Origin of the sequence: Vagococcus acidifermentans, from assembly GCF_003987655.1 — a bacterium.
Taxonomy (GTDB): Bacteria; Bacillota; Bacilli; order Lactobacillales; family Vagococcaceae; genus Vagococcus_B; species Vagococcus_B acidifermentans.
This window is the reverse complement of sequence record NZ_NGKC01000002.1, coordinates 115,343-230,685: the sequence shown is the minus strand read 5'-3', so window position 1 is coordinate 230,685 and position 115,343 is coordinate 115,343. Positions and strand designations below refer to the sequence as shown.

The window sequence follows — 115,343 nt, the reverse complement described above, 5'->3', positions numbered from 1 at the left end:
CATCCCGCTTTTCAGCGAACAGGCATCGGCACAGAACTTTTGACACAAGCAACAGCGATAATAACAGCATACGGACCCGTTCAAATCGAACTGCTGACCGACAATACAGAAAAGACCCATGCGTTTTACACTTCCTTTGGTTTTTCGCCAGTCACCCGCATGAATTGTGCGTCGTATATGATGGATACGAGGAATAATTGACACCACATACAAAAAAACAGCAGGCATCTGTGTGAGATACCTGCTGTTTTCATCCTGCTATATTTTTTTCCGGTTCAAACTCAACGAGTTAGTCAAAACACTGACTGAACTGAATGCCATTGCCGCTCCTGCAACAATCGGATTCAAGTAGCCGAGTGCCGCGAAAGGAATGCCGACTGTGTTGTAAACAAATGCCCAGAACAAATTCTGCTTGATCTTTTTCATCGTCAAATGCGATAAATGAATCGTTTTGACAATATTTTGCAAATCACCGTTCATAATTGTCACATCTGCTGTTTCCATTGCGATATCCGTACCGGTACCCATGGCAATGCCCACATCAGCATTCGCCAGCGCTGGTGCATCATTGATACCGTCGCCCGCCATTGCGACAAACTTGCCTTCAGTCTTTAATTTCTTGACATACTCGGCTTTGTCTTCCGGCAAGACTTCGGCAAAAATATGTGCCTCATCCAAACCAACTTGCTCGCCAATATACTGAGCCGTGCGTTTGTTGTCGCCGGTCAGCATGTAGACGTCCACGCCCTGTTTTTGCAATGCTAGAATCGCTTGTCGTGATGTTTCTTTCACCTTATCGGCAACAGAGACAAAGGCGACTGCTTCTGTATCGTCTGCCAAGTACATGACTGTTTTGCCTTGAGATTCCATTTGCGCCGCCTCCCGCTCGACAGCCGGCGGCAAAGACACACCGTGAGCTGCCAGCAGGCGTTTTGTCCCGACATAAAACAGCGTACCTGAAACCTCACCGGAAATACCGGCACCGGTGATTGCCTGAAACTGTGCGACAGGCAAATCAATAGCAATATTCTTTTCTTTTGCGTAACCGGTGATGGCTTGTGCCAGAGGATGTTCGGACAAATTCTCCAAACTTGCTAAAATTTCCAGCGCAGCCGTTTTTGTGTAACGGTCCTCAGCAATGACTTCAAAATCAGTCACACTCGGTTTACCGTGAGTGACAGTGCCGGTTTTATCAACAATCAGCCCGTTGATGTTAGCCGCCGACTCCAGCGATTCGCCGCCTTTAATCAGAATGCCGTTTTTGGCACCCAGTCCCGTGCCGACCATGATAGCAGTCGGTGTTGCAAGCCCTAACGCACAAGGACAGGCAATCACCAATACGGCAACACTATGGATGACAGCTGTTTCCCAGTTGTTCGTCAGAAAACCTGTCACCAAAAGCGTGACTAAGGCAATCACCAGAACAGCCGGCACAAAAATTCCGGAAACTTTGTCCGCCACTGCCTGAATAGGCGCTTTTGACCCCTGAGCTTCCTCAACCATCCGGATAATCCGCGACAAAGCTGTATCGGAACCAATCTTCGTGGCTTCAAACACAATCGTGCCGTTTGTATTAATCGTACCGCCGTAAACAGTATCTCCAACCTGTTTATCCACCGGCAGACTTTCGCCTGTCAGCATGCTTTCATCAACAGCTGTCTGGCCTTCAGTCATTTTCCCGTCAACCGGTATTTGTTCGCCCGGACGGACCCGGACCAAGTCATGCAGCAAAACTTCTTCGATGGCAATGTCTTTTTCCACACCGTCGCGGATGACAGTCGCCCGTTTGGCTTGCAGCGCCATCAGCTGTTTGATGGCATTGCCCGTCCGGCTTTTTGCATTCTGCTCCAAATATTTGCCGAGTAAAATCAGGGTGATGATTGTTGCACTGCTTTCAAAATACAAATCACCGTGATGTCCGGCAAAGAAGCCGTTATACACACTCAGCAGATAGGCCGCTGAAGTGCCCATCGCCACTAGGACATCCATATTCGGCGCCTTCGTTTTGATGGCATGGTAGGCGCCTTTATAATAGCGGGAACCAATCCAAAACTGTACGGGGGTCGCCAAAATCAACTGAACGAGCGGCTTATGCAAAAATGCCACAACCGGATGATGCACACCCAGCAACATAAGAATCATGCCAATCATCATTGGTGCCGTCAGCAAAGCGCTGATAATCAAATCCCGCTTCATGCTGGCCACTTCACGTGCTTTTTCATCAGCAATTTTTTGCTTGTGCGCATCATCATACAAAATAGCCCCATAGCCGATGTGCTCGATGCTATTAATCAGTCTGTCGACGGATGTGATGCCTTCCTCAAATTGCACCGTTGCTTTTTCAGTAGCCAGATTGACCGTTGCACTTTTTACACCGGGCTGTTCCTTTAGTTCTTTTTCGACCCGTGCGGAACAGTTGGCACACGTCATACCGGTGATAGCTAGTATCTCAACGTCAATTTTTTCGGCTTGTGCCATAGTTATTTCACCTCTGCTTCATATCCCGTTTCTTTGATTTTGGCAATGATATCGTCAGCTGTCACTTCCGCCTCATTGAAAGTGACTTTGCCTTCACCCTTTTTCAAATTGATTTTCACTTTATCAATTCCAGCCAGCGAGTTCAACCCTTCTTCCACTCTGGCAACACAATGTTTGCAGCTCATCCCGTCAATTTTAAATACTTGTTTCATTATTCCTCTTCCTTCCTTTCATGACACCGGCAATTATCCGGCAAACAGTTGCACGCTACTTCTTCTACAGCTGTTTTCTTTTTTTGCTCAAGTATCGCTTCCAGTTTCTCAATGTCATCGAAACTTAATGTCACTGCTTCTATAATCTGACCGATGGTTCTGCCCATTTTTCTGGCGCATATACGGCTGGCCAATTCATGGGCAACATTTTTATTGGCCTCGTTCTCTGAAATGCGCGCATGGTAAATATACTTGTTGCCTTCTTTGGTCGTCGCCAAATATTCTTTTTTGACTAAACGTCCTAAGAAAGTTTTGATGGTCGCCGGTTTCCAGTCAGTCTCTTCAGACAAATAACTAATCATCTGCTGACTTGATACCTCGCCCAGCGACCACACGATCCGCATGACGCGCCACTCCGCCTCGCTAATCGTCATCTCCTGAGCTGACATCTCCTCACCCTTTCTTGTTTACATGTGTAAACGTTGATTTCAAATAAAGTTTACACCTGTAAACATTTATTGTCAACAGATAAAACAGCTTTTTTAATTTTTTCTCAAAAAAAATACTAGCCGAAATTGCGAGATTACCCGAGATGAACAAAAAAGAACAGGCACAAAATAACCATGCCTGTTCGATAAATCATCTTCAGTTTTAAGGATAGATACGGTGCAGCAGGCGCGGGAACGGACTGGCTTCACGGACATGTTCGATACCGCAGACCCAAGTCACCGTCCGCTCCAGACCAAGTCCGAAACCGGAATGGGGCACGGCGCCGTATTTCTGCAAATCAAGGTACCATTCATAGTCAGCACGGTCTAACCCGTCTTTTTCGATTTGCTCCAGCAAGTAATCATAGCCGATTGCCCGTTCGCTCCCGCCGATAATTTCACCGTAGCCTTCCGGTGCAATCAAGTCCGCGCGGATAACGACATCATCTCTTGTCGGATGAGGCTTCATATAGAAGGGACTCATTGATTTCGGATAGTTCAAAATAAACACCGGCTTGTCGAAGTGGTTGGCGATAAAAGTCTCGTGAGGCGAGCCGAAGTCATCCCCCCATTTGACATCATCAAAGCCGTTTTGTTGAAGCAATTCAACCGCCTCGTCATAAGAAATTCTCGGGTAAGGCAATTCTGTGTATTTTTTCAGCGTATCCCGGTCCCTGTCAAGGACGCTTAACGCATAATCGCAGTTCTCGAGCACTTTTTCAATCATGAAAGCCACATATTGTTCTTGAATTTCCAGACTTTCTTCCTGATGGACGAATGCCATCTCAGGTTCCATCATCCAAAACTCCGTCAAGTGGCGGCGAGTTTTTGATTTTTCCGCGCGGAAGGTCGGCCCGAATGAAAAGACTTTGCCGAATGCCATCGCAGCCGCTTCAAGATACAGCTGGCCTGTTTGCGAAAGGTAGGCTTGTTCGCCGAAATAGTCAGTTGCAAACAGTTCAGTCGTCCCTTCAGGCGCGCTGCCGGTCAGAATCGGCGGGTCAATTTTAATAAAACCCCGGTCATTGAAAAATTCATAAGTGGCACGGATCAGTTCGTTCCGCACTTGCATGATGGCATGCTGCTTGGTTGAACGCAGCCACAGATGACGGTGGTCCATCAGAAAATCAGTTCCGTGTTCTTTCGGTGTAATCGGATAGTCATGACTTTCCCCGATGACTTCAATATTGGAAATGCCGATTTCATAACCGAACTTGGAACGGGCATCTTCCCTGATTTCTCCGGTGACATACACGGATGTTTCCTGATTCAGGTTCTTAGCCAGAGCAAAGACTTCTTCCGGTACTTCACTCTTCACTACCACACCTTGAAAGTATGCTGTGCCGTCTCTCAGTTGCAAAAAGGCGATTTTGCCGCTTGAGCGCTTGTTGGCGACCCAAGCACCGATTGTTACAGTTTCGCCGACGTGATTTTTTGAATCGATGATTTGAATTGTTTTCATTACGCTACTACTCCATCTAAATTTTTATTTTTCATTGTCAGAGGGAATCATTGTCCCTGTTTCTTCGAAATAAACGCTTTGATGCGTTCGACTGCTTTATCGAACGTTGCCATATCAGTGGCATAACTTAAACGGATATGATTTGGCGACCCGAATCCTTCTCCGGTTACGACCGCCACATAACTTTCAGCCAGCAAATCTTCCACCCACTGCGTCACATTGTCATATCCGCAAAGTGCCATAGCCTCGCTGACATCCGGGAATAAATAAAAGGCGCCCTGCGGTTTTTGCAGTTTGAACCCGGGGATTGATTTGACCTTTTCATAGGCTTCATGCAGACGTTCTTCGAAGGCTTGGCGCATCTCTTCGACTGTGTCTTGTTTGCCGCTCAGCGCTTCGACGGCGGCATACTGGCTGACAGCCGCACAGTTGCTGGTGGATTGCGAAATAATTTTAATCATGCTGGAAATGATTTCCGGGTCGCCGATGGCATACCCGATCCGCCAGCCGGTCATCGCATAACTTTTTGACACACCGTTGATGATGATAGTCTGTCTGCGGATTGCGTCGGAAATCGTTGCAATCGGGGTAAAGACATTGCCGTCATATACCAGTTTGCCGTAAATATCATCTGCAATAATCAGGACGTTATTGGCGACCGCCCAATTCCCGATAGCTTCCAGCTCGTCTTTTGTGTAAATCATCCCGGTCGGATTAGACGGCGAATTGATAATAATAGCTTTCGTCTTCGGCGTATAAGCTGCTTCCAGCTGGGAGACCGTCACTTTAAACCCATTTTCCTGCAGTCCGGCAACGAAAACCGGTTTGCCGTCCGCCAGTCTGACCTGGTCGCTGTAGCTGACCCAGTAAGGCACCGGGATAATGACTTCATCTTCTTTTTCAAGAATCGCCTGAAACAACGCATATAAGGCAAATTTGGCTCCGTCAGTCACCACAATGTTGTTTTCCTGATAGGTCAGGCCATAATCCGTTTCTGTCCGCTGGATAATGGCTTGAATCAGCTCAGGGATGCCTGCAGTCGGCGTGTAATAACTTGCCGCGCCGGATGTGATGGACGCGATGGCAGCGTCAGAGATATGCTGAGGTGTCCTGAAATCCGGTTCTCCTACCGTCAGACTGACCACGTCTTTTCCCGATTTTTTAAGCGCGCGTGCCTTAGTTGCCGCAGCCAGTGTGACTGACGGCTTGATTTGTCTGATTTTTTCTGAAATAAACATAAACTCTTCCTCCCGTTTTTAAACACAGCTAAACATTGTGCAGCGTGTGGATAATATCTCCTGTCCGAAATGAGACTAGGTAATAATTAATCCCATATTCTTTGCTTTCTGCGACGATTTCCCAAACAGGTTCATCGTCGACCAACCCTAAAGTAATTTTTTTGATTTCGTTAGAGGTTTTATCATCCAGAACCGACTGGATGGCCTCTTTTTCAGTCACACCTTCGCTTTGTTTCAAAATCTCTGTTTGTCCGCCTTCCTGAGGTATGATGGCAATTAAGCCCTCACCCTTTTCCGTCAAGCCGACAACGGTGAAATAAGTGTCCTTGCGCGTGAACCAGTAAAAGTCCGTGACTTCTTGAATACCCGCCTGTTCTTTGGCGATAGCTGTCGCTTCCTTCTTTGCTTTATGCATCGGGTAATCCGCCCGTACAAAGATGACAACCGTCAGGACAATCAATAGAAAAAGAAATAATGCTAATAATTTTAGGTCTCGTCTTTTTTTCATGTCATAACCCTCTCAAAATCTTGTTCTATTATACCAATAAATGCCCCTTCGTGGTATTCATTTTCCTAAAAATTCACTTATTTGTTGGAAAAGTGCTTCTTGATTGACGGCAGCTACCGGCAGTTTGTCCGGCAAAAAAGCCAGCATCCGTTTGCTGTATCCCGCTGTCAGCAGCCGGTCATCCAGCATGACCATGACCCCTTTGTCGTCTGCTGAGCGGATCAGTCTCCCCAGCGCCTGCCGCAACCGGCTGGCAGCTTGCGGCAAGGCTTCATAATAAAACGGATTGAGACCCTGCGAAGACAAATAAGCATACTTTTCTTTTACAAATGCCCGTTTTGGCGGGTCGAACGGCAGACGGGTCATGACGATCAGCTCCAGCTGTCCGCCCGGCAAGTCAATGCCTTCCCAAAAACTTTCCGAACCCAGCAAAACGGCATTGCTGCTGCTTTGAAATCTTTTTAAAATACGTTCCTTTGAACCAGAAATACCTTGCCCGAGCACCTCCCGCCCTTTCGTCCCGTAAATCGGCGCCAAGCCCGCATAAACCCGCTTCAATAAATCATGGGAGGTAAACAAGACAAGAATCGGCCGGTCATACACATCGACTAGCTTTTTAACAACATTCGTAATGTATTTCCCAAAACTTTTCTGGTCGTTCAAATCAATGTGCCGGTCTTTCTGCAAGACGAACAGGCGCGCCACTTTTTCATAATCATACGGATCAGTGATTTTGCGTTTTTCAACAGCTTCCAAGCCGAGTTCGTGTTCAAAATAATGGGATTGTTGGTTCAGCTGCAGTGTGCCGCCGGTAAAAATAATTTTGTCATAACGATTGTACCAGTTGGTTGCCGACAGTTTTGCCTCGGGCAGACGGCTGACATAGCAGGTCAGCTGCTGTTGAAAGAGATAGGTCCATTTAATGACGCCCGGCTCCCAGTCATAAAAGAAGGTCCGGCAGGTTTCAGCCCATTCTTTAAACACAGAGGCAAGTGCAAACAAATTCAACAAGTGATTTTTTTCAGACGGCAGCCAGTCAGACAAGTGGCTGATTAAGTACTGTATCATTTTTTCAACCAGTCCGTCCGCCTCGTTTAACAGCACGCCAACATGCCGGATTAATTTTTTCTCCGAAATCGTGAAACTGTCAAACTGGTCTTTCGTAAAGACTTTTTCATCTTGACTGTTGCCGAAAAACTGCGTTAAAAACATATGCAGCTCGGTCTGCAGCAGCGACAGCTCATCCAGCACCTGATAAAACAATGCCAGAGTCTGAGACAGCGTCTGATTTTTTGCAGAAACAGCTGTGACAGAGTCTTTCAGCGTTTCTTCTGTCAGAAGTGACAACTGCCTTTCCAGTCGTGAAAAAACAAACTGTTGGGTGCTTGTTTTCTCCAATATCCGCGGCAAATGCTGCGCCTCATCAATCACCAGCACAGCGGATTTAGGTACTTTGTACTGATTGCGGCGGTTCTCTTCGCATAAATAGGCATGGTTCACAACGATAAAACTTGCCTCTGCCAGCTGCTGTTCCCGGTGAACTAGAAAATCGTCCGCATAAAAAGGCGACTGCTCGGACAACAGCACTCTGCCCTGATGGCTGACCTGCTGCCAAAATGTAAATTGCTGACGGTTGGCTTTCAGTTCATTCAAATCGCCGGTAGTTGTTTCCGTCAGCCAGACCAACGTGGCCATTTGCGACAGACCGTACTGCTTTTGCTTCACAGGATGCCGCAATGTATACGCAAATGTTTCCAAATCAAGGTAATGACTGTCGCTTTTCAGCAGTACAGCCTGATGTTCTGCGCCAACCAGACGATTCAACAGCGGCAGTTCTTTGTTTATCAGCTGGTTTTCGAGCACGATCGACAGTGTACTGATGACAATCGGCGTCTCCGGTGTAGCCTGATAACTCAGGGGCAGCAAGTAGCCCAATGTCTTGCCGATACCTGTTGCTGCTTCAATCAGCAGATTTTTAGACGAATTATCCGGCTGCAGAAACTGCTGAATCAGCTGCACCATCTCTTTTTGTGCTTGTCTCGTTGTCACTTCTTCATCCGCCAAGGCGCGCGACACGAACACTTCTTCCGGCAGTGTGTCATGCGGTGACGGTTTGAAGCGCGGTATCTCCTTTTTTCGGAGCGCAATACCGTTGATTACTTTTAAACGGCTGTCGAGCGGTTGAAGTGCCGTCCGCATATCTGCAAAAATCATCGCCAGATATGCCTGTGTATCCATTGCCAGGACATCCGCCAATGATACCAGCTGTTCCATCGTCACAAGCGGCAGCTGGCGGATGCGCTGTTCGATGGTCAAAAAAATTTCTGCCGTCACTTCTGCATCACTGTCAGCCTGATGGGGATTGTCATGAATAATATCCAGCTGCCGCGCCAAATCAGCCACACGGAAGCCTGCCGATTGCGGCAAAAAGATTTGTGCCAGCTCCACCGTGTCAATCCCTTCAACGGCTAATTCATTGACCCTGCAGCGTTTAAGCTCGCTGTTAAGAAACAGCAGGTCAAAATGAATGTTGTGAGCCACAAACACACAGCCGTCCAACAGCTGATAAATGGTATACGCAACATCTTCAAAATAAGGCGCATGGGCGACCTGCTTGTTTGAAATGCCTGTTAATTGTTCAATGTGAACAGGAATCGACTGCAGCGGGTTAATATCTGTCGCAAAGCGTGACACGATTTTGCCCTTTTCGATCAGAACACAGCCAAATTGGATAATCCGGTTCTTTTCAGGGTCAGTGCCGGTCGTTTCTATGTCAACCACCGCAAAGATATCATCCTTTTTCAAATTGAACACCTCTTTTCTAAAATGACGATCGCTTTTCATTATACAAGTATTTCGGAGATATTTCATCCATTATCAAAGCACTTTTCATTTTTCTACGGCGGATGATATAATGAACAAGTAACAGACATTTGAGCCTTCTGCCGGTTGCCTCGCTGATACCGGCAAAAAGCCGCTCACAGAAAAGGCAGACTGAAAAAAGATATGGACACACTCTTTTTAAAATTTCAAAAACGCAAACACCAATTAAGCGGTCTGGAAAACCAAGTAGCTGAATATATTATCGGCAATCCCCAGCAAGTCGCCGACATGACGATTGATGAGCTGGCAAACCGGTTGTATATTTCCACAGCAACCATTTCCAGAACAGCCAAACATCTCGGCTTCAAAGGGTTTCAGGAGCTGAAGTTTTCACTGGAACAGCACGTCGCCAAACAGCAGGCAGCGGCGGCCGTTCAAGGACATTCGACCCAAGACCTGATATGGTTTAAAGAGACGCTGCAAAAACAGCTCGACCAGACATTTGACGGGCTTGATACAAACAGGCTGGACCTTGCTGCCGCGGCAATTGCAAAAGCAGGTATGATTGAGGTATTAAGCGTCGGCGGCAGCCTGACATTAGGCATTGATGCCGCCCGGAAGCTGACGGCCCTCGGCAAATTGGCCAACGCCCGCATTGACTGGGATGAGCTGCGCTCAGTCTCCCGCGCACTGACAGCCGATGACTTGGCGATTCTTATCAGCCTGAGCGGGGAAACCATTCACATTGTGGAATATGCCACCAATCTTTCGGAGAAAAAGGTACCCATCCTCGCTGTCACCGGTTCGCCCGACAGTCCGCTTGCAAAGATGGCGACTTACCTGTTCACCGCACCTGTTTTGCCGATTTATTTTGGCGAAGCCGACTTGACGTCCCGCACCGCATTAGCAGCATTGCTGGATGTTTTACTGATTCATTACGCAGACATCTACCATCATTAAACATTAAAATGAAAGTCCGTACATTTAACTGTACGGTTTTTCTTTTGCATGAAAACGAATGCAAAAGAAAAAGCTCCCGGCTATAATAAAGGCAAATCAAAAAAAAGGAGACATATTATGAAACAAACAAAGAAAAAAACCAGTGCTTGGGAATTTTTTCAAGGATTAGGGAAAACATTTATGTTACCGGTTGCTTTATTGGCATTCATGGGTTTGCTGTTGGGAATTGGAAGTTCGTTTACTAGTCAGGCAACGATTGATATTTTGCCTGCGTTGGGCCACCCGGTCCTCCAGAACATTTTCCAATTCATGTCTACCGTCGGCGGGTTTGCATTCAGTTATCTGCCGGTGATGTTCGCCATGGCGATTCCGCTCGGTTTGGTGCGCAAAGAAAAAGGCGTAGCTGCCTTCTCAGGGTTTGTCGGCTACACTGTCATGAACTTATCCATCAACTTTTATCTGACAGCCACTGACCGTCTGGCGGATGCGGACAACTTGCGCGAATCAGGCCAAGGCATGGTGTTTGGTATTCAAACAATTGAAATGGGCGTGCTGGGCGGTATCATTGCTGGTGTCATCGTCTATCACTTGCATAAGAGATTTTATGCCACCCAACTTCCGGACAGCTTTGCATTCTTCTCCGGTGCCAGATTCGTGCCGATTATCACGTCGCTAGTACTCGCTGTTGTCGGGCTGGTTATTCCGATGATTTGGCCGATATTTGCCCTGCTGATTACCGGGATCGGCAACTTGATTCAAAAAGCCGGACCATTCGGACCATTCTTGTTCGGTTCCGGCGAACGTCTGCTGTTGCCTTTTGGCTTGCATCATATTCTTGTTTCGATGATCCGCTTTACAGAAGCCGGCGGTGCGATGCTGATTGACGGCAAGGAAGTCTTTGGCGCATTGAACATTTTCTATGCTGAACTGCAAAACGGTTTGAGCATCAGTCCATCTGCTACTGCCTTCCTGTCACAAGGAAAAATGCCGACCTTCATGTTCGGACTGCCGGCGGCCGCTCTGGCGATGTATCACACAGCGGCACCGCAAAACCGTCATAAAATCAAAGGTTTGCTGATTTCCGGCGTCGTTGCAACATTTGTCACTGGGATTACAGAGCCGATTGAATTTCTCTTCCTGTTCATCAGTCCGCTGCTCTGGGTCTTCCACGTCATTATGACTGGTCTCGGCTTTATGGTCATGAGTCTTGTCGGCGTTGTCATCGGCAATACGGACGGCGGTGTGCTTGACTTCATCATTTTCGGCGTCCTGCAGGGCAGCTATACAAAATGGTGGATGGTCCTGATTATCGGGGCATTGTGGTTTGCCATTTACTACTTTGTTTTCAAAACTGTCATCATTAAAATGGATTTGAAGACACCCGGACGTGAAGCAATCGTTGCCGACACTGAATACGGCGAAGAAGAAATCAGCTACAATAAAAAAGGCGGCTATGATGCAACCGGCATTTTGTCGGCATTAGGCGGGTCTGAAAATATCGAGTCGCTGGACAACTGTATCACCCGGTTGAGACTTGTGCTGAAAGACGGCACTGTGGTTGATGATGACAAGCTTAAAGCGTTAGGTGCCTTGGGCGTTGTCCATCTGGATGATAAAAACGTCCAAGTCATCATCGGAACAAAAGTCACAACTGTCAGAAACGCACTGGATGCTATTTTGTAAGTAATTGGAGGAAGCCCTTGTGAATTTTAATGAAACACTGGACCGGCGCGGTACCTACTGCACACAGTGGGACTTTGTAAAAGACCGGTTCGGTACAGACAATCTCTTGCCCTTTACCATTTCCGATACAGATTTTGCCTTGCCGGACGAAGTGACGCACGCTCTGAACAAGCGTCTGTCACACCCGGTCTTTGGTTACACACGCTGGAATCACACCGCATTCAAAGAGGCGGTCGTCGGCTGGTACCGCGAGCGGATGCAAACGGATATCCAGCCGGATTGGCTGATGTACAGCCCCTCTGTCATCTACAGCGTGTCCAAACTGATAGAGCTTCACTCAGACGAAGGGCAAGGCGTCGTGATGCAAACACCTGCCTATGATGCCTTCTTTAAAACTGTCATCGGTCAAAACCGGCGGGTCGTGGACAATCCGCTGATTTATCACAATCAGACCTATACCATCGACTTTGCTGATTTGGAAGAAAAACTGTCCCAGCCGGAAAACCGCATCCTGCTGCTTTGTTCGCCGCACAACCCGACTGGACGCGTCTGGCGGGAGGATGAGCTGCAGCGGATTGTCGAACTTTGTCTGACATATCACGTTTTTCTGATAGCTGACGAAATTCACATGGATGTACTAAGAAAAGGACAGACACATCTTCCTATTTTAAAGATGATGACCGAGCATGTGGCACTTGTCTCTTCTGGGTCGAAAACATTTAATTTTCCCGGACTGATTTTCTCTTACGTGATTTGCCCGGATGAACACGTGCGGGATAAATTTTCCCTTATTTTAAAGAATCGTGATGGCCTGTCTTCAACAAGTACGCTGGGCATGATTGCAACCATGACTGCCTATAACGAATGCGGATACTGGGTCGATGAGTTGAACAGCTATATTGACGGCAACATTGCATTTGCCGCGGATTATTTAAAACAGTACTTGCCGGACATCCGACCAGTGCACTCGGAAGCAACCTATTTGATGTGGCTGGACACTGCCGGCTGTGCCGTACCGATGGCTGATATTCAGGAAAAACTCATCAACAAAGGCGGCGTCGCTATCATGGACGGCAGTATCTACGGCGGCAACGGCAGCCAGTTTCTGCGTCTGAATGTCGGTTGTCCGCAGTCCAAACTCCAAGACGGACTGGAGCGCATGAAACAAAGCTTAACGGCTAAATAAATCATACTTTCTAACATCAATAAACATCGGAGAAAGAGAGAACTCTTTTTCCGATGTTTTTAAGAAAGATGATTTCACTTTTATTTTAAACTTTGTCATAAACTTAACATCAATCAGTTGATTCAAATTGATATGTTATAATATGCAAAAAGGAGGCAGTAACATGGGAACAAAACACAACTTTCATAAAGATAGAAGAATAATTGTAACCGATTTACTTTTGTCTGTCGTGCTGCTCTATTTTGGGTATAAGTTTGTGGCATTAACTGCTGTTGTCAACAACCAACAAGCAAACATCGCAACTTTAGAATCCGAGAAAAATCAAAAACATGAAAACCTTTACAAAATTCTTATAATAATTGACCCTAAAACCGATGAAGATGCCATCTTAGGATTTGAAAACTCAGTAAAAAGAGATTATGATATTCAAACGCTTGAAAGGTCCCAAACGGAAGAATCAGGCGAATCGTATATAATCATAAATGTCTCACTCAAGTCTAAAAATAACGAAGAAATGAAGCAGATTTATTATGAGATCAAAAGCAGGGTACCTAACTTGCTCAACATAGATTCTACATACCTTTAAGTCTGATTGTACCAAGAAACCTTAATCGTCAACAATATTGTCTGGTTGAGTAATATTTTTGTTTTTAGTATTCAGACAAGACTGAAAAACACAGCCTCGGCAAAAATCATTTGCCGAAGCTGTGTTTCTTACTTATTGAATCGGAGTGATTGTACCGCTCCATTTTTCTTCGATGAATGACGTGATTTCCTCAGAATGCAGGACATCCATCAATGCTTTGATTTTCTCTGTTTTTTCATCGCCTGTACGGACTGCGACGATATTAGCGTACGGAGAGTTGTCTTTTTCTACAAGGACGCCATCCTCTTTAGGACTCAAACCGATGCCGTTTGCAAAGTTGGCATTGATGGCAATCAGAGCTGCTTCATCGTTCTGGTAAGCACTAGTCATCATGCCCGGGTCCAAGTCATATTTAAACTTCAAGTTCTTTGGATTTTCAGCAATATCATCAAAAGTTGCTGTCAGCAGGTCGACACCGTCTTTCACCTTCACCAGTCCGGCATCTTGCAGAATAGTGATGATTCTGCCCCAGTCCGTTTCGGAATTACTTGTCAGGACGGTCGCTCCTTCTTCCAAATCCTTGATGTCTTTCAACTGCTGTGAATACAATGCCATCAGCTCGATATGCACTTTGCCGGCATTCACAAAATCAAAGTTGTTCTCTTCAACGGCATTTTCAAAATACGGGATGTGCTGGAAGTAGTTGGCATCCAGTTCTTTGCTTTCAAGTGCAGTGTTCGGCAAAATGTAATCGTCAAACACTTTGATTTCCAGGTCAAACCCTTTTTCTTTCAACAATGGTTTTGCTTCTTCAAGAATTTCGGCATGCGGTGTTGGTGAGGCCCCCACAATGATTGTGGTGTCTTCACCGCTTTTTCCGCCGGCCGACTCCTTCGTTGCCTTTTCATCAGAGCCGCCGCCGCAAGCTGCCAATCCTAAAACCAGTGCTGATAATAACCCAAATGCTGCGAATTTCTTTTTCATGATAAGTCCCCCTTTAATATTGTCAAAAATTTATCGTTTATCTGTGAGACGGACCAGTAAATCACCGAGCCACTGTATCACAAAAACAATCAAAAGAATGAGTAGTGTTGCAAATAAGATAACCGTATAACGCTGGCGCAGAAAGCCTGCCTGATAAGCCAGTGCCCCCAGACCGCCGGCGCCGATAACACCTGCCATTGCAGTGAACCCGATCATCGTAATCGTCGTGACTGTGATGCCGGATATCAAAGCTGGCAGACTTTCAGGAATCAGTACTTTCGTGATGATTTGAAATCTGGACGCGCCCATCGCCTCGCTTGCTTCGATGACACCCGAGTCGACTTCACGGAAAGCAATTTCGACCAGCCGTGCAAAAAACGGGGCGGCTGAAATAATCAGTGCCGGCAAAGCGGCGGTGGAGCCGAGTGTCGTGCCGATCAACGCTTTAGTCATCGGAAAAAGTAAAATAATGAGAATAATAAACGGTATCGAACGGAACGCGTTGCTGATAATCGAAACGACACTGTACAAGACTTTGTAAACCGTCAGGTGGCTTTTGCTGAAATAATAGAGCATCAACCCAATCAGGAGTCCCAAGACGCCGACAAATAAAATAGAAATACCTGTCATATACAACGTTTCGACAATTGCCTGCTTGAATGCCGCAGTGTCGATTTGGCTAAAATCAAAATACGTCTCAACAAAACTTTTATCCACGTTGAATCACCTCAGTTCCCACTTCATGTTCTTTGAAAAACGCCAGACTTTTTGCCAGCGCATCCTGTTCGCCTGTGATTTGGACGAGCATCGTGCCGAATGACGTATGCTGTGTCTGGCGGATAGTCGCCTGCAGCACGTTGATATCGATTGGCAGTGAATGTATCGCTTTGGATATCGTGGCCTCTTTCGACTTTTCGCCTTCAAAAATCAGCCGGACGATGATTCCGTCAGGGTACGCGTTCACCAGATAATCCAGCGCACTTTCGCTTTCATCCGCGTCGGCAAAATTATCCTGCTGGACAAATTTTTTGGTGACCTCGTGCTGCGGATTTTTAAACACAGACAGGACTTCGCCCACTTCAATCACTTTACCGTCTTCCATGACGGCTACACGGTCGCAAATTTTGCGGATGACGTTCATCTCGTGTGTAATCAGCACGATGGTCAGATTGAGTTTCTGGTTGATTGCCAGCAAAAGGTCGAGCACTTCATCTGTCGTCTGCGGGTCAAGGGCACTTGTTGCTTCATCGCACAACAGAATCTCCGGTTCATTGGCAAGCGCCCGGGCAATGCCGACACGCTGTTTTTGACCGCCGGAGAGCTGGCTCGGGTATGCGTCTTCCCGACCTTCTAAACCGACCAGTTTAATCAGCTCCTGTGCCCGCTTGCGTCGTGCCGGCTTGGAAACACCCGTCAGCTCCAGCGGCAACATAATATTTTCTATCACTGTGCGCGACCACAGCAAGTTGAAATGTTGAAAAATCATGCCGATTTTTTTCCGGTAGCCGCGCAGTTCAGCTCCTTTTAAATCATTGACTGTTTGACCATTAATAATTATTTTCCCGTCAGTCGGTTTTTCCAGCTGATTCAAAAGCCGTATCAGCGTGCTTTTGCCAGCACCTGAATAACCGATCACACCGAATATTTCACCTGCTTCAATCGCCAAGTCCACTTGGTCGACGGCTGTCAGCTTTCCCTGTTTACCGTTAAACTGTTTCGTCACCTGAATGAGCTTAATCAAACTCATACAAAACGCCTCCTCCGACTTAATTAAAAAAGCTTTCGTCCTTGCTGTATCCCAACAAAGGACGAAAGCTGAGCTTCCGTGTTACCACCTTAATTCGCCCCTGATTCGCACCAGCGGCCTTTCCCAGTACAAAAGTCACGCTTTTTTACAAGACTTTGATACTGTCGTGCTGTAACGGGCATCCCCGAAACGGACTCACACAGTGTGTGCTCATCCATCTATGCTCAAAGACCATCTTCCATTCCCATCCAGCTCCTCTTTTTCACCTGACAGAGGTCTCTGTTAAACCTTGCTGAAATGTACTCTTCTTTTCAAAGCAGTTCATATAATTGATTATTGGCATATTATCAAAATAAAACAATTCTGTCAACTGTTTCCGTCATTTTTATCCGGCCGGGTCCTCAGCGCACGCGTTTTGCCACCGCATCAGCAACAACCGCCGCGACTTTTTCGTTGAAAGCCGACGGGATAACATAATCAAACGCCAGTTCCTCGTCAGAAACGATGGAAGCAATTCCCTCAGCGGCGGCCAGCTTCATCTCGTCGGTAATTTTTTTGGCACGGGCACTCAATGCGCCTTTGAAAATGCCCGGAAAAGCCAGAACATTATTGATTTGATTCGGAAAATCTGAACGTCCCGTACCGACTACAGCTGCACCGGCTTCCAACGCCTCATGGTAGCCGATTTCCGGCTCCGGATTTGCCATGGCAAAGATAATCGGCAGGTCATTCATCGAGCGGACCATCTCCTGCGTCACCAATCCGCCCAACGATACACCGATAAAAACATCGGCCCCGACCATAGCACCTGCCATATCCGTATCCAGATTGTCAGGATTGGAAAGGGCTGCGATTTCCTTTTGAAGAAAATTGTAACCGGCACTTTTCGCTTGCGACAAGATGCCTCTGCTGTTGAACACATAAATCCGGGTCACGCCAAAATCCCTCAACAGCTTCACAATCGAACTCCCGGCTGCACCGGCACCGGAAACCACTACTTTGATGTCTTCTTTTTTCTTGCCGGTCAGTTTCAGTGCATTGATGAGCGCCGCGACTGTCACAATCGCCGTGCCGTGCTGGTCGTCATGAAAAACCGGGATATCCAGCGCTTCAATCAGCCTACGTTCAATTTCAACACAGCGCGGTGCGGAAATATCTTCCAAATTAATGCCGCCGAACTGATTGAACAGCACAGCTTTCCCTTCCATCACAGGCAGCGCCGCTTCCGGTCCGATATTACCCAAACCAAGAACAGCTGAACCATCAGTCACCACTGCCACCGAGTTGCCTTTCCATGTGTAATCGTACATTTTCTCTTTGTCTTTTTGAATTTCCCGGCACGGTTCAGCCACACCGGGACTGTATGCTAACGACAGTTCTTCTTTGTTCGACACAGGTGCCTTAGCTGTCACAGACAACTTACCTTGCCACCGCTTGTGAGCTTCCAGTGCTTCCTGATAGATATTACTCATGCTATCCCCTCTTTTTATGTGATTTCGGCAATGCATACCATCAAACTTATCATAACACGAGCAAGGAGCAGAAAGAAAGCAGGAGTAACAGACACTGTCATAATTTAAAAAAACTCCCGGCACAGCCGTGAAAACCGCCTGTACCGGGAGACTGCTATTTTGATTTTACAATTAACGACACGGCGTCTTGGATTTTCTGGTCTTTTTCTACCTCGGACAGCGCGTCGTCACTCAAGCAGCTCACCAGATTTTCAGCCACAATGATGCCGATGGCCCTGTCGATACTTGACCGGACTGCCGAAAGCTGAGTGACGACATCGCGGCATTCCGCCCCGTCGCTGATCATCTTTTGAATCCCCCGCAGCTGTCCTTCCGAACGCTTCAAGCGATTTAAGATTTTTTTCGTTTCATCAGCCAACTTCTATTTCACCTCTCCATGAGAACATACCGCCCATGACATTAGTTACTTGATACCCTTCATTTCCCAAAAATGCGGCGGCCTGTGCAGACCGCGAACCAGATAAGCAAATGAGGTAATACGGCAGCTCTTTATCCAGTGTGTCGGAATAGCGTGCCACAAGCTCCGACAGCGGCAGCGACTGAGCTTGTGGGATGTGACCGGCTGCAAATTCATCTGCTTCACGCACATCAATGATGTGAATGTCGTTTCTTTTCTCAATTTGTTCAAATTCATCCGGTGAAATACTTTGATACATTATTTTTCCCCCTGGTTGTGCATCATCGCATAAACTGCGTATGCACCGTCCAAATTTTTGACATTGTAACCAGACTGCTTCAAGATACGTTCAGCTAAGTAACTTCGCTGACCGCTGGCACAGCTGACGATGACTTCTTTATCTTTAGGCACCTCATGCAGGCGGCAACGCAGATTGTCCAGCGGAATATTCACGAAATCTGCCAATGGCGCATTGTCGAATTCATTCTCATTTCTGACATCCAGCAAGTAGGCGCCTGCTTCACGTGCCGCATCCAGTTCATACCACTGGATAGTGTCAGACAAACCTTCAATAATATTCAGTGCCGCATAACCTGCCATGTTGACCGGGTCTTTGGCAGAACCGAACGGCGGCGCATAAGTAAATTCCAGTTCCGGCAAATCAGCGACTGTCAAACCGGCTTTAATCGCCGTGGCAATGATATCGATACGCTTGTCAACACCGTCTTCGCCGACTGCTTGCGCTCCGTATATTTCCCCGGTCTTTGGATGGAACAACAGTTTCAGAGTCAAATCAGAAGCTCCCGGATAATAACCGGCGTGGCTCTTGCCTTGGACATGGACCACTTGATAATCACGTCCGGCCAACTTCAGCTGCCGTTCATTCATGCCGGTGGAAGCTATCGCTTTATCGAAGACACGTACGATAGCGGTCCCCAGACTGCCCCGGTTTTTACGGGCTAAACCTGAGATGATGTCTGCTACCTGACGTCCCTGACGGTTTGCCGGAGAAGCCAGCGCAATCATGGTATCTTCAGCTGTTACCGTATGTTTCACGATGATGGCATCACCGACTGCGTAAATATCTTTGACTGATGTTTCGTAATTGTCATCGACTAAGATGCCCCCGCGCATGCCTGTTTCAATGCCCGCATCCACAGCAAGTTTGTTTTCCGGCTGGACGCCGACGGAGAGCAGAATCATGTCTGTTTCCACAATCGACCCGTCATCCAGAATGATTTTACGGCCATTTTCCTGAAATTCCGTTGCGCCGACTGTTACCATCACGTTGACTTGATGAGCTTGTAATTCGTTGGTCACATGGGCCGCAATTTCTTCATCTACAGGCGGCAGCACATGAGGCGCTTTTTCGATAATCGTGACATCCAAGCCTTTCTCTGCCAAGTTCTCCGCCATTTCCAGTCCGATAAAGCCGGCGCCGATAACGGCGGCTTTTTTAGGCTGCTTTTCGGCTATAAAAGACATGATGGCGTCCACATCGGGAACATTCCGCAATGTGAAGACATTATCAGCATCAGCAAAGCCGGCAATCGGCGGGACAAACGGCTTGGCCCCCGGCGACAGAATCAATTTATCATAAGACAGCTGGTACTCGCCATTTTTGCTGGCAACTGTCACTTCTTTTTTATCCGGGGAAATACTGGTGACTTCGCTTTCTGGACGGACATCCAGCTGGAATCGCTCACGCAGTTTTTCCGGTGTCTGAACAAGCAAATCATCACGTTCTGAAATTTGCCCTGATACGTAGTAAGGCAGCCCGCAGTTTGCAAATGATACGTACGGCCCCTTTTCAATAATGATGATCTCCGCATCCTCGTTCAATCTTCTCAATCTCGTAGCCGCCGACATCCCGCCAGCCACACCGCCGATAATCACAATTTTCATTACAGTTTTCCTCCCCTTGTTTTGCCTCGCCAACCCATCATGCCGCCCTTAACATTGACTGCATCCACACCATTTTGCTTCAGCTCCTTGACAGCTCGCCGACTTCTGGCGCCGGATTGACAAATCACATAAACTTTCTTATTTGATTGGTATTTTTTTATCTTTCGTAATGGCACATTCTTTGCTCCGGGAATATGTCCGCCGGCAAATTCATTCGTTTCTCTCACATCAATGATTTCCAGTGGTTCTCTTTGACTTATTTTATGTTCAAGTTCTCTGGAAGTGATGCTTGGCAGCCTCTTGAATAAAAACATATATGCCTCCTCTAAATCGTTTATACCCCCACGGGTAATTATGATTATACCCCTTGCGGTATATTTTAGAAAGCAAAATGCTCATAAAAAAACTGATTAATGCTTCGCCCCCGAAAACCGAAGTTTCAGGGGCACATCATTAATCAGCCAGCTCTTTTTCATTTAAACGTGCTGCATATTCCTGATTGACTTTGATGGCACCTTCCTGAGTATACAGCGGTGTGACCGCAACACCCGAACCGTTGTCGAATACCAGATATTCCACACCCGTTTCACGGTCGACATACACGTCGCCCATGCCGGAAAATAAACTGCCGGGTAATTTTTCAATGCGATTTTTTGCCATACAGAAAACCTCCTTCATTCTTAAACCTATTGTATCAAAATTAACGACTAAAAGCGCCGGTTTGACGGTAAATAATACAGTACTGTTCAACTATTTTTTTGTGGTACTTCACAAACTCAGGATTTTTGTTACAATATTAGTAGTTAGTACTTAAAATGATTAGAAAGGACACACTCCCATGGATGCCAATAACTCCTATCAAGCGGAAAAAAAATACTACGAAACACAGGCGAGCGAAGAAGCCTTTTTGGAATGGTATAAGAAACAATCCCGTCCAACTTACGACACACCGTCGGTCACTGTCGATATGGTGCTCTTTTGTTACAATCGGGAACAAGATGAACTGAAAATTTTACTCATCAAACGAAACAGCCATCCCTTCAAAGATTCATGGGCGCTGCCCGGCGGCTTTGTGCGGCGGGACGAAGCTACTGCCGACAGCTGTATCCGCGAAACATTTGAAGAAACCAATGTGCGCATCACCCATCAAAATATTGAACAGCTCCACACTTTCAGCAGACCTGACCGCGACCCGCGAGGTTGGGTAATCACCGTCAGCTATCTGGCATTTATCGGCGAAGAGCCGGTCAAAGCCGGAGATGATGCCAAAGACGCTTTATGGTTTTCTTTGAACCGTTCCGGCGACACACTTGTTTTATCCGATAATGCACAGAAAGACATCATGATCGATTTGCCAAGTGGTAAAAACTTGGGAACTGAGAAGCTGGCATTTGACCATGCTGAAATCATCGTCAAAGCGTTCAACCGGATTGCCAACAAAATGTATCATGAACCGCAAGTGCTGCGTGTCTTAGGGGAAGAATTTACGATTACCGAGGCACGAAAAGTTTATGCCAAGTTTTTAGGCATCGACTACCGTGAAATCGACCATTCCAACTTTAAAAAAGCACTGCTCGACTACTTTGTTGAAGTCAGCGAACGCGCCACCGGTGTCGGCCGGCCGTCAAAAATATATCGGCTGAAAAATGAAGATTAGGGAGGCAGTTAAATGGAACCTGTAACAAATATTTATTGTGTTGGAAAAAATTACGCCGAGCATGCCAAAGAACTTAACACGGAAGTACCTGAGGAACCGCTCTTTTTCATGAAACCGACCCATGCCCTGTTTTTGATTGACGAGGCATCAACGGCCGCTTTCCCGGACAGTTTGGGAGAAGTTCATTATGAAATAGAACTGGTCGTCCAACTGAAAAACGACTATGACCCGCATGCGCCGCTGGAAGCCAGCATCGGCACGACGCATCTCGGCATCGACTTTACGCTGAGGCAGCTGCAAAATGAGCTGAGGCAGAAAGGATTGCCATGGTTTGCTTCAAAGGGATTCAAACAGTCTGCCGCTCTCTCAAAAGCCGTTCCGTTCGTTTCCGAAACAGCGTTCAACCAGCACCAATTCGCACTGGCTATCAATGGTAAAACGGTTCAGAAAGCTTCGCCGTCACTCATGGTCTATCCGTTAAGGGAACTGTGCGATTATTGCCACACGCATTTCGGATTGAAAAAAGGCGATATTCTGTACACCGGCACACCGGCTGGTGTCGGCCGTGTTCACAAACAAGACGTATTGTCCTTGACGCTTGACAATGAAACAATCGGAAACATAACCATTTTGTCATAAATAAAACACATATCATAACTTTTATTTTAAAAAAATACGGCATAAGTCGTATTTTTTTTTCGTTCATTTGATTGATTACATCTGATTTTTAACGCAGTAAAATCGTTACATCAATTAAATTATCCTTGCGTTTACCAGGGGAGGAAAATCAGATGAAGCAACTGTTCAAAAAATATCAATTAAACAATCGTATCGCATACTCGCTCACGTTTGTGGCAAAAACTCTTTTTTATCTGATGATTATGCTGGCTCTGCTCTATATGTATCACTTCAGCCACGTCGGCGGCGATACATTCATTTACAATCAATTTTAAGGAGTTGCACCATGACTAATTTTATTATCGCAAAAATTGCTGAACTGGCAACACAGTCGCCTAACCGCCTGTGTTTTGATTCTGAAGAAAAGACAATGACCTACAAAGAATTGAACGACCGCTCAAATGCGCTGGCGAACTACTTCAGTACCCATTTACCTAAAAAGCAGCCCGTCGCTTTATACGGCGGTCTGGACATAGAAATGATTGTCGGGTTTATTGCCTGCATGAAATCAGGGCGGCCGTACATTCCGATTGATAAGCATACCCCGGCCAACCGGCTAAAAATGATTAGTGCTGAAGCCGGTGAGGCAGCTGTTTTGGCACTGGCAGAATGGCCGCTGGCTGAGGATGAACGGGTGATTACCAGGGAAGAGTATTCGCATATTCTCCTTAATACTGCCGTACCGAACGATACTTGCTGCGTATCCGGTGATGATATTGTCTATATCATTTTTACTTCCGGGACGACCGGCAAGCCAAAAGGTGTCCAAATTTCTTACACAAATCTGATGAGTTACTTGACGTGGATGCTGACAGATTTTCACCTTGAAGATGGTCAGCGCTTCCTGACCCAGGCACCTTATTCCTTTGACTTGTCAGTCATGGCCGTCTACCCTGCTTTAACCACTGGCGGTTGTCTGGTACCTTTGGAAAAAGAAGTGGTCGATGATTTTCAAAAATTATTTCACGTTTTGCCGCATTTAAACATACATGTCTGGGTATCGACACCATCCTTGATGGAGATTTGTCTGCTCAGTCCTGAGTTCCGAGATGAACATCATCCTGAGCTCAGCCACTTCCTGTTTTGCGGCGAGGAGCTGCCGCACACTGTGGCTGAAACATTGAAAAATCATTTCCCGCAAGCCCGGGTGTTCAATACGTACGGACCGACAGAAGCAACCGTCGCAGTGACAAGCGTGGAAATAGATGGGAATGTCCTCGCTTCGCATCAGCGGTTACCGCTTGGTGTCCCGAAACCGGACACTGAGGTGCTCATCATGGATGACTGCAATCAGCCGCAAGTTGAAGGCGAGGTTGGCGAAATCGTGATTGTCGGTCCAAGTGTGTCCAAAGGGTACATCAACAACGCGGCAAAAACCGACGAGGCCTTTTTCACGTATCAAGGAAAGCAGGCTTACCGGACCGGTGATGCGGGTTATATAAAACACGGACTGCTCTTTTACAGCGGACGGACAGACTTTCAAATCAAATGGCATGGCTACCGGATGGAGCTGGGCGATATTGACTGTCACTTGGCAAATCTGGCGTATATCAGACAAGCATGCGTTGTCCCCCGATACCGGCAGCACAAAGTCCAGCAGCTCGTAGCTTATGTTGTGAAACAAGAGACGGCAGACCCCTCGCCCAAGCGCATCAAAGATGACCTGGGCAAAACGCTGATGGATTACATGATCCCGCAGCAGTTCAAGTTTGTTGACTCGCTGCCTTTGACAAGCAACGGCAAGATCGACCGCAAATATCTGATCAATGAGGTGAACAGCGGATGAGTCAACTGCTGGCGGCACTGCCGTTTTTAACACCTTATGAAAAACCTTTTTACTTTGTGCTGATAGCTGTCACTTTCATTCCGTCAATCATCGCCTCCTTGCGCGGCAAACGCCTGCTCTGGTATCAGAACTTGCTGACAGTTTTATTTTTATGGATGGGCTTTGCCGGGCCGAACATCAGCCAAGGCATCGCTTTGGTTGCCTATCTCGTCTGGCAGACGGTTGTGGCGCAATGCTATTTTCGTTACCGGCAGACAGGCAACCGCGCCGGCTGGTTTTATCTCTCGGTCGTACTGAGCCTCTTGCCAATGATTCTGATTAAACTGCTGCCGTTTGTTAAAGAGGGACAACCGTTCCTGTACTTTTTGGGATATTCTTATTTGACATTCAAATCAGTCCAAGTCGTCATGGAAATCCGGGATAATCTGATCAAAGACTTTCGCTGGCAGCATTACTTGCAGTTTTTGATTTTTTTCCCGACGATTTCCTCCGGTCCAATCGACCGCTACCGCAGGTTTGTTGATGAACTCAAAAAACCGCCAAGTAAAGAAGACTACGTTATCCTCTTGAACAAAGGCGTCCACGCTATTTTCATGGGGCTGCTTTACAAGTTTATTATCGGCTATATTCTAGGCAAACAACTGCTGCCGATCGCGCAGGATTATGCGCTGCACCATGATATGCTGCTGGAAGGCAGTATCGCCTATATGTATATTTACAGCTTGTATTTATTTTTTGATTTTGCCGGCTACAGTTTTTTTGCTGTCGGAACAAGCTACCTGCTCGGCTACCGGACACCGATGAACTTTAACAAACCGTTCATCAGCCACAACATCAAAGAGTTTTGGAACAGATGGCACATGTCGCTCTCCTTCTGGTTTCGCGACTATGTTTATATGCGCTTGATGTTCACACTGCTCAAGAAAAAAGTATTCAAAAGCCGGATTGTGGCATCCAATGTCGGATACTTTGCCTTGTTTCTGATAATGGGCATCTGGCACGGGCTGACATGGTATTATGTCGTTTACGGCCTGTACCACGCAACATTAATTTGTTTGACCGATGCATGGCTGAGATTCAAGAAAAAGCATCAGGAGAAGTTGCCGAGCAACCGCCTGACCCATGCACTAGCTGTCGTTTTGACATTTCACGCAGTCTGTTTCAGTCTGCTGATTTTCTCCGGGTATGTCGATGTCCTTTTTAAACAACTATTCTAACTAATTCAATCATAGGAGTGACTAACATGAATACAAAAGAAACTATTTTAAATATTTTAACTGACGTGACAGGTAATGACGAAGTGAAAACAAACCTCGACCTCAATCTCTATGACGAAGGTCTGCTTGATTCCATGGCAACAGTGCAACTATTGGTCGAAATCGACAGCCAGTGCGGCATCACTGTGCCTGTGTCTGAATTTGACCGTGATGATTGGGGAACGCCGCGGCAAATCATTGACCATGTCCTTGCGTTAGGTGCCTGATGAACGGCAAAAAAATCATTGCGGCGCTCGGTCCGCTGCTGGCTGCATGCGCTCTATTGGGAGCACTGCTGTTTTCCCCGATCAAACAGTCTGACAAGCCGTCTGATAAGGTACTGTCCAAATCGGCAGCGTCGATGTCCGTCAATGTTATCAGAGGGAACATGCTGAAAAACACAGCCATGGCAACTGGCCGGTTTATCCCGTTCTTTGGTTCTTCGGAATACAGCCGGATTGATGCGTTTCACCCGACCGTACTGGCAAGAAAATACCAGCGCCCTTATGAGCCTTTTCTATTAGGTGCCGCAGGAACACAGTCCTTGACTCATTTTTTCATGCTGCAGTCCATGAGCAAAGAACTGCAAAATAAACAAGCTGTTTTCATTATTTCCCCGCAATGGTTTGTCAAAGACGGGATATCCGACGGGATGTTTTCACTTTACTACTCCCCGCTCCAAGTCAACGGCTGGTTGTTGTCACTGGAACATATCGGTCCAGATGAAATGTATGCAGCTGACAGACTGCTGTCGTTTTCCAGCATTCAGTCTGATACGACGATGAAGACATATCTGAAAAAAATCGCCGGCGGCTCCCCTCTTTCCGACAGCGAGAAAGCGGCCTGCCGCCGGACCTATCGTTTATTAAGCCGTGAAGATGCGCTGTTCAGCCGAATCAACTTGAAAAACAAAGAAGAAAAAATTGCCAAAGCAGTCAGCAAACTGCCCGATGATTACAATCAATCCAGCCTGGACAAGCTGGCTGTTGCAGAAGGCAAACGTGCTATCGGCGATAATCAGTTCGGCATATCAACACATTTCTATCAGCAGCGCATTGCGCCTATGAAAAAGAAACTAAAAGGGGCGCAACAAAAATATAACTATCTCCAATCGCCGGAATATGCCGATTTCCAGCTGGTACTCGATGAACTGGCTAAAAACAATGTCAACGTGCTGTTTGTCATCCCGCCGGTAAACGGCAAGTGGTCTGATTACACCGGTCTATCAACTGAGATGCTGGATACTTTCAGCAAAAAAATCAAAAAACAGCTGACTTCTCAAGGCTTTACCAACATTGCAGATTTTACACAACAGCGGTATATGCCCTATTTCATGGAAGACACTATCCACCTCGGCTGGCGCGGCTGGCTGGCGACTGACCATGCATTGCAAGAGTTCTTGAACAAGCCGTCCGACAGACAGCTCCAGTATCATACGGCACCGGCATACTATCTCTCCAAAGACTGGTGCAACGACCAAGCTATACATTAACTGAATGAGAACGCAGCAGCGTCACTCATTTTACCAACTGCCCTTCGAAATTCGAAGGGCAGTTTTTTGTGTCAGAATTTTTTTGGACTGAAGTCAGCAACACAAAGACCCCTATTCAGGACAAACAGTCATCCTGCATAGGGGCAGTCCATCTAAAACATCTGTTTACGTGTCACGGACTAATGTGTTTTCCAAAAACTGCCGCACACAGTGATTGAACAATTCCGGTTTCTGTTTGACAAAGGAGTGGCCACAGCCTTCTGCGATAAAAAAAGTTGTCCCGCCGGTAATCTGTTCCCCAAGATGAACAAGACGGCTGCTGGCGACAATGTCCCGGCTCCCGGCCATTAATAATACAGGACAGCTAATGTGCTGCAGCTCTTCGTCTGTGACGGCAACTGTGGTCATTGCGAGGTCGAGTACACGCCGCCATTTTTTGAAAAAAGGCAGGCCGTTCAGAAGTTTTTGAGCCGCTAAAAACTCAAGCTGATGAATGGTTTTTAAATCGGTAAAACGCTGATTAGGTGACACGATAACCAGCTGACTGACCTGAGCAGGATATCTGCCGGCAAAAGCCAGTCCGATATTGGCACCGTCACTAAAGCCGACAATGGCGACGCGCTCGATTTTTTCATGTGTTATCAGCTGCTTGATGTCTTCACAAATCTGGTCAATCGTCAACTTCTCAGAGCCGTTGACTGATTTGCCATGGTCCCGGGTATCCATTAAAATCATTTGGTAATCAGCAGCAAATACTTCTTTTTGATGGTGAAAGTAACGGCTGTCAGCATGATTGCCGTGCAGAAACAAAACAGGCTTGCCGTGTCCGTGTACATCATAGCGAATCTGCGACCCGTCAACTGTATGCAGTATTTTTTCCATTGTCACATGTCTCCAATTGATAAAAATCAGTTATTATCCTATCAATTTTACTATAAACAACCCCGGATTGCGAAAAAACACGCTGTACGTTCCGCCGGATTTAGCGAAACGTACAGCGTGTTGAGGCTGCTCATATTTAAACCATTAATCTTCGTCAAAACGGTATGTCAAAATCGGATGGCGTGCAGCCGTGGTCTCATCGACACGGCGAATCAATGTATTGACCGGTGCCTCTTTGACTGCGTCGGGCGTGTCATAGGCAGCTTGATGGATTTTTTTGAACACGTCAATGGCGTAATCCAACGTTTCTTTGGATTCAGTCTCGGTCGGTTCAATCATCAGCGCTTCTTTCACCACATCAGGGAAATACATGGTCGGCGGGTGCATGCCATTATCCAGCAAGCCTTTCGCCACATCGAGTGCTGTGACCCCCGTATCCTTTTTCATTTTTTCCAATGTCAGGACAAACTCATGCATGCAAAAACCATCGTAAGCGACATCATAAATGTCCTTCAGCTGATGGCGCATATAGTTGGCATTTAAAACGGCCGTGCGTGAGGCTTCCGGGATGCCTTCTTTGCCCAGTGTCAAAATATAAGTCAAGGCTCTGACGACAATCAGGAAATGACCGTAGAAAGACTTGACACTGCCGATGGTCTTATCTGCTGTTTCAAACGCAAACCCGCTGTCGGTTTTCACCACGCGGTACTTAGGCAGAAACGGCATCAAAAACTCTTTACAGCCGATTGGCCCGCTACCCGGCCCGCCGCCGCCGTGTGGAGTTGAAAATGTTTTATGAATATTCAAGTGAACCACATCAAACCCCATGTCGCCCGGTCGGACAGTGCCCATCACCGCATTCAAGTTGGCACCGTCATAATAGCACAAGCCGCCGGCATCATGGACGATTTTAGTGATTTCAATAATATCATGTTCGAACAATCCGACTGTATTTGGATTGGTCAGCATCAATCCGGCTGTGTCTTCGCCCACGGCTTCCCGCAATTTATCCAAATCAACCCGCCCGTTGGCTTTTGAAGGCAAGTTGATGGTTTTATAATCCACCATCGAGGCTGTTGCCGGATTAGTCCCGTGAGCGGAGTCGGGGACAATGATTTTATTGCGCGCCGTATCCCCGCGGCTTTCGTGGTAAGCTTTAATCAGCATGATTCCGGTCAGCTCGCCCTGAGCACCTGCGGCCGGCTGGAAGGTCATGGCATCCATGCCGGTGATTTCACTCAATAACTGCTCCGCCTGATAGAAAGCTTCCATTGCCCCTTGAACTGTTGCAGCCGGCTGAAGCGGATGAATGTTTGCAAAGCCCGGAAGCGACGCCATCTCATCATTAATCTTGGGATTATATTTCATCGTACAAGACCCCAGCGGATAAAAGCCGTTGTTCACACCAAAACTGTTGTCTGCCAGATTTGTGTAATGTCTGCTCATATCAATTTGAGCAACTTCCGGTAAACGCAAAGCCTGCTTGCGCGATAATTCCTCCGGCAGCTCCGCCACTGGCACGTCAATTTCAGGAAGCATACTGTTGTAACGATCTTCTTTACTTAATTCAAATACTAATTTCATTAGTCAACAACCTCCTTCAGTGCTGCCACAAGCGAGTCGATGTCTTCTTTCGTATTCATTTCTGTTGCGCACCACAAAATATTGCCGCCCACCGGCAGTCCGCCCAGAATATTTTTTTCTTCCAGCTTCTGCAGCAGTTCTTCAGCCGGAGCCGGTGCAGTTGTCAGAAACTCATGGAAAAACGGCGACGTATGCACGCGCTCAAAACCTTTGACCGTTGCCAGCTGTTCAGCCAGATAATGCGCCTTGCTGTAACAGTGGTTCGCGACTTCGCGCAAGCCTTTTGGCCCCATGGTCGTTAAATAAATCGACGCTGTCAGTGCACAATGTGCTTGATTCGAACAAATATTAGAGGAGGCTTTTTCACGGCGGATATGCTGTTCCCTTGCCTGAAGTGTCAGGACAAAGGCACGCTTGCCGTCTTTATCCGTCGTTTCACCGACGATTCTTCCCGGCAGTTTGCGGGTCAGCTCTTCTTTTGCCGCCATGAATCCCAAGTACGGGCCGCCAAATGCCAGCGGCAGTCCCAAAGGCTGGCCTTCACCGGTTGCGATATCCGCATCACATTCCGCCGGCGTCTTCAAAACAGCCGACGCAATCGGGTTGATGCCCATAATAAACTTGCCTTTAAAGGAATGAATGATTTCACCAAGGGCTGTACAGTCTTCAATACCGCCGAAATAATTAGGCTGCTGCACGAAGAAGCAGGCTGTTTTGGTGTCAGCCAGTGATTCCAGCGCCGCCATATCGGTCACACCGTCTTTTGCAGGCACGATCACGACCTCAGTGCCCATTGCATGGCAATAAGTCCGGATAGTCTGGACAGTCATCGGATGGGTGGTTGCCGACACGAGTACGCGCTTCTTCTTGCGGTCGATACACATATTCACTGCTTCTGCCGCAGCATTGGCACCGTCATAAACGGACGCATTCGACACAGGCAATCCTGTCAGTTCGGCGACCATCGTCTGAAATTCAAAAATAGATTGCAAAATCCCTTGGCTGATTTCAGCCTGATACGGTGTATAGGCAGTCAGAAATTCTTCCTTGCCTGAAATTTGTTTGACAATCGCCGGGATGTAGTGGCGGTAGGCACCGGCACCTCGAAAAACAGAAGTGAACACATGGTTTTTATCGGCCAGTCCTTGCATGATTCGCCGGACTTCCAGTTCAGATTTTCCTTCAGGGAGATTCAGTTCGCCGACTCTCAAGTCCTCAGGAATTTCGGCAAAAATCTCATCAATCGATGTGATGCCTAAAACCGACAGCATCTCCTGCTGTTCAGCTGATGTTGAAGGTATGTATTTCCCCATGGACTATTCCTCCTCTTCTACAACTGTCTGATAGTCAGCTGCGCTGATCAATTCCTCACTGTCTGTAATTTGTTCCACTTCAAAAAGCCAGCTTGAAAAAGGCTCTTCGTTGACTTTTTCCGGACTGTCTTCCAAGTCCTCATTTATTTTAGAAATCACACCTGTAAACGGCGAATAGATGTCTGATACTGTTTTGACTGATTCCACTTCAGCCACCTGTTCCCCTTTTTCTACTTCATCACCCGGTTCAGGCAGTTCGACAAACACGATGTCGCCCAGTTGTTCTTGGGCAAAATCGGTGATACCTACTTGGGCTGTTGTGTCGTCGATAAATTTAACCCATTCATGTGTTTTCAAGTACTTTAATTCTTCTGGTCTGCTCATTATTATTCCTCCTAAAACTATTTTTTATAGAAAGGGAGTGCCACAATCTCCGCAGGTATTCTGCGTCCCCTTACTTCAGCTTCAAGTGCGGTCCCGATTTCGGAATAGTCCTTGGCAACCATCCCCATTGCAATGGCATAGCCAAGATACGGTGCATGAGTGCCGGATGTGCTGTAACCTACTTCTTCATCACCGACATAAAGTTTTGCATCTTCACGGATGATGCCCCTACCGGTCACTTTTAACCCTACACGGACTGTCTCAGGCTCTGTTTTGGCTGCCAGTGCAGCCTTGCCGATGAAGTCATCTTTCTTTAATTTCACCGCAAATTTCAATCCGGCCTCGAACGGCGTGATGCTGTCGGTCATTTCATGGCCGTAAAGCGGCATGCCAGCTTCCAAACGCAGCGTGTCACGGGCACCGAGTCCGCAAGGCAAGATGCCGAATTCCGCACCGGCCTCAAGCAGCAAGTCCCAAATGCGCCCGACATCTGCTGCGTCGGTGTACAGTTCGTACCCGTGCTCGCCGGTATAGCCGGTCTGAGACAAAAGAATCGGCATCCCGTCAATGGCAACATGCTCTTTGAATGTGTAATACTTTTCAGGGATGTCTGTTTCAGGTATTAATTTTTTCAGCACTTCTTTGGACTTCGGCCCTTGCAGCGCCAAAAGCCCGATATCATCGGAACGGTCGATGAACTGGTCGGCTCCTCCCAGCTGGTCCGCCATCCAGTCAACATCTTTGTCATGATTTCCCGCATTGACGACGGCCATAAACTTTTGATCATTGAATTTGTAGACAATCATGTCATCCACAATACCGCCGTCCTCATGACACATGAGTGTGTAGCGGATTTGTCCGTCTTTCATGGTTGAAAAATCGTTTGTGAATAATTTTTGCACGTGCGCCAGCGCGTGCTCGCCTTCAAAAAACACTTCTCCCATATGGGATACATCAAACAGTCCGACTGCTTTTCTGACAATCAAGTGTTCATTGACAAGTCCGCCGCCGGCATACTGAACGGGCAGCAAAAAACCGCCGAAAGGCACTATCTTACCGCCCAGTTCCAGATGTTTGTCATAAAGGGCTGTTTTTTTGTCCATTTTTTTCATCGACCTCCTATTATGTAAAACGTTTCCTTCCTTCTCTTAAATACTACTTTTTATTTCACAAAAAAACAAGCTTTTGGCAATTTTTTATAAAAAAAGCCGCTGCTTTTCTACACTCGCTGCAAGCTTCTCTGTCTAACTCGGCGGTTTCAGCCAAGGGAAAAATCGGCAAAGCCGCCGCAAAAGACTAAATCAGGTAATAATGGTTTAAAACCGGCGATAATCGGACAACAGGCCGGCAAATCAGCACGACAGCCTGACACATGACGACCGGCAATATCCTTAGTACTACTTTAGCGGTTTATTTCAAAAAATTCAAACTATTCCGGCATTTAATAAAAAAACAATCTATGAAGACGCAGGTCATTCACAGATTGTCTTTTATTATTTTTTTCCCGACAGTTTCATTTGTTTGCTGCGCAACTGCCCGCAAGCCGCATCGATATCAGTCCCGTGCTCTTGGCGTATGACGCAATTGATGCCGTTTTTCTTCAAAACATCATAAAATGCAAGGATGTCTTCTTTGCTGCTTCGCTGATAGTGGTCATGTTCGCCAACGGGATTGTACGGAATCAAATTGATGTACACCAGTTTCTTTTTATCCCGCATCAAATCAGCCAGCTCTTCGGCATGTTCCGGCCGGTCGTTCACATGCGACAGCATAATGTACTCAAATGTGATGCGCCGGTTTGTTTTTTGCAAATAATCATCCACCGCCGCCATCAACTTCTCAATCGGGTAATAGCGGTTGATTTTCATGATGGACGACCTGACGTCATTATTTGGCGCGTGCAAAGAAATGGCTAAGTTGACTTGCAGACCGTTCTCTGCAAATTTTCTGATTTGCGGAACTAAACCGCTAGTTGAAACGGTGATATGCCGTGCGCCGATTGCCAGCCCTTTGGCATCATTGATGATATGCAGAAATGCCATGACATTATCATAGTTGTCGAACGGTTCGCCGATACCCATCACAACGACGTGGCTGACCCGCTCGTCTTTTCCCCGCTCATCCAAATAGTGCTGGACCTGCATGATTTGCGCTACGATTTCGCCTGCCGTCAAGTCACGCTGTTTGGTCAAAAGACCGCTGGCGCAAAACGTACAGCCGATGCTGCAGCCGACTTGCGTGGTCACACAAACAGACAGCCCATACGGATGGCGCATCAGCACAGTCTCTATCATGTGTTTGTCTGCCAATTCAAACAGATATTTGACAGTACCGTCTGCTGATTCCTGAACTACCTGCTGCTTCAGCGGCGTCAGTTCGAACGTTTCAGACAGTTTGTCAATCAGTGGTTTGGAGACATTGCTCATCTCTTCAAATGCACTTACGCGTTTGCGGTACAGCCAGTCCCAGACTTGAAGCGCACGGAATTTTTTCTCGCCATTATCTAAAAACCATGTTTCCAGTTCTGATAACGTCATCCCGTATATTGATTGTTTACTCACAATAGTTCCTCTTTTCATCTGCTCCGATTTGTCCGTTCTCAACTATACCGCAGAACGTTCTTCTTTTCAAGCCAATCATTCCACCTGCCTCAGTACGGCTTACTGATATTTTGCCCTTAACATCCGGGCGGCGGCAGTCATTGATTTTATTTTTTCTTGAATAATGTCCATGCTGCTCATGGGACGGGATTCAAACGTTGCAAAGCCGCAGTCAGGGTTGAGCCAAATGCGTTCCGGCGGCAGAAATGCCAGCACTTCTTCCACACGTTTCACGATGTCTTCCGGCGACTCTATTTTATCGGACTTGGTATCAATCACGCCCAAGCCCAGCCTGATGTCCGATGCAATCTGTTCGTTTTTAAATAAATCGGCGATTTTTCCGGCCCTTGGTGTCGAAAATTCCAAGTTGAGCATGTCCGGCCGGACGACTGAGAAAAAGTCGGACAACTGTGCGTAGGAGCCGGACAGCAGCCCGCTTTCATCCCTCGTGTAATTGCCGCGGCAGACATGTAGAGCGCCGATAGTCTCACTTTCTCTGATGATGTCAAAAACCGGTTTGATTAAATCATAGGCAAACGTTAATTCTTCGTCAAACTTGACGCGTTCAGAAAGGCGCCCTCAGTAAAAAGTCTGGTCTTCATCATCCGAAAACACGATTTGTGTCAACACCGGGTCGTCTATTTGAATCGTTGCGACACCGCGCTTGATCAGCCTCTTGACTTCATTGCATATCAGCCGGGTAATGTCTTTCCCCAAACTGTTTCTGCTGCTGTAATAGCGGTCACTGACACCGGTCAGCCACACAGACCGGGTCAACAAATAAGGACTGGGCAGCGTCGTCTTTAACGGCTTGTCAGTCAACTCCCTGAGCAAATCGATTTCATCTTGATTCAGTTCTGCATCAGTATCGATTTTACCGATTGCGATTGGATTATTGATATTGGCGTCGGCCGCATCTCTTTCTTTTAAGCTTTGTCGGTATTTTTCTTTGACATCCTCCGGTGAATAATCCATGACCTCGTCGTTCGTCATTGTCCGGATGCCGGAGACTTTTTGTGCAGTATAAGAAATATAATTGTCGCGGTCTAGCTCGCCGTTCGTGATGATGTCAATACCTGCTGCCTCCTGCATGTCGACAACTTTTTTCGTTTCGTCACGTATCACCTGATTGTACGTTTTGTGCGTGATCTTACCTTCTTTTAATAAGGCTTTAGCCGTCAGCACTTCCGCTGATCTCGGCAAACTGCCCATCAATGCCGTTGAGAAAGGCATATAATTATCACTCATTCAAACCACCTCTGTTCAAGAATTTCCGTGTCAGTCGGATTGGATTCATCCAGCTGCCATTCACACCAGCCGCCTTCAAAAACCGATAGATGCGATATGCCAGAAACATTACCGAAATATTCCACCATTGCGGCACCCCAGCCGGCGCTTCCGCAGAAAAAAGCCATGGGCCGCTCCGGGTCGATGCGGCATTTTTGCCAGATTGACTGCACCTCTCTGAGGTTGCGCATCGTATCATCCACATTTTTATACGCCAGCCAGCTGTCACCATAGACAGCCCCGGGAATCCGGCCGGCCTTGGGAATATAGTCGTAACCACTGACTTGGCCGCTGTACTCCAGCCACTCGCGAATATCGACAAGCTGGCCGTCCCGCTCGCCGCTGAGTATCTGTTTTGCCTGTTGAAGATTGACCAGCCGCTGGTCGACAGCCATCTCTGCCGGCGTAATGTCTGTCCCTGAATTTGGCTTTACAGAGACGCCCCGCTCCGTCGGCAGTCCTTTCATCCGCCAGGCAGTATAGCCGCCATTCAGGACAACCACATGTTCAACTCCCAAAGCTGCCAGCAAAATGGCTGTCTTGTATTCCGCCCCCTGGTCTCCTGTGGAATAGAGGACTGTGAACGTGTCTTTTTTTATCCCGTTGAGCGATAAAAAGTCGTGTAATTTGTCAGTCGACACATGAGTCCAAGCAGGTGCCTCTTCAAATTCATCCGTGTCGATATGAATAGCACCCGGAATATGACTTCCCATAAAGGTAATGCTTTCTCTGCCCCAGTTGCATTCAAAAATTTTGATATCTGAAAATACTTTGTTGACCGGAAGCCGCTTATCAATCAATGCGTTGACCCATTCCGGCGGCACCAGTTTATCGTAGCGGGGGCAGGTTGCCAACGGACCGTCCCAGTCATTCAAATCAAAATAGTATAACTCAGTCAAACCGTTGGCCTTCAAATAGCTGGCAACGATTGCCGCGTCTTCTCCATTTGAATCATAAATAATCAACGGACTGTCAGGGGCGAACGATTTCTCTGCCAGCCTTGTTTTCAGCATCTCTGTCCGCCGTTCTTTTTCCCTTTTGCTCAAAATAGCTTCTTGCAAATACCTCAGCCAATCGGCAGAAAAATCAGTTGCCTGCGGGATATGTCCCCGGGATACAGCGCCGTCGACTTGCCAGCCGATATAAGCACAATTACTCCGTGCATCAATGACTGGCACATCATTGCCAAGCGCCTCTCGGACAAATGCCGCATCCACTTTTTTCAAACTCACCACTCCAATTTTCTAACAGGCCAGCCGATCGTTAAAAGCTCGCCTTTTTTTCAGCTCTTCTCAGCAAACGGTCAGCGATAATCGCAATCAGCACAATCGGGACCGTCCCTTCAAACACAAACACCATATTATATGTCGCAATGCCGGTTTGAATCAGCAGACCCAGACCGCCGGCTCCGGCGCTGAAGGCCAGCGTGGCTGCGCTGATACAGATAATAGTCCCGATACGAATGCCTGAAAGAATGACCGGTTTGGCCAAAGGCAGCTGTACCTTGAACATGGTCTGCGCTTTCGAGTAACCCAGCCCATGAGCAATTTCAATAAAGTTATGCGGCACACTGTCCAAGCCGGAAATCGTGCCGAATATGACCGGCAAAGCACTTTGAACCACCAAAGCCACTAATGCCGCCTTCATACCGACACCGAAAATGGTGACGGCAAACAGCAGCAGTGCCAATACGGGGATTGTCTGCCCGATCATCGCCAACTTTTGAATAATGGTTTTAAATGACCGGCCGATGCTGCTGTGTGCGAAAATGCCTAAGAGCATGCCCGTGGCAATCGAAAGCACCGATGCAGTGATACTGACACGGAAAAACTCGAAGGTCAGCTTGGGCAGGCTGTATGAGGCAACTTGTCCGACATTAGCCGCGAAATGCTCATAAATCCAGCTCTCGATGCGACTATACCCGAAAACAAATGCCAGCAACACCGCTATCAGCAGCACGGTCACCTTGAGATTACGATCCATGCGAATTCTGCTCATTGTTTCTTCTCTCCATTACCTGTGATATGGTTGAAAAATCGATGCTGCCGGCAATAGCACCTGTCTCATCGACAACAGAAACTGTCGTGACATTTTCTTTCAGCATAAGCCCCAATATATCCTTTAGATCGTCGCTGTGAGACGCATATGCGTGATAATCCGTCCGGTCAGCTTGTGTCATGTAAGCCGCTGCCGTATACCTTGTTAGTACTTTCAAGGTTGCTTCTTGCCCTAAAAATGTTTGGACAAATGGGTTATCCGACAAAACAACCTCTTCCGGCGCACCGAACGCTTCCAGTTTCCCTTTTGACATAATGGCGATTTTATCGCCCATTTTCAATGCTTCTTCGATGTCATGGGTGACGAACACAACGGTTTTCTTCAGTTCCCTTTGCAGCTTCAGAAATTCATCTTGAAGATTTTTCCGGTTGATCGGGTCGACTGCCCCGAACGGCTCGTCCATCAAGATGATATTGGGGTCTGCCGCAAGCGCCCGGGCAACACCGATTCTTTGCGCCTCTCCTCCCGATAATTCATCAGGATACTTATTGATATACTGTTCAGGACTCAGTCCGACCATGTCAATCAAATGAATCACGCGGTCCAAAATCCAATCTTCTTTCTTTTTTAACAGTCTGGGAACAATTGAAATGTTTTCCCGGACATTCATATGGGGAAACAGCCCTGTACTTTGCACAACATAGCCGATTTTCCGCCGAAGTTCTTCCAATTTATAATCCATGACGTCTTGCCCGTCAATTTCTATTTTCCCCTGTGTCGGATCGATTAAACGGTTAATCATCCGCAAAGTCGTTGACTTGCCGCAACCGGATTGTCCCAGCAGCACACATAATTCACCTGTCTGGATGCTGATTGTCATATGGTCAACGGCCACTTTTTCATCAAATGTTTTGACAACATTGTCTAAACGAATCATAGTTTCACCATTCCTCTGGATTTTCTCACTTTATCAACGATTTTTACCAGCCCCTCAAGACAGGCGTCGGACAGAAAAATCATGACCATGATCGGGATAGTCACTAACAACACGATGTCCACAGCAAATCCTGTCACACCTTGCAAAATAAACATGCCCAAGCCGCCAAAACCGGCATAAGCGCCAATCGTAACACCCAAAATGGTCGACACCAGCGACACTTTGATACCCGATATCACAACCGGAAAAATAAGCGGCAGCTCAATCTTAAAAAAGATTTGCCGGGGCGTCATGCCCATCCCTTTTGCAACTTCAATCAGTCTTCTGTCAACCACCTCAAGGGCACCGACGGTACTATTGACAATTTGATAAAGAGAATAACAAAGAAGCGCAATAAAAACAGGCGGCAAGCCGATACCGGTAATCCCCAGTCTGTTGGCCAGAGGCACGTGATTATTCAAGAAAGCCAGCGGAAACATCAGCAGCGAAATCAATGCCAGAGCCGGCAGTGATTCCACGATATTCAGCAAATTGATGATGATCTCTCCCAGCCGTTTTTTATTGTAAGCAACCCAGCCCAGAGGCACGCCGATCAGCGTCCCCCAAAAGACGACGGAAAAAGAAATCTGAACATGATTTTTTAATTCAACAAAAAATTGCTCTTTGCGGTTCAGGTATTCAATGACGATGGACAAGTGGTCCAGCTTGCCCAGCAGAAAACCCGCCGCAATCATGAACACACTTACCAGAACGACACTCATCTTTTTTAACGAACCTGTATACTGTTCGTTACACTTCACAATTATCAGATAGGAAACAATCATACTGGCGTAAGCACCGATACTGAGCGACACCCGCGAAGTATCGCCGGAAGCTGCAACCGCCGCCGCATACCGCCCGGCAGCCGTAACAACTATCCCTATCAGCAAACTGCTCCACAAAGCCGTCAGGTAATTCAACCACTGATTATCCCTTTTCAGCAAGACCAATCCCGCTTGTAGCACCACAAGCATGACATACCATTTATACAACGATCCGAACACCTCAGCCGGTGTCAACCCGACTTTGGCACCGATTCTTGATTCGGCAATAAACATGAAATGGGTCGTGAACAACAGCACGACCTGCACGATAATCAAAAAATAATTGGCTAAATCCAGATGTTTTTTCAAACATTATCTCTCCTTAAAAAGTACTCTCAAAACTAACAACGCGTCTGAGAGTACTTTAGTTAGCTAATTTCCCGTTATTTAACCAAGCTGTGTTCTTTTAAATAATCTTCGGCGATTTTAGTTTCGCTGATGCCGTCGCTTGACAGCAGTTTATTCAAATGACGAATCGTTTCTCCGTCGATTGTTTCAAACAGCGGTTGAAACACCTCTGCCAGCTCAGGATATTTGTCAAGCGCTTTTTTGGAAACGATTGGTGCCGGACTGTAAACCGGCGACACCATCTGCGTGTCCTCGATCACTTCAAGTCCAAGTGTTTCCAACGTGCCGGCTGTGGTATATGCATGAGCTGCCACCACGCCGTCTGTTCCCTCAGAAGCCATCGACTGTGCATCATTGACCCCGACAACAAGCTGCGACTCGGATAATTTAAAACCGTAAGTCTTTTCCCAGCCCGGCAGACACGTCTCCGCCGTAGTAACATACGCGTTTTCACCATTGACTGCCAGCTTCATATCACCGCCGTCATTGACAAACTTGGCAAACTCCTCAAAAGTGTGGACATCGTTTTTGTCCGCCCACTCTTTGGCGACTACGATACCGTCCGTGTTGTTATAGGGTGCATAGGTCAGCCAGATGATGCCGTTTTTTTCATCAGCTTTCTTAGTAGCTTCAAAAGCCGTTTCCAAGTCGGATTGATAATTTTTAATGTCGACTTCCTTGTCAAAGAACATGCCGCGCCCGGTGTAGTCCAATGAAAGATCCGCCTGATCCTGTTCAATCGATTGACGGACCAACGTGGTATTATTGAACGTGCCGACCTTGGAATCCACTTTGTAGCCGTGGTCCTCAAGCACCATCCGCATCATTTCCCCAAGTATTCTTCCTTCTTCATCCGTCATCGTTGCTAAACGAATCTCTTTTGTTTCTTCAGCCTTTTTATCATTGCTTTTTTTAGAACAACCCGAAAGCGTGCCTATTAAAAAGATGATAGCTGCAACTGTCACAAGTGGTATAAATCTTCTAGAAATTTTCTTCATGTTTTCCTCCGTTACTGAACAACAATAGTCGTTCGCTTTGTTTTTTTAATGAATTAAACCAATCATGGCTAAAAAAACTTAGGAGTTTTCTAATGTCATTGATAAACAGTCCGCATTATATCAATCCACATAGATTGAAAACACGGAAGCGAAAATCATGTGTGCCCTTTCCTTAGAAACTCTAAGTTTATCTGTTGCTCATGATCACTGCCTTGCCACTAACATGATTCTCACCTCCAAAAGATTTGTCATTTAATTATTATATAGTAGAAAGTCACACTTTACAACGCAACTAAGGCTAAAAACAGTGTTTACGAAGGTGTTTTCAGTTATTTTATTAACACTATTTTGTTTTAAGAGCATAAAAAAAGCCGATTCTGTTTAAGGAATCGGCTGTGCCAAATTGTAACAAGTTACCCTTTGTAGACAAACGTTTTAGGAGCGAACCGGCGGATAATCAATATGCCGACAATAAAATAGCATAAAGCGACACCAGAAATAATCAGTGCATACGTTAGACTGGCTGTATTGATTTGCATGTTAAGATAAGCAAACAAGTAGAACAGGCCATCAACGATTTTATAAATCGGATTAGCAACTTCCAGTTTACTCGTAAAAGGCTGAAGCATATAGTAGACAAATAGTTCGTGAAACGAAAAAAGAATTGTCAAACTGATAATCAGCAAAGTAAATGTGCCGATAAACTGCCAGGAAAGTATAAACTGATTCACCGCATTAATCAACAAGACCATTAACAGCACGGTCAATGTTGTCAAACCATTGTACAGCAGTATTTTGTAAAAGCGGTAAAAGAATCCTTTCAAGATGGCTTCCTTCTCACGATAAAATGGATACGACAACATGGATGAATCACAACTGATAAACAATGTCTGTACGATTTTTTTCCCTAACGATATGAGATACAAGAAGAAAAACATTGACGGGAGCATATTTGTCAAACTTTTTTCAAAATCCGCGTCAAACGGGATAAATAAGCTGACAATCAGTATAATCAGTCCGACAATCAACACGGTCCCGACACGAATACCCGCTCCTTTGACCAGCGTTTTGCGGTATCGGCTGAACAGCAGCGCATTCAAATATCCGCTGCCTCGCAGGTGATCGTAGGTGTTTTCGCTGATCGTCATTTTTTTATGCATGCTGAGTCCGTCGCTAAAATATTTTTGGGTTTTCGCCTTCTCAACCGTAGCTGCCGCTTTAGTTGACGCATGTTTTAACTTTCTGACAAACTCTTCTTCATGAGCATACGCAAATAACAGATACGCGCCAACGCCCGATAAGAGGAAAGCAGCAATCAACCCTGCCAGTACCATGATACTGGTCGTTTCTTTCGCAACCAGCAGCAGATAACCAAGCCCAACTGCCGCTAGCAGCATGCCGATGGAACTGCTTCCCTTCAATAAAAATGACCAGCGCACCTCATAGCACTTGCGATTGACATACAATCCCCAAGAAACCATCCCCAAATAGAGAACGGCAGCGAGAGGCAACGACCAAACCGGCCAGTTGAAAAAAAAGATAAACACAAGAAAGGCAGGCACATAAGCAACTAAATCAGATGCTGATTCCAGCAGGTGATAGTCACGCGAAAAAAAATGGCCGGTCACATGAAAATTGCTCATAAAATGATACTGTTTTGTGTCGATGCTGTAGTAGAGGCCTTCATTGAAATTGCCTGTAAAGACAACACACAAGACCCAGATAATAAAAGAAACTATGCCTCTTTCTCCGGAAAAGAAACTGGCTTTTCCCGCTGCAAAGTAACACAAGAACAGCCAAAGGAATTTAAACATAATTTTTAATACGATTTTCCCGGCCAAAAGAAAATAAAACAAGACGTCCTTTAGCCGGTAGTCGCCCACCAGCATAGACAGCGGCACGAATTTTCCAATGAATGGAATCCGGGTGAGATAGTAAAACAAGCCGTTTAAAAAGAGGCGGAGCGAATATTTTTGAAACAGCCAATACATCGAAAAAGCAGACTTGACCGCCTGAATCATTGCGGGTCACCGCCTTTTTTATCTGATAAAGCAGCGACGATGGCTTCTTCAAAGCCCGGCTCTTTGATTTTTTCTGAAGGAATGCTTGTCAATTGCTTGTCATGCAGCAGTACGATTTCATCACACAAGTCTTGTGCCAACTGTAAAATGTGTGTTGAAAAAATAACGATTGAGTCAGACTTCATCGATAAAATCAATTCTTTCATCTCATGGGCAGCAACCACATCAAAAGAAGTCAGCGGCTCATCCAGCAGCAGAACAGGCGGTTGAATCATCATCGTTGCAATCATTTGGACTTTATTCTGCATTCCGTGCGAATAGTCACGCAGCAGACGGTGACGGTCTTCTTTGGCAATACCCACTTTTGCCAAATACGCGTCCGGTGTCCGGACATTATTCATCTGGTCACGGTTCATATCAATAAAAAACTTGATAAACTCATAACCGGTCATAAAATCAGGAATCCGCGGCGAGGCATGGACCAAGCCGACTTCAGTATCCTGATAATCCCGTGGGGCAGCATTATCCTGCAGCATGATGCTGCCCGACTCATATGCCAAATCTTTGGCGATACAATTGAACAGCGTCGTTTTGCCGGAACCGTTGCGCCCCAGCAAGCCGTAAATCCGTCCTTTCTCAAACGTAAATGATGCAGCGTCAAAAATTTTTTTATTTCCGAACTGCTTGACCAAATCTTTAATAATCAGCTCCATAATTCCTCCTAAAATAACAGATTAAATATCTGTATCACTATCTCCTAATAACGAACACGTCTCCAACGGCAACCCCAGCCGTTTTTTCACTAGACTTTGATAACAATTAAAGTTTATCCTGACTATTTTCAAATGTCAATACGACCTTATCCGTACAAATAAATTGAAAAAATCCAGCCAGTTGCATTATCGACAAAAAAAGTCTATAATAAATTTTCGTATTATGGATAAATAAAGTCGATAATAAATCAAGACATAAAGGAGTTGATTGCCGTATGAAGCTGACACATGCGACAGAACAAGCAGTGGCAGTCATGGCAATGCTGGCAACGCAAAAATCAGATGTATATTTATCTTCCGATGCCATTTACCAAAAGCTCAATGTTTCCAAAAGCTATGTGCAAAAATTGCTGCGCAAGCTGGTAGTCGCTAATATCATTGAAGGTGTCACAGGACTTAAAGGCGGTTTTTTTATCAAACGTCCGTTAACTGATATTTCATTGTACGAAGTGACAGCCGCTATTGAAGGCGAGTTCGATTCATTTTCCGGACACGACGTCTTGTCCCAGGCTTTTGCCGGATTCAATACAAAAGCCCGTGAAGGACACCAAATCATCGCCAGTTATTTTGCACGGGCGGACGAGCGCTGGGTCCACTATTTAAAAAATGTGTCCCTTGATGAAATCATGCGGGATGTATTTTCTGAAGAACCCGAACTGCCGCAGCACGATTGGAACTGTGAATAATACTTGGAATAAATTGACTAATTAAGGAATGATGAATGTGAAACAGGTCGTTGAATTGTACCGACAAGACTGGAAAAGAGTGTTTCAAAATAAGCTGACGTGCTTGCTGGTTTTGGCGCTGATGATATTGCCGTCACTGTATGCGTGGTTCAATATCGCCGCCCTTTGGGACCCGTACGCCAACACCAAAGATATCAAAGTAGCGGTTTTTTCTGAAGACCGGACTGCTGACATCCTTGGGAAAAATGTCAATATCGGGGAAACAATCATAGCTAATTTACGGAAAAATGATACGTTGGACTGGCAGTTTGTTTCTTCCAGAAAAGAATTGGACAAAGGAGTGAAAAGCGGGAAGTTTTATGCGGGCATCGTGATGCCGGCGGATTTTTCAGCCAATCTCCTCAGTTTTGCGACAGGTGACATTAAAAAGCCGGAAATCGACTATTCCGTCAATGAAAAAATCAATGCCATCGCTCCGAAAATCACTGATAAAGGGGCGGCGACTATTCAATCAACCATCAGTACAGAATTTATTGATACTGTCAGTCAAACTGTTTTCAAGGTGATGAATCAAGCGGGCTATGACATCGATACCCACTTGGTTACCATTAACAAAATAGCTGACAAACTACTGTATGTAGATGAACATTTGGATGATATCGACAACTATACTAAAGAAATAACGGCACTTAACGCTAAATTGCCGGAATATAAAGCGAAACTCGCGCAAGCACAAGGATTGACAAGCTACTTGCCGCAAGTCGATGCCCTGGGTCAAAAAATAATCACACTTAATGAAAAGCAAGATAAAATCGCACAAGCTGGCCAGATGATTGTCTCGCTGCAAGGAAAAATCCCGGAAATAGAAAATGCCGGCCGGCAGCTGAAATTGGTTGATGAGGAGTTCGACGACATCGCAAACGCTCTGTCCCTGGCTGTCACGCAGGCAGAAAACGGCTTGGTACTCATCAAAGAAACGCAGGACATACTGCCGGAAGTCAGCCGTTTTGTCGATCAGGCAAATCAGACGCTGCCAGTGATTCAAACGGATGTCGGCAAGATACAAGACGCATTGCCGCAAATTTCTTCAGGTGTCGCCACCAGCCTGCAAGTCGTCATCGTCATGACTGAAGATGTGTCAAGAACAGCAGAGACACTGCTGGCTTTTCTCGACAACAACCAGTGGACCGCTGACGACAAAGAAAAAGTCCGGCAACTGCTGCAAGCTCTACGTGAGAAAGCAGCCCGTCAAGATGCCGCTCTGACCGCCTTGATTGCTACCTTGTCTGATTTGCAGCAGTTGGCCGGAAATCAAAATCTGCAACCAGTGATTGACCGTTTGAACGATGTTCAGGCACTGGTACGGGCGGTTCAGGAAAAAGCCGGCGATTTGCAGGAGCACCTTGACCACTTGTCGCATGCCGACATCACGCAAAAGTTGCAGGACATTTATAATAATGCCAGCCGGCTGAACCAGGCATTGGCAAACATCAATGTCCCGCAGCTGGAGCAGCATGTGTCGCTGTTGTTGGAAGACGTCGCAGTGCTTCTGGATAGTGCCGGCCGTATCACGGGAACAATCGACGACAAACATCTCATAAATTCGCTGGACCAGCTGTTACAGAACACCAGCGATGTGATTCAGCAGGCGCTCGCTTTCTTTAAAACGTATCAAGACGAGCTGCCGCTGATCAAACAGGAAATCCATGATGCCAACGTGATGCTGAATGACAACATGGTCCTGATTACCGCCGGTATCAACAAAGGCGTTTCGCTTTATCAAAAAGATTACCCGCAGCTAAGGGAAAAACTTGCTTTGGGCGCGGACTTTTTTGCAAAGGACTGGCCTGATGTCAAGCGGGATCTGATTGGAACAATGGATACGCTCAATGACAAAATGCCGCAAATCGAAGAAGCCTTGACATGGACCACAGCCTTTATCGACAATGACTGGCCCGACGTCAAAAACGGTCTGCATCAGGCCGCCAACCTCGTCAGAAAAGGCGAACAAGATGTGGATTTAGGCAGCTTGATTGCTTTATTGAAAAAAGACGCCGTCGAAGAAAGCGACTTTCTGGCGGAACCTGTTGTCCTCAAACAGCATGCAGTCTATCCAGTGCCCAATTACGGCTCGGCCAGTGCGCCGTTTTATACTGCACTGTGTTTATGGGTGGGGGCTGTCTTGTTTTCCAGTATTGCAACCACGGATGTTTATCTGGACAAAAAAGACCGACAGACATTCGGTCCGAGAGCGCAGTTTTTTGCCAGAATGTTGACTTTTCTGACAGTTGCATTCTGTCAAGCGCTCATCGTAAGTCTCGGCAACATGTGGCTATTGAAAACATATGTGGTCAACCCCGTTTGGAGTGTGTTGTTTGCCGTCTTGGTGGGGCTGGTATTCATGACACTTGTTTACATCCTCGTTGCCCTATTCGGCAATCTCGGTAAAGGGATAGCTGTCATCATACTAGTCTTGTCGATTTCCGGCGGCGGCGGAAATTTCCCGATTGAGATGTCCGGCCCGTTCTTTCAGCTGATACATCCGCTGTTGCCGTTTACCTATGCCGTCAACTTGCTTAGAGAATCCACCGGCGGTATTTACTGGCCTAATGCTGCCTATGATATTGGCATTCTATGTTTATTCGCCTTTGCCTTTACCGCCGCGGGATACGTGCTGCTGCCGCGGGTCAAAGACAGCATGAAACGCTTGAATCAGCAGTTAAAAGAAGGGCATTTGCTGCACTAAAAAAAGGGGACAAAATCTTTTACTGATTTTGTCCCCTTTTTAATTGACCCGATTTATCTTGGTATCTTTTTTTGGCTATGGCAACTATGATAATCAGCAGGCCCATGATTCCTGCGGTCATAAACATCGCATATTGAATCAACCGTTCAGCGCTGGTCTTCGTTTGCAAAGGCTGAATTTTCTTTTTTTCTTCCGGACGGTAGTCTGTCCGCTTGCCCCGGACCAGCAAGCGGTGCGAGTTTATCCCATAAGGCGTACACGTGACAAGTGTACAATAATCTTGCTCGGCGTCTGCTTGGATACCAGCTAAATCATCAGCCTCCACGACTTTAAGCTGGTCCACTTCATAGGCAAGCGTCCGGCCCAGCACATGCACATAAAACAAATCGCCTTCGGCCAGTGCCTCCAAATCGGTAAACAGTTTAGCATGTGCAAGACCCGTGTGACCCGTCAACACACTGTGACTTCCCTTCCCGCCGACCGGCAGCGATGTGCTCTCCATATGCCCCACTGCTTTTTGCAGCACTTCTTCACTTGTACCGTGAAAAACCGGCAAGTGAACCGATATTTTGGGAATATCTATCGTAGCCATCGTATCGTCAGGAAAATCCAACTGCTGCGCGTAATCAGCCGGCAGCTCCCGGCCGCTGCCGGCAATAAATGCGTCACTTAGCCGTTTCCCTGCCAATCGTTCGTTATAGGCAAGTGCTTCGTCCCATTCCGCTTGAATCAGGGATTGGTTTTCGCTGCTGACTTTCCGCTCATAATTCTTCATTTCAGCAGAAATTTTCCGGTCATACAGTTTTTCGCTGAGCAGCGGATAACCAAGCATGCCGATCCCGGCCAGAAAAAAGAAGATTGCCCAGCCAAGGCGCTTCAAAGGATGCATTGATTGTCTGGTAGCATCATCATGTTTCACGTGTTATGATCGCTCTTTTCTGCCTGTCAGAATGAAAAAAATCACGCTTGCGCCAATGACGACAATTCCGAGAACAGACAGTACAATCGCTCCGATACTGCCGGTCCGCGGCAACAATCCCTTTTTGCTGTTTTTTATTTGCGTGCTGATTGTGTAAATCGGCTGCTCGCCTGTCGAGCTCTCTTCGTCAAAGGTTACCAGAACAGGCTGGTCCAGCAAATAATAGCCTGCCGGTGCTTTGGTCTGCACCAGCCAGTATTCGGCAAAGCGGCTGATAGTTTCTTCCCCGTCAGCATCTGCTGTTGACAAATAATCTCGTATACCTTCAAAACGTGTATGGCCTTCCGCATTGGTCGTCTCAACCCATGGCTCAGCTTCCTCATATCCTGTCTCGTTAAAGTCAATCACTCCCCCTTGGGCATCTTTACGCATAAACCGTTTGTTTTGTGCATTTTCTTTTGAACTGGCAATTTGAAAAGAAGCACCGGACAATTTGGCCAATTGTTGTGCACTAACAGTCGTCACTTCAATGATGCCAGTATGAATATCGACCGGCAATGTTTGCTTCTCGATAACCACACCATTTTTGTTGGCAAAAATCAATTTTGCCGTATTTGCCACTACGGGCCGCTCGTTTGCCAGCACATGCGTATTCAGGATGCTGTCAAACGCCAGCAACACATATTTCTTCTTGGAAAGCTTCTGCCGTCCTGATTCAGTGAAATGAATTGAAACATCAGGCTGCCGTACAACATCATAATCTTGACCAGCAGACAGCTCTGCCAGATCAGCCCCTGTACTTGTTATCTGGTCTGACTGATACACTTTCAATGAATCCGGCAGAAAAGACAAGGCATCATCCAACACATCCTGAATAGTGAAGCGGATAGCGCTGTTGATTGCTGCGTCATCGTCAGATATGCCCGCCGGAACTTTGGCGTGGACAAGATAAGAAACCGTCCCGCCGATGTTTAATGCACGGGACGTTGCCACAATCTTCCCCACCACGATTCCTTCATTTTTCGGATACACATGGACATCAGACAACCAGCCGGTACCAGACGGATTGGTCAACGGCACATGCACAACAAAAGGCGGCGACGGATTGACAACCATTTCTTTTCCGTCCAACGTGACTGTCCCCACTGGACGTTCAACGACGACATAACTTCCTTGCGGGATGCCGACAGCCTCTGCTGTGCCCTGGCTATTGGTTTGAACAGAGACACTTTTTTCAAGACGATAAGCAATACCTTCATCCGTCACAGTCAGTTTGTCCGCATCCACGACTAAACTTTTACCTTCAGGATACCGGCCGTCAATCGGCTTTATTTGGTATAAATCAAATGTCACACCCGGAAGCGGCACAGCTGATTCCGGTATCTGTGCTGCAAGTCGCCCATCATTCGGCAATCCTGCTTCTGCGATATCATCCATGTAATATTTATGGATAAAAAGGTTCCCTTCCAATGGAGGCAAACTGTCCGCCGCTTCTGTTGCTAAGGGACTGCCGACAATCAATACTGCTGCTATTGCCAGCAACACCTGTTTTATCACTTGTTTTATCATTATATATCCTTCTTTCTAAATATAAACACATTCATTTTGCATCATGTTTTCCTTTTACCAATACACCGCGTACTAACAAAAGTCCCGATCCGACACTCACAATCCCGCAGATGATAACCAGTGCGGCCCCATAACTGCCTGTTGCAGGCAGCGTCTGCTTTATATCATTGGGCAGTTGCAAGACAACTGTCCCCTCTTTATCGCCGTAAAAAAAAGCAGGAGGAAGCTGACTACCCTGCCCGGTAATAGTCATTTGTTCCTGTAATGTTGGCTTTTCCGGATGAATGGACAGCAGCCAGCGTCCCTCAGGCAAATGATAGCCCGACGGCGCTCTGGTTTCTTTTAATAGATACTCGCCTTTCGTCAATTCCCCAAATGACAAAAACCCGTCAGATGAACTGACAGCGACCGCTTTTTCTTGCCAGCAGTTTTCCGTCTTACTGGGTTCAGGTGTGTCATGCTGGTATTCTTTCCCGGAAGACTGGCAGTCATACAGCGTAAATTGCGCCCCAGCCAACGGTCGGCCGGTCCTTGTGACCTTGTAAAAACTGAAAGGTACAGTCTTCTCTTCATTCATAACATCAATGGCGAGCCTGTTCGGTTCGTCCCCTGTCATCAATTCAGAGGCCACTTTGCTTTCGCTGTCAACCGTCCCGTCTGGATGGATTCGGAAAGTGATGGGTTTCTCCAAACCGATGAATCCGTCAGGCGGGCTGATTTGCGACAAGGTGTACTCTCCCGGAGGCAGATGATTAAAAATAAACCGGTCCAGCTGCTGATTATCAGCCGGAAGTTTGACTGACATTTCAGGGCCAGTCAATTCGAACACCGCCCCTTTTAACAGATTGCCTTCAATATCAGTATTGGTTACAGTCAAATCGAACTCTTTCAACCGATTTTCTAAACGAAATTGTCTAACTCCGCCGGTTTCTGAATATTCGTGACCTGTGTAGATGATACGGCCATATTTATCCAAAGAAAAATGCTTTGGCGCCGGAGCAGGCACAAAACCAGCAGGCACTTGCGTCTCCAGCAGTTGAAAATCACCAGGCTTTGGCAAAGTAAACGCAACATGACCAGTTTGATCTGTCGTACTCGACCCTATCACTTCGAACTGACCGTCGGCTCTCTGCATTGCCAGCTGAAAAACCGCACCAGATAGAGGGATAGACTGGTTGGAACTGTCAGCTACTTTTTTTTCAATGTCCAGAGACACCGGACGGAACTGATTTTCAACGGCAAGCGTGACCGTTTGATTTTCTTTCAGCCGCGGTCGGCCATCAATGTCGATCGCATTTCCCGGATAAACCCTGAGATTCCAACTCTTTTTTGACGGCAAGTCATGACCGTCAGGCGCTGTGACTTCCGACAATATATAGTCCCCGCTAGGTAATAAAGCACTGGCCATACCGTTATCATTAGTGACCAGCTGTTCATAAACAGCCGTCGTATTATTAGCTTTGACTATGTTGAAAACTGCACCGGCCAACGGTTCGCCGGCCGGATTGACTTTTTGGATATTCAACTGCGTGCCGAACACTAGTTTTGAAAAAACCACCCCTTGGTCTTGACCCCAGTTGGCAGCCGAGTCCGAAGTACTGCCGGTTATTCCCCAATAAACATGTTCCGGGTCCTGCACATCGTATCTGATGTTGTATCTGTAACGAAATGTCATGCTGCCAATTGTGACCGATACTGAACCGTAGCCGTAATTGGCTGCCGGGTCCCACCTATACACAATTTTCTGCCAACCGCCATAAGCAATCGGAGACATTTGCAACCCCTGTGCAAGCATCCTATGCAAGGATAGAAAACCGAACCGGTCGCTCGTTCGGAATGCTATATGACCGACATAATTTCCTGATTTTGTAGTCAAATCCCGCAAGTCACTGTCACCGTCACGCACATCCCTGTTCTGATTTAGTACATTATTGTAATACGTATCGAATTCAAGAACGAAAGCTTCTCCCAAAGAAGGACCGTAAACTCCCATCCCGGAACCAAAGCGTCCGCTGTAAAGCGGCGGACCATTTCGCAAAGTGACTGTCAGACCATCGGCAACAACCCCATTTTCAAAAGCATTGCCGAGATAGGCGTAAAATTCCAAATCGAACGGGTCGTTTAAATTAACCGGCTGTTTGCTCCACACTTGGCCGCCATAGCGATCCGGACCAGTCACGTCAACCAAATGTACACCGGATACGTGGTGGAGCATCGCAGAACCTGAAACATTCACCTTGTCACTGATATCAACAGATACAACATCAGCAGGTAAATCAGGGAAACTCCGAACCCCCATGGCATTCGCTTGCTCGCCGCAAATAAGCACAAAAAAACAAGCGGCGACAAAAAGTATTGCCCCCATTTTTTGCCCTAGTTTATTCATTTGATACACACCACCCAAGTAACACACTCATTTCAAAACTACAAACTTTTAAAACCGCCTTTCCTTGTTAAAGCTATAAACTTTTACAACTTCATGACTTATAGCAAACAACACTGCAATTGATACAACTGCTTCTTTTCCTCTTGACTCAGTGACGCTCGCAAAAAAGCAAAAAAAATAACCACTAATTGTCATAGCGGCATTTTCTTGCCTTGATAATAAATGACAGACGACTCCACTAGGAAGGCTGCCACACATTTACGTTTCAATTGTAGCGGCAATCAATGCCATCTTCATTTTCTTTTATGTCCGTAACCATCGGAAGACCAGCATGTTCATTCGGGCGGCAAATCATCAAACAAAAAAATGACGTCTAATTGCCAAGAAATAAAAAACTATCTATCGAATGACGAGTTCGTGTTTAATTTATTTTTCAAAAGCTAGACCAGTTTAATTTTTGCGCAAAATCTCAGCAAAAAAACTAATTTCAATGCAGCAACACTAAAATAGTCCCGAAAATCCTTATTTTTTCAATGAATCAGGCATGCCTCGGACTTGCTGACGCCTTTTCCACTATAGGTACCTTTCGTGCAACAATTGATTTTCCCTCTTAATTTATTCCAAGAATATGTTATTCTGTAACTGTTGGTTAAGAACTAAAATGAAAGCGTTTTATAAACAGCGGGCTTTACGGTGTTAAACATTTTATATTTTTATGCCAATATTCAAAGATAATTTGACGAGGATGCACTAACACGCCCAGCCCGCTGCTGTCAACTTAATCAACAACATGTCAACCATTAAGGGGGTGAGCCTATCACGATTGCACAATACCAAACAACCCGCAGCAACCGGCAGTCGGTTCGCTGGGCAAGATGGCAGATGAATTATCATGAAGACTGACAAAAGAACGAACTGTAATTGGTATAATTCACATTAATGATTAGGAGGATGTCATGTATTCACCAGAAGAAATCATTGCAATCACAATTGAAAAAGGCATTGGCAAAGTACGTAAACCACTACAGGAAAAGCTGATTCTCGGCTTTATTGGCGGAGCCATGATTTCTTTAGGCTATCTTGCTTATATTCGGGTCATCTCCTCGATTGTCGCAGATTGGGGAAGCTTTGCCAGTCTAATCGGTGCGATGGTCTTTCCTATCGGCCTTATTGTCATTTTGCTCGGCGGCGGCGAGCTGGTTACCGGTAACATGATGACAGTCGCTGCCTCTTGGTTTGACCGGAAAATCAGTTTAACGGACCTTATCGCGAATATACTGACCATTGCCTGTGCTAATTTTGTAGGCGCAGTTTTTGTTGCCTATCTTTTTGGACATGTGGCAGGCTTAACCAGTTCGGGCGTATTTCTCGAAGAAACTCTCACGTTGGCCCAAGCAAAAATCTCTGCCGAACCGCTGCAGGCTTTTGTGTCAGGTATCGGCTGCAACTGGTTTGTCGGACTTGCTCTTTGGCTGTGTTATGGTGCGAAAGACTCTTTCGGAAAATATATGGGCACCTGGTTTCCCGTCATGACGTTTGTTGCCATCGGTTTTCAACACAGTGTGGCAAACATTTTTCTTATCTCCGCAGCAATTTTTGAAGGCGGAGCAACGTGGTTCCAATTTCTAACAAACTTTATTCCTGTTTTTTTGGGGAACATTGTCGGCGGTTCATTCTTGGTCGCCGGCCTCTATTATCTCGCATACAAACCGAAGCACTAATTTCATTCGATGCTGGTCTTCTTAAGATCAGCATATTTTTTTCCCTCGTCACTTCCACCTGACTTGAATCAGCTTTGGCATAACACGTATAATGAGAATAGAACAGTTTTAGTTGAAAGGAACGGTGAAACAAATGAAACGATTTGCTATCACATCATTTGGCGATGCAGAAAAAGTATTTCAAGAAATCGAAGCAGCGCCCAGAGAATTGACAACCCCCAGACACATTCGTGTAGCAATCAAAGCGTTCGCTGTAAATCCATACGATATTGCGTTTCGAAAAGGCGAGATGTCTCCCAAGCGTCTGCCAAATTTTCCGTATGTTTTAGGCAAAGATGCTGCTGGCATCGTCACAGAAATCGGTGAAGAAGTGACCCAGTTCACTGTCGGTGACCCTGTCATCATTCATCCTGTCGGCGGGGCTTACGGCGAAGAAATCGTCCTGCCGGGTCATAAAGCTGTCTTAAAACCGGAAAATATGAGCTGGGCTGAGGCAGCGGGACTCGTTACACCCGGGATAACTGCCTATCATCTCGTCACCCATTTTCTCAAACCGCCCCCGAAAACAATTGTCATGATACAAGGCGCCTCTGGCAGCGTCGGTTCCTTACTGGTACAGCTGCTCAAACAGTTGGATGTCGTCATTTTAGCCAGTGCCTCCTCTGCAAATAAATCTTTTGTAGAAGCTCTCGGCGTCGACCGCTTCGCCGCTTATGACAAAGAAGATGTCGGAGCAGCGTTTCTAAATCAGGCTGATATCGTCATCGATGCAACCAAAGGCGGCCGCACCAGTACTTCCGGCATGGCAATCATGAAAACCGGCGGCACATACGTTGCGCTTAATCGTTTGCCGGAAGAACACGCACGTACCAAGTCGGGGATATACCGGCAGTTTGGCCCTTCGCCTGAATACGATGATGCCGAAGCTTTGCGTGCCCTGAGTCACTTATTTGCCAACCAGCAGCTGCATATCAATATTGCACAAATTTTTACGCCGACACTGGAGACTATTGTTCAATCTCATCACTTGTTGGAAGGACATCCGCCAAACGGCAAACTTATTTTTGAATGGTAGAAACCGCTTTTGTTTTTATCTAATCGTTGACAACAATTGAGTAACGTTATATTTAGAAGCAGCAGATAATACTGCTGCTTTTTTTGTGAGCTGTTAGGAGAAATTACTTTGTTATTTCTATTAGCACACGCAGCATATTTTTTAGCTGACTGTTTGTAAAACGCTTGCGCTTTTTCACAAGATTCTTTATAATGAACTTACAAACTTGTATATACAAGTTAAAAAGGAGGAAAAATCATGGCTAACAAGTTTACAGAAGATGCTAAATCGCTGCTATCAGCTGTCGGTGGCAAAGAAAACATCGCAGCTGTCAGTCACTGTGCAACGCGGATGAGGTTTGTATTAAATGATGCAGACTTGGCAAACGAAAAAGAAATTGAAAGCATTCCAAGTGTTAAAGGTATGTTCACACAAGCAGGTCAATTCCAAGTTATTATTGGTAATGAAGTCGCGCAATTTTACAATGAATTTTCTGCTGTTTCCGGAATTGAAGGCGTTTCAAAAGATGCTGCAAAGGTCACAGCCAAACAAAACATGAACTGGCTGCAACGGGCAATCGCCGTACTTGCTGAAATCTTCAGTCCGTTAATTCCTGCAATTATTGTTGGTGGTTTAATTTTAGGTTTTCGTAATATTTTAGAGCAAGTTCCTTTTGACGCACTTGGAGGACAGACCATTGTCGAAGTTTCCCAATTCTGGCACGGTGTCAACGCCTTCCTATGGCTGCCCGGGGAAGCTATTTTCCATTTCTTGCCGGTAGGTATCACGTGGTCTATTGCTAAAAAAATGGGCACCACACAAATTTTGGGTATCGTACTCGGTATCACACTTGTTTCCCCACAACTGTTGAATGCATACGGCGTGGCCGGAACAGCCGCCGCTGACATTCCGTTCTGGGATTTCGGATTCATTCAAATCAACATGGTTGGTTATCAAGCTCAAGTCATCCCGGCGATGCTGGCAGGTTTCATGCTCAGTTACTTAGAGAAATTTTTCCGGAAAATCATTCCAGAAGCTATTTCGATGATATTCGTCCCATTCTTTGCATTGATTCCGACGATTTTAGCGGCGCATGTCATTCTTGGACCTATCGGCTGGCGCATTGGCTCAGTAATTTCCGATGCGGTGAATGCGGGACTGACAAGTTCTGTCAACTGGCTTTTCGGTGCAGTGTTCGGTTTCCTTTATGCGCCGCTCGTTATCACTGGACTCCACCATATGACAAACGCAATCGACTTGCAGCTGGTGGCTGATATCGGCTCAACTAATCTCTGGCCGATGATTGCACTCTCAAACATCGCTCAGGGCTCAGCGGTACTGGCAATCATTTTCGCCCACCGAGGCAACAAAAAAGAAGAACAGGTTTCAATACCAGCGATGATTTCCTGTTACTTGGGAGTCACAGAACCGGCAATGTTCGGTATCAATTTGAAATATGTTTATCCGTTTCTGGCAGCGATGATTGGGTCTGCCATTGCTGGGATGTATGTCACCCTCATGGGAGTTACCGCCAAAACGATTGGTGTCGGCGGACTGCCAGGCATCATTTCAATCAAAGACGGCTACGGACATTTTGCAATCGCTATGGCTATGACGATCGTCATTCCGTTTGTCCTGACACTGGCATTTAGAAAATTCGGCGTACTAAATAAGATGGACACGGTAATGGAATAATTTAAGAGGTGAGAAAGTTTGGATTTCAGAAAAAAAACAATTTATCAAATTTATCCCAAATCGTTTAAAGACAGCAATGGTGACGGTGTCGGTGATTTACAGGGAGTGATTCAAAAACTGCCTTACCTTGCAGACTTGGGGATAGATATGATTTGGTTCAATCCATTCTTCTCCTCCCCGCAGCGAGACAACGGCTATGACATTTCCGACTATTACTCTATTGACCCTCTTTATGGGACGATGGCTGACTTTGACCAGCTGATAGCAGAAATGTCGGCCTATGGTATAGAGATGATGCTGGACATGGTTTTCAATCATACGTCAACAGAACATGTCTGGTTTCAAAAAGCGCTTCAAGGTGATAAAAGATATCAAGATTATTATCTTATCCGGCCCAAAAAAGAGGACGGCGCTCCTCCGACCAACTGGCAGTCAAAATTTGGCGGCAGTGCGTGGTCCCCGTTCGGCGAGTCAGACACTGACTGCTACTTGCATTTGTTTGATCCGACGCAAGCTGACTTAAATTGGCGAAACCCTGATGTGCGGCAGGAAATGAGCCGAGTCGTCAATTTTTGGATAGATAAAGGTGTCAAGGGCTTCCGCTTTGATGTCATCAATCTGATAGGCAAGGATGACGTCCTGCTTGATGCGGATGACGGCATCGGCAAAGCACGCTACACTGACCGGCCAATCGTCCATGACTACCTTCAAGAATTGAACCGCAGCTCCTTCGGCCGGATAAACAGTGTTACCGTGGGCGAAATGTCTGCGACTACAATAGAAAACTGTCTTCTTTACAGTCATCCGGAGAGAAATGAACTGGATATGACGTTCAACTTTCATCATTTGAAAGTCGACTATGAAGATGGCGAAAAGTGGAGCGATATCCCGTTTCGTTTTGATGAACTGAGCGGATTGCTGCATGAGTGGGGAGAAAAAATGGCAGACGGGAATGGCTGGAATGCTTTGTTCTGGAACAATCATGACCAGCCGCGGGCAGTCAGCCGTTTTGGAAATGACACGACGTATAGAAATGAATCTGCGACGATGCTGGCAACAGCCATCCACTTGAGCCGGGGCACTCCTTTCATTTTTCAAGGAGAAGAAATCGGACTGACAAATCCTTACTATTCCGATTTACATTCCTACCGTGATGTGGAATCAATTAATGCCTGCCACATGTTGACAGAAAAAGGATACAGCACGAAGGACTGTATGCAGATTCTTCAAAAAAAATCACGGGACAACGGCCGAATACCGATGCCGTGGAATGATGGGCCAAACGGCGGATTTTCAACGAGTGAGCCATGGATTCCGCTTGGCAAAAACTGGCAGACAATCAATGTTCAATCAGAAACAGAACACGGGGTGATTCATCCCTATTACAAGCAATTGATTGCGCTGAGAAAAGAACTGGATATTATCGCGTATGGCGACTATCATGCTTACGCGCGTAAGCATGAAGGTATATATGCCTTTACCAGAACTTACGGTGAAGAAAAACTGCTCGTGCTGACCAATTTCACTGACAAAAAACAGCGTGTGGCACTTCAACCGGAGTGGCTGAACGGCAGCATCCTGATTCATAACTATCCCGACAGCCACACTTTGTCAGCTGATATGATATTACAGCCCTATGAAGCACTGGCCATTCTTGTCAAATGAGCATGGTAATGAAAAGCGAGCCATTGATTCTGACATCAATGGCTCGCTTTATGTATGCAGCTGTTTTTTTCGCCGCGCAAATTCCACAAATTTAAACTTGTCCAAACGGTGACGCGATTCAGTATATTGAAATAATTGAGCGTTTTGAAGAAACACTTGGCTGCGGACAACGACCACATGAGTGTCGTTTGGCAATAAATCAATGTAGCGCCGGTCTTCCTCTGTTGTCGGCTCCACAGTGAATTCTTTTTGCGCAAAGCTGATATCCAACCCCAAATCTTTTTCAAAGTACTCATAAATCGAATCTTCAGCGGTTTCTTTGGTCAATTCCGGAATCATCTCTGCTAATAGATAGTCCTTGTCTAGAAGCACGACTTCACCGGCAATTTCCCGCTGTCTGACGAGTACCCACAGCTCCTCATCGTTAAAAGGGAACATATCGTGGGTCATATTTTCATAGTGTGTCGTTTTTTCTAATGAAACGACCCGTGTCCGGTTTGAAATGCCGCTTTCTTCAAAGATTTCTTTGTAACTGGTTAATCCCGAAATCGGGAAATCCATTTTTGCTGTATCGAGCACGACAGAGCCTTTTCCCTGCTGTTTATGGATGTAACCTTTTTCGGACAGCAGCAGCAGTGCTTTGCGGATGGTTTCCCTTGAAACACCATATATTTGAGACAGCTTGTTTTCGCTCAACAGCTTTTCTCCCGGCTTGTATTTTCTGTCAAGAATTGCCTGTTCTAAATCAAGGAATATTTCCATATATCGGTTCATGATTAGGCCTTCCTCCTTTTATCACGTCTTCTCTCATTCCAAGTATATCAATAAAACGGCAAAATGACGAAAACAATTTTTAATCTGCGTTTAATTTATTTCTTGCCAGGATATCTATGATGCCTAACTATGATAAAAAAACGCCAGATACATTCAGTGGTTTTTAATCACTTTGCATCTGACGCTGGTTGATTACACTTTCCATGAGTTACTTCAACTGTTTTTCAGTCGTTGTTATTGTATTTTCCGGACAAATACCTCATTGCTTCATTTGATGATAAATCGACAAGTAGGGCTTCCAGCGGACAAATTTTCTCTGGATTCTTAGAAGAATAAATCAGATCAATCGTCTTGTCGGTCACTGTATAAGGAATCTTTTTCTCAATACATATTTTTTCGGCCGGTTTCGACATTATCTTTGAAAAGACATGCTCAAAAGGAATGAGCGTTGTTAGCGTTGCAATAACCAAACCAACCTGATTGGCATAAAGCTCCAATTTTTTGTTTTTGAGAGTGTCTTTATTTGAAAACGCATACATCGCCAATTTACTATGCGGATGCACGGTTTCTTCAAATAGCACCGTTTGACTTTCTTTATCAACCAAGCAAACCAAAGAATAAGTTGACAATTTCTTAAGCTGATTCATATTAGGAATTGCTTTTTTGTCGGTAGCTTTCAATTGCAGCTAATAAACGCCGGCAGCCTTCCTCTACTGTCGCTCTAGGGACCGCAACGTTCATACGTACGTGTCCTTCACCAGCTTCACCAAAATCAGCACCATTATTTAACCCCAACTTTCCGTCTACTTCAAATAAAGTGATTAATTCATTTTGTGGTAATTGAAGTGAACGGCAGTCCAACCACAGTAAATAGGTGGCTTCCGGTTTAATGAAATTGATTTCAGGAATATTATCATCAATAAATTGTTTAACATAGTCGATATTTCTCTCAATATATGGTATTTCCTGATCGATGTAGTATTCGCAATGCTCATAGCACGCGATAAAAATATTCTGACCAAAAACAGTTCGCCCCATTGCTTTATTGTTCTTCCGTGACACAATAAACCGCTCCATGAGCTGTTGATTTTCAATAATAACCGCAGCTGTTCTGACGCCGGCAACGTTGAATGATTTGCCCGGATTCAAGCTAGTAATTGTTATATCGCTAAGTTCAGCGGACAAACTGGCAAAAGGAATGTGTTTGTGGCCTGAAAATACAATATCTGCGTGAATTTCATCTGAAAACACCCATACATGATGTTTTAAGCATAATTCGCCTATTTTTAATAATTCGTCTTTAGTGAACACCCTGCCAACCGGATTGTGCGGGTTACACAAAATCAGCATTGTTGTTCTTGGATGTGCAAGTTGTTTTTCCAAGTCTTCAAAATCTATTGTGAAATAGCCGTCTGTCTCAATTAATTTGTTTTCCGCGATATATCGGCCGTTGTCCCTGACAGCTTCCTGAAGCGGGGAATACAGTGGTGTCATAAGTGCGATAAAATCTCCAGGTCTAGTCAATTCTCTGATGGCAAAAATAGCAGCTGGTACAACTCCGGTAACAAATTCGACTGCCTGTTCGCTTATATCCCACTGATGCCGACGCTGCATCCAGCTTTTTACAGCCGTATTGAATGCTGGCAGCTCGTAGGGATACCCAAACGCTTCGTGGGACGCACGCTTGCGTGCTGCCTCAATCACTGGTTCCGGCACCCTGAAATCTGTATCCGCAATCCACATAGGCAAAACATCCTCTGCAAATCTGCCAGGATTATACTTCTTACAATCTGAACCTCTCCGATCATAGACTTCATCAAAATTATGAACTCGATTGGTCATTGTTTTCTTCCTCCCTATTTCTATTAAAAGACCACGTGAATCAGGTAAGAGCTGATGATATTCGCAACTAATCCACAGACAACCGGCACAGTATTACGTTTAATCAAGCTTTCCAGTTCAACACCTGCCAATCCCACTACAGACAACATTGCTGCCGCTACAGGTGACAGTCCTCTTCCCATTCCGGCTGCCAGCTGCATAGGAACAGCTATTTGTACTGCCTCCAGTCCGACTTTCGGTGCAATGTCTGTAACAAGCGGTCCAAAAGCATACCAGCCGGCATTGCCGCTACCCAAAATAATCACTGCAAAGAATGACAGTAGTGACAGAGCAACAATAATAATTAACTGAGCGCCGCTGAATTTTGCAATTTGATTGGCAATCAGGGTAATTCCCCCAAGTTGAATCAATCCTTTGGCAAACACGCTGGCTGCAACTATCAGCGTCACAATATTGGCAAAAGAATTCCCCATCGCTTTAAACGTGACACTTAAATAATCGGCAAGTGTCTTCGCAATATCTTTGCGTAAACGGATTGTCTCAAGAAGCAGTGTGACGATTAAACCAATCACGTTAGCTGTAAATACTTCGATTTCCATATTTGGCAAAAATACTGAACTCATTACCAGCAACAGCGGTAAAGCTGGTAAAATAGCATAAAGCCAATTTAGTTCATTTGCCTTTTCCCCATTATCATAAGCAACATCAGAGGTTGAGCTTTTTTCGGCTCCTTGCCTCGCATCAATCCGCTTGAAATAAATTGCCATTACAATTGCAACAGTTAAAATAGATATACTCGCCGGTAAAAACTGATAGTTTACAAAATAGTCCGAGACGCTGAAACCACTTACATTTTCAGCAGCAAATAAGACAGCTCCGTCATTGACACCCCAGTCTAACGCACCCGATATCAGAATGGCTGAAGCGGCACTCAATTTACTGATTCCTAATCGTATAAGAATCGGAAATGTCGTAGCCATTAACAAAAGAGATAAGCCTGCGTGACTAGTAATCATCATCTTCAAAACAGCACCTATAATATATAAAAAAGCTAAAATAAGATAGGGCTTATTCAGTTTCATCAATGGTTTAGTCGCAGTAACAGCCAGTTTTTCTGATGCCCCTATATGCGTCATCAAAGAAGCATAACCGGCAACAACCATCAAATTGGTACCTACTCCGCCGAGCTGTTCTTTAAATTCACTGCCAATGAATGCAAAGACATCCAGTATAAGATTGCCGGTTGTTTGTTCTGCAATAGGCGAATAACCTGTGGCAATTGCCAAATACAAATTAATAAGTAAGCCAGCAGCAAAAAAAACTAAAATAGCATTGTATTTTTTCAAAATCAATCTGGCAACAATCACAATAGAAATAAACGTAATTACTAAAGTCAGTACATTCTCCATTTTTCCTCCTTTTTAAAAACAACTAAAATCATATCAATAGCCAATTTGTTTTTATTGATACACTTTTTCCGTTTTTGTTGTAAAGAGACGTTTGTCATGTTACTGATTAATCCACCCCTTTTCCAATGATTGGGCTAGTTTGCTAATGGATAGGTTGTTAATTCTATTGACGTTTTTACGCAAATAGTTTAATATATGTCCATGAGTAAATAAGAGCAACAATAGAGTATCAAACCTGTGCCGGCAAGCAAACTTAGTTTATACTTTCTATTTTTGCGCTTTTTTTAGAGAAACAAACTAGCCTGTAAAACCAATATTAAACTAAAAGTGTAATAAGGTCAACCATTTTTTACCATAAAAGTTTAATTATTTTACGGCTTTTAACGAAAGGTTGATTTTTATCTATGTTTGAACGAGTCAAGGAATTGTGTCAATTGCGAGGAATTTCTATTAATAACTTGGAAGAAGCATTGGGATATTCAAAAAATACGTTATACCGTTTGAAGTATCAAAATGCCGGAGCAGACAAGCTGGAAACTATTGCCGATTACTTTAACGTTTCTGTTGATTATTTGTTGGGAAGAAGCGATTCCAAACAATATCCATCCGGAGACGAAAAGATTGATCTTGCCTTCACACTCGAACATTTGTTATCCGATATTATAGAGGAAGATGAACTGACTTACTATGGCAAACCAGCGACAAAAGAACAAAAAGACCGTGTGCGTATTGCGCTTGAAACAGTGATACAAATGAATAAGATGGATAGCGACAATAAATAAACCCCCAAGCAGCTTGTCTTGAATCAAGCTGCTTGAGGGTTCTTTCATATTGCTTAAAAATGCAAGTGCTCCATTTTTTTGCTGATTTCGTCCATTGCCAATAGCAAACATCCGGTAATGCCTGCATCGTCCTTTAACTCGCAAGGAACGACATAATTATCAAAATCTGGTGTCTGGACATAGTTGTTCATTAATTTTTCAAAATGTGTCCGCATCAAAGGATACAATTGCTGCTGTTTCATCACACCGCCGCCGAAAATGATTTTCTCCGGTGATAAAACCAGTGTGTAATTCATGACAGCTTGCGCAAGATAATAAGCTTCAATATCCCATGCTTCATGAGCGGCGTCCAGCTCTTGTGCTTTCACGCCAAACCGTGCTTCAATCGCCGGTCCGGCGGCCAAGCCTTCCAGACAATCGCCGTGAAACGGACATGTCCCGGTATAAGTGTCCTGTTCATGACGTCTCACAATGATGTGGCCCAACTCCGGATGGCCGAAGCCGTGCATGATGTTACCGTCAACGACGACACCACCACCGATGCCCGTGCCGACGGTGATATAGACACAACTTCTATGTCCTCTTCCGGCACCGGCATGCAACTCACCATAAGCTGCCGCGTTAACGTCTGTTGTCCACGCCACTGGTACTCGGTAACGCTCCTTGACTGCTGTCAAAAAAGGGTAGTGCTGCCAAGCAACTTTAGGTGTTGTCGTGATATTGCCGTAAGTGTCAGATGCTTCATTCACATCAATCGGACCGAAAGAACCAATACCGATTGATTTCAGCTGATACTGGTCAAAAAACTGGAACACTTTAGCCATGGTTTTTTCAGGAGTTGTTGTCGGGATACTGATCCGTTCTTTAATAGTAAGTGTCTCATCACCTACAGCACAGACAAATTTCGTGCCGCCGGCTTCTATTGCACCAAATAACATGTGATAGCCCTCCTAGACTTATTCTTTTGGTTAATGGTTATATTATCCCATAAAATCACACATTTTTCTATGTATCAATGAGGCAAATTTTTTGTCGGCCGGCTACTCTGCTTTCAGCAAATCATATTGTGACTGATACAAGAAGTAGTATCTGCCTTTTTTGGCCATCAATTCATCGTGTGTGCCGCGCTCGATAATCCGTCCTTGGTCGATAAAGAAAATTTCAGAACTGTTTTTAATGGTCGACAGGCGGTGGGCGATAATAAATGACGTTCTGTTTTTCAACAGCTCATTCAAACCTTTTTGGAGCAGTTCTTCTGTATGTGTATCAATGCTGGATGTCGCCTCGTCAAGTATCAGGATACGCGGGTCTGCCAGCAGTGCCCGGGCAAAGGAAATCAGCTGGCGCTGTCCTGCCGATAGTGTGCTTCCCCGTTCTTCGACAACAGTCTGATACCCGTCTTTCAGCTCTTTGATGAATTCATGCGCGCGGACAGCCTTGCTGGCGCGAATGATTTCTTCTTCTGTGGCATCGAGCTTGCCGTAGCGGATGTTTTCAAGAATCGTTCCGGAAAAAATAAATGTATCTTGAAGCATGACGCCCATTTGCGAGCGCAATGATTGAAGTGTCACATCTCTGACATCCTTGCCGTCCACTTTAACGCTGCCTTCGTCAACATCATAGAAACGGCTGATAAGATTGATTACCGTCGTCTTACCGGCTCCCGTCGGACCGACCAGCGCAATCGACTGACCTGGTGCAACTGAGAAGGTCACGTCATCCAATATTTTTCTGCCTTTAGTTTCGTAGCGGAAAGAGACATGTTCAAACGACACATTGCCCTGCACCGTATCCAGCACTTGGGCATCTTCTTTATCCTGAATTTCAGGTTGTTCATCCAGTGTTTCAAAAATCCGCTCCAGATATGCGGTGGCAGTAATTAACGAGTTATAAAAGTTGCCGATATTAATGACCGGATTCCAGAAGTTATTGATGTAGCCCATGAATGCGATTAATGTCCCTGTGCTGACTTCCACACCGATTTGACGAATGCCGATAAAATAAATCAGGCAAGTTGTCAAGATAGAAATATTCTCCACTGAAGGCCAGAGCAGGCGCATGATTTTAATGGCTTTCATCCAAGCGGTCCGGTAGTCATTGGACAATTCATCAAAGATACGTTCATTGCGCTCTTCGCGTGTAAATGATTGCGTGATACGTACTCCTGAAATACTTTCATGAATATATGCGTTCAAGTTGGACTGTTTGTTGCTCAAATGCTGGTAGGCTTTCCTCTGTCTGTTTTTTATAATCATCGTGATGAGAAACAGCACCGGCAGCAACGCCAGACTGTAAAGTGTCAGTTTTACATCTATCAGAAACATGACAATCAACGTAATCGCCACATTGAATAAATCCGAAATCAGATTAATCAAGCCGTTACTTAGTAAATCACTCAGTGTGTTGATGTAATTGACTACCCGAATCAAGATTTTCCCGTGGGGACGTGCATCAAAATAAGAGAAAGGCAGTTTCTGCAGGTGCGTAAAAATATCATAACGGATATCCAGCAAAATCTGCTGGCCCAGTTTGGTAATATGCCAGATGCGGTATTTCAGGCACCATGAGATGAACAGCAGTGATACAAAAAAGATAACGCTGATTGTAATGAGCATGGTAATATTTTTTTGCGGAATGATCTCGTCAATCGCTAGTTTCGTAAAATAAGGACCTGCCATCGCCGCAATATTAGCTAGTATGATTGTCAGCAAAATCAGCATAAACGGTTTCTTGTACGGCACGATATATTGAAAGAGCCGCTTGTAGTGAAACCAGTTGAATTCTTCTTGTAACGTTTCGTCTTGCGAAAAAGTATTTTTAGCCATTCATCTCACTCCCTTCGTCAAGCCCTAATTGCTTCCTGTAAATCGCCGCATACTCGCCGTTTTGCTCCAGCAAGCCGGCGTGAGTCCCCTGCTCCACCACACGGCCTTTTTCCATGACTAAAATCAAATCAGCATCTCTCACAGAACTGATGCGATGGGCAATCACAAACGTGGTCGTGTCACCGGTGACTTGGTCCAGTTTCTTCTGGATTTTACTCTCTGTTTCCATATCCACTGCTGATGTCGTATCATCCAATATGAGCACAGCCGGTTCTTTTGCCAGTGCCCGTGCCAGCGAGATACGCTGTTTTTGTCCGCCCGACAAACCGACACCTCTTTCGCCGACAACTGTTCGGTACCCTTCCGGCATCCGTTCGATAAAATGACTCGCATCTGCAATTTCAGCCATATCGCGAATCTTTCCGACCGGCATCTCCGGGTCGCTGAAGGCAATATTCTCTTCAATCGTATCGGAGAATAAAAAGACATCCTGCATGACCATGGAAACTTGTTCGCGGACCATCTTGATAGGCCAGTCGCGAATGTCTTTACCGCCGATTTTGACAACACCTGATGTCGGGTCATAAAAACGAGCAATCAAATTGACCAGTGTGGTTTTGCCTGCACCGGTCTGACCTAAAATCCCGACCGTCTGACCTGCTGAGACAGAAAAAGAAATGTTTTCCAAAATATTGGTGTCTGGGTCGTCGCTGAAATGAAACGATACATTTTCAAAAGACACATCTCCTGTCAGCCGCTTTATTTCTGTTTCATGGACAATGTGGAGACTGCTCCGCCGGTTCAGCAATTCGCGGATTTTGATACAGCTGGCAAGAAAACGCTGGGTGTCGTTAATCAGCCAGCCGCTCATCCTCAGCGGATTATTCAGCATCCAAAGATAGCTGTTGAAAGCAACCAAATCGCCAATCGTCATCTGCTCCTGAATCACAAACAGACCGCCAAAAAACAGCGTCAGCACACTTAACAGACCGGCAAAAAACTCAAGGCCCGGCAAATATTTGCCGGATACTTTGGCCGATGCCATATTTTTTTCCATATAATCCTGATTGACTCGATTAAACTTTTCAATTTCGTAGCCTTCTCTTGAAAACGCCTTGACCACACGGTTCCCGCTGATATTTTCTTCCACCATCGAGTTTAATCTGGAAAAAGATTCCCGGATATCAAAGAATTTCGGATGACTTTCGCTGGACATGCGCCGCGTCAGCATAAAAATAGCCGGTGTAACCAACAGCATGATCAATGTCAGCGGTATGTTGATGGAGAACATGACGGCCATTGCCACAAAGAACCACAGAACCGATTCCGCGATACTATATGACGCCCATGACACGAAATGGCGGATAGCATCTGTGTCGCCGGTCATCCTTGCCATGATGTCACCAACACGTGTGTGGTTGAAATAGTCAAAATCCAGTTCATGCAGCTTATGATACATATCTTTCCGCAAATCAAACAAAACATTTTGACCGACTTGTTCAAACATATTCTGGTAAATGTAGCGAATGATTGTGCGCAGCAGTGTCACCACAATCATCAACAGCAGATAAGGCAGCAGCATATCAGCTTTTCCCTGATTAATGACCTCGTCCACAATTTTTCCGACAATCAATGGATTGACGATAAGTAATAACGCACTAATAATTAATAAGACCGTCGCAATAAATTCCTGCATTTTATAAATTCTGACATACCGCCATATCCATTTAAAGTGAATCATTTTCACCCCTCCTGTATTATATGTTTCGACTACGATATAGAGTAGCCTGTTTTTTTTAATAAAAGAATGGATTATCTTCACAAATTCATGTAATATATTGTAGAGATGTCAGGAGTGAGAAAGAACGATGCTAAACATACCATCTAAAACATTTAATCCGGAAGTGTTATATATTTTCGACGGTTTTTGGAAACCGGGGCAAGCGGCTAAACAGCATTTCCACGGGTTCATTGAATTAAGCGTTATCGTCGAGGGAACAAGCGTCTATCACATCGGCGACAGAACATATATTTTGAAGCAAGGCGATGTCATCTGCCTCAATCCCTATACCATGCACTGGGAAGAACAACGTGACGCATCAGGCAGCCATCAGCTGCATATCGGCATAGACAATTTCCAATTAACCGGCTACGAATCCAATTATTTTCCGTCTTATTCGCCTATCTTGCATTTAGGCGATTATCAAACTGCTTTTATGGAAACGATTCAACAAATCATCAAAGAAAAAAACAGCAATCACCCCTATCAAGATTTGGCAGTAAAACATCTGGTCAGCCAGCTGTGGGTGCATATTTTCCGGGCAACAGCCAGCCAAACTATTCAACTGCTGCCTAAAAATACGAAAAAATCTGACAAGAAAAAACTCGTCAATGATATCATCTATTATCTGGAAACCTACCATGCTGAGGATATCAGCCTTGAAAGCTTATCCAGTAAGATGTATATCAGTCCCGCCTATATTTCCAAGCTTTTTAAAGAAGAAACCGGCGATACACCAATCAACTACCTTATCAAAGTACGGATGAACAAAGCCAAAGAATTGCTGGAAAACGAAGAAATGCCGATTAAGGAAGTCGCAAACCTGGTCGGTTATCAGGACGCCTATCATTTCAGCAAACTGTTTAAAAAATACTTTAATATTCCGCCCTCGGAGTATTCGAAGACAAAAAAACAACCGTGAATTTATTGATTCATGGTTGTTTTGTTTGTTAAAGATGTGATAGTCACCCAACAATCAAAAAAACTGCCAGGATTTTTTTATAGTTATCTTTCATCAAAGATTGTAAACAGAAAAAAACGCTGATAAATCAACGTTTTCGGAAATTTATTAAGGAAGCGGTGGGATTCGAACCCACGAGCCCAATTAAGGACTACCGCATTTCGAGTGCGGCTCGTTATGACCACTTCGATACGCTTCCAGCTAAATGGCTTTTTAACCACAAAATCTATTATAACTGTTTTTGACTTTTTTTTCATCAATTAATTGTATTTTTTTTATTTTTCTTTAGATAAAAGAGACAGCCACTGAATCAAGGTGACTGCCTCGCTATTTCTACGCCAACCCGACCCGCTCAAACAACGTATCCACATGCTTCAAATGCCATTGATAGTTGAACGCATCCTCAATATCCTCAAGAGTCAATACGGACATAATCCGTTCATCATCTTCAATCAGCGGACGGAACTGTGTCTGATTGTCCCACGCATAGGCTGTTTTCGGCTGTACCAAGTCATACGCCTCTTCACGGCTCATGCCTTTATCGATTAGCTTCAGCAACACACGCTGGCTGTAAATCAAACCAAATGTGGCATCCATGTTGCGCAGCATATTTTCAGGGAAAACGGTCAAGTTTTTCACAATACCGGCAAATCGGTTCAGCATATAGTTCAACAGAATCGTTGTGTCCGGGATAATGATTCTTTCGGCAGATGAATGAGAAATATCCCGTTCATGCCATAAAGATACATTTTCATAAGCAGTGACAACATGCCCGCGAATAACACGCGCAAGCCCCGTCATGTTTTCCGAACCGATTGGATTGCGTTTATGCGGCATGGCAGAAGACCCTTTCTGCCCTTTTGCAAAGTACTCCTCAACTTCACGGGTTTCAGATTTTTGCAGTCCGCGGATTTCGATGGCAAACTTTTCAATACTTGTGGCAATCAGAGCCAGCGCCGCAATGTATTCTGCATGCAAATCACGCGGCAGCACTTGCGTTGAAATATCCTGTGCACGAATGCCGAGTTTCTCGCAGACATAAGCTTCCACTTCAGGCGGTGTATTGGCGAAGGTTCCGACAGCACCGCTGATTTTGCCGGCTTCGACTCCTTTGGCGGCATGTTCAAAACGTTCCACGTTACGCTTCATTTCAGCATACCACAATGCCAGCTTCAGCCCGAATGTCGTCGGTTCAGCATGTACCCCGTGCGTCCTGCCCATCATCACTGTATATTTGTGGGCTTTTGCCTTCTCCCCGATGATATCAACAAAACGATTCAAGTCCTGACGCAAAATATCGTTAGCCTGTTTCAGCAGATAACCATACGCCGTGTCCACGACATCCGTACTGGTCAAGCCGTAATGGACCCATTTCCGTTCATCTCCCAGACTCTCTGACACTGTGCGCGTGAAAGCGACCACGTCATGCTTGGTCTGTTCTTCGATTTCCAAAATGCGGTCTACATTAAAATCTGCGTTCTCCCTGATTTTTTGGACATCTTCTTTAGGGATTTCCCCCAATTCAGCCCATGCCTCGCTGGCAAGGATTTCCACTTCCAGCCACGCGCGGTACTTGTTCTCCTCTGTCCAAATAGCTCCCATTTCAGGTCTTGTATATCGTTCTAGCATGTTTCAGTCTCCTTATCTAATCCCAAATGTTTGTTTCTGCAATTTCCTGCAGTGTCTCTTCCAGATTCTCTGTTAAAATAGTGACATGGCCGACTTTGCGTCCTTCTTTCAACTCTTTTTTGCCATACAGATGAAAATGCCAGTTCTTTTTCTCCGGTATTTGAGCAAATACATCCACCACTTGCTCGCCTAATATATTGAGCATGACAGCCGGCGACAACAACGTGATTTCCGGCAGCGGCCAATTGCAAATCCCCCGGATATGGGCGTCAAACTGCGAAAAGTTGCACGCTTCGATTGAATAGTGCGCAGAATTATGCGGACGCGGTGCCAACTCATTGACGTAGATTGTCCCTTCTTCAGTCAAAAACATTTCAATACCCATCACACCGCTTAACTGCAACCCTGAAGCGATAATTTTCGCCGTCAAATGAATCTGGTCGACTATATCTTGGCTGAGAGCAACGGGAGCGATGGTCTTTTGCAAAATACTGTTCTTATGGATGTTTTCCACAATCGGAAAAATGGTATAATCGCCATTTTGGTTCGCCGCTATCATCACGGAAAGCTCTTTGACGAAAGGAATAAATGCTTCTAAAATGCACGGCCCGTGTTGAATCAAAGGCACTGATTTATCAATGTCCTCTTCTGAATACAGGACAACCTGCCCTTTGCCGTCATAGCCGCCGCGCGTTGTTTTCACAACACATGGGAAGCCGATGCTCGATACAGAATCCCTGATATCAGACACGACCACCACGGTTTCGTATGGCGCGATATTGATATTATTGGACTCCAAAAAACTGCGTTCCGACAAGCGGTCCTGTGTGACTGACAAGCCGATAGTCCCTTGCGGAATGTGCGTCATTTTTTCAATATACTTTATACCGTCAACATCCACATTTTCAAACTCGTAGGTGATGACGTCACATCTTTTTGACATGTTTAACAAAGACAATTCATCATTGTAATCAGCGATAATATGCCAATCTGCCACCTGTGCTGCCGGGCAGTCAGGTGTCGGATCAAGTATCCCAACAAAAAAACCCATTTCCTTCGCAGAAAATGCCATCATGCGGCCCAACTGACCGCCGCCGATAATGCCGATTGTCTGTCCAGGTAAAATTAACTTAGACAAGTTCCTCACTACTCTCCTTCACTTTTTCCTCCAATTTCAGCCGTCTTTCGTCAAGCTGACGGGCTAACCGCTCATCAGTCATGCTTAACATTTGAACTGCCAGCAAACCGGCATTCGTCGCTCCGGCTGTCCCTATAGCCGTGGTTGCCACCGGCACGCCCCCCGGCATCTGCACAATCGACAAAAGAGAATCCAAGCCGTTCAACGCTCTCGACTGGACAGGCACACCAATGACCGGCAGCGTCGTCTTAGCTGCCACCATCCCCGGTAAATGAGCGGCACCGCCTGCACCGGCAATAATGACTTTGATGCCTCTCTCCCGTGCCTCGCTTGCATACTGGAACATCATATCAGGCGTCCGATGTGCTGAAACAACTTTTTTTTCGTAAGCAACATGGAATTCCTCTAAAATATCACAGGCGTTTTTCATCGTCTGCCAATCAGACGTACTTCCCATAATAACACCAACAACTGCTGACATGATTTATCTCCTCTCTCTTCACATTCTCTATAGGCTATGTCTATCTTATCAATTCACTTCTTTCGTGTAAAGCATGTTCGAATTATATTAATATTTTTTTATTTAATGTTCGTGAATGGATGTGAAAACAAGCCTAAAAACTCGTTTCAACCAAAATAACATAGTATTTTGCGAAACGAGTTTAGCTTTATCCTTTATTTTTCGAATTTAATGCAGGCAATTCGTTAAACAGCAAATTCAGCAGAATTGCGCACAAGCTGCTGATGACAATCCCGTTGCCAGTGAACATCTGAACTGTTTCCGGAAATTGATTGAACAGCGTCGGCATGCTGTTGAATCCCAATCCCAATCCGATCGATATCACCATAATCAGCAAGTTTTTATCATTGTTAAAATCAACGCTGGACAACATTTTAATCCCTTGAACAGCGACCATACCGAACATGACGAGCATGCCGCCGCCAAGCACCGGCTCCGGTATGATTTGGGCGAAAGCACCCGCTTTAGGCAACAAGCCAAGTAAAATCAGGAAAAATGCCGTGTAATATACAGGGCGTCTGCTTTTAATTCCTGAAAGCTGAACCAGGCCGACGTTTTGAGAAAAACCGGTATAAGGGAATGTGTTGAAAATACCCCCGAGAATCACAGCGATACCTTCCGCGCGGTAGCCTTTTTTCAACTTTTCCTCTCCGACTTTTTGACCAAGAATATCGCCCAAGGCAAAATAGACTCCTGTCGACTCAACCATACTGATGAGTGAAATAACCGTCATTAAAAAAATGGATGATACATCGAAGATCGGTTTGCCAAAGTAGAATGGCTGCGGAAAATGAAACCAGCTGGCTTCTCTGACCGGGTCAAAACTGACAAGACCAATGGCACCTGCCACCACCGTGCCGGCAACCAGCCCGATCAGAACTGAAATAGAGCGCATAAAGCCCCGTCCCCACACTTGTGTGGCGACAATCAAAATGACTGTGCCCAATGCAAGCAAAATATTTTTCGGATCGCCGAAATTAGCATGTCCGGTATCGCCGCCGCCCATTTTGGTAACAGCAACGGGAATCAGCGTCAGGCCGATAACAGTAATAACGGTACCTGTCACGATATTCGGAATGAGTCGTTTGATTTTAGAAAAGAAACCTGAAATCAGCACAACAATCACTCCTGCCGCAATAATCGAGCCGTACATAGCACCCGGTCCGTGTTTAGAGCCAATCATAATCAACGGCGCCACGGCCTGAATAGCACACCCCAGGACAACGGGCAGTCCAATACCGAAAAACTTCGTGACAGTCAGCTGCAGCAGTGTGGCGACGCCGCACATAAAGATATCGATTGAAATCAGATACGTCATATCCTTTGTGCTGAACCCTAACCCTTGACCAATCAATAACGGCACAGCGACTGCCCCGGCGTACATCGCCAGTAAGTGCTGCAAACCGAGAATCGCTGATTTTCCATGACTTTCATTCTTATTCATTGCTGTTTAGTCCTCCACAAAACTGACATGATTATTTTCAAGCGACTGGATGCGGGCCAGCGAATACACTTCAAAGCCTTTATCTTCCAGCAGTTTTCTGCCTGTCTGGAAGGCTTTTTCGATCACAATGCCGATGGCTTCCACGTGGGCACCGGCTTGCTGACACAGTTCAATCAATCCTAAGGCCGCTTGACCGTTTGCCAGAAAATCATCAATGACCAGAACGTTGTCTTCGCTGTTTAAGAAACGTTCCGAAATCGCAATGGTATTCGTTTCTTGTTTTGTAAATGAATACACCTCTGCGGTCAGCAGTTCCTGATTCATGGTCAGGCTTTTCTGTTTCCGCGCGAAAATGACAGGCACCCCCAATGCCAGACCCGCAAATGCGGCTGGCGCAATACCGGATGATTCGATTGTTACTACTTTTGTAATGTTGCGGTGCTGATATTGTTTGGCAAACTCCTTGCCGATGTCGCTCATCAGTTCCGGATCGACCTGATGGGTTAAAAAGCTGTCAACTTTCAGGACATTTTCTTTCAATACACGCCCGTCCTGTTTGATTCTGTCCATTAACTGTTTCAAAACAATCCTCCTAAACGTCAAAAAAAGCACCTTTCTCAAGCAAAAAAAGGCACTTTTCAGTATCTTTATTTACTTATAGTCCGATATTTACGGTATCGGGTAGAGACGACTAACCATATTATAGTCATATATAAGTTTCTTACTTACATATTATGCGTTAAAAAACCATAAAAATCAACTGAAAATTGTCAAATGTTCGTAAATTTTCATAAAAAACTTGAAAATCAGTTTAAAACGAACGTATTGTCATGAAATTCTTAATATTCTTCCGACAAGTCGTGGTACGCGCGATAAACTGTCTGTTTTTTTAACGCCCGTAGTTTGGCAACTTGTTTGATGGCCTCCTTTGATGTGATCCCTTGTTCAGCCATCAAATGTTCCACATGGGCTTTCACACCCAGCTCGGCATATGCCGAATCTGCTTGCTGCGGGCGGTCGTTTCCGGCAATGACCAGACAGCACTCGCCCTTCACTGAATGTTCGGCAAAAAAGTCATTCAGTTCGGACAAGGTGCCGCGCATGTATTCTTCATAAAGTTTCGTCAGTTCTCTGCATAAAACCGCACGACGCTCCCCGCCGAATATCTCCGTCATTAATGCGACTGTTTTTTTTAAACGGTACGGCGATTCATAAAAAATCAGCGTCTCCTTCCGTTCCGCCAGCTCTGCCAAAACGGCTTTCTGTTCTGATGATTTTCTCGGCAGAAATCCGTAAAAGAGAAACGGCTGCGGCGAAATCCCTGACGCAATCAAAGCCGTCACACCAGCTGTTGCTCCCGGCAGCGATACGACCGGCAAGTCGGCTTCGATTGCCGCTCTGACCAAGTCTTTCCCCGGGTCGCTGATGGACGGCATGCCGGCATCGCTGACTTGTGCTATGCTTTTGCCGTTTTCCAACAATTCCAGCAAATAAGGTATCCGTTCCTGACTGTTATGCTCGTGAAAGCTGACCTGTTTTGTGCCAATCTCAAAGTGATTCAGCAATTTTTGTGTGTTGCGCGTGTCTTCACTGGCAATAACTGCAACTTCTTCTTTAAGTATGCGGATGCTGCGAAATGTCATGTCCTCCAGATTGCCGATGGGGGTCGGCACTAAATATAACGTGCCTGTATTTTTTGCGGTAAAACTTCGTTGTATGTGCATCTTTTTCTCCTTAAAAAAACTGACAGGAACATTCCTGACAGTTTATTTTCCGCGCTCACCGTAAATGACATCCAGACAGAACGCGCATTCTTCATTATTTTCACGACGGGACCCGTATAAAATATTGCATACATGGAACCCTTCTTCATACAGTTTTTCAAGATTAAGACGGGATTTGGACAATTCCTGCTTGCCGTCAGAGCTGCCTTGCGTTTTTTCGAGCTGAATCAGATGCTCCCGCAAATGCTTGTTTTCCAGCTCCAAATTGAGATTTTCTTCTACAAGTGAGTGAATAGCAGTTTTCATGTCGCCGACTTGAGCAAGAATTGCCTGCAGTTCTTGTTCAAACTTTTGAAGTTCATCGTATAGTGTACGCTTTTCCATGCTATTCTTCCTTTTCTCGTTTTGCTTTCCCTTGAGAAGCTGCAACAGCTTCTGTTTTCAGCGTGACTTCCTCATGATCGTAATCGACAGGCGTCTCACGATGAAGCAAGCGGACCTTCACTATCCGGCTAATCAGGTTCAGGCCGATCACTTTTCCTTCACCGTCCGGCGTCACAACCATTTTACCGAAATCAGGCAATGCTTTCCGTGCTTCTTCATACACGTCGTTCTCATATTTCAGACAGCACATAAGCCGCCCGCACAATCCGGAAATCTTGGCCGGATTCAGCGACAGATTTTGAACCTTCGCCATTTTAATGGAAACCGGCATAAAATCGCCTAAAAATGTACTGCAGCATAACTGGCGGCCGCATGGTCCGATACCGCCTAAAATTTTCGCCTCGTCTCTGACACCGATTTGTCTTAGTTCAATCCGTGTTTTGAATACTGAGGCCAAATCTTTAACCAATTCACGGAAGTCTATCCGCCCTTCGGCAGTAAAGGTGAAAACCATTTTGCTGCGGTCAAACGAATAGGTCACTTGTATCAGTTTCATTTCAAGCTTATGAGCTGCTATTTTTTCTTTGGCAACCGAAAAAGCAGCCGCAGCATCTTCGCGGTTTTTGGCTTCTTTTTTCAAATGCTCGGACGTTGCCGTTTGAAGAATAGGGTTCAATTCATCCGGCAGGTCCTCTTTTGCCACTTGCTTTCTGGGGATGGCGACGATTCCTAGTTCCTTTGCTTTCTGGCTTTCCACCAGTACACGCTGATTATATGTATATTCCCGATGTTTTTCAGGAGTAAAGTAATAAATACGTCCCGCCGGTTTAAATCTGACACCGACAACTTCTACCATATTGGTCCTCCTTATTGATTTAATAAGCGCCAGGACAGTTGTTCGCTAACATTTTGAAAACTTAGGTTTGCTGACAACTTTTGCTGCGCCAATAAAATCTCGTCCATTGCACCAGCAAGTTTGTTAATCGTTGCCCGGTCAGTTTCCAAACAGTCCTTCAACAACCATTCGTGATATATGAGCAGCAGATTCAGGACAAGCAGCTGCTGTTCTTTTTCTTTACAAAGTGCCACAAGTTTTTGCTGTACAAAGACAAAAGCAAACATGTCGCCTTTTCTAATGTACGCAAACCACTTTTGAACACTCTCGTTAGCATTATTAAACCACTCATCTTCAAATAATTCAACCGCTTTTTCGGTACTCTCAGACAATTTTGACAAAATGAATGCGGTCCGTTCCGGTATGTGCTGTTTCATTAAATCCTGCTGTATCAGTTCCTTTTTTAAAGGCAGCAAATTTATCTGCTGACAGCGGGATTGAATGGTTGACAAAATCTTTCCTTTTTGGGTCGTCAAAAAGAAGATATAAATTTTCGTGTCAGGTTCTTCGATAAACTTTAACAAGCTGTTAGCAGCACTGGCAGTCATTTTCTCGGCATCTTCGATAATCAGGACTTTTTTATTTGATTCAAGTCCGCTTCTGACAAAGCTTTCCTTGATTTGACGCACCTGGTCAACTTTGATGCTCAGTCCTTCCGGTACGATGTGAATAATATCCGGATACTCGTTGGCGGCAATCCGGCGGCATGTCAAACAATCGCCGCAAGGTCTCTTACTAAAATCAGCATGTGTGCAAAACAACTTTTGCGCAATCCACATCACCAGTTCATATTTCCCGCTGCCTTTGTCGCCGGTTATCAAGTAGGCGTGGGACAGCCGGTTCTTTGAAAAAATCTGTTCGAAAAAGACCAGCCATTCCGGTTGCTTCTCTTGAATCATGTTTTTCTCCTGTGTTGTCATCAGAATCGGTGAAACCCTTCAACCGGCAGCACGAAACAAGTAGCTCCGCCGACTTGAATTTCGATGGGATAGGACGAATGGGTATCCATGGAGATGTCCAGGCTGATTGGGGCATTGACATACTGCTCCCGTGCCTGACAAACTTTTTTGATAATTTCCAGTACCTCATCCACCCGTTCATCATCAATTCCGACAATAAATGTTGTGTTGCCGGACTTCAGGAAGCCGCCCGTCGTCGACAGTTTAGTGGCACGGACATCTGCTTCGATGAATTCATTTGACAGTCTGTTGCTGTCTTTATCTTGAACAATCGCTAAAATCAGTTTCATTTTCCACACAACCTTTCGTGTTAATTGAAAAGATCAGGATACTTCTCTTTAATTATAGAATAACACGTTTCCACTACATCTGCTATATTTTCCCTCGCATCCACTCTGATGATGCGGTCCGGATTATCTGCTAAAATTTGCAGGTAGGCGTGACGGACACGCTGGTGAAATTCGGGTGATTCCACGTCCAGTCTGTCCAGCTCATGCGACTTTCTGCCCTTTCGTATCCGCTCCAACCCGGTATCTGAATCCACATCCAAGTAAAGCGTCAAATCCGGGTACTTGTCTTCGATGGCAAATGCATTGATTTCCGCCACTGCTTCTATACCGATTCTTCGTCCGGCTCCTTGATAAGCGAGCGAGCTGTCAACAAACCGGTCGCAAACCACGAGTTGCCCGTCCGCTAATGCGGGCAGGATTTTTTGCACTAAATGCTGTCTGCGGGCTGCCGCATAGAGCAGAGCTTCAGTCCGTTTGTCCATTTCCGAATTGCCGGGGTCAAGTATGATTTGTCTGATTTTTTCAGAAATCGGAATACCTCCCGGCTCTCTTGTCGACATCACTGTCACTTTTGCAGCTGCCTGCAGCCGCGGCAGCAGTTCTTGCAGCACACTTGTTTTGCCCGCGCCATCCGGTCCTTCAATACTGATAAATATACCTGTCTTCATCTTGTCACCTGTTACCCTTTGCATTTATAGTTCGCGTCTGCCTTCCACAGCCTTCAACAAAGTCACCTCATCAGCATACTCTATATCGCTTCCGACAGACAAGCCGTGAGCCAGTCTGGTCACTTTGATGCCCGCGGGTTTGATCAGCCTTGACAGATACATGGCAGTCGCTTCCCCGTCAGTCGTGGCATTCGTTGCAATAATGACTTCTTTCACTGTGTCGTCATGCAGCCGTTTAATTAGTGAAGCGATATTCAAGTCATCCGGCCCTGTACCTTCCATCGGCGAAAGGACGCCATTCAACACATGGTACAAGCCGTGATACTCGCGGACTTTTTCCATCGACATCACATCTTTGGACTCTTCGACCACCAGTATCGTGCTTTTATCCCGGCTGTCGTCTGCGCATACGGCACATTTTTCATCTTCTGTGATATTGCCGCATATACTGCAATAATGAAGGTCGCGTTTAACACTGATGAGTGAGCGGGCGAATTCCGTCACGTCTTCTTCACGCATATCAATCGTATAGAACGCCAGGCGCGTAGCTGTCTTGGCACCTATTCCCGGCAGCTTCATATAGCTTTCTATCAGTTTTGCTATCGGCAATGGATAGTTCATATCGTTTTCCTTCCTTCTAAAAAAACAGGAAGTTGCCTTCCTGTATCCATCTGAATTATAGGCCTGGAATGCCTTTGGTGTATTTGCCCATGACTTTTTCAGTCTCGCGGTCGATTTTTTCAAGAACATCGTTGGTTGCCGCCAATACCAAATCTTGCAGCATGTCGATATCATCCGGGTCGACCACGTCTGGCTGAATGACCACGTCGGTTACTTTTTTATCACCAGTCATCATGATTTTTACTAAACCGTTTCCTGCCTCGCCTTGAAATTCCTGACTGTCTAAAATCTCCTTATTGGCTGTCATTTCTTTCTGCAGTTTTTGCATTTGCTTCATCATGCCCTGCATATTACCCATTCCACGCATCATATCATTATTCTCTCCTTATTTTGCTGATTAATCATCTATCACTTCTGCTAATTCGCCGAACAGCTGTTTTGCTTCGTCGACAATATCCGGCTCTTTCTGGTTGTCCGGCCGGCCGGCGAGTTCTTCCGGCTGTTCATCTGCGAACTGGCCATTCGCCCGTCCGTGATTCAAAAATTCCGAACGAAGCGGACCCCATTGTTCTTTCGGGATGTTGACGATGTGCGGTTCATATTGAATAAAGCGGGACAACCCATTGAAAATGTTTTGCCGCAAGTCATCGTCGCTGTTTGCCCGCTGGCACACAATTTCGTAATCAAACGCGATGACCAGCCCGTCGCTGCTGGCGGCTACAGGTTCACTTGCACGAACCATCGCCCGCTGTGTCACTGTCAGAACTTGAAGCAAGTCCTGCCAGACGCTTTGCACCTGCACCAGCTGCTCCCGGGTTGCTTTTTCGAGTACCTGATAGACCTGCTCCACCGGGACCCGGTAGGACGGCGCCTTGTTTTTGCGGGCCGGCTGCCGCTCGGCTGCATCGTGTTCGTTCGTTTCTGCTGTATTGTTTTTAAGCCGTTTGATTTCTTCTTCCAATCCTTGAATACGGGCCGATAACTGCTTGATCACATCGTCTTCAGCAGACACCGGTGATGCACTGCTGTTTTGGGCAGCTTGACCGACCTCAGTTGCCAGTCTGACTGTCAAAATTTCCAGATTGACTGTTGGCTGGTGGCTAAATTTTATTTCTTTTTGCGTGTCGTTCAGCTGTCTGATAAATTCGTACAGCTGAGGCTGCTGCATCGTTTCAGCAAGTTGTTTGAAGCCGTCTGTCAATTGCCCGCTCTGCTGCATGACCAGTTTTGGCGCCTGCTGGTACATTAAAATATCCCGGCAGTACATCAGCAGATTTTCAACGATTCGGTTGCTTTCTTTGCCTTCTGCAACTAGGGTATTCAAAATCTCCAATGCCGGTTCAACCTCACCGGCCAGACAAGCGAGCAGATACCGGTCCATAATATCAGTTGTCACACTGCCGGTCACTTGCAGCGCATCTTCCACAGTCAGGCTTTCATCACTGAAAGAAATTGCCTGATCAAGGATGCTCAACGCATCACGCATACCGCCTTCAGCCGCACGCGCAATAATCGTCAAAGCTTGTTCATCAAAGCGCACGGCCATTTCATTGAGAATGTTCGCCATATGTGTTTTGATGTCTGTTATCCCGATACGTTTAAAGTCAAAGCGCTGCGTTCGCGAAATAATAGTCGCCGGAATTTTATGAGGCTCCGTTGTTGCCAGAATAAAAATCACATGCTTCGGAGGCTCCTCCAATGTCTTTAACAAGGCGTTGAATGCACCTGTCGACAGCATGTGGACCTCATCAATAATATATACTTTATAATCGACCTGCGTCGGTGCGTATTTGACTTTTTCGCGGATGTCCCTGATTTCCTCCACACCGTTATTGCTGGCTGCATCAATTTCAATCACATCATTGATGCGTCCTTCGGTAATCCCACGACAGCTTTCGCACTGGTTGCAAGGTTCGCCGTCAACACTGTGCCGGCAGTTGATTGCCTTGGCAAAAATTTTTGCCGCACTGGTTTTACCGGTACCCCGCGGGCCGGTAAAGAGATACGCATGGGAGACTTTGTTTTGTGTGATGGCATTTTTCAACGTTTGAGTGACCATCTGCTGTCCGACCAATGCGTCGAAAGTCTGGGAACGCCATACACGATAGAGTGCCTGATAAACCACATTCAATCTCCTCTCAAAAAAAATCCGATACAGTTTATTATACGTGAAATAGTCAAAAAAAGCCACTGTACACCATGTGAATATTCAGCTGTCCAGATTGTTGCTTACTGATTTTTAACTGTGGTAGAATGAAGACACCAAATTAGGCAAAGTAAAGAATGGAGTTGGGTATATGGGCATTATTAAAGCAGCAGCCGGCGCTATCAGCGGCGGACTGGCAGACCAGTGGCTTGAGATTATTGAACCGGATGACATGTCAAACACCTCAGTAATGGTTGAAGGGGTGGCTGTCCGAAAAGACAATAAACGCGGAGCCAATCGCAAAGGGACTGCTGATGTGATTACTGACGGTTCCGTGATTCATGTGTATCCAAACATGATGATGCTCCTTGTTGACGGCGGGAAAATCATCGACTTCACCGCCGAGGAAGGTTATTACACAGTCAAAAATGACTCGGCGCCTTCCATGTTCACCGGCGGGTTGAAAGAGGCTGTCAGCGAGTCTTTCAGCCGCTTCAAATTCGGCGGAACCACACCGCAAAAACAAAAAGTTTACTTTATCAATTTACAGGAAATCAAAGGCATTAAGTTCGGGACAAGTGCCCCGCTGAATTATTTCGATAACTTTTACAACGCTGAGTTATTTTTGCGGGCACACGGCAATTACTCAATCCGCATCGTCGACCCGATTCTTTTCTTCCAACAAGTCGCACCAAGAAATAAAGAGCGTATCGATGTCGAAGATATTAACGAGCAGTTTCTGGCAGAGTTTTTAACTGCCCTGCAAACAGCTATCAACCAGATGTCGGCGGCCGGAGAGCGCATTTCCTATGTACCTTCCAAAAGTATGGAACTCAGCCGCTACATGGCTGACGTGCTGGATGAAGATTGGCGCACACTGCGCGGCATGGAAATCGTCTCGGTCGCAGTCGCCAGCATCTCTTACACGGATGATTCAACTGAGCTGATCAACATGCGCAACAAAGGCGCAATGCTTGGCGACCCTTCTATTAGAGAAGGTTTTGTCCAAGGATCTATTGCAGAAGGGTTAAAGGACGCCGGCTCAAATCCCGGCGGCAGCATGGCTGGTTTCATGGGAGTCGGTGCAGGCATGGCAGCCGGCGGCGGATTCTTCTCTCAGGCGTCGCAGACCAATACAGAACAGATGAAGCAGCAGCAGACGAATACGGAAAACAGCTGGACTTGCCCAAATGACGGCACGGTCAATACAGGAAAATTCTGTTCGGAATGCGGTGAGCCGAAACCGGCGGCAACTAGCGGCGGTATCCAAATGCGTTGCAGCGAATGCGGCGAAATCGTCACGATAACGGATAAATTACCGAAATTTTGTCCGGAGTGCGGCAAACCGTTCAAGGCTTTGCCGGTATAGGTGGCGGCTCTCATGGATGAAGTCATTACACATAAATGTCCCAACTGCGGCGGTCCGCTGACATTCAATACCGAGTCGCAACAGTTTCACTGCGATTACTGCTTGAGCACATTCAGCGAAAGTGATGTGCTGGCTTTTGAAAAACAGCAGCAAACAACAGCAGAAGCAAGTGATACCGACGACCAGCAGACCCGCAGCACCTCTCCTTCCGACTCGGCAGCCTCTAAGCCTGCCGAGTCGGCGATTGATTTATTTCTGTGCCCGAGCTGCGGTGCCGAAATTGCAACAGACGCGACGACTGCTGCGACGTTTTGCTACTACTGCCATAATCCAGTCGTGCTTTCCGGCAGAATCTCCGGTGAATTTCTGCCAGACACGGTCTTGCCTTTTAAAATCGGAAAAGAAGAGGCAGTCAAACAATTTCTCGCATGGACGAGTCATAAAAAATTTATCCCGAAAGATTTTTTCAACAAACAGCAAGTTGAGAAGTTGACCGGTGTATACTTTCCTTATTGGCTGGTCGATTCGACATTGAACGGCGCCATGCAGGCAAAAGCGACCCGTGTCTCTGTCTGGCGGGTCGGTGACATCGAATACACCCGGACAACCCATTATTCGATTATCCGAAAAGGACTGCTGACGTTTAAGGCTCTGATTAAAAATGCCTTGTCGAAAAACCAGGCGCAAAAAATGATTGAAGCGGTCCTGCCTTTTCAGGTCAATGAAGCTGTCCCGTTCAAATCACAGTATCTGGCCGGGTTTCAAGCAGAAAAAAGGGACATAGCCTATCAAGATTTAAAAGAAGAAATAACGCGCGAGCTGACCGATTACACCGGCAGTATTCTCAAACAGACAGTCTCCGGTTATGCAACAGTGACTGTACAGCGGACTGACGCCAACATCACAGAGGAAACAAAGACTTACACCTTGCTGCCGGTTTGGCTGCTGACTTACCGTGCGCGCGGCGATAAAAAAATATACTACTATGCGATGAACGGTCAGACAGGCAAAATTGGCGGTATCTTGCCGTTGGACAAGAAAAAACTCGGCTTCCTGTCCCTCGGTATTGGCCTGTCCGTGTTTGCTCTTGCGCTAATAGGGGGGTACTTTCTGCTATGGTTGTAACAAAACTGCGAACGCTCTGTCTGACAGTGCTGCTGGCTTTCAGCCTGATACTCTTGTTGCCCCGCGTCGCTAAAGCCGAAACGGCGCGTACCCCTTCAGGCAACGACAATCAGTACATTTTTGACAACGTCGGTCTGTTCACTGACGATGAACGTCTGGTGCTGGAAGAACGGTTCGCCGCTATATCCGCTGATATCAATATGCAAATCACTGCACTGACGTTAAACGGAGAAGCCGACGGCGATTATGTTGATTACGGCAAGTCTTTTTTTACTGAACACCAACTGGGTTTCGGCAAAAATCAAGACGGCGCCATGCTGATTATTGACATGGCTGAACGGAAATATGACATCATCACGCACGGCAAAATGATTGTCTATATGACCGATAAGCGCATCGACTCACTGTTGGACGACTTGCTGGACGCAATGTCAGCCGGCGACTATCTGTCTGCGCTTGACACTTTCGGCAGCGGCATTCTGGCCAACTATCAGAAGGGCGTTCCGAAAGGCCAGTATGAGTATGATGAAGATACCGGAAAAATCATCCGATACAAATCGTTGACCGCTCTTGAAATAGGTTTAGCCGGGATACTCGCCATTGCGGCTGGTACGGCGGCCTTTTTCACCGTGAGCCGCCGCTACAATATGCGGGGCAAGGTCTATACCTATCACTTTCAGGAAAACAGCTCCCTGACTTTGTCTGAGTCAACTGATATTAAAACCAATGAATTTGTCACCACGCGGCGAATCCCCAAAAAAACGTCCTCAGGCGGGGGCGGCAGCGGCGGTGGACGCAGCACCACCAGCGGCGGATTTGGCGGTGGGGGCGGCGGACGGTCGTTTTAACAGCACATGTGCACAACATAAAAACCAGCTTGCAAGAAACAACTTCTTCTTGCAGGCTGGTTTATTTTGGCTTGCCTTTAAATATCAACTTTTTGCAGCCAGTCTTTGCCTTCCACAATGCGGCTCACTAACATGGCGCACACAGTGTTGCCCGTTGAATTCAATAAAGTGGCCGGAATATCAATGATGGTACTGATGATGACCACTGCAGGAATCATTTCCAACGGGAATCCGAATAGCGTCACAATCAGCAGCTCGGCTGTCAGGCCTCCGCTTGGAATCGAACCGATAACGACACCGACAATCAGCGCCACAGCAATCACGATAAAGGCTTGGGAAATACTATGATAATCTTTGCCGAAAATCGTGTACAGGAAAATGATTTTCAGCATGCCGCCTAAAACAGAGCCGTCCTTGTGGGTATTCGCTCCCAGAGGAATCACCGTTTCTGCAATATCGTCGGGCACACCCATTTTTTTAGTCGCTATCAAATTGGCCGGGATGGAAGCTGAACTGCTTGCTGTCGCCAGAGCTATCAATGAAGGCTCCGCCGCATTGCGCCAAAACAGCCGAACTCCTTTGCTCCCGCCGGAGAGAAACGCATATAGACTGAACATACCGAAATAATACACCAGTGTGATGACAATATAAAGAATCAATGATTTCACGTAACCGCCTAAAATCTGTGTACCCAAGTCACCAATCGTATACGCAAAGTAGCAGCCCAAACCGACAGGGGCGACTTTCATCAACAGCTCCACCAGTTTCATCGTCACCTCATTGGCTGAACGGATGACTTTAATGGATGGTTCAGCCGCTTCCCCCACAAGAATCAGCGCAATGCCGAGAAAAATGGAAAAGAAAATCAGCTGCAGCAGATGGGATTTGTCAAACAAATCCAAAAAGTTGGACACGGTAAATGTATTGACGATGATCTCTCCCAGACTGTGTGTTTCCTGCTGAGCCGCTTCTCCCATCAAACCGCGCACTTGCTCTGTGTCAATGCCTTCAAAAGGATTGTAAAAATAAACGACAATGTAAGAAATCACACCCATCACCACAGCGGTCGTTAAAAACACCAGCAGCGTCGTTGACAGGATTTTTCCAAGCCGGTTGATTTCTTTTGTGCTTGTAATGGCATTCACCAGGCTGAGAAAAACCAGAGGAACGATTAAAACATACATCGCATTCAGGAAAATTTCGCCAATAGGTTTGACATAAACCGTCAAATCCCCGAAAAAGACCCCGAACAGACCGCCAAGCGTCACCCCGAGCAACATCAGCAGAGAACCTTTGTTGTTTTTTATCAATTGCACAAACAGCACTTCCTTTCCACTAAAAAAAAGACCAGCCGCTGCTAGTCTTTAATTAATACTTTAATCAAGATAGCACCATTCTATCTAAAGAATGAGTGAAAAGGATATTCTCCTTTCCACCATTTCAACCGTTTGCCAACAGTTGAAATTCGGCGATGATTACCTTTCGCTAATTTCCTTGTGTGCCCACTCCCTCAGCTACTCTGATGCACCGCAACCTCTACTTCTTATTCAATCTAAAAAGAGTGTAGCATATTGATAAAAAAACAGCAATCACAACTTTCCGGAAACAGTATCCACGACACAAAAAGCTGTGTTTAATCGTGCTTTTACGAACTTACAACCTGCCCTTTCAAAAAAACAAGACAGTCGGATGATTCATCACGATGAATTAATCAATTCCTTAACAAATCACAATGACTTTCTGCCGATTTATGATAAGATAAAACGTGTTAAAACGAATTCAGGAGGTATCTATGAAAAACTCTGACCTTGCTGTTCGCTTTCTTTTTGCCTTGACGGGTGTCATTTTTATTGCCTTTGGCTCGGGTGTTTTAAGGGCCGGCAATGTTGGAATCGACCCGCTCACGGCTTGCGGCTTTGCCCTCAGTCATCAGCTGGGCATCAGCCTAGGTGTTTTTATGCTGGGCTTTAACATATCCGTGCTGATAGTTATTTTTTTCTTCGGCAAAAAGTATATCGGGCTTGGCACCATTGTCAACATGACGCTGATTGGTTTTCTGATTGAGCACTTCTATCATTTGATTGCTGATGCCATCACTTTTTCGCTGACACTGCTCTGGCAGGCCGCTTTTCTGATTTTGGGAATCCTTATTTTCACGTTCGGTATTTCATTATATATGACGGCGCAACTGGGGATTTCGCCTTATGACGCCATTTCACCGGTGATTGTCGACCAGACACACGTCAAATTTAAAATCGTGCGTATCATACAAGATACGCTAGCCGCGGTGATTGCCATAATCTTTGGCGGACCAGTCGGTATCGGGACAATTATCAGCGCATTTTTCACCGGACCGCTGATTGATTTTTGGAATGAAAGAGCCGCCAAACCGTTGATGAAACGGCTCACGGGCGGATGAATAAAAAAAACGCCGGCAGCTTTTCAGCAGTCCGGCGTTCTCTTTTTGTTTAACGGTCAACCTCGATGAGGCGTTTGCTGTCGTTATCAATCGTAACCTCGACACTGTTATTGTCTAATCTGATATCCACTTCCCAGACAGTCAGCCCGTCATCTTTTGTCACTTCCCACTCAACTTGCTGCCCCTTGCCGACCTCGGCTTCCGCCAGATTGATGACCTCTTGCACCGGCAGTAATTTTGCCATGTCCAGTTTTTCCTGCGAACGCTTCACACCGCCGCGCTCATCATCATCCAATGATTCCTGCTCCATTTCTTTGATGTCAAACGTATCTGCAAATAATGACAGACTGTATTCCGTCTCATCGTCTACCCCTTCGATTTCATACTTATCGGCAACCCGGGATATATCATAACTGACCGATGTGATGTCGCTGTCAGGAAACGTTGCTCGATACATGTCAACGGCCTTGGCAAACAGCTCATTCACATCATGCGGTACCTCTGAGGCGGTATCTTGACGGCTTTCTTCAACTTTCGGACTGCTTGTCTCCAGTGTGCTGGATTCACCGGCTGTTGACGACGAAACGGGTTGAGTTTCTGTGGATTGCGTTTGACAGCTTGCCAAAAAGAATAACGCACCGGCTGCCAGCACCCCTGCTTTAACTGTTTTTCTCATGACGTTCTCCTCCTCCCCTTGTTTTTACTTAATTATACCTTATCTGCAAAATTTTTCATGTTATAATAACTGTACTTGTTATTGGGAGGGAAATACATGGACCGAATGAATCTCTTATTCGCGATTAACAGTACTTTTTTTAACCAGCTGAAAACAACTTTATATTCCATCTTTGAAAACAATTCGCATACATTCGACATTTATGTGCTTAACAATGATTTGACCGCAGACCAGATATCAGAGTTAGAACGATTTTGCACCCGCTTTGATGCGCAGTTATATCCGGTCAATGTGCCGGCTGACTGGTTCGCCGACGCCCCTGTTTCCAAAAGATATCCTGAAACCATTTATTACCGGCTGCTCGCCCACTCGCTGCTGCCGCAAGAAGTCACGCGCATTCTTTACCTGGATGCCGATATTTTGTGTATCAACAGCCTAGCAAAGATTTATCAAACAGACGTCTCTGATTATTTGTACGCCGCTTGTTATCATCCGAGCGTTACCGGCGTCACGGATACCGTCAATAAAATCCGCTTAGGCACTTATGAAAACAAAGGGTACTACAATTCAGGTGTCTTGCTGATGAATCTTGAAAACATCCGCCGGACAGTTTTCAAGGAAGATGTCTACCGGTACATAGCTGATAACGCCTTGACCTTGCTGCTGCCTGACCAGGACGTGTTAAACGGACTGTATGGTAAAGACACGCTGCCGCTGACTGATACACTTTATAATTACGATGTCAGGTATTACACTATCTATAAAATGCTGTCCGAAGGGGAAGCGACTCTCGACTGGATCATGGAGCACACCGTATTTCTTCATTACTGCGGGAAAAATAAACCGTGGCAGCCTAAAAACACCAGCAAATTCGCCGTCTTATACAAACATTATCGCCAAAAAGCACTCAGGATTTAAGTCCGCCGTTTTGCGAAACGTTGTGGGCTGTATTTCCGCTAAAGATTTCATAAGTTATTTAAGTTATCTTTAAAAAGCAGACAATCAATTTTAGTTACTTGTCAAACTATGGTAGAATTCTCATGGAGTAAATGAAAAACAATAGAGAGAGTGAATAGTATGACAGTAGGGATTGATAAAATTAATTTTTTTACACCAAATCTTTACGTTGACCTGGTCGATTTAGCGGAACACCGAGGCATAGACCCAAATAAATTTACCATTGGGATTGGTCAAAACAAGATGGCCGTGCCGCCGATTACGCAAGACACTGTCGCTTTAGCTGCCAATGCTGCGTTTCCGATAGTTGATGAGTCAGATGCCGCGTTAATCGACTTGGTGATTCTCGGCACTGAGTCAGGTACCGACTATTCCAAAGCCGGTGCAATCTATGTGCACCAGCTGTTAGGTATTCAACCCTTCGCTAAATCATATGAAATCAAACAGGCATGCTACGGGGCAACTGCGGGGCTGATGCAGGCACGTGATTACGTGGCCCGCCATCCGGAGCGGAAAGCACTGGTCATTGCCTCTGATATATCCCGTTACGGGCTTGCGACTTCCGGCGAAGTCACTCAAGGAGCCGGTGCGGTCGCAATGCTGGTCAGCAGCAATCCCCGTATTTTAATCTTAGAAGATGATTCGGTTGCACGAACAGACAATATATTCGATTTCTGGCGGCCGAATTACAGCGATACCGCTTTTGTCGACGGAAAATTTTCCAATGAAGCGTATATCCACTTTTTCCAGAGCATCTGGGCAGAGTATCAGCGCAGGAGCGGTTACAGTCTTGAAGACTTTGAAGCGTTTTGTTTCCATCTGCCTTATTCCAAAATGGGCAAAAAAGCTTTGCAGACAGTTATAGGCAACGCTTCTGACAATACACAAAAGCGGTTATGGAAAAACTACGATTTCAGCACAAGTTACACAAAAGAAGTCGGCAATATTTACACAGGTTCATTGTATCTCGGCCTGATATCACTGCTGGACCATCATAACGAACTGCAGCCCGGTCAGCGTATCGGCTTTTTCAGTTACGGCTCAGGCGCAGTCGGCGAGATGTTCAGCGGCATCCTCGCTGACGGATTTGACCGGCAAATTGACCGGACGGCTCACCAAGGCATGCTTGACAGCCGCACTCGGCTGACTGTTGCGCAGTATGAGCGGATTTTCTCGGAAGTCCTGCCTCAGGACGGTCAGGACATCACGCTGGAAAACGACTATGATAACGGGCGCTTTTATTTGGAAAAAATCATTGGACATAAACGACATTATGCCAGCAGGAATTAAGGAAGGGGGACGACAGTATGCAAGAAGTTGTCATTGTCAGTGCTGTGCGCACACCCATTGGAAAATTTAATGGAGCATTTGCGGATATCTCCCCTGTCGAACTGGGAACGCTCACTACAATAGAAGCGCTCAAGCGCTCGGGCATCTCTCCTGACGAAGTCGACCAAGTGATTTTAGGAAATGTTCTTCAGGCTGGCCTCGGTCAAAACATCGCCCGTCAAATTCTCGTCCATGCCGGCATCTCATTCACCAAACCCGCCATGACTATCAATGAAGTCTGCGGTTCCGGTTTAAAAGCCGTGATTCTCGGCAAACAAGCTATCCAGCTCGGCGAAAGCGATGTGGTAGTGGTTGGCGGTGTGGAAAGCATGAGTCAGGCGCCGTATCTCCTGCCGCGTGCTTTAAAAGATGAGGCGATTGAAGAAAACTTGATCGATTCCATGATTCATGACGGCTTGACGGATATCTTCACGAAAAAACACATGGGTATCACAGCAGAAAACGTGGCTGAAAAATACCATATCTCACGTGAAGCACAAGACCGCTTTGCCCTTGAGTCTCAGATGAAAGCAGCCGAAGCAACGCGCAGCAGAAAATTCGCCAATGAAATCGTGCCTGTTGTTTTGAAAGACGGGACGGTGCTGGCGCATGATGAAGGCATCCGCGGAAACAGCACATTGGAAAAATTAAGCACGCTCCGCACTGTTTTCAAAGAAAACGGGACGGTCACTGCCGGCAATGCTTCAACTATCAATGACGGCGCCAGTGTGCTCATCCTGATGTCAAAAGAAAAAGCAGATAACGAAAACATTCCTTATCTAGCTGTTCTCGGCAGTTATGTGGAAATCGGCAATGAACCCGACTACATGGGCTATGCACCTTATTACGCCATCAAAAATCTCTTGAAAAAAACCGGCAAAACAGTGTCTGACATTGATTTATATGAAATCAACGAGGCATTTGCATCACAATCCTTGGCAGTGATGCAGGACCTGAATCTGCCGCATGAACGCACGAATATCCACGGCGGAGCCATTGCTCTCGGCCATCCAATCGGCGCTTCCGGTGCCCGTATCCTCACGTCGCTGGTCCATCAGCTGAACGACTATGATAAACAAACCGGCATCGCCTCCCTTTGTGTCGGCGGCGGTATCGGTTTGGCGCTAATGATACATCGTGATTAAGTAATTGGAGGACAATATGACCAGTAATATGTCAAAATTTTACCAGCTGGACAGAGCCGGCCGAATCGCTGCACTGCAGGCACGTCACATAGTAGATGAGCGGGCTGCCGAACTGCTGTACGACCAGCCGCTGCTGCCGGAAGATGTTGCCGGTCACCTGATAGAAAATCAAGTCAGTCAATTCCCTTTACCGATGGGAGTTGCGCTGAACTTTATCATTGACGGCCGAGACGTCGTCGTACCGCTAGTTGTCGAAGAACCTTCTGTCATCGCCGCCTGCAGCAATGGTGCTAAATTTATGCGCAAGCAAGGCGGTTTTACCACAACTGTCGCTAAACGGTTAATGATTGGGCAAATTATTTTAAAAGATATACCTGACTTTGAATCCGCCATAAAGCGCGTGATGGCGGCAGAAGAAGAGCTGATTGCCCTGTCAAAACAAATTCACCCGTCCATCGTCAAGCGCAGTGGAGGCGTCAAACAAATCAGTGTTCGCACCATCCTTAACGAAGAAAAACAGCCGGAATTTTTAACTGTCCACGTCGGTATTGATGTGCAAGATGCTATGGGGGCAAACATCATTAACACGATTTTGGAAGGACTGGCCCCTGAAATCATCCGGTTAACGGGCGCCAACTCTTTGATGTCAATTTTAAGCAACTACAATACGGATGCACTTGTCACAGCCACCTGCCAAGTTGCCATCGCCGATTTGACGCGCAAACACTTTGACGGCAGAGTCATCGCCGAAAAAATCGTTGAAGCAACACGCTACGCCGACCTTGACCCGTATCGGGCGGCAACTCACAATAAAGGCACGATGAACGGCATTGATTCGGTCGTCATCGCCAGCGGTAACGACCCGCGGGCTGTTGAAGCAGGGGCCCATGCTTATGCCAGCCGCTCAGGCCAGTACCGCTCCATGACGCAATGGGAAATCATCGATGATACTTATCTCAAAGGAACACTGACGCTGCCGATGGCCGTCGGTTCGATCGGCGGCGCTATTTCCGTCTTGCCGATGGCCCAAGCCAACCTGAAGATGATGAAATGCCAAAACGCCACTGATCTTGCCCGGATCATCGTTTCAGTCGGTCTTGCACAAAACTTCGCCGCGCTGCGTGCATTGGTCAGTGAAGGCATTCAAAAAGGACACATGAGCATGCAAGCCAATTCACTGGCCATTTCAGTCGGCGCACAAGGCGATGAAATCCCTCGCGTCGCCCGCCAGCTGCGGCGTGAAGAAAAAATGAACACAACAACGGCGGCGCGGATTCTTGAAGAAATCAGAAAGAGACACGACTAGACATTGGCTTTTTTTAATATCTCTGAGCTTTCAAAACATGCTGAAAAATGAAAAAAGATATGCGTTAATCAATAGTAAACTGGAACATCCATTTCCAGTATTTACTATGACGAACGCATATCTTTTTTTGTCACTGTTTTGCTGAGCCGTTACCATGTCCCGGGCTGTAATTTGCTGCCTCGGCATCGGTAATCAATCGAAAATTGCCTGGATTTTTAACTTGTCCATAAGTTTTGCCGCTCTCAACCTTCAAATATTTATAACCTGCGGGTGCCCGGTACCAGCCAGCACTATAGGTCGCCTCGCCAGGCGAATTATTAGCAGATGCCTTGATTTCTGCTTGACGTGCCGCTTCTGCTGCTGCTTTTTCTTCCGCTTTTTTCTTTGCTTCTGCAATCCTAGCATCACTTTTTTTCAAATAATCACTGTAATCAGATTGCGCGTCCATGTAAACAGCTTTCAAATCACCCGGCTGATAATCATCTCGATTCAATTTGTTTTTGATACTTTGAACGCCGCTTTTCAACGAACTTTCTTCTTCTGCCGTTAAATCGCCTGCTGACAGCAATACCTCTATGGATTTTATCAGCTCTTCAGATTTTGTTTTATATTCCTTAAAATCCGCCTCTGTCTCTTTTTGTTTGCTTTCAATTTCCTCAACAAGTTTCTTGGAGTCTGCGATTCGTTTTTCAATATCATCCAAATTATCAGCATCTTTGAAAAAAAGTTCATTTTCTTGACTGTCTTTTTGCAAAGAAGTCCTTTCATTATCCGTAATATATTCTTTTTTAGCAAGTGTTCCGGATTTCTTATTGAGCTCCTGTAATTCCAGCGAATAAGAAGTTAGCTTTTCCTGATTATCAGCCAATTGGCGAGAAAAAGCATTTACCTTTTCTGACAGCAGTCGAATCGGCTTTACTTTTGTGCTGCCCTTTAATTTAGAAACATCATCTTTCAATTGAGGTATTTGTTCCTCGTCTAATTTTAAGATAAAATTTTCTTTACTTTTTGTTTCAAGAGTGGTTATTCTTTCATTTAAATCAAAAAACTCTTTATCAGCTGCCGTTATCTCGTTTAACATAATAGCCTGTTCTACTTCTTTAAGAATCTGCTTTTCTTTAGATAGCACTGCTTTTAGTTCTCTGCGGGTTTCCGTATCTTTTACTTCACGCGTTTTGGCAAGACTTTCTTCTAGGCGTATTGTATCATTAGCTGAAATAAATTCTGAATTCAGTGCTTTTTCGATTTTTATCTCATTTTTCCCATAATCATCGAATACTTTTTGGTACGCATTATGGTCTGCCGAGGATGCGACTGTCCCGATAATAGAAAAGGATAAAATGATTCCTAATAGTTTCTTTTTAAATGACATCTCTGCTCACCTGCTTCATATATTCTTAAAACATCTTAGAATTCCAATGTTTCCATACTCAAATCCTCAGATAACGACTCATATAGAAATTCAATCTCAGCAATTTTCCGCATAAATTTTTCGTTATGATTTTTACAACTTAAACTCTTTTTTAATTCTTTAGGATTTTTTTTATAAGCTTTATTCAGCTGATAATCCATGTAAAATAATAATTTTTTATTTCCAGATAATTCTGGACGATTTATTTTTAAAAATTTGCAGAGCCGGTCATAGTTACTGCTTACTCTTCTTGTTTTTATCACAACTACAATCATTGTCAACATACCTAATAAATAAAATAAGAAGGGATCGATTCTTACTACATCCAAGCTTACAAACAGACTTATCCCTACTAATAATCCTAGTGACAGCCTTAAGATATTCTTTTCAGTTTTGCAGTGTAATTCAAACTCTGCCATTATTCTTTGAAACTCATCCATCGTACGCAACTCCCAACCCTAATCAATTAAAATATAACAATTCCATTTTAAAAAAAGACAGCAGCTTCACTATTGAAATACGGAATTATCATTTAAGCGAAACTGGTATGCTAATAATCACGCATTCTATAAAGATTATAACATATATTCCTTCTGACAATCAAAGTAAGATAACAAAGGTTTTCTCTAAAAGAATGTTATAAATAACAAATCTACCAATTTATTCAGTTTAAAAAGAATTCACGATACACTCTTTTGAATGTCCGTGAATTCTTTTTCGAATTTTCGATGCTTTCGTCAGATTCAACTTCTTATAGATACATACTGAATTTAAATCATTTTACTACAGTGTCATGTTATCGCTTTTCGAAACTTTCATGAATAGAAGCAGGGAAATAACGGTAATCAGAGTCAGTATCGTCGACAATGCAGCTGCGATTCCATAATTTCCCCGAATAACTTCAGTATATATAGCAACTGTCATCGTTCTTGTATTAACAGTATATAATAATATTGATGTGGAAAGTTCTGAAATCATCGTGACCCATGATAAAATTGCTCCGGAAATGATACCTGACATCATCATTGGAATTGTAATTTTCACAAACGTATTTAATCGTGAACTTCCAAGACTAGAAGCTGCTTCTTCAATACTTGACGGTATCTGCTGTAAGCTTGCCACACAGGATCTAATGGTGTACGGCAACCGTCGGACAGACAAAGAAACAATCATAATAAATGCAGTGCCGGTAATTGCCAAAAATCCCGTTCCGCCAATACCTGTGTTAAAAGATGTGATAAAAGCAATCCCCATAACTGTTCCGGGAACAATATAAGGAATCATGCTCAAACTATCAATTATTGATGTGAAAAAATTTCTCTTTTTAACAGCTAAATATGAAATAAATACTGCAAAAACTATTACTATTGCTAAAGCAATCAAAGGTATTCGGATTGTATTGAATATAGCTGATCCCATACGATTAAAAGCATTCCGGTAGCTGTCGAGAGAATACCCTGGAACAAAAACCATCCCTGATGTTTTCAAGAAAGACGTATATGTTAAGTATATTTGTGGTAATACCGCTAAAAAAACGGTCCCATATACAAATATATAGACAAACAAGCGTTTTATTGGCCCTAATTTTTTTTCTTCAACCGGATGTAAGGAGTTCATAGTAAAGCTATGTTTATTCGCTACATATTTTTGAATGATAAAAATTGTTAGCGCAATAGTGATTGCAATAATCGCAAGCGCTGAAGCAAAAGCTGCATTCCCGCCAACTTCACTAATAAACTCAGTGTAAATCAGCACCGGAAAAGTACGATAACCTTCACCGATTAACATGGGGGTTCCAAAATCTGAGAATGCACGCATAAATACTAATAAAGCAGCAGCTAAAAGAGTTGGCGTTAATAAAGGTAAAATGACTTTAAAGAATCTGTTAATTCCTCTGCTTCCCATGCTCTCTGCAGCTTCAAGAACTGAATTGTCAATGTTTTTAAATGCGCCGTTTGCATATAAAAAAACGAGCGGAAATAACTGTAGTGAAAAAACCAGAACAATACCACTAAATCCATAAATTTCAATTTGTGGAAAGTGTAAAACATTCATTAAAAACTTCGTGATTACACCGTTTCTGCCCAACAATAAAATCCAAGAGTATGCGCCAACAAAAGGTGCTGACATTGATGCAATGATAATCAAAATCTGCAGTAATTTTTTGCCCTTAAACTGGTACATGGAAAATAAATAAGCCAGTGTTGTGCCAATAATCAGTGCAAACAAAGTAGCCGCAATCGAAACTTTAAAACTATTAAATAATGTTTCGAAATAATAGCTTCGAGAGAAAAATGTTGTGAAATTTCCGAATGAAATTTTGCCATTTACAAATAAGGCTTGGCCAAGTATCGTAACAATGGGATATACAAGAAAAAGCAAATAAGTGATAAAAATAATGAACGAAGAACTCGTCCAAATATTGATTCTACTCCGTTCGTTTTTCACTTATTCCACCCCCAGCAAGTTTTTAGTACCATCAGCATTGAACACATTAATTTTCTGTTGGTTAATACTTAGATAAACTTTGTCACCACGTCCCAGATCTTCATTGAATGTGGACTCTTCAATAAATTGAACTTTATCAGCAAAAGGTACTTTTAATAAATACTCTGTATGCAAACCTAAATAAATACTATCAACGATTGTCGCTTCAATTTCACCATGTTTGGAGCGAACAAATTCTTCTGGTCGGATACTTAATCTGACTTTCTGATCTTCTTCATCGTTTAACGCTTCAAACGGAAACTCATAACCATTTTCGAATTTTAAAAAAGCTTTCCCATCTAAATGAAATAACTCAGCTGAAATAATATTGGTTCTGCCGATAAATGTTGCAACAAATTCATTTTTTGGTCGATGGTATAATTCTTTTGGCCGACCAACCTGTTGTATTTCTCCCAAATTCATGACTGCAATTTGATCAGAGATAGCCATTGCTTCTTCTTGATCATGTGTAACATAAACTGTAGTAATACCCACTTCACGCTGTATTTCACGGATTGCTTGCCGCATATCTAAGCGTAGTTTGGCATCTAAGTTACTCAAAGGCTCATCCATTAATAAAACCTCTGGATTGACTGCGAGCGCTCTTGCCAATGCTACACGTTGCTGTTGTCCGCCGCTCAACTGTTCAGGCTTTCGATTTTTAAATTGTTCTATTTGCATAAGTGTCAAATATTTTTCTGTTTCCTGTTCGACTACTTCTTTGGAAACTTTTTTTTGTTTGAGCCCAAAAGCGACATTTTCTTTAACTGTTAAGTGAGGAAAAATGGCATAGTTTTGAAAGACCATACCAATATTCCTCTTACTCGGTTCCATATTGTTGATGCGAGTCTCGTTGAAATAAAAATCTCCTCCCTCAATGGAGTTGAAACCAGCAATCATTCTTAATAATGTTGTTTTTCCGCATCCTGACGGGCCTAATAGTGTAAATAGGCTCCCGTCAGGAATAGTTATCGTTAAATCTTCAATAACTGGATTATTATCGTATACTTTTTTGGCATGATTTATTTTAATCGAGCTCATAGATGTCATTCCTTCTATTTTGATTGTGTTTTAACAAATATTTCGCTATAACGATCCACTATTTCTTCCTTATGTTTAGTGACATAGTCATAATCTTCTGTTAATGTTTTAATTTCATCTATCGGTTTCATATTGTCACTTGTTTTTGCTCCCTCACGAACTGGCCGGTTGGTTGTTGCAGTTCCTAAAGTATCTTGGACCTCTTTAGAGATAATAAAATCTATAAATTTCTTAGCATTTTCCATGTTCTTTGCATTCTTGATAATTGCCGCACTAGCTGGAAGAAAAACAGTTCCTTCTTTAGGGTATACAATCTCTACTTTTGCTCCGTCATTCAGTAATTTCACAGTCGGATCTTCATAAGAAAGACCAACAGCCATTTCACCGTCAGCAACTGTCTTATAAACATTCGAGGAACTTGAGCTGATTTTTCCATCTATCAGTGTAAAAAGATCTTCTACATACTTCCATGCATCATCTGAGTCGTATCCGCCTTGAGCTGCTAAAATATTAGTCAGCTGGGAAAAAGCACTTGACGAATTGGCTGGATCAGCGGTAGAAATTTTACCTTTTAGTTCAGGATTAATTAAATCTGCATATCCTTCAATTTTCATCCCCTTAGTTAGATCCGAGTTTACAACTAACACGCTTCCATCCAACGTATAAGGAGTAGAATATCCAGTGGTATTTCTATATTCAGAAAGAACGTTTTTATCTTCGGGAGACGTATATTCTTCAAATAGATGACCATTTTGTGCATACTGGGTGTAAGAACCTCCGAATATAATATCTGCCACTGGAGCTTCCTTCTCACTTTCCAGCTTTTTGAATAATTCTCCGGTACCAGCCTGAATCAAATCAACTTTAATGCCGTATTTCTCTTCAAATGCTGGAACTGTTGCATTAATCAACCCTTCAGAATTTGGAGAGTAAACAACCAACGTATCACTTGTTCCTTTCTCATTTGTTTTGTCAGCTTGATTGCCCTCTGAACATGCCGATAAACCGATAAATGATGCCGCCAATAAAAGAGTTCCAATTATTTTTTTCATGTTGTGCAACCTCTTTCTTTTAGTGTTTAATCAAATTATACATCTGTTAAAGCGCTTTCTAAACTAGAGTATTCTCTATAAAAAGAAGAATATTCTCTACAGAATATTCTCCCTAAAATCTGATGCGTTCATACCTATATATTTTTTAAAAACTTTATTGAAATAATTGTAATCAGAAAAACCTGTTTGTTCAGCAACCTCATATATCATAAGTTGGGGATCTTCAACAAGTTTAGAAATAGCTTGTTTCACACGGTATCTGCTAGTATAGTCATTAATCGTAATGCCTAAATGATCTTTCACCTTTTTATAAATATAGCTTTCACTATACCCAAAACTTTTAGCAATATCTGCTACTGTAAATTTTTCTTGAAAATGTTGTTGTATCCAAATCAGAATTTGATTTACTAAAATATCCTGAGAAGGTCTAACAGCCTCTAATGTATCATACTGGTCATTGTGAAGGCTCAATTCTTCTTTTCTTTCTTGCTGAAGTTCTAAAACTAAGTCTTTTAAGCTGCTCTTCAACTCTTCTGCATTCAGTGGTTTAGATAAAAAATCTCTAACTCCGTGATGCATGGCTAGTCTGGCATTTTCAAAATCGTTGTACCCGGATAATATAATTTTTTTATAGCGATTATCTTGAGTTTCTTTAAACATTTGAAAAGCATCCATAACTGGCATATTAATGTCGGTCAAAACAATATCTGGATTAAGCGTTTGAATCATTTCTGCTCCCTGCAGTCCATTTTCTGCCTCACCAACAACTATTATTCCAAGTTCTTTATAGTTCACCATGTAAGTTAGCCATTTTCTAATGTAGTGCTCATCTTCAACGATTAACAATCTATACATTTAAACCCTCTCCTTTATGATAACCAATTGAACCGTTGCTCCGTCAGAGTGATTGAAGATGCGAAGATCCGTATAAGGAAAACTCATTTTCAGTCGGCGGTAACTATTGATCAAGCCATGATGCGATCCTTTATTTTCATATTGAAAGTAAATTTCTTCAATTAAATCAGTTGGAAAGCCAGGCCCATTATCGGATACTTCGAAAAAAATTTCAGAATCCGTCTGGTAAACTTTGATCTCAATATGTACGTCTTCTCTCACTTTCATTCCATATTTCAACGAATTTTCTACTAAAGGAAGTAAAAATAGTCTTGGAATCTTAAGTTCTTTCAATTCTTCACTCAATGACACTTTATATGTCAATTTATCAAATCTGACGACGTTAACTCTTAAAAAATCGACAATCACATCCAGATCGTCTTGCAGAGTAACTTCTTCATCTGAATGATCAATACTATGCTGCAAAACCCTACGCAAGGAAAAAATCAGCTCTTGTGCGACTTCTGGTTCAATTTGACTAGTGATGCGAATATTTTCCAATGTATTATACAAGAAATGCGGATTAAACTGAGCTTCAAGCATTTTTCTCTCAAAATGCAATGTTTGTTGATGAAGTTGTCCCAATTTGGAAACCATCTCATTGATACTCTCAGCTAAAAATTCAAACTCATCTCCTGTTTCCATTTGTATCATCGGTTTTATCCCTTCACTTACCTCTTTTGTCTCTTCTACAAGAGTATCAATATTTTTAGTTGTTGTGTCAGCAATTTTTCTAGCCAAATGAAAAGATAGAAAAAGCATAATACCAGTTAAGAGAATGATAAAAATAATGCCAAAAATAATTAAAGCTGGCAATGGAAGAAACAAGGAATATGTATAAAGGTACATGTTTTCTTTAAGGTTTGTTTTTTTGGATAAGTATAATGCATTATCCTCATAAAATAGACCTTTTTCAAGCTGTATGGTGTCAATTTTTTCAAGTGAGCCTTTGATAAAATGATTGGAACTTCTAGAAAAAACATTGTCATATGAATCTGCAATGATAAATTGTGTACCATAGTTTGTACTGTTCGGCAAAAAATCATTGCCATTCAATAATAAGATACTATAACCAAGTTCCTCACCTTTCTCTATAATTTTTTCCATAATAACTAAATAATGATTGTAATTATTATCCATTGCCACACGTGTAATTGAATTGGCATTTTTGCTTGAGTTGATGACAATCCGAAGGTAGTACTCATTTATTGCAGATGGTTGATGAAACGATGCGGACTCAAAAACGAGGTCTCCTTTCTGATTCATTACCCATAACACTCCTCGACTGTGCTCTTCAGATGTTATGCGGTAAAACTCTTCATACAACTTTCTGTCTTCCTCCTTACCGCGTATGACATTTGGAATTGACCTGGAATTTAAGAGACGTAAATTTTCATGTGATTTGGTTTTGATGTGTTGCCATTCATCCTTAATAACATCTGTTTCAATTTTTAATTGGTAATTTTGATTAAAAAAAATAAAAGAAAAAAACATTAATAGGACAAGACCAGATACTATTAATGAAAAAACACTGTACTTCCTTTTGATTTCTTTTTGCAAAATTTCTTTGAATGTTTTTTTCATCTCGACTGCTCCAATCGTATAAATACTGTGAAAAATGCTGATTTAAACTTAGACGGTGTTGATAAAAATTTATCATTCGAACTAAATAATATTCTGAACCATTCATCGGCTAGTATAATCTATTTTCTTCTCAATTGAAATAGGTATAACTGTATAGCTCTGAAAATCAATATTTTGCATATATTTTTGTATAACGGATTTAAGTTTCAAAAATAAAAGTAAATTCTATTTTATTTCTTCCCTCCACTTAATCCACTCACACCCAGCGCAAGCTGCTCTTGCGCGCTAACTCACCACATTCCCAAGAGATTTGCTTTTTTTTTCTCACTACTTATGTTATAAAAGAATTGAGAGGTGAGGGAATGGATATCGGCACACTGCTAAAAAAATACAGAGAACAGCAACAATTGACACAACAAGATGTAGCAGATAAACTATTTGTTTCCCGTCAAAGTGTTTCCAATTGGGAATTAAATAAAAATTACCCTGATATTATCAAATTGATCGAATTAAGCGAGCTATATGAGGTGACATTGGATGAACTGGTCAAGGGTGATGATAACATGGTGAAGCATTTAAAAGAAAGCACGGACATCGTTAAGAAAAATAAACAAGTGATTGCCGGCTTTACTGTCAATATGATTCTGTTCGTTGTCATCATTATAGGATTTTCTGCTTCAGCAGAACTTTTACCTGTCGGATTGATTGTTTTGGCACTGATTTTGATTAATTCGACCATCATCATGTATCATTTGTTCAAAAACTTTTAGGAGGCGGGGGGTATGATTGCAGCAAGGCATGTCTTACTTGCCGTAAGCATTCTTATCATTATTTCCGGGAGTGTGTGGCTGGCTGTCCATGTTTTTCAACTAATAAAAATCGATGCAGCTGCACGGCACATCAAGCACGGCAACTGGCTCTGGCCGCTGATTTCCGTATCAGGGCAAAACAGCAGCGGTTTATTGTTGTATTTTATCAAACGCCGAAAATATCCGGCTGATTATTCTGCTGAAGATAAAGCTGCCGCTGTCAAACTAAAGAAAGCTATCTATAAAGGGCTGGTTATACAACTGATAGGCGGGCTGTTGCTTATCACTTGGTTATACCTGACTGTTGCACTGCATTAAAAAAAACCATCAGCACAAAGTTGTACTGATGGTTTTCTTGTTGTGTTACAAAACGAGCGCATAAGGATGGGCCAGCAGATCGCAAATTTTTTCCAAAAATTCAGCGGCTGGTACTCCATCAATGACTTGATGATCAAAGGTCAGACTGAGCGGCAGCTTTTGCTTAGTGACCAGACTGCCGTCTTCTGCCAATGCCAAATCAGTCGCAAGCGTTCCGACTCCCAAAATGCCGACCTCCGGTGTATTGATTATCGGTGTAAAATATTCGATATTAGTTTGACCCATGTTGGATATGGTAAAGGTCGAACCACCCAATAAATTTCCCGAGAAATCACCACGCTGAGTTTTATCGACGATGTGTCTGAAAGCCTGACCGATGTCAGTCAGCGTCATATGTTCCGCATGTTTGATGACCGGTACAACCAGCCCGTCGGCCATATTCACCGCAATACCGATGTGAATCTCTTCAACGGTCTGGTGCTCGCCGTTGAAATACCAGGCGTTCATCTGCGGGTGCTCTTTCAAAGCCAGAACCACCGCACGCGTCAACAGGGTATTGATACTTAATTGCCCGTCAGTCAGAACTATCTCTGCATTTTCCTTGATTTCTTTCCGGAATGCCATGAGTTGTGACACATCAGCCTTGCGATGGAGCGTAACCGGTGCCGTCTGCTGCAAGCTCTGCCACATGCGTTTGGCAATTGTCTGGCGCATTCCGGTCAGACCTTTTCCAGGTTCCATCACCGGTGTTGCCAAAACAGCAGCCTCAGTATCAGACGTGCCGGCAGCAGCGTATTTTTCAACGTCTTGACGGGTAATTCTGCCGCGTCCGCCTGTGCCGGTAATGCGTGTGTAATCAATCCCTTTCATTCTGGCGAGTCTGCGCGCTGAAGGAGTAATAAAAATTCGTTGCGCCTGTTTTTCCGGTTCTTCGTTGACCGGCGCTGCTGCTTCTACGGTTTGCGGCGCATCGGCGGCGTCAGTTGCTGCGACGTAAGCAATCGGCTGCTGGACAGGCACTTCTCCCCCTTCCTCAACCACGATTTGCTGGAGTATCCCGTCAACCGGCGACTCCACATCGTGCGTCAACTTCTCGGAACTGATGCTGGCAATCATTTCACCTTTTTCAACAGTGTCGCCTTCTTCTTTATACCAGGCATCCACCGTACCTTCTGTCATTGTTAGTCCAAGTTTTGGCATAAGAATTTCTGTTGCCATTCATTTTCACCACCTTTTATTTTTTTAAATCGTTAATCAGTTCAGCCGCTTGCACCAGTACTTTTTGCGCATCCGGCACGTAAAGTTCTTCAAGATTTTTAGCAAACGGAACTGGCGTATTCGGGGCACAGACACATTTTATCGGACCGTCAAGGTAGTCGAACGCTTTATCGCTGACGACTGAGGCGATGTCTGTTGCCGTATTATTGTGCGGATTAGCCTCATCAATAATGATTAAACGGCCCGTTTTTTTCACCGAATCGATAACCGTTTCTTCGTCCCACGGTGAAACTGTCAGAAGGTCAATCACCTCGACCGACACTCCTGATTGTGCCAGCTGTTTGGCAACATCAAGGGCTACGTATAGCATTTTTCCGATGGTCACGATTGTTAAATCAGTACCTTCTTGTCTCACGTTTGCCTGTCCGATAGGCACCGTGTAGTAGTCTTCCGGTACTTCGCCTTTTATACCGTACAATGTTTTATCTTCAGAAAAAATGACGATATTGTTTTCCTCAATCGCTGAAAGCAGCAGTCCTTTGGCATCATAAGGTGTAGCAGGCACTACCACTTTTATCCCCGGAATCGCCCCCAGCATCCCGTAATATGAGCCCGAGTGCTGTGCCGCGGCCGATGCCCCTGCCCCGTGGGTCGTTCGGACAGTCATCGGTATGGTCGCTTTACCGCCAAACATGTAGCGCATTTTTGAGCCTTGGGTCAAGATGGTGTCGAAACACACCCCGATAAAATCGTTAAACATCAATTCCGGCACTGGATGCAAACCGGTTGCCGCTGCCCCGACTGAGGCGCCCAAATAGCCCATTTCGGAAATCGGTGTATCAATGACGCGTTCCCTGCCGTACTTTTGCATTAGTCCTTTAGTGACGCCGAAGACTCCGCCCCACGCTTCTGCGTTGCCTTCCTCCAGATGCGTTACTTTGACTCCACCGGCGATGTCTTCTCCCAATAAGATGACCCGTTCGTCTTTTGCCATCGCCATATCCAATCCTTCATTGATCGCTTCCATAAAGGTTATTTCTCTAGCCATTATCATTGTCTCCTATCTTATTATTTTTAATAGAGTACATCTTCATACAATGCTTCCGGACGAGGTTCACGGCTGTTTTTGGCAAACGCCAGAGCAGCCTCGACATCAGCTGCCGCTTGTGTTTCTATTTTATCGGCCTCTTCAGCCGTCAGCCACTTCTCGCTGATGGCTGTTTTTCTGAATTCTGTGATACAATCTCTGTCCGCCAGCTCTTTCTCTTTACTTGCCGTCCGTGCTTTGTATTTCTGTTCATCCCCCTCGAAGTGGCCGTAATTGCGGTAAGTCACACATTCAATCAATGTCGGACCTTCACCTTTTCTCGCACGGTCGATGGCTTCTCCTGCTGTCTGATACACCTCGACCAGATCTTTACCGTCAACCCGCACACCCGGCATATTATACGCCGCCGCACGTTCTGCAATCGTTTTGGAAGCCGAAGAGTACCATTGCGGGGTGGACTCAGCAAACATGTTGTTCTCATTGACGAAAACCACCGGCAGCTGCCAGATTTTGGCTAGGTTCAAACTTTCATGGAACGACCCCTGGTTGGCTGCACCATCGCCAAAGAAACACACGGCAACATCGTTTGTCTTTAAATACTTGTTTCTCAAACCGGCGCCGACAGCCAGTGCAAATCCGCCTCCCACAACGCCATTGGCACCGAGCATGCCCTTGTCGACATCGGCTATATGCATGGAGCCGCCTTTGCCTTTACAAAGACCCGTTTCCTTGCCAAAAATTTCGGCCATCATGCTGTTCATGTCACAGCCTTTGGCGATACAGTGCCCGTGTCCCCGGTGTGTACTTGTGATATAGTCTTTTTGTGTCAAATGAGCACACACACCGGCAGCGACAGCCTCCTGTCCGGCTGACAAATGCACGAATCCGGGAATAACCCCTGTCAGAAACTCATCGTGGACAGTATCTTCAAAGCGGCGAATGTCATTCATCGTTTTGTAAATCCACAGTGCCTGTTCATTATCAATTTTTTTCATTGTAAAATCCTCCTAATGTTATTCTTACTGTTTCTGTTTACAATTGACGGCTTGCCTTACAGACTGTTTCTTCACTCGCCTTTTTCACTCATGTTTTTGGCATTTTGGTCACACCGGCCTTTCATTACTCCCCATCCTATTACATAGCAATAACCATGCCACTTGCTAAAAGCCTGTCAATATCACATTTGCCACACTTCAACATGAAAAAACCTGTGCCATTCTGACACATTATGTATCAGAATGGCACAGGTTTTTTCCAAACAGCTGTCTGCTTACGCAAAAAAACTCTCTTTACGAACGAAAAAATACTGAGAGTTCGTAAAAAGAGTATGTGTATGTCACTGATAATCGGCTTTAGCGTTTAATAGCGTATTTTTTCATTTTACGGTACAACGTAGAACGTGACAAGTTCAATGCGCGTGCCGTCTGACTGACGTGATAGGTATTTTCCTGCAAGGCTGTCATTATGCGCCGCTTTTCATCATCATCATGACCAGCCTCACTGCTCGCAACAGACAGCTGCCCCATCTCAATCAGCTGCCGCATCTGATTAACCGACGGGCATTGGTGCGGATAAGAAAGCCGTAAGCGTTCTAAAAAATTGCGGAACTCCCGAATATTGCCTAACCATTCGTATTCCCTCGATACGTGACATATTTGCTCCTGCCAGCTGATTAACCAGTCCTTCTGCCGGCAAAACTCATCGACCAGTTCCTGAAAATCTTCCGGCCGCTCCCTTAAAGGCGGAACCAGCAGCGGCAAGATGTAAATACGGTAAAACAAATCCTCGCGGAATGTGCCCCCTGCAACCAGTTCCTTTAAATCCTGATTGCTTGCAGTGACCAAGCGGAACGAGACGCTGATGTCTGACACAGCTCCGACAGGCGATACTTGCTTGTCTTCAATTACCCGCAGCAACGCTGTCTGCATACGCAGGGACATGCTGTCGATTTCATCTAAAAACAGCGTACCGCCGTCAGCCTGTCTGATTTTCCCGTGATGTCCTTTAGCTTTAGCGCCAGTGAATGCCCCCGGTGCATAGCCGAATAGTTCGCTCTCCAGTAAACTCTCGCTGACACTGCCGCAATTCACACGCACTAATTTTCCTTTTTGGCATCGCGGATGGTTGAAATGAAGCATCTCGACAATCCGTTCCTTGCCGCAACCGGTTTCACCAAAAACATGCACCGGGACATCACTGTCGGCAACATTTATCACCTGCGTCAGAAATTCATTGTAGCGCTGATTGCGGCTGCTGATGCCGGCATAAAAAAGTTTCTCTTTTGCCGATTCCTGATTAAACAGCCGGTAACCAATACCAACAGGCTGTTTGTCGCGGTAAAGCGTCTGCATATCAGACGATATATTCCTCCCGCTCAGCACCTGCGGCATATCTGCACCGATTTTAAGCCAGCTTTCCGACCGGTAACCGGAGGGAATATGAACAATGCGGTACTGCTCATCGCAGATTACCTTATCAGTCAGCGTTTCAGCGGCATACTGCAGCAAAAACCGTGTTTTATCCAATTCTTCACGGACCAGCTGATTCGTGACACACTGCGCAATCAGCTGCGAAATCGCGCGGCATTGTGGCAGGAAAGATGCTCGCTGAATGGACACATCAAGCACTCCCAGTAAATCATCTCTCCCGTCCACAATAGCTGTCGCATAACAGCTCCACTTGCGCTGCCCGGCCTGCTTGATGGCAGATTGGCTGGCAGATACAGCTTTTTCCAACTTGACAGAGCCGGAGACCTCCAGCTCTGTCTGCTTGCCATCACACCACAACACATTGCCTTCATCATCCGTTAAAACAAATACCGACTCTTTCCATAATGACTGTTCAGTTAAGTGACTGACTTTCTGTCTGACCAGTTGAACAAGCTTGGCGTGCAGCCGCTGCCGCGCTTGAAATTGCCCCTTCGTGAGCATGCGAGCCGGCATTTTTTTGAATGGAGCGGCTTGACGCTCACGGCAAAACTCCCACGAAGCGACTACTTTATTGGCTGCACGCAACGGACCAAGATTTTCACTCGCAACGAACCGTTTCCATGATTGATTTTCCACAATTTATGTCCCTCCTGATTGGGTTCAGCACACGACATAACTGGCAAACTGGACAACAGCTTTCAGTAATAAATATTTAACAGTCATCAGAAAGCACTTATCATTATTATCTCACATGTTGTTTGTTTTCTCTACCTAACGGACAAGCAATCATTATCGCAGCGCCTTTTCAATCGCCGGAACCATCTTTTCAGGCGTCGTCTGTGGTGCAAACCGTTCAATCACGCGGCCTTCTCTGTCCACCAAAAATTTTGTAAAATTCCACTTGATAGCCTGCCCCAGCGTGCCCGGCGCCTCAGATTTCAAATAGTCGAACAGCGGAGCCGTTTCCGCACCGTTTACCGCAATCAGCTCATGCATTGGAAAGCTGACGCCGTATGTCAGCCGGCATGCGGCGGCGGCTTCCTCAGATGTTGCCAGCTCTTGCTTGAACTGATTTGAAGGGAAGCCGAGTACCATAAGTCCCTGCTCTTTATACGTCTGATACAATGTTTCCAACGCCTCAAACTGCGGAGCAAGTCCGCATTTCGTCGCAGTATTCACAATCACCAGCACTTTGCCTTGATACTTCTCCAATGAATACACATCACCATTCTCTAACCTGACAGAAAAATCATAAATCGACATTTGTTTTCCCTCTTTTCTTTTTCTCAAGTATAGGCCTTTTCATTTGATTTGACTGTCAAACTGCTCAACCAAATCTGAACGGCTTGCCCTTTAGCATAACCAACATACATCATCCGACGGATGTCAGCTGAAACTCGGTCATTTATAATGGATGGTAAAATACAGATTCGTTTATAAATAAGGAGCGCACATTATGTCTGAAAACAACATTCTTGGCGGCTTGGCCTACTTATCGATTTTATTCGCACCATTTCTTTTACCGTTTATCATCTGGCTGCTTACAAATCGCCAGTCAGCAGCCCATGACCATGCTAAGCGGGCTTTTCTACTGCATCTGGTCCCTGTCATCCTGACAGGCATCTTGCTGATGGCGGCACTCTCAACCGGTTTTCTGGCGCATGATACACGGACTGTCAGCTTGTTAACAGTAACAGCAATGGCGGCCGGCGGATTAATTGACTTTTTATTCATTGGGTATAACCTTTATGCCGGTCTTAAATTGCTTGTCTCTTCCCGCTAATCTAATCATGCAAAAAACTCTTCAGAGCGATAAACGCTTTGAAGAGTTTTTTCTTTTATACGTGGATTGGCAAACCTAGTGCCAATTCTGCTGTATCCATCACAGCTTCTGAAAGTGACGGATGCGAATGAATAGTCAGAGCAATGTCTTCTGCATTCATGCCCGCTTCGATCGCCAGTCCGATTTCAGCAATCGTGTCACTTGCTCCCGCTCCGACAACCTGACCGCCAACGATGACGTTGTCTTCTTTCGTTGTCACTAGGCGAACAAATCCTTCTGTCTGATTCAAGGAAAGAGCACGACCGTTTCCGGCTAGTGTAAATTTCGACACCTTCACATCCAGACCAGCTTCTTTGGCTTCTTTTTCAGTCATGCCGACAGATGCCAGTTCAGGGTCTGTGAATGCAACCGCCGGCATCCCAATGTAATCTACTGCCACATCTTTACCGGAAATTGCTTCTGCAGCGATTTTTGCTTCATAACTTGCCTTGTGAGCCAATGCTGCGCCCGGCACAATATCGCCGATAGCGAAAATACTTTTCACGTTCGTACGGCATTGTTCATCCACTTTGACAAGACCGCGGTCGGTCATCTCAACACCGGCAATTTCAAGACCCAAATCGTCCGTGTTTGGTCGGCGTCCGACAGTCACCATCACGTAGTCTGCTTCGATTTTTTCTTCTTTGCCTTTGGCTTCGTAAGTAACCGTCACGCTGTTGCCGTTATCCACGGCTTCTTTAGCCATGGCATTTGTAACGACCTTGACGCCTTTTTTCTTGAAGGAGCGTTCGACTAATTTCACCATGTCTTTTTCAAAGTTAGGCAAAATTTGTGCCGTACCCTCAAGAATAGTGACTTCCGCTCCCAAATTGGCATACGCAGCGCCTAATTCGGCACCAATGACACCGCCGCCGACGATTGCCAATTTTTTAGGTACTTCTTTCAAGTTTAAGCCGCCAGTCGAATCAATGATCCGTCCGCCAAACTTGAAGCCTTTGATTTCAATCGGACGGCTGCCGGTTGCAACAATCGCATGATTGAATGAATATGTTTGTGCACTGTCTTCATGGATAACACGTAATGTGTTGGCATCAACGAAGAAGGCTTCACCGCGGATAATCTCCACTTTATTTTTCTTCAACAGAAACTCAACGCCTGACGTCAGTTTTTTGACGACAGAATTATCTTTCCATTCTTGTGTTTTGGCAAAATCCAGTTTGACACCCTCTGTTGTAATCCCGAAAACCTCTGAATCCAGAGCTTCCTGGTAATGATGTCCAGCACTGATTAATGCCTTTGATGGGATACAGCCTACATTCAAGCAGACCCCACCAATGTACTCCCGTTCGATGATTGCAACTTTTTGTCCCATTTGAGAGGCGCGGATTGCAGCGACATATCCGCCAGGACCTGCACCAATCACTACAGTATCCAGCTCCAATGCGAAATCTCCAACTACCATTCAGATATCACCTTAACCTTCCATTAATAATAATTCCGGATCTGCCAGCAAGCGTTTCACGTTGTTCATCGCTTTTTGGGCAGTCGCTCCGTCAACGATACGGTGATCAAAACTCAATGACAGTTTCATCACACGTCCGACAACCAGTTCACCAGCTGCATTGACTACCGGCTGTTGAACGATTGTCCCTACTCCTAAGATTGCTACTTCAGGGTAGTTGATAACCGGTGTGAACCAGCCGCCGCCGACTGAGCCGATATTACTGATGGTGATAGAGCCGTCACGCATGTCAGCCGCAGATAATTTTCCGTCGATTGCCATACCAGCTTTTTCAGTGATTTCATCTGCAATGTCGAACATGCCTTTACGGTCGGCATTTTTAATGTTCGGTACATACAAGCCATGATCCGTATCTGTTGCGATACCTATATTATAATAGTGTTTGTAAACAATTTCATCACTATTATCGTCAATTGACGCATTTAATACTGGGAACTTCTTGACAGTTGCTGTCAAAGCTTTTACAACATAAGGCAAGAAGGTTAATTTAGTATTGCGTTCTGCTGCAACTTCTTTAAATTTCTTGCGGTGATCCCACAGTTTAGACACTTCTACTTCATCATGCAGCGTTACATGAGGAGCTGTGTGTTTGCTGTTGACCATCGCTTTTGCAATCGCACGACGTGTCGGAGTCATTTTCTCTCTTGTTTCCAATTCGTCGACACCTACGAAAGGTTTTGCCGGTGCGGCAGGTTGTGCTGCTGGCGCTGCCGGTGCTGCGGCTGCTTCTGTAGCAGCTGCGGCTGGTGCTGCCGGTACTGCTTCACCAGTGAACCCGTCAATATCGGCACGTGTCACACGTCCGCCTTTGCCTGTCGGTGTGACTAATGTGATGTCGACACCTTTTTCACGGGCATACTGACGTACTGACGGCATAGCCAGTACACGTCCGCCAGCTTTGCCTGTCGGTGCTGCGGCTGGTGCCGGTGTTGCCGGTGCTGCAGCTGCTTGAGCTGGGGCAACGGCCGGTGCGCCTGCAGGTACAGCATCATTGTGCCCCGGTGCATCGATTTCAACAAGGACGTCACCCACATTTGCAACTGTTCCTTCAGGTACGATAACGTTGACAACCGTTCCTGTAACAGGGGACGGGATTTCTTCAACAGATTTATCATTTTGGACTTCTAATAATGTATCATCTTCATTGATCGTATCGCCGGCTTTGACAAACCATTTGACGATTTCTCCTTCAGCAATACCTTCGCCGATATCCGGCAATTTGAACTGGAAGACTGCACCGGATGCAGCTGGAGCTGCAGCAGCAGGTGCTTCCGCGGCTGCCGGCGCATCGTCGTCAGACTCATGTCCCGGAGCGTCGATCTCAACGAGGACATCGCCGACATTGGCAACAGTCCCTTCCGGAACGACGATGTTCAGTACTTTCCCTGTAACTGGAGACGGGATTTCTTCAACAGATTTATCATTTTGAACTTCTAGTAATGTATCATCTTCGTTAATCGTGTCGCCTGGTTTAACAAACCATTTAACAATTTCACCTTCGGCAATGCCTTCGCCGATATCTGGTAATTTAAATTTGAAAGCCATGTTCGATTTTCTCTCCTTTATACTAATTTCACCGCTTAGAATTCGTAAGTTTCTTTCACTTTCGCTTCAATATCTGCTGCGTTCGGCAACCAGACATTCTCAGCTTGACCGAATGGGAAAATCGTATCTGGCGCTGACACACGTCCAATTGGCGCTTCAAGTGACAGGACTGCCCGTTCAGAAATTTCTGAAACGACCTGAGCACCGACGCCTGCTTGTTTTTGTGCTTCCTGTACGACAACCACGCGACCTGTTTTCTTCACTGAATTGATGATTGTTTCCACATCAAGCGGCGCAACTGTACGCAGGTCGATAATTTCAACTGAAATGCCTTGTTTTTCAAGATTTTCTGCAGCTTTGATTGCTTCACGGACCATTGCACCGTACGTGATGATTGAGACATCTGTCCCTTCACGGGTTACAGCAGCTTTATCCAAAGGCACAGTGTAGGCTTCATCCGGTACTTCTTCACGGAATGAACGGTAAAGTTTCATGTGTTCCAAATAAACAACCGGGTCATTGTTGCGGATAGCTGAGATCAGCAGACCTTTAGCATCGTACGGGTTGCTTGGAATCACAACGCGGAGACCCGGTGATTGTGCCATCAGGCCTTCCAAGTTGTCGGAGTGAAGTTCAGGTGTGTGAACTCCGCCGCCGAATGGCGCACGAATAGTGACCGGCAGATTGCGTGTGCCGCTCATACGGTATCTTGTCCGTGCCATTTGTCCGACGATTTCATCCATTGTTTCAAATACAAATCCGAAAAACTGGATTTCAGCAACCGGACGGAATCCTTCCAATGCTAAACCGAATGCCAAACCGCCAATGCCTGATTCCGCCAAAGGGGTATCAAAGACACGTTCTTCGCCGAACTTGGCTTGCAAGCCTTCAGTGGCACGGAATACCCCGCCGTTATTACCAACGTCTTCACCAAAAACCAATACATCTGGATTGTTCTCAAGTTCCAGCGCTAATGCATCTGTAATTGCTTGTATCATTGTTTTTTGTGCCATGATTAGTTCGACTCCTTCGCTTCATAAATTGCAATTTGCTCTTTAATTGTTTGAGGTGCTTCCTCGTACATGTTTTTCAGGAAGTCAGACACTTTTTGTTTTGGAACGGCATCTGCTTCTTTGATTGCTTGTTTGATTTCTTCTTTTGCTGCTTCAATCAGCTCTTCTTCTTTTTCTTCTGACCACAGACCTTTTTCAGTCAGGTAGTTGCGGAAACGAGTCAACGGATCGCGTTTCACCCAGATGTCTTCTGTTTCTTTTGAACGGTAACGAGTCGGGTCGTCACCAGAAAGAGTGTGCGGACCGTAACGGAATGTCATTGTTTCAATCAGCACCGGGCCATTGCCGTTGGCTGCCCAATCACGCGCTGCTTTAGAAACCGCATAAACGGCCAGAGCGTCCATGCCGTCGACTTGGATAGACGGGATACCTGCTGCCACACCTTTTTGTGCCAACGTTTTAGCTGCTGTCTGCAATTCTCTTGGAGTTGAAATGGCGTAACCGTTATTTTGAATATAAAATACAGCATTGGCTTTATAAGCACCTGCAAAGTTGATGCCTTCGTAGAAGTCGCCCTGTGATGAACCGCCGTCACCAGTGTATGTGAATGCCACATTCTTCTTGCCGCGTTTTTTCAAGCCCAGCGCCACGCCGGCAGCTTGGACATATTGCGCACCGATAATGATTTGAGGTGGCAATGCATGCAAGTCTTCAGGGTATTTATTGCCTTCCGCGTGCCCTCTGGACCACAGGAATGCTTTTGTCAATGACAAACCGTGTTGAATCAACTGCGGTACATCACGGTAACCCGGCAGCAGCACGTCTTCCTTTTCCATGGCAAAATGACTGGCAAGCTGACTAGCTTCCTGTCCTGCAGTCGGGGCATAGAATCCCAACCGTCCTTGTCTGTTCAATGCTGTGGAACGCTGGTCAAGCACACGTGCCCACACCATGCGGCTCATCAGATCAACCAGTTCATCGTCTGTCAAATCAGGCATTAGATCTGCGTCAACGACTTTGCCTTCCTCATCGAGCACTTGAACCATCGGAAAGTCTGCATTAATGTCATTCAGAAGCGCTTCAAAGTCAAGTGGGTTAAATTTTTTCTTCGCCATTTTGTTACACAATCCTCTCTTTTTAACAATTAAAATTGTATTTTATAAAACAGGCTAAAAATCTGTATTATTTTCTATGCCTTTACATTTAATAATTTAACACGGTGAAAAAAGATATGCAAGCGATAAAGCTCAACTAAAATACGCTAAAAACCTTTTTGTTTCTGTATTTAAACCATAGTGAATAAAATCACTTTCGTTTCTGCAAGCAGTTCTTTTTTTATGTAAGGGGTTTAGCAAACTGTTTCCTGCTGTCACACTATATCCACCAATCTGTTATACATTAGTTTTCAGAAAACTGGAAGAAAACATGCCCGTACGTCATTTTTGACAGTGTTGATTGAATGGACAAGCTGCTGATTCTGTTACACAGCAAAAACACATGTCTCCTGTCTTTCTAAAAAAAACAGGAAACATGTGTTGCATTCGCTATTTTTCTGTGTTGATTTCCTGCTGCTTGTGAACTAAATAATTTGACGCTTGTTACAGCCAAGAGTGATTCTTGACATATTTCATCTTGATAACTTGTGCAGTCAGCATGTAGCCAAAAACGACCACGATTAAGAACAGCCAGTAGCTGCCAGGCAGTGCCGTCATATCCAGATAAGATCTGACAGGGTCGATGAGGACAATCGCTATCCCCGCCGCAACAGCCAGCAAACTGCTGATTAAAACGGACGGACTGGCGTTACTTTGCACAAATGGTATCTTCTCAGTCCGGATAACATGAATAATGACCGTCTGCGTCGTCAGCCCGACAACAAACCAGCCTGTTTGGAAGAGGCTTTGTTCGGCGATCGTGTTGGCACCGAACACATTCCACATAACGAGAAACGTGATGATGTCGAAAATGCTGCTGATAGGTCCAATCATTAATGTAAATTTCAGCAAGTCTTTGGTTTCAAAAATAACTGGTTTCATGATTTGCTCTTCATCTACCCGGTCCCATGGCATGGCTAACTGTGAAAAGTTGTAAATCAGATTTTGCACCAGTATTTGCATGGAAAGCATCGGCAGAAATGGCAGAAACGCACTGGCAACAAGGACGGAGAACACGTTGCCGAAGTTGGAGCTGAGCGTCATCATGATATACTTCATCATGTTTTTAAAGACAGTCCGTCCTTCAATCACACCATCGACCAGCACATTCAGACTCTTTTCCAGTAAAATAATCGAACTGGCTTCTTTGGTGATGTCCGCAGCTGTATCGACCGACACACCCACATCGGCTGCCCGCAAAGCCGGCGCATCATTGATGCCGTCGCCCATAAAGCCGACCGTGTGCCCCTGCTTTCTTAGCACTTCAATAATCCGCGATTTCTGCATCGGGTTAAGTTTGGAGAACAGGTTGGAAGAGGCAGCTGCCTCGGCCAGTTGTTTGTCATCCATTTGTTCGACATCCTGCCCGGTATAGGCGTGATCGACATGGATGCCCACATCTTCACAGACTTTCCGCGACACGATTTCATTGTCGCCGGTCAGTACTTTGATGGCAACACCGTGTTCTTTCAGCGACGTGATGGCTGAAACGGCCGACTGTTTGGCAGGGTCAAGAAATCCGACAAAACCGACTAAAATCATGTCTTTCTCATCAGCCACCGAATAGGTCGGCGTATCGTGGACATCGCCTTTGTATGCGACGGTGATTACCCGCATGCCTTTTTCATTCATCGATCGGTTGACACGGTTGATTTCTTCATGAAGCTCATCCGTCAGCGGCACGACGTTGTTGTCGATTTCGACATAAGAACAGATTTTAGACATCTCTTCCACCGCGCCTTTGGTAATCATCAGCTGATGACCGCTCTCCTTCAGCACAACAGTCAGCCGGCGGCGTGAAAAATCAAAGGGAATCTCATCTATTTTTTCAACATTGACAAACTTACTATGTTCGTTATGTTTTTCATAAAAGTGAATCACGGCATAATCCATCAGATTTTTCCAGCCCGTCTGATAGTTTGAATTTAGAAACGCCATGTCGATGACCTTCTGATTCATTTTGCCCATCGGGTTGACATGTTCAACCAGCACGACCCGGTCCTCCGTGATAGTGCCTGTTTTATCTGTACACAAAACATCCATTGAGCCAAGGTTTTGGATAGCATTCAGCTCTTTGACGATGACTTTCTTTTTAGCCAGCGACTGGGAACCTTTTGCTAAATTGCTGGTGACAATCGCCGGTAGCATCTCAGGTGTCAATCCGACTGCCACAGCGACGGCAAAGAAAAATGCCTGTGACCAGTCGCCCTTTGTAAACCCGTTCAAGAGAAGTACAATAGGAAATAACACGCCGACCATTCTCAGCAACAATTTACCAATCCGGTTCAAGTCTTTATCAAATGACGTCACAGCCCGCCGGGTACTTGCTTTTTTGGCAATGTCGCCAAAAAAGGTCTGCTTGCCCGTCTTTAAAATCAGAGCTTCGCCCTTTCCGCTCAACACATCTGTCCCCATAAACACAAGATTGCTCATGTCGATTGCGGAATCTTCCTCGTCTTCGTGACTGTCAATGTCGGTGATTTCAAATTTTTCAACTGGCATTGATTCACCAGTCAAAGACGACTGATTGACAAACAAGTCTTTCGTCCAAAGCAGCAGGCTGTCGGCTGGGATCATGTCGCC

105 protein-coding genes, 1 tRNA gene and 2 riboswitches (2 of these 108 running past the window's edge) are annotated in these 115,343 nt (G+C 45.2%); of the genes, 31 read left to right on the top strand and 75 right to left on the bottom strand.

What is annotated here, in order from left to right:
* Nucleotides 1-201, top strand: the 3' end of a protein-coding gene (locus CBF27_RS03270) for a GNAT family N-acetyltransferase (RefSeq protein ID WP_126812386.1). It extends 204 nt beyond the left edge of the window; only the last 201 of its 405 coding nucleotides appear in the window; its start codon lies off the left edge, out of view; it ends in the stop codon at nt 199-201.
* A 57-nt stretch (nt 202-258) separates the two neighbouring features.
* Here the strand turns inward: CBF27_RS03270 and CBF27_RS03265 are convergent, their stop codons facing one another.
* The 7 genes from CBF27_RS03265 to CBF27_RS03235 all read right to left on the bottom strand — a co-directional run bounded on the left by CBF27_RS03265 (nt 259) and on the right by CBF27_RS03235 (nt 9,191).
* Entirely contained in the window at nt 259-2,478 is a 2,220-nt protein-coding gene (locus tag CBF27_RS03265; RefSeq protein ID WP_126812384.1) for a heavy metal translocating P-type ATPase, read from the bottom strand.
* Between the two features lie 2 nt (nt 2,479-2,480).
* Nucleotides 2,481-2,690, bottom strand: a complete 210-nt coding sequence (gene copZ / locus CBF27_RS03260; RefSeq protein ID WP_126812382.1) for a copper chaperone CopZ — start codon at nt 2,688-2,690, stop codon at nt 2,481-2,483.
* Nucleotides 2,690-3,139 (bottom strand): CopY/TcrY family copper transport repressor, encoded by a 450-nt coding sequence (locus CBF27_RS03255; protein WP_126812380.1) that lies wholly within the window; start codon nt 3,137-3,139, stop codon nt 2,690-2,692. The genes copZ and CBF27_RS03255 overlap by 1 nt, the downstream gene beginning before the upstream one ends.
* Before the next feature lie 202 nt (nt 3,140-3,341).
* Nucleotides 3,342-4,640, bottom strand: coding sequence for an asparagine--tRNA ligase (asnS, locus tag CBF27_RS03250; RefSeq protein WP_126812378.1), 1,299 nt, complete (start codon nt 4,638-4,640; stop codon nt 3,342-3,344).
* Nucleotides 4,641-4,687: 47 nt separating this feature from the next.
* Nucleotides 4,688-5,878 (bottom strand): pyridoxal phosphate-dependent aminotransferase, encoded by a 1,191-nt coding sequence (locus CBF27_RS03245; RefSeq protein ID WP_126812376.1) that lies wholly within the window; start codon nt 5,876-5,878, stop codon nt 4,688-4,690.
* Between the two features lie 28 nt (nt 5,879-5,906).
* Entirely contained in the window at nt 5,907-6,386 is a 480-nt protein-coding gene (locus CBF27_RS03240; RefSeq protein WP_126812374.1) for a cell wall elongation regulator TseB-like domain-containing protein, read from the bottom strand.
* A gap of 57 nt (nt 6,387-6,443) precedes the next feature.
* Complete coding sequence (locus CBF27_RS03235; protein WP_170174988.1) at nt 6,444-9,191, bottom strand: helicase C-terminal domain-containing protein; 2,748 nt, start codon at nt 9,189-9,191, stop codon at nt 6,444-6,446.
* A gap of 201 nt (nt 9,192-9,392) precedes the next feature.
* Here CBF27_RS03235 and CBF27_RS03230 point away from each other — a divergent pair, with 201 nt between their 5' ends.
* The 4 genes from CBF27_RS03230 (at nt 9,393) to CBF27_RS03215 (ending at nt 13,624) form a co-directional block, all read left to right on the top strand.
* The gene (locus CBF27_RS03230) at nt 9,393-10,169 is read left to right on the top strand and encodes a MurR/RpiR family transcriptional regulator (RefSeq protein WP_126812370.1); all 777 of its coding nucleotides are present in this window, start codon (nt 9,393-9,395) and stop codon (nt 10,167-10,169) included.
* A 117-nt stretch (nt 10,170-10,286) separates the two neighbouring features.
* On the top strand, nt 10,287-11,852 hold the full coding sequence (malX, locus tag CBF27_RS03225) for a maltose/glucose-specific PTS transporter subunit IIBC (RefSeq protein ID WP_126812368.1): 1,566 nt from the start codon (nt 10,287-10,289) through the stop codon (nt 11,850-11,852).
* Between the two features lie 19 nt (nt 11,853-11,871).
* Nucleotides 11,872-13,038: a MalY/PatB family protein gene (locus tag CBF27_RS03220; RefSeq protein ID WP_126812366.1), complete on the top strand. Its 1,167-nt coding sequence runs from the start codon at nt 11,872-11,874 to the stop codon at nt 13,036-13,038.
* 163 nt (nt 13,039-13,201) lie between these two features.
* The gene (locus tag CBF27_RS03215; protein WP_126812364.1) at nt 13,202-13,624 is read left to right on the top strand and encodes a hypothetical protein; all 423 of its coding nucleotides are present in this window, start codon (nt 13,202-13,204) and stop codon (nt 13,622-13,624) included.
* A gap of 132 nt (nt 13,625-13,756) precedes the next feature.
* Here CBF27_RS03215 and CBF27_RS03210 read toward each other — a convergent pair whose 3' ends face one another.
* The 9 genes from CBF27_RS03210 to CBF27_RS03170 form a co-directional block, all read right to left on the bottom strand.
* On the bottom strand, nt 13,757-14,608 hold the full coding sequence (locus tag CBF27_RS03210; protein ID WP_126812362.1) for a MetQ/NlpA family ABC transporter substrate-binding protein: 852 nt from the start codon (nt 14,606-14,608) through the stop codon (nt 13,757-13,759).
* A gap of 30 nt (nt 14,609-14,638) precedes the next feature.
* Entirely contained in the window at nt 14,639-15,325 is a 687-nt protein-coding gene (locus CBF27_RS03205) for a methionine ABC transporter permease (protein WP_126812360.1), read from the bottom strand.
* Complete coding sequence (locus CBF27_RS03200) at nt 15,318-16,355, bottom strand: methionine ABC transporter ATP-binding protein (RefSeq protein ID WP_126812358.1); 1,038 nt, start codon at nt 16,353-16,355, stop codon at nt 15,318-15,320. The genes CBF27_RS03205 and CBF27_RS03200 overlap by 8 nt, the downstream gene beginning before the upstream one ends.
* 401 nt (nt 16,356-16,756) lie before the next feature.
* The gene (locus CBF27_RS03195) at nt 16,757-17,827 is read right to left on the bottom strand and encodes an NAD(P)-dependent malic enzyme (RefSeq protein ID WP_126812356.1); all 1,071 of its coding nucleotides are present in this window, start codon (nt 17,825-17,827) and stop codon (nt 16,757-16,759) included.
* A gap of 154 nt (nt 17,828-17,981) precedes the next feature.
* Nucleotides 17,982-18,245, bottom strand: a complete 264-nt coding sequence (locus CBF27_RS03190) for a metal-sensitive transcriptional regulator (RefSeq protein WP_126812354.1) — start codon at nt 18,243-18,245, stop codon at nt 17,982-17,984.
* Entirely contained in the window at nt 18,238-18,543 is a 306-nt protein-coding gene (locus CBF27_RS03185) for a rhodanese-like domain-containing protein (RefSeq protein WP_126812352.1), read from the bottom strand. The genes CBF27_RS03190 and CBF27_RS03185 overlap by 8 nt, the downstream gene beginning before the upstream one ends.
* A complete protein-coding gene (locus tag CBF27_RS03180) occupies nt 18,543-20,189 on the bottom strand; it encodes an FAD-dependent oxidoreductase (protein ID WP_126812350.1) in 1,647 nt (548 codons plus the stop codon). Before CBF27_RS03180 ends, CBF27_RS03185 begins: the two co-directional genes overlap by 1 nt.
* The gene (locus CBF27_RS03175) at nt 20,189-20,503 is read right to left on the bottom strand and encodes a rhodanese-like domain-containing protein (protein WP_126812348.1); all 315 of its coding nucleotides are present in this window, start codon (nt 20,501-20,503) and stop codon (nt 20,189-20,191) included. The genes CBF27_RS03180 and CBF27_RS03175 overlap by 1 nt, the downstream gene beginning before the upstream one ends.
* A gap of 139 nt (nt 20,504-20,642) precedes the next feature.
* The gene (locus tag CBF27_RS03170) at nt 20,643-20,849 is read right to left on the bottom strand and encodes a DUF6440 family protein (RefSeq protein WP_126812346.1); all 207 of its coding nucleotides are present in this window, start codon (nt 20,847-20,849) and stop codon (nt 20,643-20,645) included.
* A 178-nt stretch (nt 20,850-21,027) separates the two neighbouring features.
* On the opposite strand from CBF27_RS03170, the gene CBF27_RS03165 reads away from it, so the two are divergent.
* The 7 genes from CBF27_RS03165 (at nt 21,028) to dltD (ending at nt 27,058) form a co-directional block, all read left to right on the top strand.
* A complete protein-coding gene (locus CBF27_RS03165; protein ID WP_126812344.1) occupies nt 21,028-21,846 on the top strand; it encodes an NUDIX hydrolase in 819 nt (272 codons plus the stop codon).
* Between the two features lie 12 nt (nt 21,847-21,858).
* Nucleotides 21,859-22,485, top strand: coding sequence for a fumarylacetoacetate hydrolase family protein (locus CBF27_RS03160; protein ID WP_126812342.1), 627 nt, complete (start codon nt 21,859-21,861; stop codon nt 22,483-22,485).
* 152 nt (nt 22,486-22,637) lie between these two features.
* The gene (locus CBF27_RS03155; RefSeq protein ID WP_126812340.1) at nt 22,638-22,799 is read left to right on the top strand and encodes a teichoic acid D-Ala incorporation-associated protein DltX; all 162 of its coding nucleotides are present in this window, start codon (nt 22,638-22,640) and stop codon (nt 22,797-22,799) included.
* Nucleotides 22,800-22,810: 11 nt separating this feature from the next.
* Complete coding sequence (gene dltA / locus CBF27_RS03150) at nt 22,811-24,310, top strand: D-alanine--poly(phosphoribitol) ligase subunit DltA (RefSeq protein ID WP_126812338.1); 1,500 nt, start codon at nt 22,811-22,813, stop codon at nt 24,308-24,310.
* Entirely contained in the window at nt 24,307-25,527 is a 1,221-nt protein-coding gene (gene dltB / locus CBF27_RS03145; protein WP_211334594.1) for a D-alanyl-lipoteichoic acid biosynthesis protein DltB, read from the top strand. The genes dltA and dltB overlap by 4 nt, the downstream gene beginning before the upstream one ends.
* 26 nt (nt 25,528-25,553) lie before the next feature.
* On the top strand, nt 25,554-25,793 hold the full coding sequence (gene dltC / locus CBF27_RS03140; protein WP_126812336.1) for a D-alanine--poly(phosphoribitol) ligase subunit DltC: 240 nt from the start codon (nt 25,554-25,556) through the stop codon (nt 25,791-25,793).
* Nucleotides 25,793-27,058 (top strand): D-alanyl-lipoteichoic acid biosynthesis protein DltD, encoded by a 1,266-nt coding sequence (gene dltD, locus CBF27_RS03135; RefSeq protein ID WP_126812334.1) that lies wholly within the window; start codon nt 25,793-25,795, stop codon nt 27,056-27,058. Before dltC ends, dltD begins: the two co-directional genes overlap by 1 nt.
* A 165-nt stretch (nt 27,059-27,223) precedes the next feature.
* Here the strand turns inward: dltD and CBF27_RS03130 are convergent, their stop codons facing one another.
* The 15 genes from CBF27_RS03130 to CBF27_RS03060 all read right to left on the bottom strand — a co-directional run bounded on the left by CBF27_RS03130 (nt 27,224) and on the right by CBF27_RS03060 (nt 42,986).
* Nucleotides 27,224-27,940 (bottom strand): alpha/beta fold hydrolase, encoded by a 717-nt coding sequence (locus CBF27_RS03130; protein ID WP_126812332.1) that lies wholly within the window; start codon nt 27,938-27,940, stop codon nt 27,224-27,226.
* A 144-nt stretch (nt 27,941-28,084) separates the two neighbouring features.
* Nucleotides 28,085-29,524, bottom strand: coding sequence for an aminomethyl-transferring glycine dehydrogenase subunit GcvPB (gene gcvPB, locus CBF27_RS03125; protein ID WP_126812330.1), 1,440 nt, complete (start codon nt 29,522-29,524; stop codon nt 28,085-28,087).
* Nucleotides 29,524-30,837 (bottom strand): aminomethyl-transferring glycine dehydrogenase subunit GcvPA, encoded by a 1,314-nt coding sequence (gcvPA, locus tag CBF27_RS03120; RefSeq protein ID WP_126812328.1) that lies wholly within the window; start codon nt 30,835-30,837, stop codon nt 29,524-29,526. The genes gcvPB and gcvPA overlap by 1 nt, the downstream gene beginning before the upstream one ends.
* Before the next feature lie 3 nt (nt 30,838-30,840).
* The gene (gcvH, locus tag CBF27_RS03115; protein ID WP_126812326.1) at nt 30,841-31,221 is read right to left on the bottom strand and encodes a glycine cleavage system protein GcvH; all 381 of its coding nucleotides are present in this window, start codon (nt 31,219-31,221) and stop codon (nt 30,841-30,843) included.
* 17 nt (nt 31,222-31,238) lie between these two features.
* Nucleotides 31,239-32,324 (bottom strand): glycine cleavage system aminomethyltransferase GcvT, encoded by a 1,086-nt coding sequence (gene gcvT / locus CBF27_RS03110; RefSeq protein WP_126812324.1) that lies wholly within the window; start codon nt 32,322-32,324, stop codon nt 31,239-31,241.
* Nucleotides 32,325-32,714: 390 nt separating this feature from the next.
* Nucleotides 32,715-33,782, bottom strand: coding sequence for a dual-specificity RNA methyltransferase RlmN (gene rlmN / locus CBF27_RS03105; RefSeq protein WP_126812322.1), 1,068 nt, complete (start codon nt 33,780-33,782; stop codon nt 32,715-32,717).
* 99 nt (nt 33,783-33,881) lie between these two features.
* On the bottom strand, nt 33,882-34,196 hold the full coding sequence (locus tag CBF27_RS03100; protein WP_342774784.1) for a uroporphyrinogen decarboxylase/cobalamine-independent methonine synthase family protein: 315 nt from the start codon (nt 34,194-34,196) through the stop codon (nt 33,882-33,884).
* Nucleotides 34,197-34,400: 204 nt separating this feature from the next.
* Nucleotides 34,401-35,069 (bottom strand): 5-methyltetrahydropteroyltriglutamate--homocysteine methyltransferase, encoded by a 669-nt coding sequence (locus CBF27_RS03095; protein ID WP_126812318.1) that lies wholly within the window; start codon nt 35,067-35,069, stop codon nt 34,401-34,403.
* The gene (locus CBF27_RS03090) at nt 35,066-36,325 is read right to left on the bottom strand and encodes a rhodanese-like domain-containing protein (protein ID WP_245985936.1); all 1,260 of its coding nucleotides are present in this window, start codon (nt 36,323-36,325) and stop codon (nt 35,066-35,068) included. Before CBF27_RS03090 ends, CBF27_RS03095 begins: the two co-directional genes overlap by 4 nt.
* A 46-nt stretch (nt 36,326-36,371) precedes the next feature.
* Nucleotides 36,372-37,106, bottom strand: coding sequence for an ABC transporter permease (locus CBF27_RS03085; protein WP_126812314.1), 735 nt, complete (start codon nt 37,104-37,106; stop codon nt 36,372-36,374).
* Entirely contained in the window at nt 37,081-38,043 is a 963-nt protein-coding gene (locus tag CBF27_RS03080; protein ID WP_126812312.1) for an ABC transporter ATP-binding protein, read from the bottom strand. Before CBF27_RS03080 ends, CBF27_RS03085 begins: the two co-directional genes overlap by 26 nt.
* Nucleotides 38,040-39,215 carry an ABC transporter permease gene (locus CBF27_RS03075; protein ID WP_126812310.1) on the bottom strand — a complete coding sequence of 392 codons (1,176 nt, stop codon included), beginning with the start codon at nt 39,213-39,215 and terminating at the stop codon, nt 38,040-38,042. The genes CBF27_RS03080 and CBF27_RS03075 overlap by 4 nt, the downstream gene beginning before the upstream one ends.
* A gap of 74 nt (nt 39,216-39,289) precedes the next feature.
* Complete coding sequence (locus tag CBF27_RS03070; protein ID WP_126812307.1) at nt 39,290-40,252, bottom strand: glycine betaine ABC transporter substrate-binding protein; 963 nt, start codon at nt 40,250-40,252, stop codon at nt 39,290-39,292.
* Between the two features lie 413 nt (nt 40,253-40,665).
* The gene (locus tag CBF27_RS03065) at nt 40,666-42,273 is read right to left on the bottom strand and encodes a hypothetical protein (RefSeq protein ID WP_126812305.1); all 1,608 of its coding nucleotides are present in this window, start codon (nt 42,271-42,273) and stop codon (nt 40,666-40,668) included.
* The gene (locus tag CBF27_RS03060; RefSeq protein ID WP_126812303.1) at nt 42,270-42,986 is read right to left on the bottom strand and encodes an ABC transporter ATP-binding protein; all 717 of its coding nucleotides are present in this window, start codon (nt 42,984-42,986) and stop codon (nt 42,270-42,272) included. The genes CBF27_RS03065 and CBF27_RS03060 overlap by 4 nt, the downstream gene beginning before the upstream one ends.
* Nucleotides 42,987-43,261: 275 nt before the next feature.
* Between CBF27_RS03060 and CBF27_RS03055 the strand changes: the two genes are divergently transcribed.
* On the top strand, nt 43,262-43,732 hold the full coding sequence (locus tag CBF27_RS03055; protein WP_126812301.1) for an RrF2 family transcriptional regulator: 471 nt from the start codon (nt 43,262-43,264) through the stop codon (nt 43,730-43,732).
* A 37-nt stretch (nt 43,733-43,769) separates the two neighbouring features.
* Nucleotides 43,770-46,478, top strand: coding sequence for a YhgE/Pip domain-containing protein (locus CBF27_RS03050; RefSeq protein WP_170174987.1), 2,709 nt, complete (start codon nt 43,770-43,772; stop codon nt 46,476-46,478).
* 19 nt (nt 46,479-46,497) lie between these two features.
* On the opposite strand, the gene CBF27_RS03045 is transcribed toward CBF27_RS03050, so the two are convergent.
* The 3 genes from CBF27_RS03045 to CBF27_RS03035 are packed head-to-tail and all read right to left on the bottom strand — an operon-like array spanning nt 46,498 to nt 51,352.
* Nucleotides 46,498-47,397, bottom strand: coding sequence for a class C sortase (locus tag CBF27_RS03045; RefSeq protein WP_126812296.1), 900 nt, complete (start codon nt 47,395-47,397; stop codon nt 46,498-46,500).
* Nucleotides 47,398-47,400: 3 nt separating this feature from the next.
* Nucleotides 47,401-48,966, bottom strand: a complete 1,566-nt coding sequence (locus CBF27_RS03040) for a SpaH/EbpB family LPXTG-anchored major pilin (protein ID WP_126812294.1) — start codon at nt 48,964-48,966, stop codon at nt 47,401-47,403.
* A gap of 31 nt (nt 48,967-48,997) precedes the next feature.
* Nucleotides 48,998-51,352, bottom strand: coding sequence for a SpaA isopeptide-forming pilin-related protein (locus CBF27_RS03035; RefSeq protein ID WP_126812292.1), 2,355 nt, complete (start codon nt 51,350-51,352; stop codon nt 48,998-49,000).
* Nucleotides 51,353-52,308: 956 nt separating this feature from the next.
* On the opposite strand from CBF27_RS03035, the gene CBF27_RS03030 reads away from it, so the two are divergent.
* The 4 genes from CBF27_RS03030 (at nt 52,309) to treC (ending at nt 57,487) form a co-directional block, all read left to right on the top strand.
* Nucleotides 52,309-53,073 carry a formate/nitrite transporter family protein gene (locus CBF27_RS03030; protein ID WP_126812290.1) on the top strand — a complete coding sequence of 255 codons (765 nt, stop codon included), beginning with the start codon at nt 52,309-52,311 and terminating at the stop codon, nt 53,071-53,073.
* A gap of 133 nt (nt 53,074-53,206) precedes the next feature.
* Complete coding sequence (locus CBF27_RS03025) at nt 53,207-54,148, top strand: NADP-dependent oxidoreductase (protein WP_126812288.1); 942 nt, start codon at nt 53,207-53,209, stop codon at nt 54,146-54,148.
* A 237-nt stretch (nt 54,149-54,385) separates the two neighbouring features.
* A complete protein-coding gene (gene treP, locus CBF27_RS03020) occupies nt 54,386-55,822 on the top strand; it encodes a PTS system trehalose-specific EIIBC component (protein ID WP_126812286.1) in 1,437 nt (478 codons plus the stop codon).
* A gap of 18 nt (nt 55,823-55,840) precedes the next feature.
* Entirely contained in the window at nt 55,841-57,487 is a 1,647-nt protein-coding gene (treC, locus tag CBF27_RS03015) for an alpha,alpha-phosphotrehalase (protein WP_126812284.1), read from the top strand.
* A 48-nt stretch (nt 57,488-57,535) separates the two neighbouring features.
* Here treC and treR read toward each other — a convergent pair whose 3' ends face one another.
* From treR to dcuC, 4 genes are all read right to left on the bottom strand, one after another.
* Nucleotides 57,536-58,261 (bottom strand): trehalose operon repressor, encoded by a 726-nt coding sequence (treR, locus tag CBF27_RS03010; RefSeq protein ID WP_126812282.1) that lies wholly within the window; start codon nt 58,259-58,261, stop codon nt 57,536-57,538.
* Between the two features lie 224 nt (nt 58,262-58,485).
* The gene (locus CBF27_RS03005) at nt 58,486-58,908 is read right to left on the bottom strand and encodes a DUF1893 domain-containing protein (RefSeq protein WP_126812280.1); all 423 of its coding nucleotides are present in this window, start codon (nt 58,906-58,908) and stop codon (nt 58,486-58,488) included.
* Nucleotide 58,909: 1 nt separating this feature from the next.
* Nucleotides 58,910-60,103 (bottom strand): MalY/PatB family protein, encoded by a 1,194-nt coding sequence (locus tag CBF27_RS03000; RefSeq protein ID WP_126812278.1) that lies wholly within the window; start codon nt 60,101-60,103, stop codon nt 58,910-58,912.
* Between the two features lie 23 nt (nt 60,104-60,126).
* A complete protein-coding gene (gene dcuC / locus CBF27_RS02995; protein ID WP_126812276.1) occupies nt 60,127-61,512 on the bottom strand; it encodes a C4-dicarboxylate transporter DcuC in 1,386 nt (461 codons plus the stop codon).
* 404 nt (nt 61,513-61,916) lie between these two features.
* On the opposite strand from dcuC, the gene CBF27_RS02990 reads away from it, so the two are divergent.
* A complete protein-coding gene (locus CBF27_RS02990) occupies nt 61,917-62,294 on the top strand; it encodes a helix-turn-helix domain-containing protein (protein ID WP_126812274.1) in 378 nt (125 codons plus the stop codon).
* A gap of 53 nt (nt 62,295-62,347) precedes the next feature.
* Here CBF27_RS02990 and CBF27_RS02985 read toward each other — a convergent pair whose 3' ends face one another.
* From CBF27_RS02985 to CBF27_RS02975, 3 genes are all read right to left on the bottom strand, one after another.
* The gene (locus tag CBF27_RS02985; RefSeq protein WP_126812273.1) at nt 62,348-63,232 is read right to left on the bottom strand and encodes an ROK family protein; all 885 of its coding nucleotides are present in this window, start codon (nt 63,230-63,232) and stop codon (nt 62,348-62,350) included.
* Nucleotides 63,233-63,334: 102 nt separating this feature from the next.
* Complete coding sequence (locus CBF27_RS02980) at nt 63,335-65,119, bottom strand: ABC transporter ATP-binding protein (RefSeq protein ID WP_126812271.1); 1,785 nt, start codon at nt 65,117-65,119, stop codon at nt 63,335-63,337.
* Complete coding sequence (locus CBF27_RS02975) at nt 65,112-66,860, bottom strand: ABC transporter ATP-binding protein (protein ID WP_126812269.1); 1,749 nt, start codon at nt 66,858-66,860, stop codon at nt 65,112-65,114. Before CBF27_RS02975 ends, CBF27_RS02980 begins: the two co-directional genes overlap by 8 nt.
* Before the next feature lie 127 nt (nt 66,861-66,987).
* Here CBF27_RS02975 and CBF27_RS02970 point away from each other — a divergent pair, with 127 nt between their 5' ends.
* Complete coding sequence (locus CBF27_RS02970) at nt 66,988-67,821, top strand: AraC family transcriptional regulator (protein WP_126812267.1); 834 nt, start codon at nt 66,988-66,990, stop codon at nt 67,819-67,821.
* A 150-nt stretch (nt 67,822-67,971) separates the two neighbouring features.
* Here the strand turns inward: CBF27_RS02970 and CBF27_RS02965 are convergent.
* The 15 genes from CBF27_RS02965 to dnaX form a co-directional block, all read right to left on the bottom strand.
* A tRNA-Ser gene (locus CBF27_RS02965) sits at nt 67,972-68,059 on the bottom strand.
* A gap of 134 nt (nt 68,060-68,193) precedes the next feature.
* On the bottom strand, nt 68,194-69,489 hold the full coding sequence (gene purB / locus CBF27_RS02960) for an adenylosuccinate lyase (protein WP_126812265.1): 1,296 nt from the start codon (nt 69,487-69,489) through the stop codon (nt 68,194-68,196).
* A 16-nt stretch (nt 69,490-69,505) separates the two neighbouring features.
* Nucleotides 69,506-70,636, bottom strand: coding sequence for a 5-(carboxyamino)imidazole ribonucleotide synthase (gene purK / locus CBF27_RS02955; RefSeq protein WP_126812263.1), 1,131 nt, complete (start codon nt 70,634-70,636; stop codon nt 69,506-69,508).
* Complete coding sequence (gene purE, locus CBF27_RS02950; protein ID WP_126812261.1) at nt 70,620-71,108, bottom strand: 5-(carboxyamino)imidazole ribonucleotide mutase; 489 nt, start codon at nt 71,106-71,108, stop codon at nt 70,620-70,622. Before purE ends, purK begins: the two co-directional genes overlap by 17 nt.
* Nucleotides 71,109-71,295: 187 nt before the next feature.
* Nucleotides 71,296-72,591, bottom strand: a complete 1,296-nt coding sequence (locus CBF27_RS02945; RefSeq protein ID WP_126812259.1) for a nucleobase:cation symporter-2 family protein — start codon at nt 72,589-72,591, stop codon at nt 71,296-71,298.
* A gap of 6 nt (nt 72,592-72,597) precedes the next feature.
* Nucleotides 72,598-73,173 (bottom strand): xanthine phosphoribosyltransferase, encoded by a 576-nt coding sequence (locus CBF27_RS02940; RefSeq protein WP_126812257.1) that lies wholly within the window; start codon nt 73,171-73,173, stop codon nt 72,598-72,600.
* 56 nt (nt 73,174-73,229) lie between these two features.
* Nucleotides 73,230-73,327, bottom strand: a riboswitch (purine riboswitch).
* Between the two features lie 103 nt (nt 73,328-73,430).
* Entirely contained in the window at nt 73,431-74,315 is an 885-nt protein-coding gene (gene rsmI, locus CBF27_RS02935) for a 16S rRNA (cytidine(1402)-2'-O)-methyltransferase (protein WP_126812255.1), read from the bottom strand.
* A 42-nt stretch (nt 74,316-74,357) separates the two neighbouring features.
* Nucleotides 74,358-74,699, bottom strand: coding sequence for a DNA replication initiation control protein YabA (locus CBF27_RS02930; RefSeq protein ID WP_126812253.1), 342 nt, complete (start codon nt 74,697-74,699; stop codon nt 74,358-74,360).
* A gap of 1 nt (nt 74,700) precedes the next feature.
* Nucleotides 74,701-75,555, bottom strand: a complete 855-nt coding sequence (locus CBF27_RS02925) for a PSP1 domain-containing protein (RefSeq protein ID WP_126812250.1) — start codon at nt 75,553-75,555, stop codon at nt 74,701-74,703.
* An 11-nt stretch (nt 75,556-75,566) separates the two neighbouring features.
* Entirely contained in the window at nt 75,567-76,493 is a 927-nt protein-coding gene (gene holB / locus CBF27_RS02920) for a DNA polymerase III subunit delta' (protein ID WP_170174985.1), read from the bottom strand.
* A gap of 20 nt (nt 76,494-76,513) precedes the next feature.
* The gene (locus CBF27_RS02915; protein WP_126812246.1) at nt 76,514-76,843 is read right to left on the bottom strand and encodes a cyclic-di-AMP receptor; all 330 of its coding nucleotides are present in this window, start codon (nt 76,841-76,843) and stop codon (nt 76,514-76,516) included.
* Nucleotides 76,844-76,863: 20 nt separating this feature from the next.
* Entirely contained in the window at nt 76,864-77,511 is a 648-nt protein-coding gene (gene tmk, locus CBF27_RS02910; protein WP_126812244.1) for a dTMP kinase, read from the bottom strand.
* Nucleotides 77,512-77,535: 24 nt separating this feature from the next.
* On the bottom strand, nt 77,536-78,132 hold the full coding sequence (gene recR, locus CBF27_RS02905; RefSeq protein WP_126812242.1) for a recombination mediator RecR: 597 nt from the start codon (nt 78,130-78,132) through the stop codon (nt 77,536-77,538).
* A gap of 55 nt (nt 78,133-78,187) precedes the next feature.
* Nucleotides 78,188-78,502 (bottom strand): YbaB/EbfC family nucleoid-associated protein, encoded by a 315-nt coding sequence (locus tag CBF27_RS02900; RefSeq protein ID WP_211334593.1) that lies wholly within the window; start codon nt 78,500-78,502, stop codon nt 78,188-78,190.
* Between the two features lie 27 nt (nt 78,503-78,529).
* Entirely contained in the window at nt 78,530-80,257 is a 1,728-nt protein-coding gene (dnaX, locus tag CBF27_RS02895) for a DNA polymerase III subunit gamma/tau (RefSeq protein WP_126812240.1), read from the bottom strand.
* A 172-nt stretch (nt 80,258-80,429) separates the two neighbouring features.
* Here dnaX and CBF27_RS02890 point away from each other — a divergent pair, with 172 nt between their 5' ends.
* Genes CBF27_RS02890 through CBF27_RS02880 form a run of 3 tightly spaced genes read left to right on the top strand, consistent with a single transcriptional unit; the run spans nt 80,430 to nt 83,620 of the window.
* Nucleotides 80,430-81,647, top strand: a complete 1,218-nt coding sequence (locus CBF27_RS02890) for an SPFH domain-containing protein (RefSeq protein WP_126812238.1) — start codon at nt 80,430-80,432, stop codon at nt 81,645-81,647.
* Between the two features lie 12 nt (nt 81,648-81,659).
* Complete coding sequence (locus tag CBF27_RS02885) at nt 81,660-82,772, top strand: TFIIB-type zinc ribbon-containing protein (protein ID WP_126812236.1); 1,113 nt, start codon at nt 81,660-81,662, stop codon at nt 82,770-82,772.
* The gene (locus tag CBF27_RS02880; RefSeq protein ID WP_126812234.1) at nt 82,763-83,620 is read left to right on the top strand and encodes a TPM domain-containing protein; all 858 of its coding nucleotides are present in this window, start codon (nt 82,763-82,765) and stop codon (nt 83,618-83,620) included. The genes CBF27_RS02885 and CBF27_RS02880 overlap by 10 nt, the downstream gene beginning before the upstream one ends.
* Nucleotides 83,621-83,697: 77 nt before the next feature.
* Here CBF27_RS02880 and CBF27_RS02875 read toward each other — a convergent pair whose 3' ends face one another.
* Nucleotides 83,698-84,936 carry a dicarboxylate/amino acid:cation symporter gene (locus CBF27_RS02875; RefSeq protein ID WP_126812232.1) on the bottom strand — a complete coding sequence of 413 codons (1,239 nt, stop codon included), beginning with the start codon at nt 84,934-84,936 and terminating at the stop codon, nt 83,698-83,700.
* A gap of 62 nt (nt 84,937-84,998) precedes the next feature.
* Nucleotides 84,999-85,167: riboswitch (Lysine riboswitch) on the bottom strand.
* A 245-nt stretch (nt 85,168-85,412) separates the two neighbouring features.
* On the opposite strand from CBF27_RS02875, the gene CBF27_RS02870 reads away from it, so the two are divergent.
* On the top strand, nt 85,413-86,039 hold the full coding sequence (locus tag CBF27_RS02870; protein ID WP_126812230.1) for a YczE/YyaS/YitT family protein: 627 nt from the start codon (nt 85,413-85,415) through the stop codon (nt 86,037-86,039).
* Between the two features lie 49 nt (nt 86,040-86,088).
* Here CBF27_RS02870 and CBF27_RS02865 read toward each other — a convergent pair whose 3' ends face one another.
* Nucleotides 86,089-86,715 (bottom strand): PepSY domain-containing protein, encoded by a 627-nt coding sequence (locus CBF27_RS02865; RefSeq protein WP_126812228.1) that lies wholly within the window; start codon nt 86,713-86,715, stop codon nt 86,089-86,091.
* A gap of 96 nt (nt 86,716-86,811) precedes the next feature.
* Between CBF27_RS02865 and CBF27_RS02860 the strand changes: the two genes are divergently transcribed.
* The 4 genes from CBF27_RS02860 (at nt 86,812) to CBF27_RS02845 (ending at nt 91,452) form a co-directional block, all read left to right on the top strand.
* Nucleotides 86,812-87,633: a glycosyltransferase family 8 protein gene (locus tag CBF27_RS02860; RefSeq protein WP_245985927.1), complete on the top strand. Its 822-nt coding sequence runs from the start codon at nt 86,812-86,814 to the stop codon at nt 87,631-87,633.
* 159 nt (nt 87,634-87,792) lie between these two features.
* Nucleotides 87,793-88,962: a hydroxymethylglutaryl-CoA synthase gene (locus CBF27_RS02855; RefSeq protein WP_126812226.1), complete on the top strand. Its 1,170-nt coding sequence runs from the start codon at nt 87,793-87,795 to the stop codon at nt 88,960-88,962.
* A gap of 17 nt (nt 88,963-88,979) precedes the next feature.
* Nucleotides 88,980-90,146, top strand: a complete 1,167-nt coding sequence (locus tag CBF27_RS02850; RefSeq protein WP_126812224.1) for a thiolase family protein — start codon at nt 88,980-88,982, stop codon at nt 90,144-90,146.
* Between the two features lie 16 nt (nt 90,147-90,162).
* Nucleotides 90,163-91,452, top strand: a complete 1,290-nt coding sequence (locus tag CBF27_RS02845; RefSeq protein WP_126812222.1) for a hydroxymethylglutaryl-CoA reductase, degradative — start codon at nt 90,163-90,165, stop codon at nt 91,450-91,452.
* A gap of 130 nt (nt 91,453-91,582) precedes the next feature.
* Here the strand turns inward: CBF27_RS02845 and CBF27_RS02840 are convergent, their stop codons facing one another.
* From CBF27_RS02840 to CBF27_RS02810, 7 genes are all read right to left on the bottom strand, one after another.
* Entirely contained in the window at nt 91,583-92,824 is a 1,242-nt protein-coding gene (locus CBF27_RS02840; RefSeq protein WP_126812220.1) for a V-type ATP synthase subunit I domain-containing protein, read from the bottom strand.
* A gap of 35 nt (nt 92,825-92,859) precedes the next feature.
* Nucleotides 92,860-93,303: a hypothetical protein gene (locus CBF27_RS02835; protein WP_126812217.1), complete on the bottom strand. Its 444-nt coding sequence runs from the start codon at nt 93,301-93,303 to the stop codon at nt 92,860-92,862.
* A 343-nt stretch (nt 93,304-93,646) separates the two neighbouring features.
* Nucleotides 93,647-95,311: an ABC transporter permease gene (locus CBF27_RS02830; RefSeq protein ID WP_126812215.1), complete on the bottom strand. Its 1,665-nt coding sequence runs from the start codon at nt 95,309-95,311 to the stop codon at nt 93,647-93,649.
* Nucleotides 95,312-96,391, bottom strand: a complete 1,080-nt coding sequence (locus tag CBF27_RS02825; RefSeq protein ID WP_126812213.1) for an ABC transporter ATP-binding protein — start codon at nt 96,389-96,391, stop codon at nt 95,312-95,314.
* A gap of 14 nt (nt 96,392-96,405) precedes the next feature.
* Nucleotides 96,406-97,443, bottom strand: coding sequence for an ABC transporter substrate-binding protein (locus CBF27_RS02820; RefSeq protein WP_126812211.1), 1,038 nt, complete (start codon nt 97,441-97,443; stop codon nt 96,406-96,408).
* Between the two features lie 96 nt (nt 97,444-97,539).
* On the bottom strand, nt 97,540-98,298 hold the full coding sequence (locus CBF27_RS02815) for a response regulator transcription factor (protein ID WP_126812209.1): 759 nt from the start codon (nt 98,296-98,298) through the stop codon (nt 97,540-97,542).
* On the bottom strand, nt 98,299-99,921 hold the full coding sequence (locus CBF27_RS02810; RefSeq protein ID WP_126812206.1) for a sensor histidine kinase: 1,623 nt from the start codon (nt 99,919-99,921) through the stop codon (nt 98,299-98,301).
* 362 nt (nt 99,922-100,283) lie between these two features.
* Here CBF27_RS02810 and CBF27_RS02805 point away from each other — a divergent pair, with 362 nt between their 5' ends.
* On the top strand, nt 100,284-100,691 hold the full coding sequence (locus tag CBF27_RS02805; protein ID WP_126812204.1) for a helix-turn-helix domain-containing protein: 408 nt from the start codon (nt 100,284-100,286) through the stop codon (nt 100,689-100,691).
* A 12-nt stretch (nt 100,692-100,703) separates the two neighbouring features.
* Nucleotides 100,704-101,048: a hypothetical protein gene (locus CBF27_RS02800; RefSeq protein ID WP_126812202.1), complete on the top strand. Its 345-nt coding sequence runs from the start codon at nt 100,704-100,706 to the stop codon at nt 101,046-101,048.
* Nucleotides 101,049-101,093: 45 nt separating this feature from the next.
* Here the strand turns inward: CBF27_RS02800 and CBF27_RS02795 are convergent, their stop codons facing one another.
* The 5 genes from CBF27_RS02795 to CBF27_RS02775 all read right to left on the bottom strand — a co-directional run bounded on the left by CBF27_RS02795 (nt 101,094) and on the right by CBF27_RS02775 (nt 107,006).
* On the bottom strand, nt 101,094-102,266 hold the full coding sequence (locus tag CBF27_RS02795) for a dihydrolipoamide acetyltransferase family protein (protein ID WP_126812200.1): 1,173 nt from the start codon (nt 102,264-102,266) through the stop codon (nt 101,094-101,096).
* Nucleotides 102,267-102,282: 16 nt separating this feature from the next.
* Nucleotides 102,283-103,314, bottom strand: a complete 1,032-nt coding sequence (locus CBF27_RS02790; protein ID WP_126812198.1) for an alpha-ketoacid dehydrogenase subunit beta — start codon at nt 103,312-103,314, stop codon at nt 102,283-102,285.
* Between the two features lie 26 nt (nt 103,315-103,340).
* The gene (locus CBF27_RS02785; RefSeq protein WP_126812196.1) at nt 103,341-104,309 is read right to left on the bottom strand and encodes a thiamine pyrophosphate-dependent dehydrogenase E1 component subunit alpha; all 969 of its coding nucleotides are present in this window, start codon (nt 104,307-104,309) and stop codon (nt 103,341-103,343) included.
* Between the two features lie 357 nt (nt 104,310-104,666).
* Nucleotides 104,667-106,379 (bottom strand): sigma-54-dependent Fis family transcriptional regulator, encoded by a 1,713-nt coding sequence (locus CBF27_RS02780; protein WP_126812194.1) that lies wholly within the window; start codon nt 106,377-106,379, stop codon nt 104,667-104,669.
* Between the two features lie 153 nt (nt 106,380-106,532).
* Nucleotides 106,533-107,006 carry a glutathione peroxidase gene (locus CBF27_RS02775; protein WP_126812192.1) on the bottom strand — a complete coding sequence of 158 codons (474 nt, stop codon included), beginning with the start codon at nt 107,004-107,006 and terminating at the stop codon, nt 106,533-106,535.
* Nucleotides 107,007-107,199: 193 nt separating this feature from the next.
* Here CBF27_RS02775 and CBF27_RS02770 point away from each other — a divergent pair, with 193 nt between their 5' ends.
* Nucleotides 107,200-107,526 carry a magnetosome magnetite crystal formation protein family gene (locus CBF27_RS02770; RefSeq protein WP_126812190.1) on the top strand — a complete coding sequence of 109 codons (327 nt, stop codon included), beginning with the start codon at nt 107,200-107,202 and terminating at the stop codon, nt 107,524-107,526.
* A 55-nt stretch (nt 107,527-107,581) separates the two neighbouring features.
* Here CBF27_RS02770 and lpdA read toward each other — a convergent pair whose 3' ends face one another.
* From lpdA to mgtA, 5 genes are all read right to left on the bottom strand, one after another.
* Nucleotides 107,582-108,988: a dihydrolipoyl dehydrogenase gene (gene lpdA, locus CBF27_RS02765; protein ID WP_126812188.1), complete on the bottom strand. Its 1,407-nt coding sequence runs from the start codon at nt 108,986-108,988 to the stop codon at nt 107,582-107,584.
* Between the two features lie 12 nt (nt 108,989-109,000).
* Nucleotides 109,001-110,593, bottom strand: coding sequence for a dihydrolipoyllysine-residue acetyltransferase (locus tag CBF27_RS02760; RefSeq protein WP_126812186.1), 1,593 nt, complete (start codon nt 110,591-110,593; stop codon nt 109,001-109,003).
* Nucleotides 110,594-110,628: 35 nt separating this feature from the next.
* Complete coding sequence (locus tag CBF27_RS02755; RefSeq protein WP_126812184.1) at nt 110,629-111,606, bottom strand: alpha-ketoacid dehydrogenase subunit beta; 978 nt, start codon at nt 111,604-111,606, stop codon at nt 110,629-110,631.
* A 2-nt stretch (nt 111,607-111,608) separates the two neighbouring features.
* The gene (pdhA, locus tag CBF27_RS02750; RefSeq protein ID WP_126812182.1) at nt 111,609-112,721 is read right to left on the bottom strand and encodes a pyruvate dehydrogenase (acetyl-transferring) E1 component subunit alpha; all 1,113 of its coding nucleotides are present in this window, start codon (nt 112,719-112,721) and stop codon (nt 111,609-111,611) included.
* Nucleotides 112,722-113,204: 483 nt separating this feature from the next.
* Nucleotides 113,205-115,343, bottom strand: the 3' portion of a protein-coding gene (gene mgtA, locus CBF27_RS02745; protein WP_126812180.1) for a magnesium-translocating P-type ATPase. It continues 465 nt past the right edge of the window; the window shows 2,139 of its 2,604 coding nt (coding positions 466-2,604); its start codon lies beyond the right edge, outside the window — the gene reads right to left on this strand; it ends in the stop codon at nt 113,205-113,207.

Bases quoted from the DNA above. Each gene is read 5' to 3' on its own strand.
- CBF27_RS03265 (WP_126812384.1), bottom strand. From the start codon at position 2,478: ATGGCACAAGCCGAAAAAATTGACGTTGAGATACTAGCTATCACCGGT.
- copZ (WP_126812382.1), bottom strand. From the start codon at position 2,690: ATGAAACAAGTATTTAAAATTGACGGGATGAGCTGCAAACATTGTGTT.
- CBF27_RS03255 (WP_126812380.1), bottom strand. From the start codon at position 3,139: ATGTCAGCTCAGGAGATGACGATTAGCGAGGCGGAGTGGCGCGTCATG.
- asnS (WP_126812378.1), bottom strand. From the start codon at position 4,640: ATGAAAACAATTCAAATCATCGATTCAAAAAATCACGTCGGCGAAACT.
- CBF27_RS03245 (WP_126812376.1), bottom strand. From the start codon at position 5,878: ATGTTTATTTCAGAAAAAATCAGACAAATCAAGCCGTCAGTCACACTG.
- CBF27_RS03240 (WP_126812374.1), bottom strand. From the start codon at position 6,386: ATGAAAAAAAGACGAGACCTAAAATTATTAGCATTATTTCTTTTTCTA.
- CBF27_RS03230 (WP_126812370.1), top strand. From the start codon at position 9,393: ATGGACACACTCTTTTTAAAATTTCAAAAACGCAAACACCAATTAAGC.
- malX (WP_126812368.1), top strand. From the start codon at position 10,287: ATGAAACAAACAAAGAAAAAAACCAGTGCTTGGGAATTTTTTCAAGGA.
- CBF27_RS03215 (WP_126812364.1), top strand. From the start codon at position 13,202: ATGGGAACAAAACACAACTTTCATAAAGATAGAAGAATAATTGTAACC.
- CBF27_RS03210 (WP_126812362.1), bottom strand. From the start codon at position 14,608: ATGAAAAAGAAATTCGCAGCATTTGGGTTATTATCAGCACTGGTTTTA.
- CBF27_RS03200 (WP_126812358.1), bottom strand. From the start codon at position 16,355: ATGAGTTTGATTAAGCTCATTCAGGTGACGAAACAGTTTAACGGTAAA.
- CBF27_RS03195 (WP_126812356.1), bottom strand. From the start codon at position 17,827: ATGAGTAATATCTATCAGGAAGCACTGGAAGCTCACAAGCGGTGGCAA.
- CBF27_RS03185 (WP_126812352.1), bottom strand. From the start codon at position 18,543: ATGTATCAAAGTATTTCACCGGATGAATTTGAACAAATTGAGAAAAGA.
- CBF27_RS03180 (WP_126812350.1), bottom strand. From the start codon at position 20,189: ATGAAAATTGTGATTATCGGCGGTGTGGCTGGCGGGATGTCGGCGGCT.
- CBF27_RS03175 (WP_126812348.1), bottom strand. From the start codon at position 20,503: ATGTTTTTATTCAAGAGGCTGCCAAGCATCACTTCCAGAGAACTTGAA.
- CBF27_RS03170 (WP_126812346.1), bottom strand. From the start codon at position 20,849: ATGGCAAAAAATCGCATTGAAAAATTACCCGGCAGTTTATTTTCCGGC.
- CBF27_RS03165 (WP_126812344.1), top strand. From the start codon at position 21,028: ATGGATGCCAATAACTCCTATCAAGCGGAAAAAAAATACTACGAAACA.
- CBF27_RS03160 (WP_126812342.1), top strand. From the start codon at position 21,859: ATGGAACCTGTAACAAATATTTATTGTGTTGGAAAAAATTACGCCGAG.
- CBF27_RS03155 (WP_126812340.1), top strand. From the start codon at position 22,638: ATGAAGCAACTGTTCAAAAAATATCAATTAAACAATCGTATCGCATAC.
- dltA (WP_126812338.1), top strand. From the start codon at position 22,811: ATGACTAATTTTATTATCGCAAAAATTGCTGAACTGGCAACACAGTCG.
- dltB (WP_211334594.1), top strand. From the start codon at position 24,307: ATGAGTCAACTGCTGGCGGCACTGCCGTTTTTAACACCTTATGAAAAA.
- dltC (WP_126812336.1), top strand. From the start codon at position 25,554: ATGAATACAAAAGAAACTATTTTAAATATTTTAACTGACGTGACAGGT.
- dltD (WP_126812334.1), top strand. From the start codon at position 25,793: ATGAACGGCAAAAAAATCATTGCGGCGCTCGGTCCGCTGCTGGCTGCA.
- CBF27_RS03130 (WP_126812332.1), bottom strand. From the start codon at position 27,940: ATGGAAAAAATACTGCATACAGTTGACGGGTCGCAGATTCGCTATGAT.
- gcvPB (WP_126812330.1), bottom strand. From the start codon at position 29,524: ATGAAATTAGTATTTGAATTAAGTAAAGAAGATCGTTACAACAGTATG.
- gcvPA (WP_126812328.1), bottom strand. From the start codon at position 30,837: ATGGGGAAATACATACCTTCAACATCAGCTGAACAGCAGGAGATGCTG.
- gcvH (WP_126812326.1), bottom strand. From the start codon at position 31,221: ATGAGCAGACCAGAAGAATTAAAGTACTTGAAAACACATGAATGGGTT.
- gcvT (WP_126812324.1), bottom strand. From the start codon at position 32,324: ATGGACAAAAAAACAGCCCTTTATGACAAACATCTGGAACTGGGCGGT.
- CBF27_RS03100 (WP_342774784.1), bottom strand. From the start codon at position 34,196: ATGCTCAACTTGGAATTTTCGACACCAAGGGCCGGAAAAATCGCCGAT.
- CBF27_RS03095 (WP_126812318.1), bottom strand. From the start codon at position 35,069: ATGAGTGATAATTATATGCCTTTCTCAACGGCATTGATGGGCAGTTTG.
- CBF27_RS03085 (WP_126812314.1), bottom strand. From the start codon at position 37,106: ATGAGCAGAATTCGCATGGATCGTAATCTCAAGGTGACCGTGCTGCTG.
- CBF27_RS03080 (WP_126812312.1), bottom strand. From the start codon at position 38,043: ATGATTCGTTTAGACAATGTTGTCAAAACATTTGATGAAAAAGTGGCC.
- CBF27_RS03070 (WP_126812307.1), bottom strand. From the start codon at position 40,252: ATGAAGAAAATTTCTAGAAGATTTATACCACTTGTGACAGTTGCAGCT.
- CBF27_RS03065 (WP_126812305.1), bottom strand. From the start codon at position 42,273: ATGATTCAGGCGGTCAAGTCTGCTTTTTCGATGTATTGGCTGTTTCAA.
- CBF27_RS03060 (WP_126812303.1), bottom strand. From the start codon at position 42,986: ATGGAGCTGATTATTAAAGATTTGGTCAAGCAGTTCGGAAATAAAAAA.
- CBF27_RS03055 (WP_126812301.1), top strand. From the start codon at position 43,262: ATGAAGCTGACACATGCGACAGAACAAGCAGTGGCAGTCATGGCAATG.
- CBF27_RS03040 (WP_126812294.1), bottom strand. From the start codon at position 48,966: ATGATAAAACAAGTGATAAAACAGGTGTTGCTGGCAATAGCAGCAGTA.
- CBF27_RS03035 (WP_126812292.1), bottom strand. From the start codon at position 51,352: ATGAATAAACTAGGGCAAAAAATGGGGGCAATACTTTTTGTCGCCGCT.
- CBF27_RS03030 (WP_126812290.1), top strand. From the start codon at position 52,309: ATGTATTCACCAGAAGAAATCATTGCAATCACAATTGAAAAAGGCATT.
- CBF27_RS03025 (WP_126812288.1), top strand. From the start codon at position 53,207: ATGAAACGATTTGCTATCACATCATTTGGCGATGCAGAAAAAGTATTT.
- treP (WP_126812286.1), top strand. From the start codon at position 54,386: ATGGCTAACAAGTTTACAGAAGATGCTAAATCGCTGCTATCAGCTGTC.
- treR (WP_126812282.1), bottom strand. From the start codon at position 58,261: ATGAACCGATATATGGAAATATTCCTTGATTTAGAACAGGCAATTCTT.
- CBF27_RS03005 (WP_126812280.1), bottom strand. From the start codon at position 58,908: ATGAATCAGCTTAAGAAATTGTCAACTTATTCTTTGGTTTGCTTGGTT.
- CBF27_RS03000 (WP_126812278.1), bottom strand. From the start codon at position 60,103: ATGACCAATCGAGTTCATAATTTTGATGAAGTCTATGATCGGAGAGGT.
- dcuC (WP_126812276.1), bottom strand. From the start codon at position 61,512: ATGGAGAATGTACTGACTTTAGTAATTACGTTTATTTCTATTGTGATT.
- CBF27_RS02990 (WP_126812274.1), top strand. From the start codon at position 61,917: ATGTTTGAACGAGTCAAGGAATTGTGTCAATTGCGAGGAATTTCTATT.
- CBF27_RS02985 (WP_126812273.1), bottom strand. From the start codon at position 63,232: ATGTTATTTGGTGCAATAGAAGCCGGCGGCACGAAATTTGTCTGTGCT.
- CBF27_RS02980 (WP_126812271.1), bottom strand. From the start codon at position 65,119: ATGGCTAAAAATACTTTTTCGCAAGACGAAACGTTACAAGAAGAATTC.
- CBF27_RS02975 (WP_126812269.1), bottom strand. From the start codon at position 66,860: ATGATTCACTTTAAATGGATATGGCGGTATGTCAGAATTTATAAAATG.
- CBF27_RS02970 (WP_126812267.1), top strand. From the start codon at position 66,988: ATGCTAAACATACCATCTAAAACATTTAATCCGGAAGTGTTATATATT.
- purB (WP_126812265.1), bottom strand. From the start codon at position 69,489: ATGCTAGAACGATATACAAGACCTGAAATGGGAGCTATTTGGACAGAG.
- purE (WP_126812261.1), bottom strand. From the start codon at position 71,108: ATGTCAGCAGTTGTTGGTGTTATTATGGGAAGTACGTCTGATTGGCAG.
- CBF27_RS02945 (WP_126812259.1), bottom strand. From the start codon at position 72,591: ATGAATAAGAATGAAAGTCATGGAAAATCAGCGATTCTCGGTTTGCAG.
- rsmI (WP_126812255.1), bottom strand. From the start codon at position 74,315: ATGCACATACAACGAAGTTTTACCGCAAAAAATACAGGCACGTTATAT.
- CBF27_RS02930 (WP_126812253.1), bottom strand. From the start codon at position 74,699: ATGGAAAAGCGTACACTATACGATGAACTTCAAAAGTTTGAACAAGAA.
- CBF27_RS02925 (WP_126812250.1), bottom strand. From the start codon at position 75,555: ATGGTAGAAGTTGTCGGTGTCAGATTTAAACCGGCGGGACGTATTTAT.
- holB (WP_170174985.1), bottom strand. From the start codon at position 76,493: ATGATTCAAGAGAAGCAACCGGAATGGCTGGTCTTTTTCGAACAGATT.
- CBF27_RS02915 (WP_126812246.1), bottom strand. From the start codon at position 76,843: ATGAAACTGATTTTAGCGATTGTTCAAGATAAAGACAGCAACAGACTG.
- tmk (WP_126812244.1), bottom strand. From the start codon at position 77,511: ATGAAGACAGGTATATTTATCAGTATTGAAGGACCGGATGGCGCGGGC.
- recR (WP_126812242.1), bottom strand. From the start codon at position 78,132: ATGAACTATCCATTGCCGATAGCAAAACTGATAGAAAGCTATATGAAG.
- CBF27_RS02900 (WP_211334593.1), bottom strand. From the start codon at position 78,502: ATGATGCGTGGAATGGGTAATATGCAGGGCATGATGAAGCAAATGCAA.
- CBF27_RS02890 (WP_126812238.1), top strand. From the start codon at position 80,430: ATGGGCATTATTAAAGCAGCAGCCGGCGCTATCAGCGGCGGACTGGCA.
- CBF27_RS02885 (WP_126812236.1), top strand. From the start codon at position 81,660: ATGGATGAAGTCATTACACATAAATGTCCCAACTGCGGCGGTCCGCTG.
- CBF27_RS02880 (WP_126812234.1), top strand. From the start codon at position 82,763: ATGGTTGTAACAAAACTGCGAACGCTCTGTCTGACAGTGCTGCTGGCT.
- CBF27_RS02870 (WP_126812230.1), top strand. From the start codon at position 85,413: ATGAAAAACTCTGACCTTGCTGTTCGCTTTCTTTTTGCCTTGACGGGT.
- CBF27_RS02865 (WP_126812228.1), bottom strand. From the start codon at position 86,715: ATGAGAAAAACAGTTAAAGCAGGGGTGCTGGCAGCCGGTGCGTTATTC.
- CBF27_RS02860 (WP_245985927.1), top strand. From the start codon at position 86,812: ATGGACCGAATGAATCTCTTATTCGCGATTAACAGTACTTTTTTTAAC.
- CBF27_RS02855 (WP_126812226.1), top strand. From the start codon at position 87,793: ATGACAGTAGGGATTGATAAAATTAATTTTTTTACACCAAATCTTTAC.
- CBF27_RS02850 (WP_126812224.1), top strand. From the start codon at position 88,980: ATGCAAGAAGTTGTCATTGTCAGTGCTGTGCGCACACCCATTGGAAAA.
- CBF27_RS02845 (WP_126812222.1), top strand. From the start codon at position 90,163: ATGACCAGTAATATGTCAAAATTTTACCAGCTGGACAGAGCCGGCCGA.
- CBF27_RS02840 (WP_126812220.1), bottom strand. From the start codon at position 92,824: ATGTCATTTAAAAAGAAACTATTAGGAATCATTTTATCCTTTTCTATT.
- CBF27_RS02835 (WP_126812217.1), bottom strand. From the start codon at position 93,303: ATGGATGAGTTTCAAAGAATAATGGCAGAGTTTGAATTACACTGCAAA.
- CBF27_RS02825 (WP_126812213.1), bottom strand. From the start codon at position 96,391: ATGAGCTCGATTAAAATAAATCATGCCAAAAAAGTATACGATAATAAT.
- CBF27_RS02820 (WP_126812211.1), bottom strand. From the start codon at position 97,443: ATGAAAAAAATAATTGGAACTCTTTTATTGGCGGCATCATTTATCGGT.
- CBF27_RS02815 (WP_126812209.1), bottom strand. From the start codon at position 98,298: ATGTATAGATTGTTAATCGTTGAAGATGAGCACTACATTAGAAAATGG.
- CBF27_RS02810 (WP_126812206.1), bottom strand. From the start codon at position 99,921: ATGAAAAAAACATTCAAAGAAATTTTGCAAAAAGAAATCAAAAGGAAG.
- CBF27_RS02805 (WP_126812204.1), top strand. From the start codon at position 100,284: ATGGATATCGGCACACTGCTAAAAAAATACAGAGAACAGCAACAATTG.
- CBF27_RS02800 (WP_126812202.1), top strand. From the start codon at position 100,704: ATGATTGCAGCAAGGCATGTCTTACTTGCCGTAAGCATTCTTATCATT.
- CBF27_RS02795 (WP_126812200.1), bottom strand. From the start codon at position 102,266: ATGGCAACAGAAATTCTTATGCCAAAACTTGGACTAACAATGACAGAA.
- CBF27_RS02790 (WP_126812198.1), bottom strand. From the start codon at position 103,314: ATGGCTAGAGAAATAACCTTTATGGAAGCGATCAATGAAGGATTGGAT.
- CBF27_RS02785 (WP_126812196.1), bottom strand. From the start codon at position 104,309: ATGAAAAAAATTGATAATGAACAGGCACTGTGGATTTACAAAACGATG.
- CBF27_RS02775 (WP_126812192.1), bottom strand. From the start codon at position 107,006: ATGTCGATTTATGATTTTTCTGTCAGGTTAGAGAATGGTGATGTGTAT.
- CBF27_RS02770 (WP_126812190.1), top strand. From the start codon at position 107,200: ATGTCTGAAAACAACATTCTTGGCGGCTTGGCCTACTTATCGATTTTA.
- lpdA (WP_126812188.1), bottom strand. From the start codon at position 108,988: ATGGTAGTTGGAGATTTCGCATTGGAGCTGGATACTGTAGTGATTGGT.
- CBF27_RS02760 (WP_126812186.1), bottom strand. From the start codon at position 110,593: ATGGCTTTCAAATTTAAATTACCAGATATCGGCGAAGGCATTGCCGAA.
- CBF27_RS02755 (WP_126812184.1), bottom strand. From the start codon at position 111,606: ATGGCACAAAAAACAATGATACAAGCAATTACAGATGCATTAGCGCTG.
- pdhA (WP_126812182.1), bottom strand. From the start codon at position 112,721: ATGGCGAAGAAAAAATTTAACCCACTTGACTTTGAAGCGCTTCTGAAT.